This window comes from Methylotenera mobilis JLW8, assembly GCF_000023705.1.
Lineage (GTDB): Bacteria > Pseudomonadota > Gammaproteobacteria > Burkholderiales > Methylophilaceae > Methylotenera > Methylotenera mobilis.
This window is the reverse complement of sequence record NC_012968.1, coordinates 2,018,501-2,133,843: the sequence shown is the minus strand read 5'-3', so window position 1 is coordinate 2,133,843 and position 115,343 is coordinate 2,018,501. Positions and strand designations below refer to the sequence as shown.

At 45.3% G+C, this 115,343-nt stretch carries 108 protein-coding genes, 3 tRNA genes and 1 riboswitch (1 of these 112 cut by a window edge); of the genes, 36 read left to right on the top strand and 75 right to left on the bottom strand.

Annotation, left to right across the window (positions count from 1 at the left end; genetic code table 11):
• Positions 1-130: 130 nt before the first annotated feature.
• Positions 131-724 (bottom strand): electron transport complex subunit RsxA, encoded by a 594-nt coding sequence (gene rsxA, locus MMOL_RS09910; RefSeq protein ID WP_015832892.1) that lies wholly within the window; start codon positions 722-724, stop codon positions 131-133.
• A gap of 339 nt (positions 725-1,063) precedes the next feature.
• On the opposite strand from rsxA, the gene dapA reads away from it, so the two are divergent.
• The 3 genes from dapA (at position 1,064) to MMOL_RS09895 (ending at position 4,231) form a co-directional block, all read left to right on the top strand.
• Entirely contained in the window at positions 1,064-1,939 is an 876-nt protein-coding gene (gene dapA / locus MMOL_RS09905; protein WP_015832891.1) for a 4-hydroxy-tetrahydrodipicolinate synthase, read from the top strand.
• A gap of 30 nt (positions 1,940-1,969) precedes the next feature.
• Entirely contained in the window at positions 1,970-3,265 is a 1,296-nt protein-coding gene (gene bamC / locus MMOL_RS09900) for an outer membrane protein assembly factor BamC (RefSeq protein WP_015832890.1), read from the top strand.
• Between the two features lie 192 nt (positions 3,266-3,457).
• Positions 3,458-4,231 (top strand): MBL fold metallo-hydrolase, encoded by a 774-nt coding sequence (locus MMOL_RS09895; RefSeq protein ID WP_015832889.1) that lies wholly within the window; start codon positions 3,458-3,460, stop codon positions 4,229-4,231.
• A gap of 151 nt (positions 4,232-4,382) precedes the next feature.
• On the opposite strand, the gene MMOL_RS09890 is transcribed toward MMOL_RS09895, so the two are convergent.
• The 4 genes from MMOL_RS09890 to MMOL_RS09875 form a co-directional block, all read right to left on the bottom strand.
• Entirely contained in the window at positions 4,383-4,610 is a 228-nt protein-coding gene (locus MMOL_RS09890; RefSeq protein WP_015832888.1) for a hypothetical protein, read from the bottom strand.
• Positions 4,611-4,794: 184 nt separating this feature from the next.
• On the bottom strand, positions 4,795-5,643 hold the full coding sequence (locus tag MMOL_RS09885) for a secretin N-terminal domain-containing protein (protein ID WP_015832887.1): 849 nt from the start codon (positions 5,641-5,643) through the stop codon (positions 4,795-4,797).
• A 9-nt stretch (positions 5,644-5,652) separates the two neighbouring features.
• The gene (locus tag MMOL_RS09880) at positions 5,653-6,144 is read right to left on the bottom strand and encodes a DUF7931 domain-containing protein (RefSeq protein WP_148207865.1); all 492 of its coding nucleotides are present in this window, start codon (positions 6,142-6,144) and stop codon (positions 5,653-5,655) included.
• 23 nt (positions 6,145-6,167) lie between these two features.
• Positions 6,168-7,355: a cupin domain-containing protein gene (locus MMOL_RS09875; protein WP_015832885.1), complete on the bottom strand. Its 1,188-nt coding sequence runs from the start codon at positions 7,353-7,355 to the stop codon at positions 6,168-6,170.
• A gap of 146 nt (positions 7,356-7,501) precedes the next feature.
• On the opposite strand from MMOL_RS09875, the gene MMOL_RS09870 reads away from it, so the two are divergent.
• From MMOL_RS09870 to MMOL_RS09855, 3 genes are all read left to right on the top strand, one after another.
• Positions 7,502-9,634, top strand: a complete 2,133-nt coding sequence (locus MMOL_RS09870) for a molybdopterin-containing oxidoreductase family protein (RefSeq protein ID WP_015832884.1) — start codon at positions 7,502-7,504, stop codon at positions 9,632-9,634.
• 746 nt (positions 9,635-10,380) lie between these two features.
• Positions 10,381-11,397 (top strand): quinone-dependent dihydroorotate dehydrogenase, encoded by a 1,017-nt coding sequence (locus tag MMOL_RS09860; protein ID WP_015832882.1) that lies wholly within the window; start codon positions 10,381-10,383, stop codon positions 11,395-11,397.
• Positions 11,398-11,411: 14 nt separating this feature from the next.
• Complete coding sequence (locus MMOL_RS09855; RefSeq protein ID WP_015832881.1) at positions 11,412-12,026, top strand: glutathione S-transferase; 615 nt, start codon at positions 11,412-11,414, stop codon at positions 12,024-12,026.
• 25 nt (positions 12,027-12,051) lie between these two features.
• Here MMOL_RS09855 and MMOL_RS09850 read toward each other — a convergent pair whose 3' ends face one another.
• The 8 genes from MMOL_RS09850 to tgt all read right to left on the bottom strand — a co-directional run bounded on the left by MMOL_RS09850 (position 12,052) and on the right by tgt (position 21,536).
• Entirely contained in the window at positions 12,052-12,708 is a 657-nt protein-coding gene (locus tag MMOL_RS09850; protein WP_015832880.1) for a trimeric intracellular cation channel family protein, read from the bottom strand.
• 112 nt (positions 12,709-12,820) lie between these two features.
• Positions 12,821-15,094: an ATP-dependent Clp protease ATP-binding subunit ClpA gene (gene clpA, locus MMOL_RS09845; protein WP_015832879.1), complete on the bottom strand. Its 2,274-nt coding sequence runs from the start codon at positions 15,092-15,094 to the stop codon at positions 12,821-12,823.
• A gap of 37 nt (positions 15,095-15,131) precedes the next feature.
• Complete coding sequence (gene clpS / locus MMOL_RS09840; protein ID WP_015832878.1) at positions 15,132-15,443, bottom strand: ATP-dependent Clp protease adapter ClpS; 312 nt, start codon at positions 15,441-15,443, stop codon at positions 15,132-15,134.
• A gap of 111 nt (positions 15,444-15,554) precedes the next feature.
• Complete coding sequence (locus tag MMOL_RS09835; protein ID WP_015832877.1) at positions 15,555-16,826, bottom strand: HlyC/CorC family transporter; 1,272 nt, start codon at positions 16,824-16,826, stop codon at positions 15,555-15,557.
• A 208-nt stretch (positions 16,827-17,034) separates the two neighbouring features.
• Positions 17,035-18,000, bottom strand: coding sequence for a protein translocase subunit SecF (gene secF / locus MMOL_RS09830; RefSeq protein ID WP_015832876.1), 966 nt, complete (start codon positions 17,998-18,000; stop codon positions 17,035-17,037).
• Positions 18,001-18,049: 49 nt separating this feature from the next.
• Positions 18,050-19,879, bottom strand: a complete 1,830-nt coding sequence (gene secD / locus MMOL_RS09825) for a protein translocase subunit SecD (protein WP_015832875.1) — start codon at positions 19,877-19,879, stop codon at positions 18,050-18,052.
• 127 nt (positions 19,880-20,006) lie between these two features.
• Positions 20,007-20,321, bottom strand: a complete 315-nt coding sequence (gene yajC, locus MMOL_RS09820; protein ID WP_015832874.1) for a preprotein translocase subunit YajC — start codon at positions 20,319-20,321, stop codon at positions 20,007-20,009.
• A gap of 111 nt (positions 20,322-20,432) precedes the next feature.
• A complete protein-coding gene (gene tgt / locus MMOL_RS09815; protein WP_041928845.1) occupies positions 20,433-21,536 on the bottom strand; it encodes a tRNA guanosine(34) transglycosylase Tgt in 1,104 nt (367 codons plus the stop codon).
• A gap of 168 nt (positions 21,537-21,704) precedes the next feature.
• Between tgt and MMOL_RS09810 the strand changes: the two genes are divergently transcribed.
• The 6 genes from MMOL_RS09810 (at position 21,705) to MMOL_RS09785 (ending at position 27,603) form a co-directional block, all read left to right on the top strand.
• Positions 21,705-22,358 (top strand): YiaD family glycine zipper/OmpA-like lipoprotein, encoded by a 654-nt coding sequence (locus MMOL_RS09810; RefSeq protein ID WP_015832872.1) that lies wholly within the window; start codon positions 21,705-21,707, stop codon positions 22,356-22,358.
• Between the two features lie 233 nt (positions 22,359-22,591).
• The gene (gene pssA / locus MMOL_RS09805) at positions 22,592-23,374 is read left to right on the top strand and encodes a CDP-diacylglycerol--serine O-phosphatidyltransferase (protein WP_041928843.1); all 783 of its coding nucleotides are present in this window, start codon (positions 22,592-22,594) and stop codon (positions 23,372-23,374) included.
• A gap of 366 nt (positions 23,375-23,740) precedes the next feature.
• Positions 23,741-25,279 carry a 2-isopropylmalate synthase gene (locus MMOL_RS09800; RefSeq protein WP_015832870.1) on the top strand — a complete coding sequence of 513 codons (1,539 nt, stop codon included), beginning with the start codon at positions 23,741-23,743 and terminating at the stop codon, positions 25,277-25,279.
• A 79-nt stretch (positions 25,280-25,358) separates the two neighbouring features.
• On the top strand, positions 25,359-26,015 hold the full coding sequence (locus MMOL_RS09795; RefSeq protein WP_015832869.1) for a hypothetical protein: 657 nt from the start codon (positions 25,359-25,361) through the stop codon (positions 26,013-26,015).
• A gap of 12 nt (positions 26,016-26,027) precedes the next feature.
• Positions 26,028-26,912, top strand: a complete 885-nt coding sequence (yedA, locus tag MMOL_RS09790) for a drug/metabolite exporter YedA (protein WP_015832868.1) — start codon at positions 26,028-26,030, stop codon at positions 26,910-26,912.
• Position 26,913: 1 nt separating this feature from the next.
• Positions 26,914-27,603 carry a histidinol-phosphatase gene (locus MMOL_RS09785; RefSeq protein WP_015832867.1) on the top strand — a complete coding sequence of 230 codons (690 nt, stop codon included), beginning with the start codon at positions 26,914-26,916 and terminating at the stop codon, positions 27,601-27,603.
• A gap of 110 nt (positions 27,604-27,713) precedes the next feature.
• Here the strand turns inward: MMOL_RS09785 and MMOL_RS09780 are convergent, their stop codons facing one another.
• Positions 27,714-28,532, bottom strand: a complete 819-nt coding sequence (locus MMOL_RS09780) for a cytochrome C assembly family protein (protein ID WP_015832866.1) — start codon at positions 28,530-28,532, stop codon at positions 27,714-27,716.
• A gap of 201 nt (positions 28,533-28,733) precedes the next feature.
• Between MMOL_RS09780 and ffh the strand changes: the two genes are divergently transcribed.
• The 5 genes from ffh (at position 28,734) to MMOL_RS09755 (ending at position 35,313) form a co-directional block, all read left to right on the top strand.
• Positions 28,734-30,098, top strand: a complete 1,365-nt coding sequence (ffh, locus tag MMOL_RS09775; protein ID WP_015832865.1) for a signal recognition particle protein — start codon at positions 28,734-28,736, stop codon at positions 30,096-30,098.
• A gap of 179 nt (positions 30,099-30,277) precedes the next feature.
• Positions 30,278-30,353 (top strand) — tRNA-Lys (locus MMOL_RS09770).
• A gap of 119 nt (positions 30,354-30,472) precedes the next feature.
• Complete coding sequence (gene rlmF, locus MMOL_RS09765) at positions 30,473-31,420, top strand: 23S rRNA (adenine(1618)-N(6))-methyltransferase RlmF (protein WP_015832864.1); 948 nt, start codon at positions 30,473-30,475, stop codon at positions 31,418-31,420.
• A gap of 216 nt (positions 31,421-31,636) precedes the next feature.
• A complete protein-coding gene (locus MMOL_RS11960) occupies positions 31,637-33,283 on the top strand; it encodes a sensor domain-containing diguanylate cyclase (protein WP_015832863.1) in 1,647 nt (548 codons plus the stop codon).
• A 149-nt stretch (positions 33,284-33,432) separates the two neighbouring features.
• Positions 33,433-35,313, top strand: coding sequence for a putative bifunctional diguanylate cyclase/phosphodiesterase (locus MMOL_RS09755; RefSeq protein ID WP_015832862.1), 1,881 nt, complete (start codon positions 33,433-33,435; stop codon positions 35,311-35,313).
• Between the two features lie 35 nt (positions 35,314-35,348).
• Here the strand turns inward: MMOL_RS09755 and MMOL_RS09750 are convergent, their stop codons facing one another.
• Positions 35,349-37,121 (bottom strand): sensor domain-containing diguanylate cyclase, encoded by a 1,773-nt coding sequence (locus MMOL_RS09750; RefSeq protein WP_041928582.1) that lies wholly within the window; start codon positions 37,119-37,121, stop codon positions 35,349-35,351.
• Between the two features lie 163 nt (positions 37,122-37,284).
• Here MMOL_RS09750 and MMOL_RS09745 point away from each other — a divergent pair, with 163 nt between their 5' ends.
• Entirely contained in the window at positions 37,285-38,064 is a 780-nt protein-coding gene (locus tag MMOL_RS09745) for an ankyrin repeat domain-containing protein (protein WP_015832860.1), read from the top strand.
• Positions 38,065-38,181: 117 nt separating this feature from the next.
• Here MMOL_RS09745 and MMOL_RS09740 read toward each other — a convergent pair whose 3' ends face one another.
• From MMOL_RS09740 to MMOL_RS09715, 6 genes are all read right to left on the bottom strand, one after another.
• Positions 38,182-39,315: a ribonucleotide-diphosphate reductase subunit beta gene (locus MMOL_RS09740; protein ID WP_015832859.1), complete on the bottom strand. Its 1,134-nt coding sequence runs from the start codon at positions 39,313-39,315 to the stop codon at positions 38,182-38,184.
• A gap of 161 nt (positions 39,316-39,476) precedes the next feature.
• The gene (locus MMOL_RS09735; RefSeq protein WP_015832858.1) at positions 39,477-42,293 is read right to left on the bottom strand and encodes a ribonucleoside-diphosphate reductase subunit alpha; all 2,817 of its coding nucleotides are present in this window, start codon (positions 42,291-42,293) and stop codon (positions 39,477-39,479) included.
• A gap of 163 nt (positions 42,294-42,456) precedes the next feature.
• Positions 42,457-42,689, bottom strand: a riboswitch (cobalamin riboswitch).
• A 236-nt stretch (positions 42,690-42,925) separates the two neighbouring features.
• Positions 42,926-43,957, bottom strand: coding sequence for a sulfite exporter TauE/SafE family protein (locus MMOL_RS09730; RefSeq protein ID WP_015832857.1), 1,032 nt, complete (start codon positions 43,955-43,957; stop codon positions 42,926-42,928).
• Between the two features lie 96 nt (positions 43,958-44,053).
• Entirely contained in the window at positions 44,054-44,812 is a 759-nt protein-coding gene (locus MMOL_RS09725; protein WP_015832856.1) for a COG4705 family protein, read from the bottom strand.
• Between the two features lie 4 nt (positions 44,813-44,816).
• Complete coding sequence (locus MMOL_RS09720) at positions 44,817-45,239, bottom strand: EamA family transporter (protein WP_015832855.1); 423 nt, start codon at positions 45,237-45,239, stop codon at positions 44,817-44,819.
• A 5-nt stretch (positions 45,240-45,244) separates the two neighbouring features.
• Positions 45,245-46,927, bottom strand: a complete 1,683-nt coding sequence (locus MMOL_RS09715; protein ID WP_015832854.1) for a phosphoethanolamine transferase — start codon at positions 46,925-46,927, stop codon at positions 45,245-45,247.
• Positions 46,928-47,284: 357 nt separating this feature from the next.
• Between MMOL_RS09715 and sugE the strand changes: the two genes are divergently transcribed.
• The 4 genes from sugE (at position 47,285) to MMOL_RS09695 (ending at position 51,563) form a co-directional block, all read left to right on the top strand.
• Positions 47,285-47,605: a quaternary ammonium compound efflux SMR transporter SugE gene (gene sugE / locus MMOL_RS09710; RefSeq protein WP_015832853.1), complete on the top strand. Its 321-nt coding sequence runs from the start codon at positions 47,285-47,287 to the stop codon at positions 47,603-47,605.
• A 255-nt stretch (positions 47,606-47,860) separates the two neighbouring features.
• Complete coding sequence (locus MMOL_RS09705) at positions 47,861-50,068, top strand: TonB-dependent receptor (RefSeq protein ID WP_015832852.1); 2,208 nt, start codon at positions 47,861-47,863, stop codon at positions 50,066-50,068.
• Positions 50,069-50,083: 15 nt separating this feature from the next.
• Positions 50,084-50,740 (top strand): hypothetical protein, encoded by a 657-nt coding sequence (locus MMOL_RS11955; protein ID WP_015832851.1) that lies wholly within the window; start codon positions 50,084-50,086, stop codon positions 50,738-50,740.
• 148 nt (positions 50,741-50,888) lie between these two features.
• Positions 50,889-51,563, top strand: a complete 675-nt coding sequence (locus MMOL_RS09695) for a PepSY-associated TM helix domain-containing protein (RefSeq protein WP_015832850.1) — start codon at positions 50,889-50,891, stop codon at positions 51,561-51,563.
• A gap of 205 nt (positions 51,564-51,768) precedes the next feature.
• Here MMOL_RS09695 and MMOL_RS09690 read toward each other — a convergent pair whose 3' ends face one another.
• On the bottom strand, positions 51,769-52,284 hold the full coding sequence (locus MMOL_RS09690) for a hypothetical protein (RefSeq protein ID WP_015832849.1): 516 nt from the start codon (positions 52,282-52,284) through the stop codon (positions 51,769-51,771).
• 680 nt (positions 52,285-52,964) lie between these two features.
• On the opposite strand from MMOL_RS09690, the gene MMOL_RS09685 reads away from it, so the two are divergent.
• The 3 genes from MMOL_RS09685 to MMOL_RS09675 all read left to right on the top strand — a co-directional run bounded on the left by MMOL_RS09685 (position 52,965) and on the right by MMOL_RS09675 (position 56,552).
• Positions 52,965-53,477 (top strand): hypothetical protein, encoded by a 513-nt coding sequence (locus MMOL_RS09685; RefSeq protein WP_015832848.1) that lies wholly within the window; start codon positions 52,965-52,967, stop codon positions 53,475-53,477.
• A gap of 309 nt (positions 53,478-53,786) precedes the next feature.
• Positions 53,787-54,062, top strand: a complete 276-nt coding sequence (locus tag MMOL_RS09680) for a metal/formaldehyde-sensitive transcriptional repressor (protein WP_015832847.1) — start codon at positions 53,787-53,789, stop codon at positions 54,060-54,062.
• Between the two features lie 366 nt (positions 54,063-54,428).
• A complete protein-coding gene (locus MMOL_RS09675) occupies positions 54,429-56,552 on the top strand; it encodes a TonB-dependent receptor (protein ID WP_015832846.1) in 2,124 nt (707 codons plus the stop codon).
• A gap of 343 nt (positions 56,553-56,895) precedes the next feature.
• On the opposite strand, the gene MMOL_RS09670 is transcribed toward MMOL_RS09675, so the two are convergent.
• From MMOL_RS09670 to recA, 7 genes are all read right to left on the bottom strand, one after another.
• Positions 56,896-58,626 (bottom strand): GIY-YIG nuclease family protein, encoded by a 1,731-nt coding sequence (locus tag MMOL_RS09670; protein WP_015832845.1) that lies wholly within the window; start codon positions 58,624-58,626, stop codon positions 56,896-56,898.
• Between the two features lie 374 nt (positions 58,627-59,000).
• Positions 59,001-59,077 (bottom strand) — tRNA-Arg (locus MMOL_RS09665).
• A 72-nt stretch (positions 59,078-59,149) separates the two neighbouring features.
• A tRNA-Ser gene (locus MMOL_RS09660) sits at positions 59,150-59,243 on the bottom strand.
• A 77-nt stretch (positions 59,244-59,320) separates the two neighbouring features.
• Positions 59,321-60,547 (bottom strand): aspartate kinase, encoded by a 1,227-nt coding sequence (locus tag MMOL_RS09655; protein ID WP_015832844.1) that lies wholly within the window; start codon positions 60,545-60,547, stop codon positions 59,321-59,323.
• Between the two features lie 150 nt (positions 60,548-60,697).
• The gene (gene alaS / locus MMOL_RS09650) at positions 60,698-63,334 is read right to left on the bottom strand and encodes an alanine--tRNA ligase (RefSeq protein ID WP_015832843.1); all 2,637 of its coding nucleotides are present in this window, start codon (positions 63,332-63,334) and stop codon (positions 60,698-60,700) included.
• Between the two features lie 23 nt (positions 63,335-63,357).
• A complete protein-coding gene (recX, locus tag MMOL_RS09645) occupies positions 63,358-63,813 on the bottom strand; it encodes a recombination regulator RecX (protein WP_015832842.1) in 456 nt (151 codons plus the stop codon).
• On the bottom strand, positions 63,806-64,834 hold the full coding sequence (gene recA / locus MMOL_RS09640; protein WP_015832841.1) for a recombinase RecA: 1,029 nt from the start codon (positions 64,832-64,834) through the stop codon (positions 63,806-63,808). The genes recX and recA overlap by 8 nt, the downstream gene beginning before the upstream one ends.
• A gap of 203 nt (positions 64,835-65,037) precedes the next feature.
• On the opposite strand from recA, the gene MMOL_RS09635 reads away from it, so the two are divergent.
• Complete coding sequence (locus MMOL_RS09635) at positions 65,038-65,358, top strand: hypothetical protein (protein ID WP_015832840.1); 321 nt, start codon at positions 65,038-65,040, stop codon at positions 65,356-65,358.
• Positions 65,359-65,438: 80 nt separating this feature from the next.
• Here the strand turns inward: MMOL_RS09635 and MMOL_RS09630 are convergent, their stop codons facing one another.
• From MMOL_RS09630 to mog, 4 genes are read right to left on the bottom strand one after another with little or no spacing between them, the layout of a single operon-like run.
• Positions 65,439-65,921: a CinA family protein gene (locus tag MMOL_RS09630; protein ID WP_015832839.1), complete on the bottom strand. Its 483-nt coding sequence runs from the start codon at positions 65,919-65,921 to the stop codon at positions 65,439-65,441.
• Positions 65,900-66,391 (bottom strand): phosphatidylglycerophosphatase A family protein, encoded by a 492-nt coding sequence (locus MMOL_RS09625; protein WP_015832838.1) that lies wholly within the window; start codon positions 66,389-66,391, stop codon positions 65,900-65,902. Before MMOL_RS09625 ends, MMOL_RS09630 begins: the two co-directional genes overlap by 22 nt.
• Complete coding sequence (gene thiL, locus MMOL_RS09620; protein WP_015832837.1) at positions 66,384-67,334, bottom strand: thiamine-phosphate kinase; 951 nt, start codon at positions 67,332-67,334, stop codon at positions 66,384-66,386. Before thiL ends, MMOL_RS09625 begins: the two co-directional genes overlap by 8 nt.
• An 11-nt stretch (positions 67,335-67,345) precedes the next feature.
• Entirely contained in the window at positions 67,346-67,945 is a 600-nt protein-coding gene (gene mog, locus MMOL_RS09615; RefSeq protein ID WP_015832836.1) for a molybdopterin adenylyltransferase, read from the bottom strand.
• A 63-nt stretch (positions 67,946-68,008) separates the two neighbouring features.
• Between mog and MMOL_RS09610 the strand changes: the two genes are divergently transcribed.
• Positions 68,009-68,791: a PDZ domain-containing protein gene (locus tag MMOL_RS09610; RefSeq protein WP_015832835.1), complete on the top strand. Its 783-nt coding sequence runs from the start codon at positions 68,009-68,011 to the stop codon at positions 68,789-68,791.
• A 126-nt stretch (positions 68,792-68,917) separates the two neighbouring features.
• Here the strand turns inward: MMOL_RS09610 and MMOL_RS09605 are convergent, their stop codons facing one another.
• The gene (locus tag MMOL_RS09605; RefSeq protein ID WP_015832834.1) at positions 68,918-69,148 is read right to left on the bottom strand and encodes a sulfurtransferase TusA family protein; all 231 of its coding nucleotides are present in this window, start codon (positions 69,146-69,148) and stop codon (positions 68,918-68,920) included.
• Between the two features lie 119 nt (positions 69,149-69,267).
• Positions 69,268-69,849, bottom strand: a complete 582-nt coding sequence (gene yjgA / locus MMOL_RS09600; protein WP_015832833.1) for a ribosome biogenesis factor YjgA — start codon at positions 69,847-69,849, stop codon at positions 69,268-69,270.
• A gap of 66 nt (positions 69,850-69,915) precedes the next feature.
• On the opposite strand from yjgA, the gene pmbA reads away from it, so the two are divergent.
• The gene (gene pmbA / locus MMOL_RS09595) at positions 69,916-71,256 is read left to right on the top strand and encodes a metalloprotease PmbA (protein WP_015832832.1); all 1,341 of its coding nucleotides are present in this window, start codon (positions 69,916-69,918) and stop codon (positions 71,254-71,256) included.
• Positions 71,257-71,516: 260 nt separating this feature from the next.
• Here the strand turns inward: pmbA and MMOL_RS09590 are convergent, their stop codons facing one another.
• From MMOL_RS09590 to MMOL_RS09535, 12 genes are all read right to left on the bottom strand, one after another.
• A complete protein-coding gene (locus MMOL_RS09590) occupies positions 71,517-72,269 on the bottom strand; it encodes an MlaA family lipoprotein (RefSeq protein WP_015832831.1) in 753 nt (250 codons plus the stop codon).
• A 216-nt stretch (positions 72,270-72,485) separates the two neighbouring features.
• Positions 72,486-73,907 carry a cryptochrome/photolyase family protein gene (locus tag MMOL_RS09585; RefSeq protein ID WP_015832830.1) on the bottom strand — a complete coding sequence of 474 codons (1,422 nt, stop codon included), beginning with the start codon at positions 73,905-73,907 and terminating at the stop codon, positions 72,486-72,488.
• 148 nt (positions 73,908-74,055) lie between these two features.
• The gene (locus MMOL_RS09580) at positions 74,056-74,313 is read right to left on the bottom strand and encodes a hypothetical protein (protein WP_015832829.1); all 258 of its coding nucleotides are present in this window, start codon (positions 74,311-74,313) and stop codon (positions 74,056-74,058) included.
• A gap of 138 nt (positions 74,314-74,451) precedes the next feature.
• Complete coding sequence (rlmH, locus tag MMOL_RS09575) at positions 74,452-74,919, bottom strand: 23S rRNA (pseudouridine(1915)-N(3))-methyltransferase RlmH (RefSeq protein WP_015832828.1); 468 nt, start codon at positions 74,917-74,919, stop codon at positions 74,452-74,454.
• An 81-nt stretch (positions 74,920-75,000) separates the two neighbouring features.
• Positions 75,001-75,390 (bottom strand): ribosome silencing factor, encoded by a 390-nt coding sequence (gene rsfS / locus MMOL_RS09570; protein WP_015832827.1) that lies wholly within the window; start codon positions 75,388-75,390, stop codon positions 75,001-75,003.
• Positions 75,391-75,771, bottom strand: coding sequence for an aspartate 1-decarboxylase (panD, locus tag MMOL_RS09565; protein ID WP_015832826.1), 381 nt, complete (start codon positions 75,769-75,771; stop codon positions 75,391-75,393).
• A gap of 45 nt (positions 75,772-75,816) precedes the next feature.
• Positions 75,817-76,668 carry a pantoate--beta-alanine ligase gene (gene panC / locus MMOL_RS09560; RefSeq protein WP_015832825.1) on the bottom strand — a complete coding sequence of 284 codons (852 nt, stop codon included), beginning with the start codon at positions 76,666-76,668 and terminating at the stop codon, positions 75,817-75,819.
• Between the two features lie 34 nt (positions 76,669-76,702).
• The gene (gene panB / locus MMOL_RS09555) at positions 76,703-77,515 is read right to left on the bottom strand and encodes a 3-methyl-2-oxobutanoate hydroxymethyltransferase (RefSeq protein ID WP_015832824.1); all 813 of its coding nucleotides are present in this window, start codon (positions 77,513-77,515) and stop codon (positions 76,703-76,705) included.
• A 17-nt stretch (positions 77,516-77,532) separates the two neighbouring features.
• Positions 77,533-78,180: a deoxynucleoside kinase gene (locus MMOL_RS09550; RefSeq protein WP_015832823.1), complete on the bottom strand. Its 648-nt coding sequence runs from the start codon at positions 78,178-78,180 to the stop codon at positions 77,533-77,535.
• 8 nt (positions 78,181-78,188) lie between these two features.
• Positions 78,189-78,695: a 2-amino-4-hydroxy-6-hydroxymethyldihydropteridine diphosphokinase gene (gene folK / locus MMOL_RS09545; protein WP_015832822.1), complete on the bottom strand. Its 507-nt coding sequence runs from the start codon at positions 78,693-78,695 to the stop codon at positions 78,189-78,191.
• Positions 78,692-80,134 carry a polynucleotide adenylyltransferase PcnB gene (gene pcnB, locus MMOL_RS09540; RefSeq protein ID WP_015832821.1) on the bottom strand — a complete coding sequence of 481 codons (1,443 nt, stop codon included), beginning with the start codon at positions 80,132-80,134 and terminating at the stop codon, positions 78,692-78,694. Before pcnB ends, folK begins: the two co-directional genes overlap by 4 nt.
• Positions 80,135-80,260: 126 nt before the next feature.
• Entirely contained in the window at positions 80,261-80,809 is a 549-nt protein-coding gene (locus MMOL_RS09535; RefSeq protein ID WP_015832820.1) for a cob(I)yrinic acid a,c-diamide adenosyltransferase, read from the bottom strand.
• A 160-nt stretch (positions 80,810-80,969) separates the two neighbouring features.
• Between MMOL_RS09535 and murI the strand changes: the two genes are divergently transcribed.
• Positions 80,970-81,782, top strand: coding sequence for a glutamate racemase (gene murI, locus MMOL_RS09530; RefSeq protein ID WP_015832819.1), 813 nt, complete (start codon positions 80,970-80,972; stop codon positions 81,780-81,782).
• 187 nt (positions 81,783-81,969) lie between these two features.
• On the opposite strand, the gene MMOL_RS09525 is transcribed toward murI, so the two are convergent.
• On the bottom strand, positions 81,970-82,161 hold the full coding sequence (locus MMOL_RS09525; RefSeq protein ID WP_015832818.1) for a zinc-finger domain-containing protein: 192 nt from the start codon (positions 82,159-82,161) through the stop codon (positions 81,970-81,972).
• 82 nt (positions 82,162-82,243) lie between these two features.
• Positions 82,244-83,188: a branched-chain amino acid transaminase gene (locus MMOL_RS09520; RefSeq protein WP_015832817.1), complete on the bottom strand. Its 945-nt coding sequence runs from the start codon at positions 83,186-83,188 to the stop codon at positions 82,244-82,246.
• A gap of 149 nt (positions 83,189-83,337) precedes the next feature.
• Here MMOL_RS09520 and MMOL_RS09515 point away from each other — a divergent pair, with 149 nt between their 5' ends.
• Positions 83,338-83,946 carry an SCO family protein gene (locus tag MMOL_RS09515; protein ID WP_015832816.1) on the top strand — a complete coding sequence of 203 codons (609 nt, stop codon included), beginning with the start codon at positions 83,338-83,340 and terminating at the stop codon, positions 83,944-83,946.
• Between the two features lie 45 nt (positions 83,947-83,991).
• Here the strand turns inward: MMOL_RS09515 and MMOL_RS09510 are convergent, their stop codons facing one another.
• From MMOL_RS09510 to lnt, 6 genes are all read right to left on the bottom strand, one after another.
• Positions 83,992-84,699 (bottom strand): M48 family metallopeptidase, encoded by a 708-nt coding sequence (locus MMOL_RS09510; RefSeq protein ID WP_015832815.1) that lies wholly within the window; start codon positions 84,697-84,699, stop codon positions 83,992-83,994.
• On the bottom strand, positions 84,699-85,403 hold the full coding sequence (locus MMOL_RS09505; RefSeq protein WP_015832814.1) for a lysophospholipid acyltransferase family protein: 705 nt from the start codon (positions 85,401-85,403) through the stop codon (positions 84,699-84,701). Before MMOL_RS09505 ends, MMOL_RS09510 begins: the two co-directional genes overlap by 1 nt.
• A 75-nt stretch (positions 85,404-85,478) precedes the next feature.
• Positions 85,479-86,021 carry a D-glycero-beta-D-manno-heptose 1,7-bisphosphate 7-phosphatase gene (gene gmhB / locus MMOL_RS09500; RefSeq protein WP_015832813.1) on the bottom strand — a complete coding sequence of 181 codons (543 nt, stop codon included), beginning with the start codon at positions 86,019-86,021 and terminating at the stop codon, positions 85,479-85,481.
• Between the two features lie 170 nt (positions 86,022-86,191).
• Positions 86,192-88,303 (bottom strand): glycine--tRNA ligase subunit beta, encoded by a 2,112-nt coding sequence (gene glyS / locus MMOL_RS09495; RefSeq protein ID WP_015832812.1) that lies wholly within the window; start codon positions 88,301-88,303, stop codon positions 86,192-86,194.
• Positions 88,304-88,306: 3 nt separating this feature from the next.
• Positions 88,307-89,263, bottom strand: a complete 957-nt coding sequence (gene glyQ, locus MMOL_RS09490) for a glycine--tRNA ligase subunit alpha (protein WP_015832811.1) — start codon at positions 89,261-89,263, stop codon at positions 88,307-88,309.
• Between the two features lie 64 nt (positions 89,264-89,327).
• Positions 89,328-90,833 carry an apolipoprotein N-acyltransferase gene (gene lnt, locus MMOL_RS09485; RefSeq protein ID WP_015832810.1) on the bottom strand — a complete coding sequence of 502 codons (1,506 nt, stop codon included), beginning with the start codon at positions 90,831-90,833 and terminating at the stop codon, positions 89,328-89,330.
• A 193-nt stretch (positions 90,834-91,026) separates the two neighbouring features.
• Between lnt and mscL the strand changes: the two genes are divergently transcribed.
• Positions 91,027-91,449, top strand: coding sequence for a large conductance mechanosensitive channel protein MscL (mscL, locus tag MMOL_RS09480; protein WP_015832809.1), 423 nt, complete (start codon positions 91,027-91,029; stop codon positions 91,447-91,449).
• 65 nt (positions 91,450-91,514) lie between these two features.
• On the opposite strand, the gene MMOL_RS09475 is transcribed toward mscL, so the two are convergent.
• The 6 genes from MMOL_RS09475 to miaB form a co-directional block, all read right to left on the bottom strand.
• Positions 91,515-91,901: a hypothetical protein gene (locus MMOL_RS09475; RefSeq protein ID WP_015832808.1), complete on the bottom strand. Its 387-nt coding sequence runs from the start codon at positions 91,899-91,901 to the stop codon at positions 91,515-91,517.
• Between the two features lie 161 nt (positions 91,902-92,062).
• On the bottom strand, positions 92,063-92,953 hold the full coding sequence (locus tag MMOL_RS09470; protein ID WP_015832807.1) for an HlyC/CorC family transporter: 891 nt from the start codon (positions 92,951-92,953) through the stop codon (positions 92,063-92,065).
• A gap of 11 nt (positions 92,954-92,964) precedes the next feature.
• Complete coding sequence (gene ybeY / locus MMOL_RS09465; RefSeq protein WP_015832806.1) at positions 92,965-93,402, bottom strand: rRNA maturation RNase YbeY; 438 nt, start codon at positions 93,400-93,402, stop codon at positions 92,965-92,967.
• An 8-nt stretch (positions 93,403-93,410) separates the two neighbouring features.
• Positions 93,411-93,830, bottom strand: coding sequence for a phosphate-starvation-inducible protein PsiE (locus MMOL_RS09460; RefSeq protein ID WP_015832805.1), 420 nt, complete (start codon positions 93,828-93,830; stop codon positions 93,411-93,413).
• 115 nt (positions 93,831-93,945) lie between these two features.
• The gene (locus tag MMOL_RS09455) at positions 93,946-94,893 is read right to left on the bottom strand and encodes a PhoH family protein (protein ID WP_015832804.1); all 948 of its coding nucleotides are present in this window, start codon (positions 94,891-94,893) and stop codon (positions 93,946-93,948) included.
• A 2-nt stretch (positions 94,894-94,895) separates the two neighbouring features.
• A complete protein-coding gene (gene miaB, locus MMOL_RS09450) occupies positions 94,896-96,224 on the bottom strand; it encodes a tRNA (N6-isopentenyl adenosine(37)-C2)-methylthiotransferase MiaB (RefSeq protein WP_015832803.1) in 1,329 nt (442 codons plus the stop codon).
• Positions 96,225-96,340: 116 nt separating this feature from the next.
• Here miaB and cysG point away from each other — a divergent pair, with 116 nt between their 5' ends.
• Entirely contained in the window at positions 96,341-97,729 is a 1,389-nt protein-coding gene (gene cysG, locus MMOL_RS09445) for a siroheme synthase CysG (protein WP_015832802.1), read from the top strand.
• 63 nt (positions 97,730-97,792) lie between these two features.
• Here the strand turns inward: cysG and MMOL_RS09440 are convergent, their stop codons facing one another.
• Entirely contained in the window at positions 97,793-99,100 is a 1,308-nt protein-coding gene (locus MMOL_RS09440; RefSeq protein ID WP_015832801.1) for an ATP-binding protein, read from the bottom strand.
• 119 nt (positions 99,101-99,219) lie between these two features.
• Positions 99,220-99,948 (bottom strand): osmolarity response regulator transcription factor OmpR, encoded by a 729-nt coding sequence (gene ompR, locus MMOL_RS09435; RefSeq protein ID WP_015832800.1) that lies wholly within the window; start codon positions 99,946-99,948, stop codon positions 99,220-99,222.
• A gap of 342 nt (positions 99,949-100,290) precedes the next feature.
• Between ompR and MMOL_RS09430 the strand changes: the two genes are divergently transcribed.
• From MMOL_RS09430 to nhaA, 3 genes are all read left to right on the top strand, one after another.
• Complete coding sequence (locus MMOL_RS09430; RefSeq protein WP_015832799.1) at positions 100,291-100,839, top strand: EF-hand domain-containing protein; 549 nt, start codon at positions 100,291-100,293, stop codon at positions 100,837-100,839.
• Between the two features lie 192 nt (positions 100,840-101,031).
• Positions 101,032-102,159, top strand: coding sequence for a GNAT family N-acetyltransferase (locus MMOL_RS09425; protein ID WP_015832798.1), 1,128 nt, complete (start codon positions 101,032-101,034; stop codon positions 102,157-102,159).
• 61 nt (positions 102,160-102,220) lie between these two features.
• Positions 102,221-103,387: a Na+/H+ antiporter NhaA gene (gene nhaA, locus MMOL_RS09420; RefSeq protein WP_015832797.1), complete on the top strand. Its 1,167-nt coding sequence runs from the start codon at positions 102,221-102,223 to the stop codon at positions 103,385-103,387.
• A 161-nt stretch (positions 103,388-103,548) separates the two neighbouring features.
• Here the strand turns inward: nhaA and MMOL_RS09415 are convergent, their stop codons facing one another.
• The 9 genes from MMOL_RS09415 to MMOL_RS11950 form a co-directional block, all read right to left on the bottom strand.
• Positions 103,549-103,836: an EF-hand domain-containing protein gene (locus MMOL_RS09415; protein ID WP_238524374.1), complete on the bottom strand. Its 288-nt coding sequence runs from the start codon at positions 103,834-103,836 to the stop codon at positions 103,549-103,551.
• Positions 103,837-104,037: 201 nt separating this feature from the next.
• A complete protein-coding gene (locus MMOL_RS09410) occupies positions 104,038-104,871 on the bottom strand; it encodes a MinD/ParA family ATP-binding protein (RefSeq protein WP_015832795.1) in 834 nt (277 codons plus the stop codon).
• On the bottom strand, positions 104,864-106,243 hold the full coding sequence (gene flhF / locus MMOL_RS09405; protein WP_015832794.1) for a flagellar biosynthesis GTPase FlhF: 1,380 nt from the start codon (positions 106,241-106,243) through the stop codon (positions 104,864-104,866). Before flhF ends, MMOL_RS09410 begins: the two co-directional genes overlap by 8 nt.
• A gap of 13 nt (positions 106,244-106,256) precedes the next feature.
• Positions 106,257-106,574 carry a flagellar transcriptional regulator FlhD gene (gene flhD / locus MMOL_RS09400; protein WP_015832793.1) on the bottom strand — a complete coding sequence of 106 codons (318 nt, stop codon included), beginning with the start codon at positions 106,572-106,574 and terminating at the stop codon, positions 106,257-106,259.
• 714 nt (positions 106,575-107,288) lie between these two features.
• Positions 107,289-107,693: a hypothetical protein gene (locus tag MMOL_RS09395; RefSeq protein WP_015832792.1), complete on the bottom strand. Its 405-nt coding sequence runs from the start codon at positions 107,691-107,693 to the stop codon at positions 107,289-107,291.
• On the bottom strand, positions 107,694-108,023 hold the full coding sequence (locus MMOL_RS09390; RefSeq protein WP_015832791.1) for a heavy-metal-associated domain-containing protein: 330 nt from the start codon (positions 108,021-108,023) through the stop codon (positions 107,694-107,696).
• 20 nt (positions 108,024-108,043) lie between these two features.
• Entirely contained in the window at positions 108,044-108,715 is a 672-nt protein-coding gene (locus MMOL_RS09385; protein WP_015832790.1) for a hypothetical protein, read from the bottom strand.
• 61 nt (positions 108,716-108,776) lie between these two features.
• Positions 108,777-109,133 carry a hypothetical protein gene (locus tag MMOL_RS09380; RefSeq protein WP_187287223.1) on the bottom strand — a complete coding sequence of 119 codons (357 nt, stop codon included), beginning with the start codon at positions 109,131-109,133 and terminating at the stop codon, positions 108,777-108,779.
• Positions 109,134-109,403: 270 nt separating this feature from the next.
• On the bottom strand, positions 109,404-110,312 hold the full coding sequence (locus MMOL_RS11950) for a DUF2971 domain-containing protein (protein ID WP_015832788.1): 909 nt from the start codon (positions 110,310-110,312) through the stop codon (positions 109,404-109,406).
• A gap of 494 nt (positions 110,313-110,806) precedes the next feature.
• Here MMOL_RS11950 and MMOL_RS09370 point away from each other — a divergent pair, with 494 nt between their 5' ends.
• Positions 110,807-111,523 (top strand): HNH endonuclease, encoded by a 717-nt coding sequence (locus MMOL_RS09370; protein WP_015832787.1) that lies wholly within the window; start codon positions 110,807-110,809, stop codon positions 111,521-111,523.
• A 167-nt stretch (positions 111,524-111,690) separates the two neighbouring features.
• Here MMOL_RS09370 and MMOL_RS09365 read toward each other — a convergent pair whose 3' ends face one another.
• The 3 genes from MMOL_RS09365 to MMOL_RS09355 form a co-directional block, all read right to left on the bottom strand.
• Complete coding sequence (locus MMOL_RS09365) at positions 111,691-112,767, bottom strand: DNA cytosine methyltransferase (RefSeq protein WP_015832786.1); 1,077 nt, start codon at positions 112,765-112,767, stop codon at positions 111,691-111,693.
• A gap of 95 nt (positions 112,768-112,862) precedes the next feature.
• Positions 112,863-114,899 (bottom strand): AIPR family protein, encoded by a 2,037-nt coding sequence (locus tag MMOL_RS09360; protein WP_015832785.1) that lies wholly within the window; start codon positions 114,897-114,899, stop codon positions 112,863-112,865.
• A 9-nt stretch (positions 114,900-114,908) separates the two neighbouring features.
• On the bottom strand, positions 114,909-115,343 hold the 3' end of the coding sequence (locus MMOL_RS09355; RefSeq protein WP_187287222.1) for a PD-(D/E)XK motif protein. The gene runs 477 nt beyond the window's last position; 435 of the gene's 912 nt are visible here — the last part of the coding sequence; its start codon lies beyond the right edge, outside the window — the gene reads right to left on this strand; the stop codon is at positions 114,909-114,911.

Below are 115,343 nucleotides of genomic sequence, written 5' to 3'. Positions count from 1 at the left end.
ATCGCTTTTTGATTGTTTTTAAATAAAAAATGGCTAATTGTTTTTAATTCTTGATGCGGCTGTTTAACGTGCCTCTACCACCGCTAATTCAAACAGTTTTTATTACTGCTCAGCGGTTCAGTAATCAACTTTAATATTTGTCTAGACCCATAAAGCCCATAAAGGCCAAGCTCATCAATGCGGCGGTAATCATCGCAATCGCCGAGCCTTTAAATGCCGCAGGTACGTCTGCGCCTTCTAAGCGCTCACGCATGGATGCAAACAGTATCAATACTAGTGAAAAGCCTAGCGCGCCACCTAGCCCGAAAAATAGTGACTCCAAAAAGCTATGGCTAGCTTGTGCATTAAGCAGTGGGATGCCAAGCACCGCGCAGTTGGTAGTGATTAGCGGTAAGAAAATGCCAAGACCTTGGTGCAGGGTAGGGAAGTTCTTTTCCATGACCATTTCGGTCAACTGCACCACACCGGCAATAATCACTATGAAAGAAAGTGTCCGTAGATAAAACAGCCCATTCGGCTCTAGCAGGTAATGGTTAATACCCCAACTGGTCATCGAGCCTACGCTTAATACTAGCGCGGTGGCACCGGCCATACCGATAGAGGCTTCTAGTTTTTTAGAAACGCCCATGAATGGGCATAAGCCCAGAATCTTCACTAGCACAATGTTATTTACAAACACGGTGCCAATTAAAATCATAATGTAATGATGAAAGTCGAAAGTCATATTTCAAATATGGGATTTCAGCAATAAGTGCCTAGATTATACAGCGTTAATCCGTCAAGACCGTACTTAGTAAGTGTTTGATATATCAATGCTGCCATAAGTTTTAGCTACAGTTTAGCAGGCAGGCATCTGCGTTGTCTGTGGCGTTGGCAATTTACCTCGTGCCGTGTGATTTAAGTGCTACGGCAGTCACAAGCTTGCTGATTGCCGGTACTTACAGAAAGATATGGGCGAATGTTCTTATAAAATAATCGCCAAATGGAAATTGTGCGTAATAAATGCAGAAAATTATGAAACATTCAGGTTAAAATATAACATTATGAATCAGGTAGATTTCCTATGTTGCAAGGCAGTTTAGTTGCTATTGTTTCGCCCATGTTTGAAGATGGGCGTTTAGATATCCCATCTTTAAAATCATTGATTGATTTTCATATTGATCAGGGTTCGGATGGTATTGTGATTGTTGGCACTACAGGGGAGTCTCCTACTGTAGATTTTGATGAGCATTGCTTGCTGATTCAAACTGCCGTCGAGCAAGTGGCTGGTCGTGTACCGGTGATTGCCGGCACTGGCGCTAACTCAACCAAAGAAGCCATTGTGCTGACGAAAAAAGCCAAAGCGCTAGGCGCTGACGCCTGTCTGTTGGTTGCGCCTTATTACAACAAGCCTACGCAAGAAGGCTTGTATCAGCATTTTAAAGCCGTGGCCGATGCCGTAGCTATTCCGCAAATTCTCTACAACGTACCAGGCCGTACTGGCTGTGATATCAGTAACGACACCGTACTGCGTTTAGCTACCCATGCCAATATCGTGGGCATTAAAGATGCAACCGGCGGCATTGAGCGTGGAACTGATTTGCTGTTACGCGCTCCAAAAGAGTTCGCAATTTACAGTGGCGACGATGCAACTGCATTATCTTTAATGTTGTTGGGTGGGCATGGCGTTATTTCAGTAACAGCCAACGTAGCGCCTAAGTTGATGCACGACATGTGCGTGGCAGCGCTGGCGGGTGATGTCAAAGTTGCGCGTGAAATCAACGCCAAACTGTTTGGCTTGCATCAGAAGCTGTTTGTTGAGGCAAATCCAATCCCTGTCAAATGGGTGTTGGAGCAGATGGGCATGATTAAAACCGGCATTCGCTTGCCTATGGTTAGTTTATCTGCGCAGTATCATGAAGTTTTACGCAAGGCATGTGAGCCTGCACAAATTTTATAACGAACAATAGAGTTCTAACACGAGGTTTGAATGAAACAAGTTAATTTCAACGCAAGCGCTTATGGTTCAGGAGCGTTGCGTAAAGCAAAGACTGTAATGCTGCCTTTGTTTTTGATGGCAAGTTTAAGCGCTTGTGACTCTATACCTTTTATTGATAATAAGTCGGATTACAAAGGCGCAGGCCGCTCCCGTCCGCTGGAAGTGCCGCCAGACCTGACGGCGAGCCCAGTGAGTGAAGCGTACGCAGTGCCGGGTAGCGCGAGTTACTCTAGTTATAGCCAAGCGCAAGAGGGGCAAGAGGTAGGTGTTGAGAAAGTGCTACAAAACCCAGAAGGTGTGCGTATGGAGAAGTCCGGCACGCAGCGTTGGCTGGTAGTGAATGCGCCTGCCGATAAAATTTGGCCACTGATTCGTGATTTCTGGACCGATATGGGCTTTGCGGTGCGTGTAGAGAATCCACAAATTGGCGTGATGGAAACCGAGTGGATTGATGCTGAGGCGATTAAAAAGGATGAGTCTGGTAATGCGCTAGATAAGTTTGATAAATGGCTGGATAAATTATCAGGATTTGCGGATAAGCGAAAATTCCGTACGCGTTTGGAGCATGGTAACGACACGGGCACCACCGAGATTTACATGTCGCATCGCTCAGTGGTGGGTGCGCCGGATGATGGTAAAAACCGTGTTAGAACACAATTGGGTGACATTGAAACCGGCTACAGAGCTGACGCGGCAACTACGCCTAAGAACGATGCTTTTGATGCGGAGTTGGACGTTGAGCTATTACGCCGTTTGATGGTGAAACTGGGCGTAGAAGAGAAGAAATCGCAAGCGATACTGGCTGATGCAGCCGTGTCTAAAAATGCTGAGGTGGTGAAAGAGTCTGACGGTAGCGCTAGGTTGCTGCTGACCGATCAGTTCGACCGTGCATGGCGCCGTGTGGGCTTGGCTTTAGACCGTGTGGGCTTTGTGATTGACGATAGAGATCGCTCTAATGGTCTTTACTTTGTGCGCTATGCTGACGTGGATATCGACGATGCGCCTAAGAAAAAGAAAGGTTTGATCGAGAGCATTAAATTCTGGGGTGATGATGAGGCGAAGAAGCCTGAAACAGCCGCCAAAAAAGAAGATAAAAGTATCGTGGATAGCTTGAAATTCTGGGGTAGTGACGACAAGCAAAAAGCTAACAAAGAGCGTCAATACCGTATCAAAGTGAGTGATGCTGACAATGGTGCCGTGGTCACTGTGGTTGATAGCGAGGGCGCACGGGTTCGTACCACAACGGCAAACAGAATTATTGCCTTGATGTATGAGCAGTTGCGCTAACTAAGCGTTAGAAAAGGCGGCTCTGGCCGCCTTTTTTATTAGGTGTCGTTACAGGCTTCAAGCTAGGCTGCGCGGACGGTTTTCGGCCAATATATGCTAGGTTTGCTATCGATTAGGCATCTATATGTTTTTAGCTTGCTACTTGCTCAGCACTAGCTTGTCTTTAATATTGTTTATAGAAGAGAGATCAGAATGCGCTTTGCTTCGCTTGGCAGTGGCAGCGCTGGCAATGCGCTAGTGGTGGAGGTCAACAACACAAGGTTAATGCTGGACTGTGGGTTTAGCATTAAGGAAACCACTAGTCGCTTGGCGCGTTTAAACCTAAGCCCTGAAGATTTAGCGGGTGTCGTCATCACACACGAACATGATGATCACGCAGGTGGTGCTTTTAAGTTTGCCGCTGCGCATCACATACCGGTTTGGCTCACCTATGGCACCCTCAAAATGGCTGAGCGATATTTCCCGCGTCAGCATGATTTACAACTGAATGTCATTGATAGCCACACACCGTTTAGTGTGGCTGATGTTGAGGTGTACCCTTACCCAGTTCCACATGATGCGCGTGAGCCTGTGCAATTTGTATTTGGCGATGGTCAGCGTCGCCTAGGGGTGCTGACTGATGTAGGACGCAGCACTGTGCATATCGAGCAGCAATTAAGCGGCTGTGATGCGTTGGTGCTGGAGTGTAATCATGATAGCGCCATGCTGCGTAATGGACCTTATGCGGCCTCTTTAAAGAAACGTGTGGGTGGTGAGTGGGGGCATTTGGAGAATGCAGCTGCGGCTGATTTACTTGCCAGGTTAGATCGTTCTAAATTGCAGCATTTAATCGCTGCGCATCTGAGTGCAAAGAACAATACGCCATTGCTCGCGAAAACTGCGTTGGCACAAACTGCGGGTTGCACCCTAGATTGGATTGGTATTGCGGATCAGGCCTTGGGTTTTGACTGGCGGCAAATTAGTTAACCAAAGTAATTTGCCAAGAATCAGTTCACCAAAATTAGTTCAATTGGTTACGGGAGCATCTGAGTTAGTGCTAATCGCTGAGCTGAGTGTTTAACAATAAAAAAAGCCGACTTACGTCGGCTTTTTTAATAATTATTGATTAAACAATAAATTATTTTGCAGCTTCAGCAGGAGCAGCTTCAGCAGCAGGAGCAGCTTCAGCAGCTGGTGCTTCAGCAGCAGGAGCAGCTTCAGCAGCTGGTGCTTCAGCAGCAGGAGCAGCTTCAGCAGCAGGAGCTTCAACAGCAGGAGCTTCAACAGCAGGAGCTTCAGCAGCTTTTTCACCACAAGCAGTAACAGCAAGAGCTAACAATGCAGCTAACAAAACAGAACGTGTCATTTTATATTTCCTTATGAGTTTAACTGGTTAAAAAACTGTTTTCGATACTACTTAAAAAGTGACTAATAACTATATCGAGTGGCGCAAATTCTAGCAGGAATTAAAAAAAAAACACTACATTTCAAATATTAAGCTGAAATATAGTAAAAAAGTTCCCGCTTTCATACAGCTTGCCAAAAAATGATTATTCAACACGAATAAAAAGCTGGCTGTTCTGAGAAGATTGCCCGCTGCCGCTGGCTAATATCGCGCGACTAACCTCATCTTTGTCTTGCATGATACCACCAATATTGACCCACTCACCGCGCTGCACTCGCACTGTAGATGATAGCTGCTCAAACTCTATGCGACCATCTTGCTGCAGCCTGGAAAAAGTCGGGGTGATTTCAAGTTCAATTTGACTGCCTATGCTGCGGGCGCGCACGGTAAAGCCTGTGCCGATATCTACAAATTGCGTGCTGACCTGCCTAACTGCATAACGGCGCGTGAGTACCACCCATTCATTAGTGTAGGGAATAGACTCACCTACACTGATGTAAGCCGGTGCGCCGTCCGTGACCCGAATAAATTGTTGGCTACTTTGTTGAGCGTTGGTCTGGTTGTCTTCTATGCCTATTTGGATGCCATCCCTACCACCTCTTGCATCATTGCCGGTTTGTATGGTGGCATTACCGATGCGGGTGCGGCCTCTGATTGTGCTGTTACGGTTACTGCCAGAGGAGATGTTCTGGCGCTTGACGCTGATGGTGAAGTTTTCACGTGCGGTATCCAGTGTGGAGATGGTTTGTTCAACCTCTGCCATCGTTCTGCTATCGGTGCGTACAATGAGTTGGTTTTGTATGGCAGAGGCAGTGCCATGATCGCCAATTACGGCTTGAATGGTTGGCAAGACCTCTTCGGCAAAGCGATGCTGCAAGGTAAAAATCTTGAAATCATTGGCCGCGTAACTTGATAGCGTGAAGCTTAACGCCATCAATAGCCACAGCACACGGTTTTTTATCAATAGTCGTATTTTTATCAATAGTCGTATCATGTCGATGCCTTACAAGCCTAATGGTGTTGTGCTCACTGTGTCTTGAATCGCCTCTGTGAGCTCATCAAATCTGCTGTTGAGTGCTTTAACCGTTGCTATATCGTCATAGGCATATTTAAAGCGCGCTTGGTCGATATGGATGCGCTTAATATAGTGTTTACCATCGGCGAGAATAAAGCAGTCTTTCGCATGCTTTGCTGATTGGTTGGTTACGTATACCCGCATTTTGTGCCCAAAGATTTCAAGCAGATTAAGCAGTCTGGGACATTTTTCTTGAAAATAGGCACTATCTTGCAAAATAATGGATACTTGACTAGTTATCTTCTGACTTAAGAATTGCTGCAGTAATTCATAGATGGCCAAGCTGGAGAACCCGCCGAGCTTTAAATCTTGGTCAAAGATTAAAAGCTCACGCTCAGCGCTTTGTATAATGCGCTGGATTGCCTCATTATACAAATGCTCACCAATGATGATTTTATCCGGCATCAAAGTGTTATCCATGATACTTATCATACGCGTTAAGTTTAATTAAAGTAAAGATAGCCAGCGAGGTACCAGCCATGCAGTTGCTCGATAAATGCGCTATCTACTTCACCAGCTTGTGCAATATCATCGCTAGTTAGCATGCGGTAATCTGCTAGCGCGGTAAGCAAGCTTGCAGCTTGGCCAGCTGCGCTGATGGCTTCGCCATTTAAATAAAAATATTGCTGGGTAAACAGCATTTGGCTTTTTAAATCCAGGCTGATGCCATGCTGTAGCAGATTCTCATTAAATTTTCGTAAAGACATTTTTTTATTGGGCTCGAAAAAAATGTCAGGTTTAGGCTCTGATAAGTAGGACCCTAAAAAATCCGCCACATGTTGCTCTGACCATTGTATGGTTTTTAAAATCTCAGCCACTTTGCTAACCATGCTGCTGCCAATTTGGGCTGGGTGTTCTTGTGGCGTTAAGTCCGCATCTTGATAGATACCAGGTAAGGCGTTGGCATCTTGATTGAGTTTGTCTTGCATAAAGCCAAGAAACTCTGTGACAAGTTCATGCACTTTGGGCGCTCTAAAGCCGATCGAGTAGGTCATGCAATCTGTGTCGCCATCGGTAACGGCAATACCCCAGTGCGCTAAATGTGGTGGGAGGTATAGTAAATCGCCAGCCTCTACTAACCACTCTTGTGCCGTATCAAAGTTTTTCAAAATTCTTAGTGGGGCACCTTCAACCAAACTCAAGTCTGTTTGCTCGCTAATGCGCCATAAGCGTTTGCCTTGACCTTGCAGCAAGAATACATCGTAGCTATCAAAATGCGGCCCCACGCCGCCGCCATCTGGCGCATAACTCACCATCAGGTCGTCTAGTCTGGCATGTGGAATAAAATTAAACTGGCTCAGCAGTTCAGCCGCCTCAGGTAAGTGATGGTTCACACTCTGTACTAGCAAAGTCCAGCGGTGCTTGGGGTCTGGCTTCTCTGGTAAGTTTGCAAAGTCACTCTCTTCAAATGGACCGTGGCTTGCGTACCATTTGCCTTTGATCTCCTCTACGATGCGTGACTGCACTTCTTCTTCGCAAGCCAAGCCCGCCAGTTCATCCGGGCTTAATAAACCGGTAAATCCAGGGATGGCATTTTTAATCAGTAAAGGTTTTTTATGCCAGTAGTGTTGCAGGAATTCGCTAGCGCTGATGCCGCCGAGTAGCTGTAGTGGTTGGTTAGGATTGTTCATGTGCGTGTTGATTAATAACTCAGTGAATTATTATGCCATTGCCAATGCTTACAGGTGAGCATATATTTATGTTAGCTAGTAAAAATAAAGCAATGTTCTGCAATCCGCTATTTTGAACCATCGTTATATTATTTAAGGATGTTGATATGAATGCTCCAGCTGATACCTCTACCCAAACCTTTCATGGAGGCTGTCCACATGATTGCCCTGACACATGCTCAATGGTGTATACGGTTAAAGATAACAAATTAATTTCCGTCACTGGCAATAAAGAGCATCCCATGACGCGTGGTGGCCTTTGTGTGAAGTTGAAAGATTACGAGAAGCGCCACTATCATCCTGACCGTTTGTTATACCCGCTCAAGCGCACAGGCCCCAAAGGTAGTAAGCAATTCAAGCGCATTTCTTGGCAAGAAGCCCTAGATGAAATTACCGATAAATGGAAAGCAATTATTGCTGCTGATGGCCCACACGCCATCATGCCGAATAGTTATTTGGGCAACCAAGGCTTGGTGCATGGGTTAAATGGCGGCGATGCTTTTTTTAACCGCATGGGGGCAACTGTGTGTGAGCGCACGTTTTGCGGTGAGGGTTCTTGTACCGCATGGCTACTAACGGTGGGGCCTACTGCAGGGGTGGATCCTGAAAGTTTTTCGCATGCCAAGTATATAGTGATATGGGCGTGCAACTCAGTAAGCACTAACTTACATCACTGGCATATTATCCACGAAGCACAGAAAAAAGGCGCCAAGGTGGTTGTCGTGGACTCTTATGCCTCTAAAACCGCTAAAGAGGCGGATTGGCATATTGCACCTAAACCGGGTACTGATGGTGCGTTAGCAATGGCAATGATGCATGTCATCATCAATGAAGGTTTGGCTGATCAGGATTATATCGACAACTACACCGTTGGCTATCAAGAGCTGGCTGAGCGCGCTAAAACCAGAACGCCAGAATGGGCGGCAGAAATTACCGGTATCTCCGCCGATGATATTCGAAAATTTGCACGTGAATACGCCACTACGCCACCAGCAGTGATACGTTTGGGTGTGGCGTTAGAGCGAAGTTACGGCGGTAGTCAGGCCATCCGTGCGGTGACAAGTTTGCCTGCATTGATTGGCGCATGGCGTCATGTAGGCGGAGGTGCTTTACAGTTCCCAGTATGGGAGCACCCTTATAAATTTGATGTGATTTCACGTCCGGATTTGATACCGGAGGGAACGCCTGTTGTGAATAATCTGCAGCTTGGTCGCGCACTGACAGGGGAGTTACCACTAAAAACCCCAATTAAGTCTATGATGGTTTGGAACACCAACCCGCTGACGCAGGCGCCAGAAACCGACAAAATAGTTAAAGGCTTAGAGCGTGAAGATTTGTTCTTAGTGGTAGCTGAGCATTTTATGTCGGATACCGCTGCCTATGCTGATATTATCCTGCCGGCAGCCATGGGCGCGGAGATGGAAGATATGGTGCTGTCGTGGGGGCATTTGTATCTGACCTACAATGCAAAATGCATAGACCCACCAGGTGAAGCTATCCCCAATAATGAGATATTCCGGCAATTAGCTAAACGCATGGGCTATACCGATGCTAATTTTCAGTGGAATGATAGCGAGTGCCTAGAAAATTACGTGGACTGGAACTCACCGACCTGTGATGGCATTGATTTGAACTATTTACGTCAGCACGGCTTTGCACGCTTAAAAGCGTTTGGTGATAAAGATACGCGTGCACGTCATGCGAAAGGCGAATTTCCAACCCCGACTGGCAAGTGTCACTTTTTAGTAGAAGGTGCCAAGAACTTTGTAGCTGGCCCATTCCGGCAAATGTATGACGGCTTCCAGCCGGGAGAAGATTTGGATAGCTTGCCCGATTATGTGCCGTCCCGTGAAACGCCTGCAACTAATCCAGAGCTCGCAGCCAAGTACCCACTGAATATCATTTCGCCTAAGAGTCATGGCTTTTTGAATTCATGCTATGCCAATGTGGCAGAGAAAATTAAGGGGCAGGGCGAACAGTTTGTGCTAATTAATCAGCTCGATGCTCGCGCACGTAACATTCAAGAAGGCAATGTGGTGAGGGTATTTAATGACCGTGGCGCGTTTGAGGGTGTAGCGAAAGTTTCAGAAGATGTGAATGCAGGGATTGTGGTGGCAACGCTTGGTTATTGGCGGCAGTTGAATAATGGCACGGTGAATTGTATTAGCTCGGCTGAGTTTGGGGATATGGGGCACTCGACTACCTTTAGTGATAACTTGGTGGAGGTGGCGCTAGGGTAGCTTTTTAAAGAGGCAACTTATGTTGCCTCTTTAGAATTAATTAGAAGAATATCTTCTGAATTAAGTAAATCAACCCTAATATACAAGCTGATGCATTCATTAACCAGCTATGTTCTGTCCATGCGTCTTTTAAATGAGCCATAAAGTTTATCTCATCTTCAAAAGCGGACTTATATCCGGAGTATTCGAGCTTATTATAATAATAAATTCGTGCTGATTGCTTTATAGGGAATTTAAGTCTTAGTAAAATTAGTTTAATCAATACTTTATATTTCTTCATTTTGATTTCTCCTCTAACAAAATTTTGCTATGCAAATGCCTAGCTGAGAAACATTGTATAAATTCCCACCTGTCTCACAGGCATGCCTTTCAATATAGTTTTATGTAGATGCTCAATTTTAACTGTTCGGTAATTGTAGATAGTCGCTCTCGCGCGACAGGCGAGTTACTTTCTTTTGCTTATCCAAAAGAAAGTAACCAAAGTAAACGACACCCCCTACCGCTTGCTTCCTGCGCTACATAGTTTTATGGGCGTCAATCGGAAACTCACTTCGTTCAAACATCCGCTTGCCGAAGTCTCCCATAAATCTGTGCATCACAGGCGCGGTAGCAGGGGATTTAAGGACAAAGCCAGTGAAGTTAAGCCTTATTCATTAATACTTCAGTTCCGTCATTCCCGCGTAGACGGGAATTCAGTGGCTTTGATGAATTTGGGAGATGGAGGCTAATACAGTAAAATTACGCCTATGAATACATACTCTCTCGCACGTCCTATTTTGTTTCAGTTTGATGCTGAATCTGTTCACGACTTTACTTTAAAGACCTTAAAAACTGCTGAGCGGTTGGGAGCTTTGAAGTTGTATCCATCGGCACCTATCTGTCAGCCTCGGCAGGTCATGGGCATTACTTTTCCTAATGCGGTTGGTTTGGCTGCTGGCTTGGATAAAAATGCGGCGGTGATTGATGGCATGGCCGCCTTAGGCTTTGGCTTTATTGAAGTGGGTACGGTTACCCCTAGACCGCAGCCTGGTAACCCTAAGCCACGTTTATTCCGCGTAGCTGAAGCGCAAGGCATCGTGAATCGCTTTGGTTTTAATAACCTAGGTGTAGATAACCTGATAGAAAACGTGAAGGCGGCTAAGTACCAAGGCGTGCTTGGTATCAATATTGGCAAGAACTTTGATACGCCCAATGAAAATGCGGTAAGTGACTATTTGATCTGCATGCGTAAAGTATATGCGTATGCTAGTTATATCACGGTGAACATTTCTTCACCCAACACTAAGAATCTGCGTGCATTGCAAGAAAAAGAAGCACTGTCTGACTTGCTCGCAACATTAAAAGCCGAACAGTTAATCTTGGCTGAGCAGCATGGCCGTTATGTACCAATCGCTCTAAAAATTGCACCGGATTTAGAGTTAGAGCAAGTGAATGAAATTGCCGATTTACTGATGCTGCATAAAATTGACGGTGTGATTGCAACCAATACCACGCTCTCGCGTGACGCAGTGCAGGGCATGCAAAATGCCGCAGAAACTGGTGGACTGTCTGGCGCACCGGTACGAGATAAATCTACAGTGGTGATTCAGCAATTATCGCAACGCTTGCAAGGCGCATTACCGATTATCGGTGTGGGTGGTATTTTGAGCGGGGCCGATGCGGTAGAGAAAATTGCGGCGGGTGCAAGTTTGGTGCAGTTGTACAGTGGTTTAATCTATAAAGGCCCACAGTTGATTCGTGACGTAGCGCAGGCTTTGGGCTAATCCATTTTCTGTTAATGACCTTGCCGATTTTATATTCCTATCGCCGTTGTCCTTACGCCATGCGCGCACGTATGGCCTTGAAGTATGCGGGTATTACGGTAGAAATACGTGAAATCGCATTGCGTGATAAGCCCGCACATTTGCTCCAAATCTCGCCGAAAGGCACGGTGCCGGTATTGGTAACTTTGCAAGGCGCAGTGCTCGAGCAGAGCCTGGATATTATGCATTGGGCGTTGCAGCATAGTGATCCTGATGGTTGGCTAGTTGCTGATGCAGAACAAACACAGGCGCTTATTACGGAAAATGACGCCAGTTTCAAACAAGCGTTAGACCGCTATAAATACGCAATACGCTTTCCTGAACAGCCGATGGAGGATTATCGCTCCCAGGGTGAGGTGTTTTTAGCCAAGCTGGAACAGCGGTTGGCCCAAACGGAATTTTTGATGGGTACTAAGCCGACGCTGGCCGATATCGCGATCTTTCCGTTTATTCGCCAGTTTTCTGCGGTAGATGCCGTGTGGTTTGAGACCGCAGCTTATCCCAAGTTAAAAGTTTGGCTAAATTTGATGCTGTCGTCTGTATTATTTAATAGCATTATGGATAAACACCCGGTTTACTCATCGCAGTAAATTGGTTTGCTTTATCAGTTGGGGTTTAGTTAGACTCAATTTTCCAGTGTGGCAGGCGCCATTCAAAATGTATGGCCAAAATGCGCAATATCGTCATCAGCGTCGCGGGGATAAAGATGCAAAGCCAGGATGCGAGTCCAAGCTGATTCAGTAGCCACACCATTAAGCCACCTAGAAATGCGATCACGGCATAGGGCTGGTAATCACTAAAAGCTTTAGGGATTTCATTGCAAAAGATGTCCCTTAGCACGCCGCCGAAGACCGCAGTCATTACCCCCATGAGCGCACATACAATCACCGGCAGTTGCTGCTGTAATGCGATTTGTGTGCCCAAGGCTGCGTATAGACCCAAGCCTAGCGCATCCGGGATAAGGATGGCGCGCTCGGTGAGCTGGATATGTTTATTGCGCATAAATAACATGGCCAGCATGCATACGCCTAGCATTAGCCATATCCAGTTAGCGTGATCCACCCAAAAGAACGGGCGTCGATCCAGTAGTACGTCACGTAAAGTGCCGCCGCCGAATGCAGCCACGCCTGTGACTACAAATACGCCAAATGCATCCAATTGTTTTCTGAAGCCAGCGATTAACCCGGAAAGTGCAAAGGCCGAGGTGGCAAAAATCTCAATTGCAACCTGTAGTGTAGATACTTGTAACGTAGATGCAGTGACATCGACCATGGCAGCGTACCCTTAATAACAAGCGACAACTGTCTGTTTACTCAGCACCACTAGCAAATTGAGTGTTGTGGTGCTGTTAACACGCAGTCTGTTAGATTACAGTCAATGAGATTTAAGTGGTTGCTAAGTCTTTAGCCTCGTCTTGATTGCTTTCTGCAAAGATAAGTTTTACTTCGTCTTTGTCATCAATATCTACATGCACACTGCCACCGTTAGCTAGTTTGCCAAACAGCAACTCATCAGCCAATGCTTTGCGGATGGTGTCTTGAATCAACCTTGCCATTGGGCGTGCGCCCATTTGTGGGTCAAAGCCTTTTTTGCCGAGGTAAGTTTTGAGTGCATCACTGAATGTTGCCTCAACTTTTTTCTCATGCAACTGGTCTTCAAGTTGAATCAAGAATTTATCTACCACGCGGATAATGATGTCATGTGACAGTGCAGTAAATGACACGGTCGCATCCAGCCTATTGCGGAACTCAGGAGAGAATAAGCGTTTGATATCAGCTTGCTCATCGCCAGCTTGTTTCGCAGTGGTGAAGCCCATGTTGGATTTAGACAAACTCTCTGCACCAGCGTTGGTGGTCATGATAATGGTGACGTTTCTGAAGTCTGCCTTGCGGCCATTATTATCGGTGAGCGTACCGTGATCCATCACTTGCAACAAAATGTTGAAAATATCAGGGTGTGCTTTTTCAATTTCATCCAACAGCAATACGCAGTACGGATGTTTGGTGATTGCTTCTGTCATCAGGCCACCCTGTTCAAAACCCACATAGCCCGGAGGCGCGCCAATCAAGCGTGAAACCGCATGGCGTTCCATATATTCACTCATATCAAAGCGAATCAGTTCTATGCCCATAATGTAGGCTAGCTGTTTAGCCACTTCGGTTTTACCCACACCAGTCGGGCCGCTGAATAAGAAGCTACCGATTGGTTTGTTATTTTGGCCCAAGCCGCTGCGCGCCATTTTAACGGCAGAAGACAAGGCTTCAATCGCTTTATCTTGACCAAATACCACAGCTTTCAAATCGCGTTCTAGCGTTTTCAGCGCATTGCGGTCGTCAGAAGAAATATTTTTGGGCGGGATACGCGCCACTTTGGCAATAATGTCTTCAATCTCTTTATTGCCTATCACTTTTTTCTGTTTAGATTTTGGCAAGATGCGTTGTGCGGCACCAGCCTCATCAATCACGTCAATCGCCTTGTCCGGCAGGTGACGGTCATTGATGTATTTGGCAGACAGTTCGGCTGCTGTGGTGAGTGCCGCGGCCGTATATTTCACGCTATGGTGTGTTTCAAAGCGTGATTTAAGGCCTTTGAGAATCTCAATGGTTTCGGCAACGCTAGGTTCTACCACATCCACCTTCTGGAAGCGGCGAGAAAGAGCGTGGTCTTTTTCAAAGATGCCACGATACTCTTGATAAGTGGTGGCGCCTATGCATTTGAGCGAGCCATTAGATAACGCTGGTTTTAATAGGTTGCTGGCATCCAAAGTGCCACCGCTGGCAGAACCTGCACCAATCAGCGTATGAATTTCATCAATAAACAAAATGGCGTCAGGCTTTTCTTCCAATTGTTTCATCACTGCTTTTAAGCGCTGTTCAAAGTCGCCACGGTATTTGGTGCCTGCGAGCAATGCTCCCATGTCGAGTGAGTACACCACTGCGTTAGCCAATACATCTGGGATGTCTTTTTCTACGATACGGCGCGCCAAGCCTTCAGCGATGGCGGTTTTACCAACGCCAGCTTCACCTACCAGTAATGGGTTGTTTTTGCGGCGACGGCACAAGGTTTGCACCACACGCTCTAGTTCGGAGGCGCGACCAATCAACGGGTCTATTTTGCCGGCTAGCACTTGCGAGTTCAGGTTGAGGGTGTAGTTTTCTAGCGCACCATTGGGCGCTGCTTCGGCCTCAGCTTCTTGCTCGCCACCCTCAGGCTTGGCAGTCTCGCCAATTTTTGAAACGCCATGCGAAATAAAGTTGACGATATCCAAGCGTGTAATGCCTTGTTGATGCAAGAAGAATACAGCGTGCGAATCTTTTTCACCAAAAATAGCTACCAGCACATTGGCACCAGTAACTTCTTTTTTGCCGGAAGATTGCACATGCAACATCGCTCGCTGAATAACACGTTGAAAACCCAAGGTTGGCTGAGTGTCCACATCGTCTTGCCCAATCACGGTTGGGGTATGTTCTTCGATGTATTGGTTTAACTCGGTACGCAGGGTTTCTAGTTTTGCGCCGCAGGCACGCAAAACCTCTGCCGCGGTTGGGTTATCTATCATTGCGAGTAGCAAATGCTCAACCGTGATGAGCTCATGGCGTTTTTGTCTTGCGTCCATAAACGCCATGTGCAAACTAACTTCTAATTCCTGCGCTATCATCTCGGTACCTAACTTTCTTTATGTATCTCGCCTACATTTATGCCATTTCAACGATGCATTGCAATGGATGCTGTGATTGCCTTGCGTAACTCACTACCTGATTCATCTTTGTTTCTGCAATGTCTTGTGGGTAAATACCACATATTCCAGCGCCCTCAGTATGTACTTTGAGCATAATTTGTGTTGCTTGTTCACGGCTTTTATTAAAAAAACGCTCAATGACTTCAATAACGAACTCCATCGGGGTGTAGTCGTCATTTAACAGTAGCACTTTAAACATGGGGGGTAATTTTGGTTTTGCAACCTCAGGCTTAAGTGCAATGTCATTTTCGTGCGGTTTATTTGCCATGGTATGAGTCTATTTTGAGCCAAACTGAAAAAAATTCAAGTGTAATTTGGGGTATCTTGCGCAGATATTATTGTGAGCAGGCAATCTCAATTGCTTAGCGCTAGGGCAATGCTAAGGGAAGATCTTGACGCTTTTCACAATTCTATCTTGGGTCTGCAATATTTCCAGGCGATGCGGGCCAATTTTGAAACTGGTGTTGGGCTCAGGGATGTCTTCAAAGTGTTCAAGAATCAATCCGTTGAGCGTGCGTGGGCCGTCCAGCGGTAGGTCCAGATTCAGTTTTTTATTGAGATCACGTAATGTGCTAGTGCCATCTGCTAACCAGCTGCCATCTTCATCTTGCAGGTAGTTGCCCAGTCTGGATGGTAGCTGCGTATTAAAGTCACCGATTACTTCTTCTAAAATGTCTTCTAACGTGACCAAACCTTTTAACTCGCCATATTCATCCACCACTAGTGCAATCTGCTCATGGTTTTCTTGGAACTGCTGGATTTGTGTAAATAGTGGCGTGCCAGATGGGATGAAGTAAGAGTCATCAATCACTTCAAGTAAGTCTTCTTTAGTAAAGTCATCACGTTGGTAGTGTTCACGTAATTGGTTAATTACTTTGCGCACATGCAAAATGCCAATGATTTCTTCAGCCTCACCCTGACGCACCGGTAGGCGCGTGTGATGGGTGTTGGTAATATGGTTAAGGATATCTTCTAGAGGCGCATCAAAGTTGATGCTTTCAATCATGGTATGCGCCGTCATCACATCATCTACGGTGATTTTCTCTAGCTCAAACAGGTTTAACAATATGGTGCGGTGCTTCTTGGGCATAAAGTGGCCAGCGTCGGTCACAATGCTACGCAGTTCGTCCATGGTGAGTGATTGTGCTTGTGCATCAAAATTCACTTTAACTCTAAGTATACGCAACAAGCCCACGACGAACAGGTTAACAAACCATACGATTGGATAGAGTGCTTTTAGCAGCGGATACAGAATGTAGCTGGCAAAGAATGCGAGCTTTTCTGGGTATGCCGCCGCGATGACTTTAGGTGAGATTTCACTGAATACTAAAATCGCAAAGGTCACGGTCATGGTGCCAAACATCAGTGTCCATTCACCTTCACCAAACAGCTCAACGACGATAATGGTAACCAGCGTGGCAGAGGCTGCGTTGGCAAAGTTATTGCAAAGTAAAATGACGCCCAGCAGTTTGTCTGTTTTTAGCAGTAGAAATGTGGCGAGTCGTGCGCCGCGATGCCCCTGGTTGGCTAAGTGTTTTAAGCGATAGCGGTTAACCGACATCAAGCTGGTTTCAGCCAGGGAGAAAAAGCCTGAAATTAAAAGCAGAATGGCTAGCGCGCCAAGCTGCCACGAAATGGGTATGTTGTCCAAAGTATGATTTGATGGTTACTACGAAGGGATAGTGTATACGCGATGGGGGCGTGTAGCAAGTTCTGTGATATTGGGTGAGGCGTAGCGTGTTGCAGGGAATTGCAGAGGGGCTTGCTAACAGGAGGATGCGTGTAACGCAATGCGCTACAGTAACTTTTAAGCTGGGTTATCAGTTGCTGTAGCGCGGAGTGGGTTTTAAGTAAGCGCTTTAGGCAAACTCGGATGGGTCTGGCTCTGGATGTGTTTCTTTCTTGTCGCCGTCTTTCTTTTCTACATCACTCATTAGGTTGGCACGGTTAACACCTAACCACATGGCGATTGGACAAGCCACCAGTACTGATGAGTAAATACCAAATAAAATACCAATAGTCAGTGCTAGTGCGAAGTTATGTAACACTTCGCCGCCAAATAACAGCATAGATAACACCATCAACTGTGTAGAGAAGTGAGTGATAATGGTACGTGACATGGTGCGTGTAATTGCATTATCAATCACTTGAGTCACGCTGGCTTTACGCATTTTACGGAAGTTTTCACGTACTCGGTCGAACACCACGACAGATTCGTTCACTGAGTAACCTAATACTGCGAGCACGGCGGCGAGTACGGTCAGGTTGAACTCCCATTGGAAGAAGGCGAAAAAGCCTAAGATAATAATCACGTCATGCATATTCGCAATGACAGCTGCCACCGCAAAGCGCCACTCAAAGCGCATTGCTAGATAAATCACGATACCCGCGATTACTAATAGCAGTGCCAGTGAGCCTTTTTCATACAGTTCGGTGCCGACTTGCGGGCCGACGAATTCAATACGGCTCATACGCACTGAGCTATCTACTGCATGCAGTGAGCCTAATACTTTGTCTGAGAGTTGGGCGCCGGTCAGGCCTGTTCTAACTGGTAAGCGAATCAACACGTCACGGCTAGTACCAAAGTTTTGTACGGTTGCGTCTTTTAAACCGATACTGTCAATGGTGGTACGGATCTTGGTCAGATCCGCAGCGTGCGGATAATTGACTTCAATCATGGTGCCGCCTGTGAAGTCGACGCCGAAGTTCAAACCGCGTGTCGCAAGAAACACGATCGCAAGTACAAAAGTAATCATGGAAATGGCGGTGGTTAAACGGCCATAGCTCATGAAAGGGATGTCATGTTTTACTCTAAAAAATTCCATAGTTTTTACTCTATATTTTTATCTGTGGGCGCTAAATTAACTGGAGCGCTTAACCAATTGAAAGGTGTGTTGTTTTGCGACGGCTACCGTAAACCCAGTTAACAATCGCACGTGAAACCACCACCGCACTGAACATAGAGGTGAGGATGCCAAGTACGTGCACCACCGCAAAGCCTTTAACCGGGCCGGAGCCGAAGAGGAATAAGGCAATACCTGCAATCATGGTGGTCACGTTGGAGTCTAGAATCGTATCCCAAGCGCGGTCATAACCGATATGGATAGAAGCTTGTGGCGTGTTGCCGCTACGTAGTTCTTCGCGGATACGCTCATTGACCAACACGTTAGCGTCAATCGCCATCCCCAGTGTCAGCGCTACCGCTGCTAAACCAGGTAAGGTTAAGGTTGCCTGTAGCATAGACAATACAGCGACCAGCAGCAGCAGGTTAATACCTAGTGCTAGCACAGAAATGCCACCAAATACCATGTAGTAAACAATCATGAACACCGCAATTGCCGCAAAACCCCATAAGGTGGAGTGCATACCGCGTTTGATGTTTTCTTCACCCATGCTTGGGCCTACTGTACGTTCTTCGACAATATCCATAGGGGCAGCTAATGCGCCTGCACGTAACAGTAAGGAAATATCAGTTGCTTCTTGTGTATTGGCCATGCCTGAAATCTGTACGCGGCCGCCACCGATTTCTTCGTTAATAACTGGTGCAGTGACCACTTCAGTGTTGCCTTTTTCAATCAGCAAAATGGCCATGCGTTTGCCCACGTTTTCACGTGTGACTTGTTGGAATACGCGTGCGCCGCGAGCATCCAGTGTGACGTTAACCACTGATTGCCCAGTTTGACCGTTCACGCCAGGGCCAGCATCCGTGATGTAATCACCAGTCAGTACCACGTTCTTTTTCACGAGAATCGGGCGGCCTTCACGGTCTTTAAATGCATCGGTGCCAATTGGAGCTTGGCCTTGCGCTGCTTTTTCCAAGGTCATTGCGTCAGACTTTTCTTCATCGACCAAGCGGATTTCAAGCGTAGCGGTGCGGCCTAAAATTTCCTTAGCTTTGGCGGTATCCTGCACGCCAGGTAGTTGTACCACCACGCGGTCCATGCCTTGTTGCTGAATAATCGGTTCAGCAACGCCTAGCTCGTTGATTCGGTTGTGTAGCGTTTGAATATTTTGTTTTAGTGCGAATTCCTGAATACGCTTTTGTTCGACCGCATTTAATGAAGCGCTCAGTACGATATCTTCGCCATTTGCGCTGTCTTTAAGCGTTAAATCTGGGTATTGATTGCTGATAATTTTTCTTGCTTTAGCTAGTTCTGCTGCACTAGTGAAGCGGATTTGTACGGTTTGTCCTTCACGTGTTACACCAGCGTATGAAACGCGCTCTTTACGTAAGGCTGTTCTAAAGTCGCCTACAAAGCGCTCTGCAGCTTTGTCTAAAGCAGCTTTCATGTCTACTTGCAGCAAGAAGTGCACGCCGCCGCGTAAGTCTAGGCCTAGGTACATAGGTTTGGCACCTATGCTGCGTAGCCAGTCTGGTGAGCGTGAGAGCAAGTTCAAGGCAACGGTATAGTCGCTGCTTAAGTTGGCTTGCAACAAATCTTTGGCTTTGATTTGGGTGTCGGTATTGGCGAAGCGTGCTTTTACACCACGCGCGTCCAAGTAAATGCCGTCGTATGCAATTTTTTCTTTTTGCAGAATCTGTTCTACCTGAGCCAGTAAAGCAGGGTCAATCTTGCTGGTGCTTTTGGTAGGGGTGACTTGAATTGCAGGTGATTCACCAAACAGATTGGGGATGGCATAAATCAGCCCCATCAGAATCATGAAGACAACAAAAATGTTTTTCCACAGCGGGTAGCGGTTCATAGTCAGACTCTAGTCAACAGTTTGCAGTTATTTAAACAGCGTGGTGCAAAATGTTTAGTTAAATTTTTAAGATAGTACGTTAAAAGGGTACTTTAAATACGGTACTTAGGGGTTAAGCCCCTAAGGATTAGATGCTTTTAATCGTACCTTTTGGCAATGCGCTTTGAATTGCATGTTTCTGAACGTTAATTTCAGTATTGGTTGCAATTTCAAGAGTAACAAATGCATCGGTAACTTTAGTTACTTTGCCCACAATGCCGCCAGTAGTGACTACTTCATCACCTTTTTGCAGGGCGGCAATCATGTTACGTTGCTCTTTAGCTTGTTTCATCTGTGGACGAATAATCATAAAGAAGAACAGTAAAAAGATAACGATTAGCGGTAAGAAGCTAGTGAAATCTGTTGCTGGCGCTGTTGCAGCATAAGCATTTGAAATAAACACGATATATAACTCTCTATTAATAAAAACTTACAAAATGATCTAAAAATTAGCCTTTAATTCTAGCACATACTATCTCTGATTGTAGATGCTACAAATTGCCGGTCAGTTGATTCAAGACAAGCTTTTGCGCTTTGCTGCAAACTCTTGTTTAAAGGTCTCGAACGTGCCCGCCTCAATCGCGTTGCGCATACCACTCATCAATTGCTGGTAGTAGTGCAGGTTATGGATGGTATTTAGGCGTGAGCCTAAAATTTCACCGATTCTATGTAAGTGGTGCAAATAGGCGCGCGTGAAGTTGCGGCAGGTATAGCAGCTGCAGTCAGTATCCAGTGGGTTGGTATCGTTTTTGTAGCTGGCGTTTTTGATTTTTACATCGCCGTATTGCGTAAATAGCCAGCCATTACGTGCGTTGCGTGTGGGCATCACACAGTCAAACATATCTACGCCTTGTGATACCGCAGCAACTAAGTCCTCAGGTGTGCCAACGCCCATTAAATAGCGTGGTTTGTCTTGCGGCATCTTAGGTGCTGTATGCGCCAATATACGTAACATATCCTCTTTGGGTTCGCCTACTGAAAGGCCGCCAATAGCGTAGCCATCAAAGCCAATTTGCTCCAGACCTTCACGCGAGACGTCACGCAGCTCCTCATGCATGCCGCCTTGGATGATGCCAAATAGTGCATTGGGGTTGCCTTCGTGCGCTTGTTTACTGCGTTTTGCCCATCTGAGCGAAAGCTGCATGGAGTCGCTGGCTTCTTTAAGTGTCGCAGGGTAGGGCGTGCACTCATCAAAAATCATGACGATATCTGAGTTCAATACACGTTGAATGCGCATGGACTCTTCTGGCGTAAGGAAGCAGGAGTCACCGTTAATCGGTGAGCGGAACTTAACGCCTTCTTCGGTAATTTTGCGTAAATCGCCTAGGCTCCAAACCTGAAAGCCGCCTGAGTCGGTGAGAATAGGTTTGTTCCAGCCCATGAATTTATGCAGGCCACCATGTGCAGCAATGACCTCCAGCCCTGGGCGTAACCATAGATGAAAGGTGTTGCCGAGCACGATATGCGCATCAATTTCGGTGAGCTCTAATGGTGACATGGCTTTCACTGTGCCATAAGTGCCAACAGGCATAAACGCCGGCGTTTCCACTTTGCCGTGCGCTAACTCTAAAGTGCCGCGACGCGCGAGGCCATCTTGTGTTTGTAAGGTAAATTGCATGCTAAAACAATAATATTTTGAATGTCGCGATACTAACATAATATGTTTATATTTGTCGGCTAAGCTAGCGCTGGCATGCTGTTGCATGTGGATGTTGGGTCTTAAATTAAACTATTTGGGACGACTGTACTCCAATGGTAAGCATTATTATGAACTCAGGAGGATATGATGAAAAATACAATGGTTGTAAGCTCGGTGGTGCTGGCGTTGGTGCTTGGAGGTTGCGCCAATATGACGGAAACGCAGAAAGGCACGGCTAAAGGTGCTGCGATTGGCGCTGGTGCCGGTGCAGTGGTTGGTGCGATTGCAGGTAAAGGCAAGGGTGCTGCGATTGGTGCTGCGGTAGGTGCAGCAGCCGGTGCTGTTGCCGGTAACGTCTGGACTAAACGTCAGGAAGAGCAAAAACGGCAGATGGAAGAAGCGACCGCTGGTACGGGTGTGGGCGTGACGCAGACTGCAGATAATCGCCTGAAACTGGATATTCCTAGTGATATTTCTTTTGACGTGGGTCGTGCTGACATTAAGGCAAATTTCAGGGCTGTGCTCGATACCTTTGCGACTAGTTTAGTCAATAATCCGGCAAGTAATGTTACTGTCATCGGGCACACGGATAATACCGGTAGCGATGCTGTTAACAACCCGCTATCTGTCAATCGTGCTGCGAGTGTGCGTGATTATGTAGTTGCACGCGGCGTGCAACATAGCCGCATCACGATTGAAGGTAGGGGCGCTCGTGAGCCTTTGGTGGCAAATGATACCGCTGCAAATCGCGCAAAAAATCGCCGTGTGGAAATTTTTGTCGCAGAGCCAGCTGGGCAGTAGCTTAGTATTATGGTTGGCTTGCTAGTGAAGTGAGCACGAGAAAGTAACAGCAGAGCCGGCTACTTGCCGGCTTTGTTTTGTCGGATAGTTTGGTGTTAGCGTAAAGATTAAACGGCTGTGCTTTAAGTAATTTAAAGCTATCTGTGTTGAAATTTGATTGCGAGTATCGCAACAGGCTTTGTTATACTAAGCAAAATTTAAAAATGATCATATATAAAGGTATGATGCAAAACATGATTGAATCTAAACAAAAAACATTTCGCCGTAATTCTGACGCGCCGTCGTTACGTGAGCGTGGCATTTATCTACTTCCTAATTTATTTACTTCAGCAGCTTTGTTTGCCGGTTTTTACGCAATCGTGCAGGCGATGAACAGCAACTTTGAGCAGTCTGCCGTTGCGATTTTTATTGCAATGGTGATGGATGGTTTGGATGGCCGTGTTGCACGCATGACCAATACGCAAAGTGCGTTTGGTGCGGAGTACGATAGCTTATCCGATATGGTGTCGTTCGGTGTTGCACCTGCGCTTATTTTATATGTTTGGGCGCTTAAACCTTTAGGTAAGCTGGGTTGGATTGCCGCGTTTATTTACTGCGCTTGTGCGGCATTGCGTTTGGCGCGCTTTAACACCAAGTTGGATGACGTAAACCAAGATAAGCGTTATTTCCAGGGGTTGCCTAGCCCGGCGGCTGCAGCTTTACTGGCTGGTTTTGTGTGGGTGTCTTATGAATACGGAGTGAATGGCCGCGACGTATTTTTTGGCGTGCTGCAAATGAAATGGATGGCATGGTGCATTACGGTGTTTGCTGGTGCCTCTATGGTAAGCGACTTACGTTATTACAGCGGCAAGGATATCAATCTAAAAGCGAGCGTGCCGTTTTTTGTTATTCTGGGCATCGTGTTGGGCTTTGTACTGATCTCTTATAGTCCGCCAGAAGTATTGTTTTTGATTATGACGATTTATGCGCTGTCAGGATATGTGATGTGGCTGCGTGGGAAGTTTATTACCAGATAAGTCGTAGCCAACTTCAAGTGCTTAAGTAATGGGTGGTCTTGGTTAAGATTTACTCATCATCATGATAAATAAATTCAAATACTTAAGCACTTGCGAAACCAATTAAAAAACATTATATTGCTAGTACTATGTTTAATTTAAATATTACATTTACTCAATATGCACTGCATCAACATGCCAGTGCCGATTTGCTACGCAAATTATCTGCTCTACGCCTTCTTAGCTTTCTGCGCTAGTGCGCAGACTAAACATACCCCCAATTCAAGTATTACATACGCGCATCCATTGTTTGCATGAGATGCCAGCAAGCAGTCTGTTGCGTTATCGTGACGGGCTCAAACAAAATAAAAACTTAAGGTAATTATCATGAAACAAGACCAAATTATTATTTTTGATACGACATTGCGTGATGGCGAGCAAAGCCCAGGCGCAGCGATGACAAAAGAAGAAAAAATTCGCATTGCACGCCAGCTTGAGAAATTGGGCGTGAACGTGATTGAAGCGGGTTTTGCGGCAGCGAGTCCTGGTGATTTTGATGCGATTCATGAAATTGCAAAAATTATTAAAAACTCTACCGTTTGCTCGTTAGCGCGTGCCAGCGAGAACGACGTGCGTCGTGCGGGTGAGGCAATTAAGCCGGCAGCTAAAGGGCGTATTCACACATTTATCGCCACTAGCAAAATTCATATGGAGAACAAACTCCGTATGACAGAAGATCAGGTGGTGGAGCGCGCAGTGCAGGCGGTGAAATGGGCATTGGAATATACCGATGACGTTGAGTTCTCTGCCGAAGATGCGGTGCGCTCAGATATGGACTTTTTGATTCGAGTCTTTGATGCGGTGATTCAGGCAGGTGCTAAAACTATTAATGTGCCGGATACCGTAGGCTACTCTATCCCAGCGGCATGGGGTGAGCGTATGCGTGAGTTGATTGCACGTGTGCCTAATAGTAATAAGGTGGTGTGGTCAACACATTGCCATAATGACCTTGGCATGGCGGTGGCAAACTCATTAGCTGCAGTGATGGGTGGCGCGCGTCAGGTTGAGTGTACGATTAATGGTTTGGGCGAACGTGCAGGTAATGCCAGCTTGGAAGAGGTGGTGATGGCGGTGAAAACCCGTGGTGATATTTTTAACTTAACCACCACGATTGATGCGACGCAAATCGTGCCAACCAGTAAATTGGTATCTTCAATTACCGGTTACCCAGTGCAGCCTAACAAGGCGATTGTCGGCGCCAATGCGTTCGCGCATGAGTCAGGCATACACCAAGATGGTGTGTTGAAGCATCGCGAAACTTATGAAATTATGCGTGCTGAAGATGTGGGTTGGAACGCCAATAAATTAACTTTGGGCAAATTGTCCGGCCGCAATGCATTTAGAACCCGCTTGAAGGAGTTGGGTATCGAGCTTGAAACTGAGGATTTATTAAACGCCGCTTTTGCGCGCTTTAAAGACTTGGCTGATAAGAAATCTGAAATCTTTGATGAAGACTTGCATGCTTTGGTGAGCGATGAGTTTGTGTCTGAGGCCAGCGAAAATTATAAGTTGGTGTATTTGCAAGTAGCATCACAAACCGGTGAAGTGCCGCATGCCTTGATTACAGTGAGTGATAACGGCAGCGAGAAAAAAGCGGAAGCCGATGGCGGTGGTCCGGTAGATGCTTCATTCAAAGCGATTGAGCGCATTGTTAATAGTGGTGCTGAATTGTTACTTTACTCAGTCAATAACATTACCAGTGGTACTGATGCGCAAGGCGAAGTGACAGTGCGTCTTTCTAAAGGTGGCCGTATTGTGAATGGACAAGGCGCGGACACGGATATCGTAGTGGCCTCTGCTAAAGCTTATTTAAATGGTTTGAATAAACTGCACAGCAAATTAGAGCGTGCACACCCTCAAGTGTAGTGTTTGTGGGGATGTGTTGTTGAAACTAATCTGGTGAGTACATAAGCCAGATGAATACAAAGGTAGGTCGGGCGAATCAATGAGTTTGTTAGGACAGATGAAGCTTCAGGCGCAGCAAGCGCAGGAAGAGAAAAGTAATCAAAGCAAACTAAGTGCTGATTCGCTCGCTTTACGCAATGCAAAACTGAAAGAAGTATTCAATTATTGGCGTGAGTTCTCTGAGTTAATCAGGGTGATTGAGCCTGAGTTTGCTCATGTGATTTCATTACCTAGTATCGGAGATTTATCTGGATTGAGAGTGACCGAGCCTTTTGCTGAATATCGCTATAGACTCTTGAGTAATGAGACATTCTCGGATGAGATTAGCCATGTTTCATTGTTCTATTTTTACAAAGCGCCGCAGGTTTTTAAGTTTGAACGCGAGCTTGGTATTGCACAGCGCATTAAGGACGTGTTGTGGCGTTATGGCATCGTGCATACCGCAGAAGATGTGAAGAATGAACATGCACGGGTGGCGGCGGTCTCGTTCAATATTCCTTGGCAAGTCAAAGGTTCAATCTTGGTCACGGTATTGTCTGATGCTGAGGCGTTGCACTTTTCATTAAAAAATATTGCCAAACTGGGAGAGATGGAACTGGAAATGCCATTCGAGCAGGTAGATGCAACATTTCTGGACGAGCTATCTAAATTACTGCTGGGGCAGGACAACTTTTTTTGGAAGCTGGCTAAGTTCTAGCAGAATCACAATATGCGTCTACATATGAGTCGGCAATCGTTATGGATTGTATTGGCATTGTTCTGCACCTATTTTATTTGGGGCTCAACCTATTTAGCCATTCGCTTCGGCATAGAAAGTTTTCCGCCATTTTTAATGGGTGGTATACGCTTTACTGTGGCTGGTGCGATTTTGTTTGTGGTGATGCGCTATTTGGGCGCAGCCATGCCTGCTGGCCGAGAGTGGCTAGGGGCAGGCACCGTGGGTTTGCTATTGCCAGCATTGGGTAATGGCACGGTGTGTTATGTGCAACAAACGATTTCCTCTAGTGTAGCTGCGCTATCGATTGCTACCGCGCCGATTTGGATGGCGGTTTTTTCCTCTATATGGGGGCATAAGATTACGCTAAGAGAGTGGCTGGGTATTGCGATCGGCTTAGTGGGGATCGTGTTGCTAAACTTAGGCGGCAGTTTTGAGGGGGACTTTACTAGCGCATTGTTGCTGATATTTGCTGCCGCGAGTTGGTCGTTCGGCTCCGTATGGGGTAAGCATTTAGCCATGCCGGAAGGCTTAATGGGCGCGGCCTGTCAGATGTTGGTAGGTGGCTTGGCGCTGCTGCTGGCAAGTGCTTACGCTGGTGAGTCGTGGCCGCAGGAGGTTTCACATAAGTCATGGGGTGCGCTGTTATTCCTGATTGTATTGGGCTCGCTCATTGCATACAGCGCTTACCAATACTTATTGAAGACGGTGCGGCCTTTAGTGGCGAGTAGTAATACTTTTGTAAACCCGATTGTGGCGTTTGCGGTAGGCATATGGTGGGCCGGTGAGCATGTGACCATGGTGGAAATGGCTGCGCTAGGCGTGATTTTGGTAGGTGTGTTTTTAGTACTTTCTGTAACGAACAATAAAGATATTTAATATGAAACAAGACGTAACTCCAACGCAGAATTTAGCGTTGTTTGACCTAGATAATACCTTGCTGGCTGGTGATAGCGATTACAACTGGGGCATGTTTTTGATTGGCGAAGGCTTGCTTGATGGCAAGACGCATCAAGAGCGTAATGACCAGTTTTATCAAGATTATAAAAACGGCAATCTAGATATTTATAAATTTCTGGAGTTTCAGTTAAAGCCTTTAAGTGAACACTCTAAAGAGTTTTTAGATGCACTGCATTTGAAATATATGGAGCAAGTGATTCGCCCGATGATGACCGTGAAGGCGCAAGCGTTGGTGAATCAACACAAAGCGGCAGGGGATTTGTGCGTGGTGATTACCGCGACCAATAGCTTTGTAACTAAGCCGATTGCTACTGCCTACGGCATAGAGCATTTGATTGGCACTGACCCGGAAATGGTTGATGGCAGATACACGGGTGGCGTGCAAGGTGTGCCTAGCTTTCAAGAGGGTAAGGTAACGCGAATTAACGCGTGGTTAGATGCCCGTGGCCAGCGATTAGGTGATTTTGCGAAAAGCTATTTTTACAGTGATTCACACAATGATTTGCCATTAATGAAGTTAGTGACAAATCCTATCGCCGTAGATGCGGACCCTACGCTGACGACATACGCAGAGCAACACCAGTGGCCGCGTATTAGTTTGCGCTCATAGTAGTTGCGTATGGTTGGTGACTTTCAAAGTTCACCAATGATGGAACACATTACGTTTAAATTAAAAGCAGCCTCGTGCTGCTTTTAACGCTTTTTGTTGCCTGATTGATACTAGTGGCCTAGTAAAATCTGTGACACAAACTTGCTGCCAATATAAGCCAGCACTAGTAAGGCAAAGCCGGTCAGCGTCCAGCGTATAGCTTTTAATCCGCGCCAGCCATATTGGTATCTGCCAAATAATAGCGCTGCATAAATAAACCAGCTAGCGATAGAGAAAATAGTTTTATGGTTGAATTGCACTGGCTTATGGAACAGTGCCTCAGAGAACCACATACCACTCACTAACGTCGCGGTGAGCAAAATAAATCCGAACCCTATCATTTTAAATAGCAGACTTTCCATCACCATGAGTGGCGGGAAGCTAGGCAGTTTAATCAGTGTGGTTTTATGATGCAGATTGCGTTCGGCAATCGTCATCAGCAATGCATGTAATGCGGCAAAGGTAAACAGACTGTAAGCAATCATGGCGACCCAGATATGCGCAATGAACAGCGGATTGCCAGACTCAGGCAAGAAGTGCGTTTCGGTAAAAAAGGCTGGTAGCAACGAGAATACCGCAGCAGGCGGCAGTACAAAAGCTTGCAGGCTATATAGCTGGTGATTGCGGTCTGTTACCCAATACACCAAAACGGTTAGCCACAATATCGCCGAAATAGACTGATAAAAACCCAAATTAAAACCAACAGAGAAAATGCTTTGGTGTAATAACCAGCCGTGAATGAGCAAGCCTAAGGCGATCATTGCTGAGTGCAGTTTTAATGCATCCGGTTTTATATTGGCATGGCTTGGTGCCTTGGCATCTCGCCAGAAATCTATAGCCACTGCCATGTAAATGAACGCAACAATAAAGTAGGGGATTAATTTTTGCATAGTGCAATTATGGCGCAATTAGCGTGTAAATATAATAGCTGCGCTTAATAATTATAAGATTTATCACGCGGTGCAGTCTTGGCCGTCAGCACTCAGAAATAAACTTGCTTAATATATTGGATTGATTAACAAATCTATTGATAGGACAGCTCTGGCGCTTGATGTAAAATTAAACTTAATATTATTAGTACGAGTATAAAAATGCTAGAAAATTTGACTGGGCGTTTACAGGGCGTCATTAAAAATTTACGTGGGCAAGCGCGCTTAACAGAAGAAAATATTGCCGATGCCATGCGTGAGGTACGTATGGCCTTGCTGGAGGCTGACGTTGCCTTGCCGGTGGTGAAGGATTTTATTGCCGCGGTAAAGGCGCGCGCGCAGGGTAAAGACGTATTGCAGAGCTTGACCCCAGGCCAGGCTGTGATTGAAGTGGTGAATGATGAGTTGATTGCTCTTATGGGCAAAGCCAACGAGGGATTGAATTTAGCAGCAGTGCCACCGGCTATTATTTTAATGGCAGGTTTACAGGGGTCTGGTAAAACCACTACCTCAGCAAAACTGGCGAAGTTATTAAAAGAGCAAAAAAAGAAGGTGCTGTTGGCGAGTGCTGATGTTTACCGCCCAGCTGCGATCGAACAGCTGAAAACACTGGCCCAGCAGTTGGAAATTGAATGTTTTGATAGTAACGCCAGCCAAGCACCGTTGGATATTGCCACTGCGACGTTAGACTATGCCAAGCGCGGTTACTATGATGTAGTGATTTTCGATACGGCAGGTCGCTTAGGTATTGATGAAGCGATGATGGCTGAAATCAAAGCATTGCACGCCTACCTAAACCCAATCGAAACCTTGTTTGTGGTGGATGCCATGCAGGGGCAGGATGCGATTAATACCGCAAAGGCTTTCGGCGATACCTTACCGTTAACGGGTGTTATCCTCACTAAGCTGGATGGTGACTCGCGCGGTGGTGCTGCCTTGTCCGTGCGCCATGTCACAGGCAAGCCAATCAAATACATTGGTGTGAGCGAAAAAGTAGATGGCCTAGAGCCATTCTATCCAGACCGTATGGCATCACGTATTCTGGGTATGGGTGATGTACTGGGCTTGATTGAGCAGGCGCACAAAAATGTGGATATGGCGGAAGCGCAAAAGCTGGCCGATAAAGTTAAATCAGGTAAGAACTTTGATTTAGATGACTTTAAAGCCCAAATGTCGCAAATGCGCAAAATGGGTGGCATGGGTGCGCTGATGGATAAAATGCCGTCACAACTTGCGGGCATGGCAGCCAAAGTGAACCCTGAAGATGCAGACAAGAGCATTCGCCGAATTGAAGGCATTATCAATAGCATGACGCCACTGGAGCGTCGTAAACCTGAGCTTATTAAAGCAACGCGTAAAAAACGTATTGCAGATGGTTCTGGGGTACAAGTGCAAGAAGTGAATCGTTTGTTGAAGCAATTTGAAGAAACGCAGAAGATGATGAAGATGTTTAGCAAAGGCGGCATGGCAAAAATGATGCGCAGTATGGGTGGCTTGATGGGCGGTAAACTACCTGGAATGCGTTAATGTGCCAGTTTGAGTGCATTAGGTAATTTTAGTAAGTCTTGTTAAAACAATCTCTTACGGAAAATCGTAAAATTTTTTACAAAATAATTAAGTTATTTGTGATTTTTTCATTGACCAGCCTAATAGTTTCTATATAATGGCGACCTTTCGTAAGCAACACAATTAATTGCGAAACGAATGGGGTGTTAGCTCAGCTGGTAGAGCAGCGGACTTTTAATCCGTTTGTCGTGGGTTCGATCCCCGCACACCCTACCAAGATATATAAGGCTTAATCAGAAATGATTAAGCCTTTTTTCTTTTGTGCTATCACTCTAGTTAGCGCTATTATTTAATCCATGTGGATAACGTCTTTTTAATCTGCCGCGCAAAAAACTTTGAAACCTGAAAACACTAAATCTGCGTTGCACCCGCGTAATCGACATCGCGAGCGCTACGACTTTGAGGCGTTGATTCAAACCAGTGCTGCATTAGCACCATATGTAAAGCTGAACGCTTACGGTGATGCTTCTGTCGATTTTGCAGATGCGCAAAGCGTCAAGGCGCTTAATCAGGCTTTGCTTAAGCAGTTTTATGCGGTGGATGCGTGGGATATTCCTAAGCACTACCTATGCCCGCCAATCCCGGGGCGCGCGGACTACTTGCATTACCTTGCTGATCTATTGAGCGAGGCGCATGGCAAGGTGCCTCGCGGATCATCTGTGCGCGTGCTGGACATAGGGGTAGGTGCAAACATGATCTATCCGCTGATTGGCACACGTGAGTATGGTTGGCGTTTTGTCGGGGCTGATATCGATGCTAAAGCGCTAGGTAATGCACAACAGATCATTGATGCAAATGCACTAGGTGATGTGATAGAGCTGCGATTGCAGGCGAGGCCTGCATCCATTTTCAAGGGCATGATTCAGCCGGATGAGTTATTTGCGTTAACGATGTGCAATCCGCCGTTTCATGGCTCTTTAGCCGAGGCGCAAGCCGGTACCCAGCGCAAATGGCGTGGGCTGGGTAAACACGTGGCTAAGCCTAGTGGTAACAAGCATGCCGCGTTGAATTTTGGCGGGCAAGGGGCAGAGTTGTACTGCGCCGGTGGTGAGGAAGGTTTTCTGACCGCTATGGTGAAAGAGAGTCAGCAGTATGCTGCCCAGTGCGTATGGTTTACCTCGCTAGTCTCAAAAGCAACTAACCTGCCTAGTTTGTACCGTGCGCTCAACAGCGTGCAGGCGCGAGAGGTGAAAACTATCGCCATGACGCAAGGACAAAAGCAAAGCCGCATCGTGGCTTGGACATTTTTGGATGTTAATCAGCGACGTGCCGTGTTGGCTTGAGGCCAATCTGATACTTTAATATGCAATATAAAATGGCCCAATCGATACCCGATTGGGCTATTTTATTTTAGCCGATTGATATTGAAAATATGTGTCTTGGAGGCCGTCACTAGCATGCATATGTATATTTCTTGACAAGCCCCAGCCTAGGTAGCACAGTGGGTCTTGGTAGGTGTTAATGATGACAGCGTGTTTAATCGACTGAAAGTCAACATAATGGCTAACAAACAACAAGAAAACACATCCTCTATAAAGTTTAAGTTTGCATTGACGCCAGATGCGCTGCTTTGCGAGCAAGTGGAGGGGGATGCCAAGCGCCTGACCGGATGGAGCCCTGCGCAGTTGTCATCAGCCAATCCTGCCCTCAAAACGATATTTCATCCAGATGATCTGGATATTTACGATGTGATTTTTTCACACGCATCTCAAACCGAGCCAGTTACTCTGACTTTCAGGATAGTTGATAAGAAGGGAGTGGCCAAGATTCTGCGGGCCACTTATCAGAAGTATCTGGATGTGGATCATCTAAAAACGGATATCACGCTCACGCTGACTCAACCTGAGGTTAACCATGAGGTTGCTCACGGGATGATGTATGACAGCTTTCTGGCCATGCTGGAAAATACGGATGACTATATTTACTTTAAGAATAGAAATCACCAGTTTACTAGTGCCAGCCAAACCATCGTGGATATCACACATGGCATTAGCCATTGGTCTGAGCTGGTAGGGAAAACAGATTATGACGTTTTGCCTAGAGAATATGCCGATATTTATTACACGCTAGAAAAAAAGATTTTTAATGGCTGCTTGCCTATGGCACAAGAGGTGCAGCCGTTATTGAATTACTATGGCAAGCCTGGCTGGGTTGATAACCGAAAATATGCGATGAAAGATAAAGATGGCCATATTATTGGTTTGTTTGGCATTGCCAGAGATATTACTGAATTAAAAAATGCGGAGGCTCAGCTGCGTAAGAGCGAAGATAGAATGCGTCTAGCGTTGGTGGCTGCGAATCAGGCATGGTTTGATTTGGATATCGCAACAGGGGAGATGACAGCCAGCGATGAGTATCCCCAGATTTTGGGTTATGCCGCAGGTGAGCTCGATCATAGCCTGCAGGAATGGCAGGCGGCGCTACACCCTGAAGATAGCGCCAGAGTGATGTCTCTTTTGAATGAGTGTTTGGCGGGCGGCGATTCAGCCTCGATTGATTATAGGCGGCGTGCAAAAAGTGGGGATTGGGTATGGATGAACAGCGTGTTCAAGATTGCCGAATTTAACGCGCTGCATCAGCCCATCCGCATGATAGGGGTACATGCCAACATTCATAGCCGTAAGTTGCTTGAGCTGGAGCTTAACCAAAAAGCACATATAGACTACCTGACCGAGTTGAATAATCGTGGTCACTTTATGGAGCAGGCCGAGAAAGAGTTAAGCAGAAGCCAGCGTTACCAGAAAGATATGGCCATGTTTATGATGGATATCGATTTTTTCAAGAAAATTAATGATAGTCATGGTCACAAAATTGGCGATATCGTACTAAAAAAATTAGCGGATGTCTGTCGTCAAACCTTGCGTGAAGTTGATATTATTGGGCGTATCGGTGGCGAGGAGTTTGCTATTTTGTTGCCAGAAACCAATCGCGCAGAGGCGCTGGAGGTGGCGGAGCGTTTAAGATTAGCTGTTGCAGATTCTAAAGTGCCAATGAAGGATGGCTTGCCCGTGCAATACACGGTTTCAATTGGTGTGTCCTCAGTGGCGTCGGCTGATGACAATATCGATATGCTACTGAGCAGAGCAGATCAAGCACTTTATCAGGCAAAGCAGTCAGGGCGCAACCGGGTCTGTGCGGCAATTTAGTATTTGTTGTCTGGATGTATTGTTTATTTGTGTGCTGGGTGCGGTGAGCAGCTAAGAAAGACTTAATTTTTATTCTTTCTATTTATTAATTAGCGATCATATAAGTTAATATTCGGCTTGGTTTTTCAGGACTAATTTAAGGGAGCGTCATGTTTTTTATTGAGCTGATTCACAATACTGCTTTGTTAGTTGCGCTCACAACAATCTACCAAGTCGCCTCCTCACGCAATAAAAAGAATCCATTATCGCAAGCATTGTTTTTTGGGTTTCTATTTGGTATTGCCGGTGTTGTTGGAATGATGACGCCAGTGCAGTACGGTAATGGCGTCATCTTTGATGGGCGCTCCATAATTTTGTTTGTAGCAGGCATGTTTGGTGGCCCTTTTGTAGCTGCGTTGAGCGCCTCGATTATTAGTGCATACCGCATATGGATTGGCGGATCCGGAGTTTATATTGGGGTTATTGTCACAGTGGTGGCCGCTTTAATCGGAGTTGCGTTTTATTATTATCGTAAGAATGTGGGCGGCTCTTTGAACGCACTACAACTACTAGGCGCTGGATTGTTAGTGCATGTCGTGATGCTGTTTCTCTTTCTATATTTACCTGGTGGCATAGGTATTTGGATTGATAAGCAGCTTGGTCCCACGATTATTTTGTTTTATCCAGTGGCAACGATGCTAATTTGCTTACTTTTTCAAGATTATGAAGAAAAAGAGCACGGCCGCATTGAATTGCATCGTTTGGCGTATTACGACTCATTGACAGGTTTGCCAAATCGATCACTGCAGATTGATCGTCTTAATCGTGCTTTGTTGGAGTGCAAAAGCTCCGGCGCTAAAGGCGCGCTCATATTATTAAATCTCGATCGTTTTAAAACACTTAATGAAGCTCGCGGGCATGCTGTGGGGGATCAACTATTATGCTTTATCGCAGATAGGCTTAAGTTACTAGTAGAAACAGACGGTATGTTGGCCAGAATGTCTGCAGATGAGTTTGCGTTGCTGATACAGAGAGATATAAGCAGTGCAACAGAGATTGGCTCTCTTGTTAACCATTTGCTGGATAAGATTAGAGTGCAACTTAAGCTTCCAATTAGGCTGGGAGACGATGAGGTCATCGCTTCAGGCAGTATTGGCATTGCTACCTTTCCAGTTAATATCGAAGATGATGCGGGTGATGTGTTTCGACGAGCGGATACCGCCATGCATCGCGCTAAGCAGAATGGTGGTAACCAAAGTATCTTGTTCGAGCAGTCGATGGCAAGCGTGGCTGAGCAGCGTTTCAAAATTGAACGAGAGCTACGCTTAGCAATTCCTGCCGGGGAGTTGATGCTCTATCTGCAGTCGCAAGTCAATGCGGCCGGTGTGGTGGTCGGCGCAGAGTCATTAGTGCGCTGGCAACATCCCGAGCGCGGTTTGGTTCCACCTTCTTTATTTATTCCAGTGGCTGAAGAAACAGATTTGATTGTGGATGTGGATGTTTGGGTGCTCACTGAAACTTGTCGGGTTCTTGCAAGACAGGATGTTTACAGTTTACCGATTCGTGTATCAGTTAATATCAGTCCAAGGCACTTCCGTCAGCGTGGTTTTGTATCTAGCATTAAGACAATTTTGGCAGATACTGGCGCCGATCCGACGCATTTGACGCTGGAGGTGACAGAGGGGTTGGTGATTGATAACATTAGTGAGGTGATTGCCAAAATGACCGAACTTACTTTGCTAGGAATACATTTTTCTCTGGATGATTTTGGTACAGGTTACTCCTCATTGAGTCATCTCAAGCGGCTGCCGATTCATGAGTTGAAGATAGATAAAACCTTTGTACAGGATGCACCGCATGACCCAGATGATGCGGCTTTGGTTGAATCAGTATTGGCAATTGCCAAACATATGCAATTAAACGTGGTGGCCGAAGGTGTGGAAACACAGGAACAGGCAGACTTTTTAAATGCCCGGGCAGAGGTAATTCACCAAGGATATTTGTATAGTAAGCCTGTGCCTGCGAGTAGCTGGATTGAGCACTTGGTTTAATGGAGGCTTGCTTACTATCCACAACACTAATTCAGTCATTGCATTGCTATATAGACTCGATTGCGCCCGTATTTTTTAGCTTGATATAGTGCTTCGTCAGCTAGATTCAGTAGCATGTCAATGTTGTCTTGACTGGATACTCTTGAAGCTACACCGATTGAGACTGTGAACTGAATGGGGGCGCCAGCTTCCGTTGGTACTTTTTCATCGGCAAGAACAGAGCGTAGCCGTTCGGCAACTTCTGCTGCTTGAGCCTTATCTGTTTCTGGTAGCAATATGGCAAACTCTTCACCTCCCACACGACCAATAATATCTATTTCGCGCAGGGTTTCACGGCATACGGAGGCCATCCTTTTTAACACGATATCACCCGATTTGTGACCGTATGTGTCATTGACTTGTTTAAATAGGTCAATGTCTAACATAAAGAATGAAAGAGGGGTGTCATACCGACTGGTTCGCTGTATCTCTTGCTCGGCCTGCTCCATAAAGTAGCGGCGATTGCTGACTCCAGTAAGAAAATCAATGCGAGCTTGGCGCTTGAGCTCCTCTTCAAGCTGTTTTCGTTCCGTAATATCGGTAGAGGTGCCAATCATGCGTAACGGTTTCCCGTCACTGCTACGGCTAATTACCATACCTCTGTTCAGCAGCCACTTATAAGTCCCATCGCCACATAGCTTTTGCTGTTCTATCTGATACCGATCACTGTTGTTATCTTTCATAGCTTGTATTGCCATCATGGTGTTGGTAATGCTGTCCGGGTGTGTGTGTGCTGCCCAGTGATGAAATCTTTCAATATCTTCTGGTAAATTTGCATTTAATCCCAAAATTTCCATTAACCGAGGGGATGCTTCTGTTTTTCCTGTCTTAAAATCATATTCCCAAACTCCATCTCCTGCACCTTCTAAGGCAAATCTCCAGCGCTCTTCATTCTTTTTTAAGGCAACCTCGCTGTGGTTTTTTTCAATAGCAATACTTGCCAAATAAGCGGCTTGTTCAATCAGCATAATATTGGCTTCAGTTGGCTGATATGTGTACTGATGATAAATGGCAACGGTTCCTAGTATCTTGCCTTGCGTTGAGCGTATTGGTTCTGACCAGCAAGAGCCTAGCCTAGCCTGGCCCGCAAGCTCCTTAAAATGGTGCCAATAAGGGTGGCTTTGGATGTCTTCAACAATGACCCTTTTTCCTGTAAATGCGGCCGTTCCGCATGATCCGATGCCCTCACCAACATCTAGGTTGTTGATAGCAGCCACATAAAATCCTGGCAGATTGGGCGTTGCAGTTGCGAGTAGACGCTTGCCGTCGGTGTTCAGTAGCATGATGCTACCGCGTGTCGCTGGATTTTCTTGCTCCACCCACAAGATAATCGCTCTTAGTGTATTGGTTAGTGGTGCGCTTTTGGTAATCAGCTCTAGCACATGGCTACGGAACTTCTCCCGTACCTCGGCGTGTTTGAGCTCGTCGCTGTAATGACTGAGCCTGGTAATAATTAACCCAATCAGGCAGGATGTTAAGGCGAAAAATATCAAAGGAAGATAGTTTTTTTGCGCGCTAAATAATACTTCAAATGGTTTCACGAAGTAGTATTCACCGGCTATTCCAGAAAGTATGGTGACCAATATGCCAGGGCCTGTGCCCAGTAGGTAGAAGCTGATGAGCGTTGGTAAATAAAAGGAGATGTATGCCAGATTTTCTTGTGCAGGCGCCATCATGAAGCGCAGAAAAAAGGCGATGAGGAACAGCGCTATCGCAATTAGGTAACGATAGGAAGGTGGTAATCTTGTATGCATTTCTTCGAAATTCAACAAAATAATCCTTTCGTTTACTTACACGTTCATCTGTGAGTAAACTATGCGTCACTATTAGCTTAGCATATTAAAAATTTATTATAATGAATTTTAGTGAGTTGTTGTTGGTCATTACTAGCTCACACTGTTTATATCACTAGATTAGGTCATCGTATTTGTTATGTCTGTTAAACATCCTTTTTTTGAATACCTTGGCGAAAACTACCCATATGCGTTAGAGAGTAAGTTTGATCGCATACTGACTCGTATTGAGAAGCTTTGGTCTACACCGCAAATACATGATTATTTCAGTGATTTGATTATCGACTCTCGCGGTGGACGCCAAGGATTCCCTCAAGATGTGATGGAGGATATTCTCAGGCTGCGGCAAGTACGGCAGTCTCAGCATATCCGCGAGGCAGAAGGTGTAGATAATGCGCTTAAAGAGTTCGAGCAGCGCGGAATTGCGCGCAATGATGAGCAATTTCTACAGGCAATTCAAACGGGAAATCAGGCGGTTGTTGACCTCTTTGTGCGTAGTAATTTTAATATCCACATTTCAGACTCAGAGGGTACACCGGCGCTGCTAGTGGCTTTGAAAAAAGGTTACACGGTGATTGCGAGCATACTGATTAAAAAGGGCGCGGATGTGAACGCTTATGACCGCAAGACCATGACGCCGCTGTTGTTGGTATGTGGTCAGCAGTTGCCGGGCTATAAAATGGTTGCAGAGATGCTGATTAAACGAGGGGCTTATATCAATGATAGAGATAGCCAGGGTTTCACCCCTTTACTACTGAGCCTCACCTCTGGTCAGTTTGAGGTGGCCGAACTGCTGATTGAGCGAGGTGCGGATGTAATGGCGCGCGGTAAAAATGGCAAATCTACGCTAGCCTTAGCTGAAGCCTCTGGCAACGCTAAAATCATAGCGCTATTACAAGACAAGGGCGCAACCTATTAATTACAGACATTAATAGCTGGAAAAAATAGCCGTAAAGATTACGCTATTCTTGCCAGTTTCTTCCTGTCTGTTTTTTTTGCTCTGCTACTGAATCTGCTTTCGGATTATATTCAGTGCTTAATCCCAGCTTAATGCACCACCAGTTTGATATTCCGTTACACGCGTTTCAAAGAAGTTTTTCTCTTTCTTCAAGTCAATCATTTCACTCATCCATGGGAATGGATTGGTCGCACCTTGATATAACACATCCAAACCGATTTGCTGGCAGCGACGGTTGGCAATAAAACGTAAATATTCCTTAAACATCGTAGCATTCAAGCCCAACACGCCACGTGGCATGGTGGCTTCGGCATAGCGGTACTCAAGCTCAACACCGTGCTGGATTAAACCTTTGATCTCATCGCGGAATTCTGCAGTCCACAAGTGCGGATTTTCCAATTTAATCGTATTGATCACATCGATACCAAAATTGCAGTGCATAGACTCGTCACGCAAGATGTATTGGTATTGCTCGGCAGCGCCCTGCATCTTGTTCTGGCGACCCAGTGCAAGAATCTGTACGAACCCGACATAGAAAAACAGGCCTTCCATGATGCAGGCAAACACGATGAGTGAACGCAGCAGTTGCTGGTCCGCTTCTGCTGTACCAGTTTTGAATTCCGGATTCGTCAGCGTGTTGATGAACGGAATCAAGAAGTCATCTTTATCTTTAATGCTCGCCACTTCTTGGTAAGCATTAAACACTTCCGATTCGTCTAAGCCCAGACTCTCGACGATGTATTGATACGCATGGGTATGGATTGCCTCTTCAAAACCCTGGCGCAGCAAGTATTGGCGTGCTTCTGGCGCCGTAATGTGGCGATAGGTACCGAGCACGATGTTGTTCGCAGCCAGCGAGTCGGCCGTAGTGAAAAAGCCCAAATTACGCTTCACAATCAGACGCTCATCGTCTGTAAGTGCTGTGCTGTCTTTCCATTGTGCAATATCTCGGCTCATGGAAACCTCTTGCGGCATCCAGTGATTGGCGCAGCCTGCAAGGTATTTGTCCCAAGCCCAGTGATATTTAAACGGCACCAGTTGGTTTACATCAGTCTGGCCGTTAATCATGCGTTTGTCAGAGGCGTTCACACGGCCTGAGATAGATGGCTGGTTTGCTGCTACTGGCGTTGCGGTTTGCACAGCTGGGGCCGGCACTGCCGCTAACTTAGGTGCTGATGGCTCTGTAATTACTTCATCTTCAAATGAAAGCATGTTTTTTCCTTTGTTCTTTATTCTTTACTTTGCGTTAGCAAGTTGGCGAGAGTCATTCAGTGCGAGGCGCAACAAGCACAAAAGACAAGACGGTACCAGTAGTACGGCGCAGTCTTTGAGCATTGTTGCAACAATGCAATGAGCGGCTCACAGGGGCTTGCTTATTGGCAAGATTCGCAGTCTGGGTTGTCGATACTGCACATTTTCGGCGCAGGTTCTGGTGCCGTTGTATGTGCAGACACCGCGTTCAACTCACCACCGCTGCCAGTAGATTTCTCCGCCGCAGTTGCACCCAAAGAGCGTAGGTAATAGGTCGTTTTCAAACCACGTTGCCATGCTAGTAGATACGTATCGTTCAGCTTCTTGCCTGATGGCACCGCAAAGTACAGGTTGAGTGATTGCGCCTGGTCTATCCATTTCTGGCGACGTGCTGCCGCTTCAATCAACCAGCTTGGGTCTACGTCAAAGGCAGTTGCATAGAGCTGCTTCAAGTCAGCAGGCACACGCTCAATTGGCGCCAATGAGCCATCAAAATATTTCAAGTCAGATACCATTACGGTATCCCACAAGCCGCGTGCTTTCAGGTCATTAACCAACTGCTCGTTTACGATGGTGAACTCGCCTGATAAATTAGATTTCACATATAGGTTTTGGTATTCAGGCTCAATACTGGCTGATACTCCTACGATATTAGAAATCGTTGCAGTAGGCGCAATGGCCACGCAGTTGGAGTTACGCATACCAACTTTTTGGATACGGTTGCGCAAGGCATCCCAATCCAACGTTTTGCTTCTATCTACTTCTACATTGCCGCCACGTTCTGCTTCCAGCAGATTCAATGTATCCAACGGCAAAATGCCTTGATCCCATAAGCTGCCTTTAAAGCTAGAGTATGGGCCGCGTTCTTCTGCCAGCACGGTTGAAGCCCAATACGCGTTGTAACACACCATTTCCATTGCACGGTCGGCAAACTCCACTGCATCCATACTTGCGTAAGGAATACGCATTGCGTGTAAGCAATTTTGGAAACCCATGATACCCATGCCCACCGGGCGATGACGGGTATTGGAATTACGCGCCTTGCCTACAGGATAGAAATTGATATCCACCACGTTATCTAACATGCGCATACCGACTTTGATCGTCGCCTGCAATTTGTCGTTATCTAACTCTAAATTTCCGTTAACTTCTTTTAAATGTTGCAATAAGTTCACAGAGCCCAGGTTGCACACAGCAATTTCAGTATCAGAAGTATTCAATGTGATTTCTGTACACAGGTTTGAGCTATGCACCACACCTACGTGCTGCTGTGGTGAGCGAATGTTGCATGGGTCTTTAAAGGTGATCCAAGGATGGCCTGTTTCAAACAACATGGACAACATCTTGCGCCACATTTGAATTGCAGGAACACGTTTGAATAGCTTGATTTCACCGGTGTCAGCACGGCGCTCATACTCTACATAAGCTTTTTCAAAAGCTTTACCGTATTTGTCATGCAAATCAGGTACGTCGGATGGAGAGAACAATGTCCACTCGCCCTGCTCCGTCACACGGCGCATGAACAGGTCTGGAATCCAGTGCGCGGTATTCATGTCATGCGTACGGCGACGGTCATCACCGGTGTTTTTACGCAAGTCTAAAAACTCTTCGATGTCCAAGTGCCAGGTTTCCAGGTAACCACACACCGCACCTTTACGCTTACCACCTTGGTTCACAGCCACTGCGGTGTCATTCACCACTTTTAAGAATGGAATCACGCCTTGGCTCTTGCCATTAGTACCTTTGATACGTGCGCCTAATGAGCGCACCGGTGTCCAGTCGTTACCTAAACCGCCTGCATATTTTTGCAGTAGCGCGTTTTCTTTAATGCCTTGGTAGATGCCATCCAAGTCATCGCTCACGGTAGTGAGGTAGCATGAAGAAAGCTGTGAATGCAATGTGCCGGCGTTGAATAAGGTAGGTGTTGAGCTCATAAAGTCGAACGTACTCAATACGTTATAGAACTCAATTGCTCGCGCTTCGCGGTCAATTTCATTAATCGCCAAGCCCATCGCCACGCGCATAAAGAAGATTTGCGGTAGTTCAATACGACGCTCTTCGATATGCAAGAAATAACGGTCATACAGGGTTTGAATACCTAAGTAACCAAATTGGAAGTCGCGCTCTTTTACCAAAGCATTTGCGAGTTTATCTAAATCGAACTGCGCCAAACGTGGATCCAGCAAATCTGCATCGATACCGATTTTGATATAGCGTGGGAAATATTCTGCATAGTGTGCGTCCATCTCAGCATGGCTTACACGTTCGCCCAGCACCTCTGCACGTACTAAATCCAGTTGCAGACGCGCTGTTACATAGTTGTAAGCTGGTTCGGTTTCAATCAAGCTACGCGCAGAAAGAATCAGCGCTTTGTACACTTCAGTGAATGGAATTCCATCGTATAAATCGCGTACAGCTTGCTCAACCACTAGGTTCACATCAACTTCATTACCTAAATTTAAGCAGGCTTCAGCCACCATCTCATTCAATTGTTTGATATTAAGCGGCACTAGTTTGCCGTCGATATTTACGTTCAAAGCATGGCTTGGTTCGCTGGTGGTCGCTTTTTCGGCAGCACGCTCCGCGTTGCGTTTTTCACGGTAAAGCACGTATGCACGTGCTACGTCGTGGTTACCATTGCGCATGAGCGCTAATTCAACCTGGTCTTGGATATCCTCAATATGAATGGAGCCGCCGGTTGGCAAACGGCGAATTAGGGCATGATTAACGATTTGACTGAGCGAAGTGACCTGGTCGCGTACGCGCTGTGAAGCGGCACTGTGATTGCCTTCAACTGCCAAGAACGCCTTGGTAATAGCGATAGAAATTTTGTCTAAATTAAATGTTACAGCGGCACCATTACGGCGAATCACTTGCAACATAGGTAACATTGTAGCTTGTACTGAATCAGTACTTGAAGATGGTTTTATATCATCCATTTGTTTTCCCTTTTTAATAAAGGGCAGGTACGCTTTGGACAGCGAGCATCTTCTGCAATAGAAAAATGCGCCAAACAAAGACCAGCATGGCGGATAGATTAAATCTATCCATCTGCCGAGGACACCCCGCCTCAAACGTTATAAAAGTATTCACCCCAGTGCGGTGTGAAAAATGTCTACGGCAGGTCTCCTGGCTTTCAGGTCATCATTATTTTGCTAGCCTTCCCAAATTTTAATTCACTAAAATTCAGTGGCGAGAAATACAAAATAACTCTCTGATTACAGTTGCGGGGGCAGCCCCGGTATTGATGTTTGCGTTACGCCAAACTTCGCACCGGATTCCCTATTATCTTAAATTTCGACTGAAAAATAAGAACCGTATGCGAGAAATATAACGCAATATAACGGGTGGTTGCAATATAAAAAACACAATATATTGATATTGGTCTGATTTAAAATTCCATATATATGTTTTATAAGGATTTTTTAATTAATTTATTTTTGTGTGTTAAAAGCAGAAATCAGGCATGGTGCGCTTGCCTCTAGTCCTTCAGAATAAGCTTTGGTTTTACGATATTACTTGGCTAACCAGCCTTGATCACGCGTTGTTGAGGCTAGTGCTGATACATGCATCAATTAAATTTAATTTTGTTCAGCAGTTGGTCGTTGGCATCGTAGTAATAAGCCTCATAAGAAATTTTTTTGATCGAATATACCTTTTCAATCACGATTTTAGACGCATCGCCTTTGTGAGCCTGTACCAAGGTTTGCTTGGCGAGTGTTAATGAGCTCACTGGGATAATACGTTCAAGTTCAAAGCCTTCGCTATACTTAAACTCAACGCTGTACAGTAAATCATTCCAACTGAATGATGCGTCATAACCTTTTGCCATACGCATGACGTGTATGCTTGGGTTATGCATTTCTTGCACGCGTAAAATTGCACTGTTAAACAGTAGCGCACCTGATACCACCATTGCGCCGTAGCCAAACTTACTGAACCTAGCAGTGGATATTCTGGGCAGAATAAATTTCATTAGATAAGTTGCAAGCACGGCAGCTGCCGCGACGATCAGGCCAATTTCTAACACTTTAAGCGTAAATAAGCATAGGTAAGCATATAAAAAGAGCTTGATGATATGTAGCAAAATTTCATTAGCGGCGCGGGTGGCAACGATTTCAGTTTTAACTAAGCCATAGCGTAAATATACGCCATTAAATAACACGCCCACTGCGCCAGTTAGCCCAGAAATAAACCCAGCCAACAAGCCAATGGCACGTAAAAACTGATTGGAATAATTGGGTTTTGCATTAGCCACAGTTTCTTTTCTAAACAAATAAGGCAAGTTGGAAACTAAAAATATTGCCATGCATAGCTCAACGTAAGTTGGGTCTAAATAGCTTAACAGCCAAGCGCCTAACGCCACACCTGGCAGTGCCGCCGGTAAAAAAAGTCTAACGATATGCCAGTTTATTTTTGAGTAGAACAAGGAAAGTTTGGTCACCGAGTTTACCGAGGTGCCGATAGATAATGCGGCCGGTATTTGCGATGCCGGCAAAGCGTAACCTAAGATGGGGATAAGCAATAAGCCTGCACCACCGCCACAAATCACACTAATAGAAAATGCCAATAGAGCGGCAATAAAAATGGAGAAAAAAATCATGAGCGTTATTTTTTTGAGTAGGTAAAAAGGCGATGAGTACGGATAGCTGCTAATGCTTTAGCGCGATACATCTTAAAAATATGAGGCGGGTTTACATTAATGCGTGCGTTTGGCTGCGGATTGTTTGAATATAGTGATACAGCCGATAATCAGCACCATTAAGACCATAGAGGCGGAATAGCGGCTAAGTGCTAAGCCACCTGCGGCTAAAGGTTTATCAAGAAAGTCGCCAACAACCGCACCCAGTGGGCGCGTTAGAATAAATGCCGCCCAGAACAAAATAGTGTTGGAGATATTAGACTTATAATAAGCCACAACAATCAAAGCAAGCATGGCGCCAAAGATGATTGCTGCACCGATATATCCAAGTCCTGCACTATCTGCAGCCCAATCACCTAGTGCTGTACCCAGTGTTTGAGAAAACATGATGGTTAACCAGTAAAACATTTCCGCTTTTTTAGAGGTAATCACCGTAATAGACACCGAGCCCAGTGTACGATACCAAATAAAGAGGGATGACATAAGCAGCGTAAATAGAAGTAACGTACCGCCCGCATAGCCAATACCCAGCGAGCGGTCTGCGTAATCAGCTAAAGTAGTGCCTACGGTAGTGGTGGCGATAATGGTGGTCCAATAAAGCCAAGGGTTAAAATGCTTCACGGTAATCTGTGTAAAGACAGCTAATAGGAATGCCGCGGTAAAAGCGATAGTCGCAACGAGGTACCCAAGATTCATGGACATTGAAACGGCATCGCCCCCAGTTTCACCTAGTGTGGTTGCCGCAATTTTAATTATCCAAAATATCAGTGTGACTTCCGGTACTTTTATCAGTGTGTTTTTTATGGTGGCATTCATGCTGCTATTTTCTTGAGAGTACGATAACGCCAGCTACTATCAAAATAGCACCTATCATCATGCGCAAGGTGATGGCTTCTTTAAATAACAACCATGCCAATAGCACGGTGACTACAACGCTGCCCTTATCAATCAATGCTACGGTTGCTACATCTCCCATTTTTAGCGCTTTGTAATAAAAAATCCAAGAACCGGCGGTAGTGAGCGCAGAGAGTGCTAGCCAAATATAGTGATGTTTTTGCAGGTTTTTAATTTCGGCGGGGGCTATGCTGAGCAAGCCAAAGAAAATAATAAATGCACAAACAAACAGCGTTCTTACCGTTAAGCCTAATTCAGCAGAAATGTCAGTTAACCCTTGTTTGGCAATGACGGCAGTAAAGCCTGCAAATAGCATGGAGATAATCGCGTATGCAACCCAGCGTTCCATGTGCGTTAATCCACCTTCAGGTCCTGATTCTGATTAGCTAGGGCGGCTGATTTGAGCACGGTATTTTTAGAGAAAATACCTTTCTTGGCTGCACATATATGTGAATCTAATTCATACGAGGCTAATATCGTACAAAATAAATCGTCGTGGCTCAGTGCATGGTTTTGATACGATTTAATATCATCTAAACGATAATCAAAGTTTTGGCCCGCCCATACGATTACTGGCACATGCGTTTGCTCTTTAGGCGCCATCATGTATGGTGCAGCATGTAAGTAAATGCCATGCTCACCTAAGGACTCGCCATGATCTGAAACGTAGAGCATGGCCGTTTCGTGCGTACTGTCATATTTTTTGAGGAAATTAATTACCTCGGACAAGAAGTAATCTGTATATAAAATTGCATTGTCGTAGGCATTATCAATTTCCTGTTTAGAGCAATCTCTGAGCTCACCGGTTTGGCAAGCAGGTTTAAAGCGCTCAAATGCTTTGGGGTATCTGCGGTAGTATTCAGGGCCGTGGTTGCCCATTTGGTGCAATACAATCATCATGTCCTGAGATTTGTGCGCCTCTATATATTTATCCAGCCCGCTTAACATGCCGATATCTCTGCACTCACCCTCGCAAACCGGGTTAAGGGTAGGCGATTTGAAGTCCTCATATCTCACCCTGGTAGCCACGCCTTTAGAGTCTGAGTTGTTGTCGCGCCATAACACTTCGATACCATTTTTCTTTAGTACGTCTAACAAGTTCTCTTGTTCCAGTGCTTTTTCTTTATCGTATTTGCTGCGCCCTAATGACGAAAACATGCAGGGAACCGATACCGAAGTTGAGGTGCCGCATGAACTGACGTTGCTAAAGCTGACAACATTCTGTTTGGCGAGTAATGGATTGGTCTCGCGCTGATAGCCGTTTAATGAGAATCTATCGGCACGCGCTGTTTCACCCACCACTAATATAATAAGTTCCTTCTTGCTGGTGCTTGAGTCAATTAATACTGCATCTTCCGCTGTTTTATTGAGAGTTGGGTTACTTGGCGCTTTGGCTTGGTCTGTTAAGTATTTAATGGCCGAGTACACTGCATAGGTTGGGTTTGCGTAGAACCTGACGATTTTATGTTCACGTATAAACGAGCTGTAATCGGCGGTGAACGGCAGCACGAGCAGAATAATGCCTGCCAAGCAGAAGAAGATGGTTTTTAATCTGGATTTTAATTCTGATTTGAAGTTGCTAGGGGAGGGGAAGTACTTAACGATTAACCATGCCGGTAGCACACCCAATGCCAAAGTTCTGACGATTAAACTCATGGTGATTAAGCCAGCAAACTCATTTACACTGGTTTGCATGATGTTATCAATCATGACTGTATCAATAATGATACCTAAGTGATCCATATAGTAAGCGGCTTGCGATGCAATGACGACAAACAATGCCAAGATCCAGCGTGTAAATCTCCCGTGGCATATAGCTAGGAAAAAAATCGCGGTAAGTGCGCTAAAGAATAAAGCTAATGAAGTTAAAAATGGCACGTTGGCAACCGTCAGTGGGTATATGTGCACAATGCCGTGAAACAGAGCGAAGTTGCCTGTCAGCATGATGAACGCAGCAACTAACAATATTGCTTGTGTTTGATTCAGAAATTTTGGCAATACTGCCTGATTAGTAATTTCTGGATGCGTTGACTGCATAGTATGGTATACCTTGGCTTATAATATTTTTTAAGGTAAATGCAGTTAATGTGCCAAATATCTACTCTATTGATTTATATGGGAAATAGTTGGTTGCGGCTAGCGCTTGATGCAATAATTGCGTGAATTACTAAAATACATCAATCTGGCACTGCATAAATTGTAGGCTATTTATTGATGCTTGTTAGCGTTAGCGTGTGTGTAGATAAGGTTGAGTGATAGCGTTAATGGGCACCTAGAAGGCGCGCAGTTACTCAATTCTAGTGCTAAACTTGATTCTGTACGCGGTAAGTAAGGACGACCTTACTCATTTGATTGATTTCGGGACGACCCAATATTTTTTGTGAGGTATTAGTGATGAGTTGGGCGATTCTTGTTGCGGCAGGGTTGTTAGAAGTAGTATGGGCAATAGGCCTAAAGTATACCGAAGGTTTTACGCGATTATGGCCAACGGTGGTCACAGTGTTGGCCATGATACTGAGCGTTTGGCTACTGGGAATGGCAATGAAATCATTACCCGTAGGGACTGCGTATGCAGTTTGGGTGGGAATTGGCGCTATTGGCACGGCAATTTTCGGTATTTTGCTATTTGGTGAGTCCGCAAACTTAGGTAGGTTACTTAGTCTGTCACTTATCTTTGCTGGCATTGTAGGGCTGAAGTTAAGCACTACCATATAATCTTAATGGTCTAACTCCGTGTATGGTGCGATATAAATTGCGCCATACAAGTGAGTGGGATTTTATTTCTGAGCAGTTCAATAAAAAGCTAAACCTCCTTGAGGTTTAGCTTTTTTGTTTTGCGGCATACCTTAATCTAATCAAATAAGTAGCGATTTAATATTTATTTATGTAGAATGCCATTTTTAATTAATGATAATCGTTCTCATTATCATTTCTGTTAATAAGTTTTAATGGGATTCTAAAGGATATGTTATGCAGCGCTCTATCTTCCGCTTTACGCCACTGCACTGCGCAGTACTCACCGCATTAAGTGTCATGCCAGTATCGGTTTTTGCCGAAACAGCCACTGACACGCCAGCCACTCCAGTGTTGAATTTAAATCAAGATGGCACCAGCGCCAAGCAGGCTGAAACACTGCCAGAAGTTAGTGTGACTGAAACTAAATCTATTACGCGTGATTACCAGTCTGTGCGTACAACCACTGGCAGTAAAACAGAAACACCAGCCATTGATATTCCAGCCAGTATTATCAGCATACCGAAAGCAGTGTTAGAAGACCAAGGCTCCAAGGGTATGAATGATGCGCTAATGAATGTAAGTGGTGTACAGCAAAACTATGCGGGTGGCTATGGATTTGCCGATAACTTCAATATTCGCGGTTTGAATATGCGTTGGCTGCGAGATGGTGTTGTGGATGGCAGTACCCAAAATGGTTATTACCGCACCATGACGGATATTGAGTCTATTGAGGTGCTTAAAGGCCCAGGCTCAGCATTGTATGGCTCAAGCCAACCTGGTGGTAGCGTAAATGTAATTACCAAACAGCCGACAGATAAAACCATCGCTAAGATTGAAATGGGTGCCGGTAGTTTTGATACGCAACGCGTGTCTGGCGATTTTGGTGGTGCAGTGAATGGCGTAGCAACGCGCTTAAACGTAGGATATGAGCGTAGTGACGGCTTCCGTGGTTTAGGGCGTGAGATTACTGAAATCTTGCCTTCAGTGCGCTTTAATCTGAGCGATACGCAAACGCTTACGCTGGATTATGATTACCGAGACATTAAATTAACGCCAGATAATTACGGCGTAAGCTTTAATAGCAAAGGTGATTTAGTAACCGCACCTGGCCGCAAAGAGCGCCTTTATAGCCCGATGAATTATGTAAAGCAAGAGATTAACCGCTTTGCCACCACACATGACTGGAAACCTAGTGATGACTTTAAGTTAAAAACTTCACTGGTTTACGATAATCGAGATATTAGTTTCTTACGTAACGGAGGTGCAAACGTTGTAAACAACACCAACGTGATTACCGGTAGAAGCATTCGTAGCCAGGTTGATGATGCTGAATACCTAGACTTTACCAGTGAGGCTACGATGAAGTTTAATACCGGTAGCTTGGGGCATACTTTTCTTGCTGGGGTTGAGTGGCAAAATACGCAAATCGACAGTGTGCGTGTAGGTTACAACCTGCCTAATATCGCCAATGCCAATAACCCTGTTGTGCCAGAAAAAACGCTTAATGGTATTGCATCGGTAGCCTCACAAGGGTTTAACCGCCAATTAGATTCGACCACAAAGAGCATTTACGTGCAGGACCAAGTAAAAGTGACAGAGCAGGTGAAACTGCGTGCAGGTCTTCGTCATGACAATGTGGACTTTAGCGATAAAGGCGCCCAAGGCACAACCGCCTATCGTCGTATTGCCGATGAACAAAACCTGACCAGCCATCAGTTAGGTGCGGTTTACCAACCTATCCCAGAGCTGTCTTTCTATGCAGGGGTGTCACGCGGTGCGTTTATTAATATCGCTACGGAATCTGCAGCGTTAAGTACGAATCCTGAAAAATCGCAAAGCAAAGAAATTGGTGTGAAAAGTGTGCTATTTGATGGTCGTTTAGATTTAAATCTTGCGTTATTCAGAGCTGAGCGTAGTAATTACTATGTGACGCTACCAGGCACCTCTATCGCCACGCCAGATGGCAAAGACGAGACCTCAGGTATCGAAATCGATGCAATTGGCGCTATTAACTCTGAACTGAAACTGGTGGCCAACTATACGCATCTCAACCCTAAGAATATGTCTGACAACTTGGCAACCTTGGCTTTAGTGCAACCAGTGGCAACGCCAGTAAAAGGCAATTTGCCTACAGGTACATCGAAAGATTCAGGCCGGGTATGGCTAACTTGGCAGCCAACTTCTGCAACATGGCATGGTTTAGGTGCCGGTATCGGCGCTACGTATAAAGGTGAGTCATACGCAGATTCACTAAACCTATTAAAAGTGCCTTCTTATGTTGTTTATGATGCGTCTATCTTTTTACGCCAGAAAAAATGGGACTTAACGGTTAACTTCAAAAACTTAACTGATAAAACCTATTACTCAGTGCCTACATTTATTGGTGCCTTGCCTGGTGATGCACGTAGCGTGATGGCAACCGTACGATTTGATTTGAACTAAGATTAGGAGTCAACCATGAAATTATTGAAACAACTAATGATTGCAGGTCTATTACTGACCACGCTACCAGCATATGCACACTATATTTGGCTGGAGCCTAGTGGTAAACAAATGCACATGTATTTTGGCGAGTATGGTGAAGATTTACGTGAAGTGACAGGTGGCAAGTTGGATAATATCGCGATGCCAGAAGCCAGTGTAGTGAAAGGCAATAAGCTGGTACCTATTACGTACACACGTGAGGCAAATCATTTGGCATTGGCCGATTCCGGCAAGCAGCCAGTGGTAATCCAAGAAGTGAAAATGCAGGTGAAGGATTTGCGTAAAAACAATATTGGTGTGGTTAAGCCGATGTATTATGCGCGCTTTGCAGCGGCCGATAATGAGGCGGCTTCTGGTTTAGATTTTGATATTCAGCCATTAGGTGCAGGTAAGGTAAGGGTGAGCCTGCATGGCAAGCCTTTAGCAAAAGCCAAACTGGAAATCATTGCGCCCAATCAATGGATGCAAGAACTGCAGAGCAATGATGTAGGTGAAGTCACAGTAAAAACTCCGTGGACTGGTTTGTACGTTGTTCATGTGGTTTATGTGGAGCCAGTGCAAGGAGAGTATGGTGGCACGGCGTATGAAGGTATCCGCCATGTGGGTACCCTGAGTTTTATCAAGCAGTAAGCGCTTATTAACCTAGGCGGATTGTTAGGTGCTGATCTGATTATTTAGTAAACACCTAACTTTTTGGCGATTAAAATAAGCCTTATAAAGATAAGTTATCAAAACCTGCAACCGTTGGTTGCAGGTGTTTTTATTTTACGGACAGACTATGCAAGCTAAACCAATTTCAGACCATACCAAACGCGCTAACTTTATTCGTTTATTGCGCAAAATTCATGGCTGGCTGGGGCTTTGGGGCGCTATTCTCGGCTTGCTGTTTGGGATTAGTGGGTTCATTCTCAATCATCGTGCGGTGCTTAAGATTCCAGCTGTTAAGTTGGAAGCTTCTGAAATCCAGCTGAAGGTGTTGCAACCTCAGCCTAGCAGCACTGAGGAGTTGGCTTTATTTATTCAAAAGTCATTGAATATTCAGCATGAGCCGGTTCCAGAAAAACCAGCCAACGGCAAAGGCTCTGAGAAGGGTAGCGGCAAAGTGGCGCGTGTAAAGTTTTTGGATGCAGAGCTACCGCAGCCGCAAGCCTGGCAAGTCGTGTTTCAATTACCACAGGCCAAAATTCAAGCTGAATACATTGCAGGTAACCAGTATGCTACCGTCAAACGCGAAGATGCTAACGTATGGGGCTTTATTACGCGCATGCATAAAGGCGTGGGCGCTAGCCCTGCATGGGTGCTACTGGCAGATTCCATTGCCGGAGCGATTATTATATTATCAATCACTGGTGTACTGTTGTGGACAAAGATGCGTGGCTCACGGTTGGTGATGACAGGCCTGATGACTGGCTCTTTAGTGCTTACGGTATGGTTTACGCTAGCGATGATGTAGTGTTTGTACTTTAATCTGGTGCCTAGGGGAGGCAGAGTTCCGCGCCTCCCCTAGGCAGCTGAAATCATGAACCACAGGTGCGCTCCGCACATTAGTCTCTAGCCATTCCATCACTAGTTTTGCTTACTAGAAACTTATAACAAGCAGCGTTCAAAAAGACCGACTCCTTTACCCACGCAGCTTGATAAGGAATGCTGCTGTGTGATTAAGGGAACAATACGTGGTCAGTTGGCCAAGTCCCTTCATAGACGGCTTCGGGATGTCTTTTAATCAAGATATCGCGAATCTCCATGAGCCTGTGTAGGGGTACAGAAACAATCATCAACACTTTGCCAGCGTAAATTTGCTGTTTGTACGCCTCTAGCCTATGGTTAGGCACGCCTGTCGCCAAGGTGCCCGCCCAAATGGAGCTTGCCACGCCACCTATAAACATGGTGTAGGGAATGATTGCCGTTGACACCGGGCCGAACCACCATGGCACCATGATTGCCAATACCCCGGCCAGTGCCCCCAATACCGCACCTAGCAGCATGCCCACACTTGCGCAGAAAACGACTTCTGACCGTTCCAGTACGTTTGCCTCAGGCAAGTCTCCTAACGGCTTGTCTGGTCTAGCCAGAAAATGAATATGATTAGCGCCAATGCGCGCCAGCAATAATTCATTCATCATCACTTGCGCACTTTTAATGTCTGGTAACACGAAATAAAGTCTACGTCTCATCGCGTTCTCCTATGTGCCTCGCAGTTGGCGTTTAGCGTCGCTTAACCAAACTCAATATTAACAAGCTTAGTCATCTACACATAATCATCTACCGCTTTCAAACAACTGCTTGCACTGATTGCAATACTTTATTAACTTACCTTTTGATAAATCTGCTTTTTGGCTAAGTGCCTTGTCTATCAAGACTATCTCTAACGAAAACCCTTTAGCCAGATAACTGCTTGATTACCACGCTTGTACGCTAAAAAGTTGGTAGCTACGCCAATTGAAATCAGACCCTATTTACTTATCAAAGTTCTGGTCACAGTTGTTGTGCGGCGCGTTAATCGTCCTTTTGGGATACCCCAGAAAACGATAGGAATTTACAGTCTTTTTTATCTTTATCTGGTGCCGAAACACCTTTTCAACAGAGGTAAAACTGCCACGTAACAGTATCGGCAGAGCTTAGTGTTAAATGACCATGTAACGAAGGCATTCAAACCCTCTCACACAGGACTCGACATTGTGTGGGCTAATAAATTGCATTATTTGGCCTGATGCTGCCTGAGTAAGTGCTCGCACGGATTTACAAAGATTGTAGACCTTCATAGACTATCGCTGTTGTGGGCAACATCTGATTTAAAACTCTTTTGCGCGGATTGCCTCGTGTTATTCGTGTCTACCATGTAAGGAGAATCATAATGAAAAAGTTGGTCGTTGCGGCCATTTTTTCTGCCGCATTAATTCCAAATATTGTTCTTGCCGGCGGTAATCCCCATTTTATTGGGCCAGTTACTGCTAAATTTGCAGCACCCCCAGCTAACCAAGGCAGCGTTGACGTGTGCTGGAAAGAAGCTGGGGTCGGTAATAATCAATCAATCAGCTATCTGGCAAGCGCGCAAAGTGCAACCGCCACCTACGTCTGTGTCAACAACGGCGGTAACTGCCCTGCAGCGGCTAATAAAGTTAATTTCACAGGCCCTGTATCCAAATCAGGTTCGTTTTCTTCCGCTAAAAACGGTGCAATTAATGCCTGCCTAAGGATAGAGCCGCCATCAGGTGACGCACTGGATTGCCCTGGTCAAACCGTTACGCTATCTGAAGTGCGTTACTCAGATATTGGTGTGAAAGATACAACCAATAATATAGAAAAAATGACTGTATATATTAATGGCAATGATCTCTCAAAAACATTTGTGAGTTGTGGCGATTAAGCATTTTAACAGCCTGTTATTGAAAAAATCTACAAATCGCGTTGGGCCCAAGGTAGGGATTGGAGTGTGGTGGGAGCACATTACTTTGGGCTTGCTCTCTTGAGCCGCATTAACAAAAAATACCCAACTCAAATCAACCCCAAGTATCAATCACCAGCAACCATCCTGACGGTTACTAGATGGCATACTTAGGATAATTAATACCTTTCAGCATTAATTTTTTTAGGCATTGGTTTTATAATAGAGGCTTAATTCGTACCGGATTAAGCCTCTATCTCAATTAAAGCCTACTCATTTAAAAGGTATGTTATGTCTCACGTGAATCAAAACTCCCCGAAACTATTCGCTCGTTTAAATCGCATTAAAGGGCAAGTCGAGGCGCTTGATCACGCACTTAAAAATGGTGTGGCTTGTTCTGCATTCTTGCATCAAGTTGCTTCGGTGAGGGGGGCTATCGATGGCTTAATGTCAGAGGCGCTTGAAGGGCATATTCGTGAGCATTTAGGTGAGAATAGTCATACTTCTGAAGAGCGCCAACAAGATTTAGATGAAGTGATTAATGTGTTAAAAACGTATCTTAAATAAGCTTTACTTAGATTCTGCCTTACTTATATCCAGTCTCTCTTGGTTGATCTTTACCTAGATTAAATTCTACTTAGAATTAAGTTTTATTTTAGGTATAACTTAACGGCAATAAGACTTTTTTTACTTATCAATCGTTTACAAGTTTGTAAAACACTTATAAATTCCCGCCATCAGGTTTGCTGTATTGGCAGCAACCTATCATAAAAATATTGCTCGCTAAACTGTAGGCTAAATTCATCAATTCTAACCACTTGAAATATATGTGATTTCTTTACAGCACGAAAAATACTGTAAACTCTCATATAGGTATACCCCCTATGTCTTTATTGGGGCTGTATGAGCGTAACGAATATCAAGAGTGAAAGTATGGCATTTCAGAAAAAGTTAAGTATCACAAAGTCGTCTAAGCAAAATCATCGCCTTATCAATTTACTCAATGTCATGGTATTAAGCACGTTACCGGTGCCTATGGCGCAAGCAGCAGGTCTGCCCGCTACTGATGAGATAATCTTAGAAGAGATTGTGGTAAAGCAACAAAGCCAAGCGTTAATCGGTATCGCAGATAGTGCTAGTGAAGGCACGGTGACTGCTCAGCAACTTAAAGCACGGCCTTTGCTGCGTCCAGCAGAAGTGATGGAGACTGTGCCTGGCATGATCGTGACACAGCATTCAGGTGGCGGAAAAGCGAATCAGTATTTTCTACGAGGATTTAATCTTGACCATGGCAGCGACTTCGCAACCCATGTCAATGGCATGCCAGTTAATAATGTGACGCATGCGCATGGGCAGGGCTATATGGATTTGAATTTTTTAATCCCTGAATTGATTGGTACTTTACGTTACAGAAAAGGCGTTTATGCCGCGGAAGATGGTGACTTTGCCGTGGCGGGCTCTGCACGTATAGACTATGTGAAAACCTTGGATACGCCATTTGTCGATTTTAGTTTGGGGCAATATGGATACAAACGTTTCTTAGGCGCAGGCAGTCATAAATTTGACAATGTTAACTTGTTGGCGGCATTGGAATTGGTAGGCAATGATGGACCATGGGATCAATCAGAAAATCTAGTCAAACGTAATGGGGTGTTAAGGCTGTCATCTGGCAATGCCTATGAAGGTTACTCGTTAACTGCTATGGCTTATGAGAACAGTTGGACGGCTACCGAGCAAGTACCAGTAAGAGCGATTGAGAGTGGAGAAATCGGTAAGTACGGTACCTTGGCACCAACCGATGGCGGTAAAACGCATCGTTACAGCCTAAACGGTGAGATGGTTAAGTCCGATGAAAAGGGGCGCTGGAAGGCCAATGCCTATTTGATTGATTACCAGCTAAATCTTTTTTCTACGCCATCTGGCTTGCTAGATGGGCAGCATGAGCAGGCGGATAAACGTTTAACCTGGGGCGGTCAGGTAGCGCGTGAGCAAGATATTCGCTTGGCGGGTAAAAATTCTATTTTGGACTTAGGCTTACAGCTTAGGCATGATCGTATGTCTGAATTAGGCTTATATCAAACTAGCAATCGTGTGCGCAATAGCACAACACGTAGTGATGCAGTTAATCAAACCGGTTTAGGCTTATTTACTAATCTCAATACGCAATGGACTGACTGGTTGCGCACCAATGTCGGCTTGCGTTGGGATGGCATAAAATCTGAAATTAACAATAAGGGCGGTGAGTTTAATATCAATAATGGTGGCACGGGGCGTGACCATCAGGTGAGCCCTAAACTTGGCGTCGTATTGGGTCCATTTGATAAAACAGAGTTCTATGCCAATTGGGGGCACGGTTTCCATAGTAACGATGGCCGGGGCAGCACGGCAACGACCAATGCGGTTGATGGCTCATCATTACAACGCATCCCATTGATAGCAAAAGTTGTTGGTAGTGAGGTTGGTGTTCGCACTCAATTTCTGCCTAACTGGCATAGCAGTTTAACCTTGTGGCAGGTGGCATTAGACTCAGAGCTGGTGTATATCGGTGATGAAGGTGTTACCGAGCCGAAAGGAGGCTCTAAGCGACGTGGGGTTGAGTGGTCTAACTACTACAGTCATGATGGTTTGATTTTAGATGCCGATGTCGCAGTTTCGCATGCTCGTTTTGATACCAGTAGCAATGGCGGCAATAGAGTCCCCAATGCCATTCCTGTTACAGCATCGTTAGCTGTTACTCACGATACTGGTGGCAAGTGGTTTGGTGGTGTGCGTGCCCGTTATTTGGGTGCCTATCCATTAGAAGAAACCGGCACACTTAAATCCAAGGCCTTTTGGTCAACTAATATGAAGTTAGGTTATCGATACGATAAACATATTCAGTTCAGCATAGATGTGTTGAATATATTTAATAGCACCGCGAACGATATTGAGTACTTCGGTGCAAGCTGTAGCCGTGTAGAGGGTGCCGGTTGCGGCGGTGGAGCAGGTATAGATGGGCGTCTAATACATCCTTTAGAGCCACGTAGTGTAAGGCTGGGGCTACGTCTTAGTCTTTAATTAATATCACGCCCATCAGTGATGGGGTAAAGCAACAAATTCTATTTCGCGGCTGCTGATTAAATCACAGCCGCGATTTTTTTACAGCGAGAGCTATAATTAAAATGTACCAATAGATCAGCTTTAGATAAGCACTAGTTTTCTTATTTGGCGCGCCCGAGATGATGAAACTGGGCATTGGGAAGCAGAGTTGTTATTTTCTTGATTGACTCACTGGTTCGGATGAATTTGGTAACTGGATTTAGCTTGTTATGATGTTCTGAAAGATATTTATCTTACTCGTTGCAGACATTTTAAACTGCCTATCAGGAATTCTAAGTTGGCTTTATAGTAAATGACAACGTTATGTTTTTGTTTCATCTGCCGTTCGTGTAATCACTGACTCAATTATTTTTTCTATTACATCATACGTTACCATAAAAAACTCGCGACTGTCGCTTAAACGATATGGAGTAAGCATCATATGAACATCCGTTTCCAATTTCTTTGCATTTGCATGTCGCCATTTTTTTATGACGACAAACGCCAATGGTACGCCTGTCGCTGAAGAGAGCTGTTGAGCTCGCTCGTTAGAGTCACCAGTTGTAAAACCAACCTTAAATATTTGTTCCTTCATGGCAGGGCAACGCATCACATATAACTCGCCCATATCTGATTGAGGTTCAGCGCGTTCAGCTCTAGCCTTTTCTTCGACCCTATCTGATGCTTCTAAATACTGGGCAATTTTAAGTTTGGCTGCACCCAACGAGTCTTTTAAAAATATCGTTGTTGCGGTAGGTCCGATGGGCTTCCATTTACTAGAGGAGGCAACCCATGTTCTTCCAAGTACACTGTTGCCATGCCTATCAACACCAAGCTGATTGTCTGTCAGCTTTCGCCAATGTCCTTCCGTTTCTATTTCGTACTGAGGCAAATTTACCATCGTAATGGTTGAGGTTGGCGCGCTACTATTGGTTTCTAAAGCTGGTATCACAGTATAGTAACCACTTAAGCCTTTTCCTCCTTTTTTCTTTGTAACCCGTCTATTAGACTTGTTTGTAGCTTCTTTGTTTATCGCTAATCTTGTATTGAAGTACCTTGGCAGTTGTAACAGACCTTCAGCCAACGAAAATAAAACTGCTGAACGATTAAACCGCTCGGCCATAATTGAGAGAATATTCTCTCTAGTATTAGCGTTACTAATGGTTTCAAAAACCTCTGGGTCATCGCAAATCACATCAAATGAGTTCTGATATTCAGCGAGATAACACCGAGATAGATGCTTGTTTTCCCTTATGTCAAATTCGCCAGCAATAATTGTTCTTAAATGCGTCTCAGTTCCCTCCAAAGGTATTGGTTTTCCTAGGTGAGATTCATTTTTTGATAAAATTTCAGCTATAAACGCTCGCTTTGCCAAAGGTATTTCATTCAGCTTAATTTCAGACTCGTCTGAACATTTAACTTCCCATTCATAGTCGCTAAATGCTTCGCCTCCTATAAGGTACCAATGAAGCGAATTTCTTCGCCTAATAATAGAAAAACCAGCAATTACGAACTCTCTTCCTTCTCCGTTCAAGAACGAAATGTCCGTGACCATTCCGCTAGTGGCGAAGTGGAATATCTGATCTTGTGGTAGGTCTAAAAGCGAAGAAACATCAAAACCATCGCTATCGTCTGAAGTGATGTACTCAAAATAATCTTCAGCCTGAAAAAGATGATTGAATTCTTGTTCTATTTCCACATATGGAGCTACTTGTTCAAATAGCTTGATATGAAGAAAAGGTTCAAAGTAATTAAAACTGATTGGTTGTGTGTATATGCCAGATGATGCGTACCTATTGGTATATTCAATCGCCATTTGGTGAAGAATCTTATCTGTTGGGAATTTTGCTCCAGACTGAGATAGTTGCCTTAATACTCGATAATATTCCTGTGCTAATCGCTTGCTATTCGCAGCTAACTTTCTTCTTTCTTTACGAGGTAGGCTTGCAATTAACGAGTGGTTTCCCTTTTCACTCATGAAGCGCCGATGATCCATCCCTGCTATTGGATGTATTTTTTCGAGCTCACTTAAGCGAGTTTTTTTATTCGACATTATGACCCAAAATTAAAAGCTTGGAAGGTAATAAAACCCCATAAAATTGGCTAAGAAATTAGCTACTTATTTAGCAACAGATTCTTCCCCGTCTATGTAACACGGGGGGTGCTATAAATACATGACCTAAATACTAGCTGATAAATCATAAATAGAATAGCCAGCAAATAAAGTAGAAACGTTTGCAGAGACCCAAAGCTAAGTTACTTGCTGAAGGTTCTGCTATAGCAAAAAGCTACTTAAATTGATTAGTGGATGAATTGTAGAGAAAGGTAAGACTGCTGCTTAAACAGGAAGTCATGGTGCGTTAGCATATGGCTAACAATAGGCAATGAAAAAAAGGGTTAGCCGTTAAGCTAACCCTTTTTCTTTTATGGTGCGCCCGAAGAGATTCGAACTCCTGACCGCTCGGTTCGTAGCCGAGTACTCTATCCAGCTGAGCTACGGGCGCGAAAGCGTGCATTATACTAGAAGTTTTAATTTTTACCAGTAAAAAAATAAAATATTTTAAACTGATAAAACTTGGCGGAGAGCGAGGGATTCGAACCCTCGATACAGATTTAAGCCCGTATGCTTCCTTAGCAGGGAAGTGCCTTCGACCACTCGGCCAGCTCTCCGTTTACTTCTTAACTACGCTTGTTACGAGGGCGTGATACTACGCTAAACGCTTCTAAAAATCAACGTTAACTTGTAATTATGCTGCTTCTAATTCAAAAGCTTTGTGTAGAACGCGTACAGCCAGCTCTAAATACTTCTCATCGACTACTACCGCAATCTTAATTTCAGAAGTAGAGATCATTTGAATGTTGATGCCTTCTTCTGCCAAGGTGCGGAACATCAGGCTTGCGATGCCTACGTGTGAGCGCATGCCAACGCCTACGATAGATACTTTAGCAATTTTGTCATCGCCATTAATTTCACGTGCACCGATGTGACCTTGCACTTTGTCGCGCAAGATACTGAGGGCTTTGTTCATTTCATTTTTATGCACAGTGAATGTGAAGTCGGTAGTGCCATCTGCGCCTGTGTTTTGGATGATCATGTCCACATCAACATTTGCTTCAGCCACTGGGCCTAGAATCTGGTAAGCAATACCAGGTTTGTCAGGCACCCCTAATACAGTGATTTTGGCTTCGTCGCGGTTAAAGGCAATGCCAGAAATAACGGGTTGTTCCATTGTATTTTCTTCCTCAAATGTGATTAGTGTGCCTTCGCCTTCTTCTTCAAAGCTGGATAGCACGCGTAATTTAACTTTATATTTGCCTGCAAATTCAACTGAGCGGATTTGCAGTACTTTGCTGCCTTGTGAGGCTAGCTCTAGCATTTCTTCAAACGTGATTTTTTCCAGGCGGCGCGCTTCAGGCACTACGCGTGGGTCAGTGGTGTAAACACCATCTACGTCGGTGTAGATTTGGCACTCATCCGCCTTTAATGCAGCAGCCAGCGCTACGCCTGTGGTATCAGAGCCGCCACGGCCGAGCGTGGTGATATTGCCATCAGCGTCTACGCCTTGGAAGCCCGCAACCACCACTACATAGCCGTCATCTAGGTCTTGTTTAATGTTGTGCTCATCAATGCTCAAGATACGTGCTTTGGTGTGAGCGTTGTCGGTCAGGATTTTGACTTGTGAGCCTGTGTAGCTTTTCGCCTTGATGCCAAGTTCCATCAATGCGAGTGCAGTCATGCCTATCGTTACTTGCTCGCCTGTGGCGACCATCACATCCAGTTCGCGTGGGTCCGGATCCGGCATGATTTCTTTAGCTAATGAAATCAGACGGTTGGTTTCACCTGACATGGCGGAAACAACGACGACAATTTGGTGGCCTAGCGCCTTGTAGCGGGCAACGCGCGCAGCAAGGCTTTTAATACGCTCAGGGTTAGCAACAGAGGTGCCGCCGTATTTTTGTACAATAAGTGCCATAAAAGTTCTTTTAACCTTATTAACTGTTTTAACTGTGTTTAATTTATTTAACTGTTCAAGTTTACCAACAGCAAGTGCTGTTAAGTGAAGCCTGTCGTACATTTTCTAGTATTGGGCTAGCTTGATGCTGCTAACTCAGATACTAGATATTTAATTTAGTTTGCTAGCCACCCAGTCATTTACGCTAGCTAGTGCTTGCGGTAGTTGGCTGGCGTCGCTGCCACCTGCCATTGCCATATCTGGCTTGCCGCCGCCTTTGCCGCCAACTTGGCCAGCAACAAAGTTAACTAGCTCACCAGCTTTAACCTTGCTGGTTAAGTCCGCAGTAACACCAGCAGCCAGGCTTACCTTGCCATCGCTTACGCTAGCTAGCACAATCGCTGCAGATTTTAACTTGTCTTTTAGCTTGTCCATCGTCTCACGCAGGGCGTTGGCATCTGCGCCGTCTAATGTGGCGGCCAATACCTTAACGCCTGCAATTTCAACGGCTTGTGTTGCTAAGTCATCGCCCTGTGAAGAGGCTAGTTTTGATTTTAAGCGCGCTAGCTCTTTTTCCAGTGATTTGGCATGGTCGCTAAGTTGCGCTACTTTAGAAGCTAACTCATTAACCGGTGCTTTTAAATCATTAGCTAACGCCGAAATCAATGTTTGTTGTGCGTTAATCAGCTTTAATGCGCCTTCGCCTGTGGTTGCCTCAACACGGCGCACACCAGCGGCAACGCCACTTTCAGACGTGATTTTGAATAGGCCAATGTCACCGGTACGGTTGACATGAGTGCCGCCACATAGTTCGCGGCTGCTACCGATATCCAGCACACGTACTTCATCGCCGTACTTTTCGCCAAACAACATCATGGCGCCAGTGTTCTGTGCTGACTCAATATCCATCACGCGCGCTTGGCATGCAGCATTGGCTAAAATTTCTGCATTGACGATTTGCTCAACTTTTGCAATCTCGTCATCGGTCATCGGTGCCGTATGTACAAAGTCAAAACGGGTTTTGTCTGTATCGACTAATGAGCCTTTTTGTTGCACATGCTCACCTAGCACTTCGCGCAATGCTTTGTGCATCAAGTGCGTGGCGGAGTGGTTGCGCATAGTGTTGGTACGCGCTTGCGTGTTTACGCGTGCGCTCACTTGCTCACCTACGCTCAATGTGCCGGTTTTTAGTACGCCGTGATGGCCAAATACGGTGGCCTGTATTTTTTGCGTATCTTCTGCTTCAAAAATACCGTTGGTGCCGCGCAGTTCACCGCAGTCGCCAATTTGACCGCCAGATTCTGCATAGAACGGGGTGTTGTCGAGTACCACTACACCGACTTCACCTTCAGTCAGTTTAGTTACGGCTACGCCATCTTTATATAAGGCGGTCACAGTGGCGCTGGTTTCCAGCTTGTCATAACCGTGGAAGTTGGTGGCGACACCGTCGTATTCCAAATTGGCAGTCATCTTGAACTTGCCTGCAGCACGTGCTTGCTCTTTTTGGCGAGCCATTGCTGCATTGAATGCATCGGTATCAACTGCTACATTGCGCTCACGGCAAATATCCGCGGTTAAATCCAGCGGGAAGCCGTAAGTATCGTGCAGTTTGAATGCAGTCTCACCATTGAACACATCTTTGGTGCTGGCAAGCTCAGATTCTAAAATCGCCATGCCGTTTTCAATGGTTTCAAAGAAGCGGTCTTCTTCTTGTTTTAGAATTTCAGTGATGCGTGCTTGGTTGCTTACCAACTCAGGGTAAGCGTCGCCCATTTCCGCCACTAAATCCGGTACGATTTTGTGGAAGAATGCACTGCGTACACCTAGTTTGTAGCCGTGGCGAATCGCGCGGCGGATAATACGGCGTAGCACATAACCGCGGCCTTCGTTACCTGCAATCACGCCGTCTGCGATTAAAAAACTGCAAGCACGGATATGGTCAGCCAGCACTTTAAGTGACGGGATACTCAAATCTGCCGTTTTGGTTTCGCGTGCTGCTGCTGCGATTAAAGTTTGGAATAAATCGATTTCGTAGTTAGCGTGCACGTGTTGCAGTACGGCTGATATACGCTCCAAGCCCATGCCGGTATCTACGGATGGTTTCGGTAGCGGGTGCATCACGCCGGCTTCATCGCGGTTAAATTGCATGAACACGTTGTTCCAGATTTCGATGTAACGGTCACCGTCTTCATCTGGGCTGCCTGGAGGGCCGCCAAAATGGTGTGCACCGTGGTCATAGAAAATTTCGGTACATGGACCACAAGGGCCAGTGTCGCCCATCATCCAGAAGTTATCTGATGCGTAACGTGCGCCTTTGTTGTCGCCGATGCGAATAATGCGTTCGGCGGGTACGCCAATGATGTTATTCCATATGGCATAGGCTTCGTCATCTTCAGCGTATACCGTGACGGTTAACTTGTCTTTAGGCAGTTTAAATACTTCTGTGAGCAATTCCCATGCGTATTTAATGGCATCTTCTTTAAAGTAGTCGCCAAAGCTAAAGTTGCCTAACATTTCAAAGAATGTATGGTGACGTGCGGTATAGCCTACGTTCTCAAGATCATTATGTTTGCCGCCAGCACGTACACATTTTTGGCTGGAAGTGGCGCGTGTATATGGGCGTTTATCAAAGCCTAAAAATACGTCCTTGAATTGGTTCATCCCTGCATTGGTGAACAGTAGGGTAGGGTCGCCGTGCGGTACTAGTGAGCTTGAGCTGACAATTTCGTGGCCTTTAGATGCAAAGAAATCAAGAAAGGCCTGACGGATTTCGTTGCTGCTAGGGGTGCTGCTAAGTTGTATGGTCATAAAGTTTAGTTTTAATTGCTGGTTTAATCGTTATCATTAACGGTTAGTATTTTTTTTATCAATTCAAAGCCAAAGCCACGGCTTTGTAAAAACCTCGCCTGCTTTGCCCACTCTTCGCGATTTTGTGGATAGGCCTTGAATTTCTTACGCCACACTTCTGTGGCGTTATCTAACTCTGTTGCTTTTAATGTTGCTACCGCATCCGTAATTAATTGGTCTGAAATACCTTTTTCACGTAACTCATGCGCTATCTTGGCTGTGCCAAACTTGGCTTTTCTCGCGTGAACAATTTGCTCAGTAAACCGCTGGTCAGAAAGCCAACCTCTTGCTTTAAAGTCATCCAGCAGTGCCGCAATGTCATCATTCTCATCTGCGTAAGCTTTTAATTTTTTGCCAAGCTCGGTATATGAGTACTCGCGCTTGGCTAAATAGTCTAAAGCGCGCTGCCGCAGTGACTTAGCGGCAAGCTCTTTAGTCATCCTCACCGCGCGGTGCAGCCATTCCTTCGTTTAGAGACTTGGCATTGGCACGGATTTTAGCTTCAAGCTCGGCTGCAATTTCCGGATGCTCGCGCAAGAACTCTTTTGCATTTTCTTTACCTTGGCCAATTTTCTCGCCGTTATAGCTATACCAAGCACCTGCTTTTTCAATCAGTTTGATATTGGCGCCGAGTTCGATGATTTCGCCAAATCGTGAGATGCCTTCGCCGTACATGATGTCGAACTCAGCTTGTTTGAACGGAGGCGCTACTTTGTTTTTAATCACTTTTACGCGTGTTTCTGAGCCAGTGATTTCATCACCTTTTTTGATTGCGCCAGTACGGCGAATATCTAAACGTACAGAAGCGTAGAATTTAAGCGCGTTACCACCGGTGGTGGTTTCTGGGTTACCGAACATCACGCCGATTTTCATACGGATCTGGTTGATGAAAATCACCAAAGTATTGGTACGTTTGATGTTGCCGGTTAGCTTACGTAACGCTTGGCTCATGAGGCGAGCTTGCAAGCCCATGTGTGAGTCGCCCATTTCGCCTTCAATCTCTGCACGTGGGGTTAGTGCTGCCACCGAGTCAACCACTACGATATCTACAGAACCTGAGCGTACCAACATGTCGGCAATTTCAAGTGCTTGTTCGCCGGTGTCTGGCTGTGAAATTAATAAATCAGGCACGTTTACGCCTAATTTAGCTGCGTATTGTGGGTCTAGTGCATGTTCTGCATCAATAAACGCCGCTACGCCACCTAGTTTTTGCATTTCTGCAATGACAGACAGTGTCAGTGTGGTTTTACCTGAAGATTCTGGACCGTAGATTTCGATGATACGGCCACGCGGTAAACCGCCGATGCCTAAAGCAATATCAAGACCTAGTGAACCAGTGGAAACGGCTTGAATATCTTCGCCGATATCACTGTCACCCATGCGCATGATAGACCCTTTGCCAAATTGTTTTTCAATTTGTGAAAGTGCGGCAGAGAGGGCTTTGGCTTTATTGTCATCCATTGGGTTTTTACCTTTATTTTGAAGTGCTTAAATTAGCTTTCAATTATTCCATATTTTACAGTTTAGCGTAAGTCTCATAGGCGTTTAAGCACGGGTATTTATGGCAACCATGCTGAAAATAATAATCTTGTGTTTGAAGTCAACGGGATTGGTTGCGATTCGTTAAGTACAAGCGTAGTTGTGTAATGTTAAGGAGAGCAACAATGAAAGTACTTCGTTCACTATTGGTGGTATTGGCGCTAGGCGCTGCCACTTTATCTAGTGCACAAGCGCGGGATTCTGTAAGTTTCGCACTTAATATTGGTGGCCCTGGCTATTATGCTTATCCAGCCGCGGTGCAGTATGTAGCTCCGCCAGTGGCTTATTATCCTGGCTATAGCGTTTATTACGATACAGCACCATATGCCTACCAATATTATTACCCTGCAACTGTGTATCGTGGCGGTTACGGTTTCTATGGAAACTATTACTCTGGGCGTCACCACCATCATGGAGATGGTCGCCACGGTGGTTATCGCAGATAGTCCTCTGTTAGGCGAGCCGAAATCAGCCCAGCCTAAAGTTAGCCTCGCTTAAAGTTGGGTAAGCTAAATTAGCCGCTCAATCAGGCTAGCTGTTCAGCAAGTGCCTTTAACAGAAAAGACGTAGCCTGTTGTCTGATTGCCGTACGATCGCCGGTGAATACTTGGGTGCATGTGGACATGGGTAGGTTTGTGCTTAGCCATGCGAAGCATACTGTGCCTACGGGTTTCTCTGCGCTACCGCCACTAGGGCCGGCAATGCCAGTGATGCTACCGGCTATCTGTGCGTGGCTATTTTTCAACGCGCCAATTGCCATTTCGGCTGCAGTCTGTTCGCTTACTGCGCCATAGGTTTCTAAGGTGGCGGCAGAGACGTTAAGCATTTCAATTTTAGCGGCATTGCTGTAAGTCACAAATCCACGATCAAACCAATCTGAGCTACCGGCTACGCTGGTAATGGCTTGTGCCGCCATGCCGCCGGTGCATGACTCTGCCAATGTGAGCATATAACCGCGTTGCTTGAGTGCTAGGCCGAGCGTGCTTGCTAAACTTGCGTGATGATCCATGCTAAAGCCTTTAGACTAAATATGGCGTAAATCGCTGCTAGCAGATCATCTAACATTACGCCTAAGCCGCCTTTCACTTTGGCATCGCATTGGCGGATGGGGAATGGTTTCCAGATATCAAATAGCCGGAATAGTAAGAATGCGGCTAACCACCATTGCCATTGGTAGCTGGTGAAAGTGAGCACTAACATTATGGCGACGATTTCATCCCAGACAATACTGCCATGGTCGGATACCCCTAGCGCTTTGCCAGTCTTATCGCAGAAGTAAATACCAGCCAAAAACAGCAGGCCAATGATGGCTAGTTGTGTGGTGAGTGTGTGGGCGTGGATGAGCCAGAATAGTGGTAGTCCCACGGCTGTACCAAAGGTGCCAGGGGCTTTTTTAGCCAATCCACTACCCGCGCCCAGCGCTAAAAAATGCGCTGGGTGTGAGAATAATAATTTACAGGTGGGATGCGTGTTAGCCAAAATGATCAAACCCTTTGCTGGAGAGGTCTACCGTTTGTTGATGGTGCTTAACCACCAAAGTGGATTGTGCGGTAGTTTCACCAATTAAGCTGAGAGATAACTGTAACTGCTGACTTAGTTGCTGAATGTGCTGACGCTGCGATTTAGGCGCAGTGAACAGCAGTTCATAATCGTCGCCCCCGGCCAGTATGCATTGCTGAATAGCGCGGTCATTTAAGTGGCTACGTAAATAATCGTCACAGTGGATATTTTCTAGTGCAAGCTCTGCACCTAGATTTGAGGCTTTTAGGATGTGACTGAGGTCTGCCGTTAAGCCATCGGAAATATCAATGCAGCTATTGGCGATACCGCGCAGTGCCAAGCCTAGTGCCACACGAGGTGTCGGCATCGTTAACGCGGTCAGGCAGTGTGTTGTGGTTGGTTCGGCAAGGGCAACTTTACCTTGCAGGTGGGCCAGACCAAGTGCGGCGCTGCCTATCGTCCCTGACACCCAAATATCATCGCCGGCTTTTGCGCCACTACGCTGAATGGCTAGACCCAATGGTACTTCACCCATGATTTGCACGCTAAGGGTGAGTGGGCCTCTGGTGGTGTCGCCGCCAATCAATTCTACGTTGAATGCATCTGCGCATGCAAAGAAGCCTTTGGAGAACTCAGCCAGCCAAGGCTCGTTTACTTCAGGTAAAGCAATTGCGAGGGTTGCCCATCTGGGGTTCGCACCCATCGCTGCCATGTCTGATACGTTCACGGCTAGGGATTTCCAGCCTATGCTATAGGGTGCAGCATCATGAAAGAAGTGAGTGCCTGCTACCAGCATGTCGGTCGAAATTGCTAATTGTTGCCCTGACCTCACACGCAGCAAGGCTGCATCATCGCCCACCCCTAAGTCAGCATGTTGGCTAGGGCGGGTAAAATATTTGGCAATTAAATTAAACTCAGACATGTGCTAATCAATTAGGCTGCAGGTGCAGATTTTGGTCTGAATGCTTTAACAATCGCTTCATTGGTTTCGATTCTCGGCATGGGGCTTTCTGGCGTGGCAAGCAGGTCTATACAGTATGGCACCGCAGCAAAAATGCCATGCACCAGCGTGTTTCCCGCTTCATCTTTTAGGCCTTCCAGAGTCTGCGCTATTGCTTTGGGTTGACCTGGTAAATTGATAATGAGGCATTGCTTACGTGTGACTGCAACTTGTCTGGATAGAATAGCAGTAGGAACAAAATTGAGGCTAATCTGGCGCATTTGCTCACCAAAGCCTGGCATTTCCCTATCGGCAACTGCTAGGGTCGCCTCTGGTGTTACATCCCGTAAAGATGGGCCAGTGCCGCCAGTGGTCAAGATCAGATGGCAGCCTTGAAAATCAACGAGATCAATCAGGGTAGATTCAATTTCGTCTTGTTCATCCGGAATCAAGCGCGCTTCCAGACTAAAGGGTGAGGTCAGGGTTTGCGTTAGCCATGCACGCAGGCTAGGAATGCCTTTGTCTTCATACTCACCGCTGCTTGCACGGTCGCTAATTGAAACTAATCCGATTTTAATGAATTCTTTGGTCATTTCTGAGTCACTAGTACTTAAGCAAGACTAAATCATACCATTACCGCGCGCAAAGGATATTTTATGCCAGCTATTCGCAGCAATAATTCATCTATCAGTTTAATAAAATACATGCTGTTTTCACTGGCAAGTATAGGGTTGGTGCTGTTCGCCCACCAGCTTTATGCGGCCGACCTCAACCCCTATGCACAGAATTATAAAAAACAGAGTGCCGGTGACTTGCACTCACTGCAAACAGTACCAGATACCAAGATGTTTGTTGGCAATCATAAAAATGAGGACAACATTACCATGCTGGAGGATGGTTATGATTTGATGGGTACCTCTGGTTTCTCTGGGCGAGAGGTTTCTTCCGGGTTAGCGTTGCAGCATGCAAAGTCGCTTAAGGCCGATATCGTGATGGTGTATCAGAAATATGAGTCAGCTCAAACGGCTAGCTCAAAGTTACAGTTAATCAAAGAAGCTGCAAAAAAAGGCGCAGAGATTGACCCGAATGATTTGGAAGAAGGGCCTACGCAATACCAGTATCATGCGAGCTATTGGGCAAAGTTGCCTATGCCTTTGTTTGGTGTGCACGTGATTAAGCTAAAACAAGAAAGTGCCAGTGAGGCTGCTCCAAAGGAGCTGCCTGGCTTGAAAGTGATTGCCGTGATTAAAGCATCGCCAGCGAATAATACCGGCTTACTGCGAGCAGACACGCTCTTGAAGTTAGGTGACGTGACATTGAATACAGCGGATGATTTATTTGCAGCGGTAAAGCGTTACGCCGGGCAAAAGGTCGCGGTAGAATTGCAGCGCGAAGATGCCGTTATGACGCAGATGGTACAGTTAAACGCGCGCAAATAGGCTGGTTTAGTTGGTTTGCTGCGTTGCCGCACGCTACCTTACTGCCAAGTGAATATGTGGGGGCGAAATTTTCGGAGATTTTAGCTGGCGCGGCGACTGGCTGATTAACAGCCAGTTTTCTTGCAGTTATTTTTGAATAAAAAAGATAAACTCTTCGGCAGTCTTTTGCTCTTGCACTAAGGTAAATGGATTGTTGGTAACCAAGGTGCGTATATTTTTAACCGTACTTTCTTGGCTGGTAATGACTTTCAAAACACTGCCTGGCGCTAGGGTGTCCAGTGCTTCTTTGGTACGAATGGTTGGAATTGGGCTATCTTCATGGCGTACATCAAGTACAGAATCGAAATTTATCGTCATTATTTTTGCGGCCTTAATTTGGGGCAAGCCGAGGCCGGTGTGTCAGCCTCGGATGCGATTGGTTTTAGTGCTGAAGACTGCCGGATATGGCGTTAATACAGGCACTGAGTGCAGAAGGTTTACTCTTCTTCTGGAAGGTCTGACTCTTCTGTAGCAGCAGAGGTTCCGCTGCTGGTGATTTCACGCAGTAGTTTAAAAATCTCTCTACTGCTTTTTGGCGGTTTGTTGGCTAAATGTTCTTTTTGCGCATTACGTATCAAAGTGCGCAGTTGCTGGCTATCCGTAGACGGATGTAGCGCTATGAACTCAGATAATGCATTGGGGTCGTTAATCATCCTGTCACGCCAGCGTTCAAGCCCGTGGAAATAGGCGTTTTCGGCAGTGTTCTTACCTTCCCAGCGCGATAATTGTTCAATAATTGGCGCGGTGTCAATTTCACGCATGAGACGACCCAAATATTGCCGATGGCGTCGAATGGCGCCATTGGCGGTAATTTTCTTGGTCTCAAGTACGGCTGTGAGTAAGTCTTCTGGCAGGTTAAGTTTGTTGAGCTTGTCTTTTGACAGCGCAGACAGTTTTACGCCAAGCGCTTGCTGAGCATCCGCTTCCGCTTTTAATTTGGTTTTACTCGTAGGTAAGTCTGCATCTAGATTTGCATCGTTACTTAATTCTGTATCTTTAGTTGTCTTTTTAGGTTTCATGCTGAGGTATTATATCAGTTATGCAGTTGCGTGATAAAAGTACATTTTTTTATAGTAGAAAGCGTTATGTCAGATTCTGGGTTTAGTTATACATTAGATGAAATTAAGCAGATGTCGGAAGACGTGCTGAAAGTGGCTAAAAGCCTGGGCGCTAGTCAGGCTGAGGCGGAGTTGAGCTTAAGTATCGGGCAAAATGTTTCCGTGCGCATGCAGGAAGTGGAGCACATTGAGTATAACCGTGATAAAGGTATGTCGGTCACGGTTTATTTTGGTAAGCAAAAAGGCCACGCTAGTACTTCCGATTTATCAGCACAGGCGCTGAAAGATACGGTGGCCGCTGCTTGTAATATCGCCAAATATACCGCTAAAGATGATTTTTGCGGGCTGGCAGACGCTGAATTGATGGCGAAGGCAATCCCAGATTTAGACCTGCATCATCCTTGGCAACTCACGGTTGATGAGGCTGCGTTGCTGGCTCAGCAATGTGAGGAAGCAGCACTGGCGGTAGATGCACGCATCATTAACTCAGAAGGCGCCAGCGTTTCAACTGGCACCGGATTTTTTGCGTATAGCAATAGCCATGGGTTTACCGGCGGCTACCCAAGTTCGCGTCATGGAATTAGCTGCTCAGTGATTGCAGAGTCAGATGATAGCATGCAGCGCGACTATTGGTATGCCACAGCACGCACAGCAGCAGATTTGCAATCCCCAGCGGAGATTGGCCGCATCGCAGGTGAGCGCACTGTGAAGCGCTTAAATTCCAGAAAAATCAAAACATGCCAAGTACCGGTACTGTTTGAAGCGTCGTTAGCCAGTGGCCTCATTTCTACGTTAATCAGCGCTATTTCTGGCGGTAATTTATACCGTAAGTCATCATTCTTGCTGGATAGTTTAGGTCAGCAAATTGCCTCGCCGCTGTTAAATATCTATGAAGACCCTTTTGTGAAAAAAGGACTAGCCAGCAGCCCATTTGATAATGAAGGTGTTGCCACCAACGCGCGCCAACTTGTTAAAGATGGCGTGTTGCAAGGCTATGTGCTTTCCAGCTACTCAGCTAGGAAGCTGGGGTTGAAAACCACAGGTAATGCTGGCGGTAACCATAATTTAATCGTGCAGTCTGGCGCATTGGATTTTGCTGGTTTGCTCAAAGAAATGGGCACCGGATTAGTGGTGACCGAGCTGCTCGGGCATGGTATGAATATGGTGACCGGTGATTATTCACGCGGTGCTGCAGGTTATTGGGTAGAAAATGGTGTGATTGTGCATCCGGTAGAGGAAATCACCATTGCGAGCAATATGGCTGATATGTTGAAAATGATAGTAGCCGTTGGCAATGATGTGCTAGTGCAAGGCTCTAAGCAAGTCGGCTCTATCCTGATTGAGCACATGACAGTGGCGTGCGAATAATCAGCTTTCGCGCTTCCACTTAGGGCTTTAGCCCCTTAGCGGAGCGGTGATGCCAAATACTGGTACAGCAGATATATTCCACGGACAAGAACTTTACGGTTTTAGGTTTGCGAGTAGTCTGCTTTGATATGTGTGCCTATATTTAGCCACGCTAATTCACTAAGCCCATCTAAGGCGAATAAAAGATTTAAGTTATTGCCATAAAAAAAAGCCCACTTGCGAGTGGGCTTTTTTATTTACTAGAGCTTGCTTGATAAAACTTACTTGGCGTCTTTGTTCTCTTTTTCATCTTCAAAGAACTCGTCTTTGATGAGTTCACTTGGAACCAAACCGTCTTGTACTAAGCTTGCACGGCGTTGCAGGTAAGCATCGCGCATGAAGGCGTAAGGGTCTAGTGATGCATCATCTACTAAATCTTTTGCATCCAGTAGCTCGGTGCGTTTGTCTATAAACTGCGCGGCACGTAGCTGATTATGCAAGCGAACTTGACCGATATTATGCGTGTAGGTGATCGGGTCGGTGGTCGATAGGTCCACAAACCAGCCTGTGGCATCGCGCACGCTAGATGGGCCGGCAATTGGCAGCACCAAGTATGCGCCCGGGCCTACGCCCCAGTAACCTAGTGTTTGACCGAAATCTTCTTTATGCACTGGAACTTTATCCATACCAGCAACGTCAATGAAGCCAGCGATGCCGAATGTACTGTTAATCACAAAGCGACCAGCTTCGCTGAATGCATTAGCAAATTTAAATTGCAACAAGTTGTTTAATACGTTGGTGAGCGTGCCTAGATTGCTGAAAAAGTTGTTTACACCAAGGCGAACTGGTGTTGGCGCAACATTTTTGTAGGCGGTAGCTACAGGTTTTAATACCGCTTTGTCGGCGACATCGTTAAATTTGTAAATGCCGCGATTGACGCTTTCCAGTGGGTCTTTATTAGCTTGAGACGCGCAGCCAGTCACCATCATAGCCAAGAGGCAAGAGGTGAATAAATAGGATATTTTTTTATACATTTTTATGTTTCTTATTTAAAGACTTGTCGAAAAGTAATGGGTCATTATACCAACTTATTAATAACTAACTATTGATAGCGATGCATGACTGCAATTAACGTTTGTAAAATAAACCATTTGTTACATTTATGCAACAAAAAATCGGGTGCTGTTTCTGCGTAAGTGTTCGTATGGTGGGTAGAGTATAGGCAGCATTGCTTAACTCAAACGCTGCACTCAAACCGTGTTCTTGTACAGACTAAGTACACGCTCACGTTGTGTGGCGTGGTCTACAATCGGTTTCGGGTAGTTCTGCCCAATCACAGTGTTGATGCTAGACTGACGCTGTGCCGACATCAGCCATGGTGCGTGGATTTCTTTGTCGTTGCACTGTGCCAGTTCGGCGACATATTTACGGATAAACTTGCCATGCCCATCAAAGCGCTCGCTTTGAGTGATGGGATTGAAAATTCTAAACCAAGGCTGTGCGTCGCAACCGGTAGAGGCCGCCCATTGCCAGCCGCCATTGTTGGCACTAAAGTCAAAATCAATTAGATTTTCTGCAAAGTAGCGCTCACCCCAGCGCCAGTCGATTAATAAATCTTTCACCAAGAAGCTTGCTGCGACCATGCGTAAGCGGTTGTGCATAAAGCCGGTAGTGTTGAGTTGGCGCATGGCGGCATCGACCAGCGGATAACCGGTTTTGCCCTCGCACCATGCGGTAAACAGTGTGGCTGAGTTAGGGAAGGCAATCGCTTCGAACTCGGTCTTGAATGCTTTGCCGGCTTCTAGCTGTGGATTGTGGTGCAATATCTGGAAGTAGAAATCACGCCAGATCAGTTCTGATAACCATGTCTCTGCACCAAAGCCACCTATCTGCATGGCAGTTCTTGCCAGTTGGCGGATGGAAATTGTGCCAAAGCGCAAATGTACGGATAGGTAAGACACGCCTTTGACCGCAGGAAAGTCGCGTGCTTCTTTGTAATGCTTGATGCGCTCGATAAAGTCGTCAAATAATGTGGCCGAGCCACTCATCCCTGTCGGTAGGCGTAAGCTGGATAAGTTGGTACGTTGAAACCCAAATGATTCCAAGCTGGCCAGGGGCTGCGGCTGGATTTTGGCAAGCTTGTTTAAATAGTGCTCAACGGGATAAGCCTTGAGGTAAAAGTCATTAACGGTTTTAAGCCATGCGTTTTTGTAAGGTGTGAACACGCTATATGGCTTGTGTGCCATGGTTAATACTTCATCTTTTTCAAAGATAGCTTGGTCTTTGTAATGATGGAAATCAATGTCATGCGCTTGCAACTGCTGAGCCACTTGAGCATCACGTGCAATGGCGCTAGGTTCGTAGTCGTGATTGGCAAACACTGCTTGTGCCTGCAATGTTTGCGCTAACTGCGGTACTTCATGCTGGGCGCTGCCATGCAGAACGATTAAGTCGCTGCCGCGTTGCTGTAGTGCGGTTTTGAGCTCCTGCACACTTTCCCAAATAAACTCTACGCGACGGTCAGCCTTGTCTGACAGCTGATTGAGGATGTCAGTATCAAATACAAACACACAATACACCTGCTGTGATGCCTTGAGCGCGTAATAGAGTGCTGCATGGTCGTAGTCGCGCAGATCACGACGAAACCAGACTAGTGAGGTGGAGTATTGCATGCGCTATCTGTTGTTAATGAGAGTGTGGTGATTTTACTCCAGTTAGTTGATTCGTTCTCATGAAAGCGAGTGCGTGTGGTTAACCCCCAGATTTACCTAGTTTTAGCCTTGCTTGGCGCCTATGGCCTGTTTTGTTCCTGGGCCAGATTCAACTTCTGGCTCCCATCATGTATTTTTGCGGTGGAACGGAGCTTGTTTCGTTGCTGGAGGGAGTTAGTAAGCCTAGGAGTAGTTGTAAGTCCAGCGATAATAGAATCAGTTCTTCATCGCCTAGTGCATCTACGCGCTCAAAGACTTCAGTGGCATATTGGCGGTCTTTAATCAGTTTGGCTGGGTTAACTGCACCTACTACTTTTCTAGCTGCTACAGAGAATTTTGACAATACAACTAAGCATTGATTATCCATAATGACTCCCAGAGAATTTTTCTAAAAAAGTGCTAATTAGCTAGAAATGCAATTTAATGGTGCATAGGTTAGTTAATTTTGGCACTTATCTTGTTGATGTCTCTAAGCTAAGCATTAAGCATGCCAGAAGAATAAGTACTACTCGCGGTGGTAAGGGTGGTTTTGAATCACGGTATGGGCGCGGTAGAGCTGCTCACACAGCAGTACGCGCACAAAAGCATGCGGCAGGGTAAGTTTAGATAAGCCCCACAGCCAATTGGCTTGCTGTTTAAGGCTGGTATGGATGCCATCGGCGCCACCGACTACAATACTGATATCTTTGCCCAGTGATTGCCAGAATTGCATTTTTTCGGCCAGTTGTAGGGTGGTGACTTCTTGTCCTCGCTCATCACAAACCACTAAAAAATCTCGGCCTGCTGCTTCCAGAATGCGCTTGGCTTCAGCTTCTTGTACGACGGTGCTATTTTTGCCGTCTGCACGTTTATCTGGTTTGATTTCAATGATTTCAACACTGAGCTCACGCGGCATGCGCTTGATATATTCAGCGCAGGCGGTTTCTACCCAGCCTGGCATTTTGTGACCGACAGAGATAATCCGGAGTTTCAAGTGGTTTTAGGGTGAGGTAATGAGGATAGTGTGATGCGGAAATTAACCCTGCTGCCTAGCGGCGCAGGGGAATCGTCGTCACTAAACTGGCGTAATGTGGCCGCGGCGTGCTTCTGCTTCGCCCCACAGTTGCTCAAGGTTGTAGTAGGCGCGTGTGGCCGGTACCATGATATGCACCACGATATCGTCTAGGTCTACTAACACCCATTCGCCTTCTTTTTCGCCTTCAGTACCGCGAATTGCAAAGCCTTTTTCTTTGATTTTTTCTCTTACGTTATCTGCGACGGCTTTCGCTTGGCGGCTAGAGTTGGCGGATGCTACGATCATGTAATTGGTCATGCTGGTGAGCTTACGCACATCCATCACGCTGATATCAAAACCTTTAATATCTTCAATTGCATCTACTACTGCGTTTTTCATGGCTTCTAAATCTAAATTGTTAGAAGCTACTTTCTGTGTGTCTTGTGTCATTTAAGCGGCCTGTGCTGGTATTGCATTACGTTGGGATTTTATGCGGTTTTCGTTATCCACATAAATAAGTTGCGGTGCGAAGTTCTCTAATTCGGCTTCATGATAGGTCGCGTAACTGGCGATAATAATGATGTCTTTCGGGTCTGCCTTGTGTGCGGCAGCACCGTTGACCGAAATAATGCCGGAATGGCGTTCAGCGCGAATCGCATAAGTAGAGAAACGCTCACCATTGGTGACGTTATAAATACTGATTTGCTCGTATTCGTGAATATTCGCTGCTTCGAGTAACTCTTCGTCTATTGCACAGCTACCTTCGTAGTGTAATTCCGAGTGCGTGACGTGTACGCGGTGCAACTTAGATTTAAGCATGGTTCTTTGCATGTGCTTAACCGTTTTTCAAAAGGGATTGCATTATAGTCTTTTCAATCACTTAGCGCAAAAATCAATATTATCAATCAATCTGGTATTGCCCAGCTTTGCAGCTATTAAGACAACCAGTTGCTTATCTTGGTTCGTTGCAGGCAGTAAGGTGTCGGCAGCGCGCACGGAGATATAGTCCACTAGCCAGCCTTTTTGCGTGAGTGTTTGCGCTGCAGACTGGGTTAAACCGGCAAAGTTGATATTACCTTGCTGAATCTGATTCACGATGCTGACTAAACACTGGTGCAGTTGCGCCGCCTCTGCTTTTTGGGCTGGAGTCAGGTAGCCGTTGCGTGAGCTCATGGCAAGGCCGCTGGTCTCACGCACGGTATCGCCGGCAATGATCTGTATCGGTAAGTTAAATTGCCGCACCAGCTCTTTAATCACAAATACTTGCTGAAAGTCTTTTTTGCCAAAGACGGCTACTTGCGGCATGACTAAATTAAATAGCTTCATCACCACGGTGGCTACGCCGGAGAAATGACCGGGGCGCGAGGCACCACATAGCTCTGTGGCAATGGGCGGCGCGGAGATGGTCATGCTTTGGTTTAGCTGCTGGCCATCAAAATCCGGGTACATTTCTGTGACGCTGGGGATAAACACGATATCGGCGCCAGCCTCTTCCAAACGTTTGCAATCAGCCTCTAACGTGCGTGGGTAGCTGGCAAAGTCTTCATTGGGGCCGAACTGTAAGGGATTGACAAAAATGCTGGCGACTACGCATTTTGCGTGTTGTTTAGCTAGGCTCACCAGTGCGATATGGCCGTCATGCAGGTTACCCATAGTGGGTACAAAAGCAATGCTATGTTGTGCTTTGAGGGTGTTTCTGAGTTGGTCAGCGGTGTAGATGCGTTGCATAGATGGGCGACTATCTGATTTAGTAACTATGGTGTTAGTAGCTATGTTCAGGGGCGGGAAAGCTTTTATCTTTCACGGCTTGAACATAGTTGCCCACCGCTTGTTGCACGCTGTTGGTATCAGCTAAGAAATTTTTCACAAATCTAGGCGCTTTAAACTCGCTGGCCGGCTTGCTGGCTGGTCCGTTGTATATGCCTAGCACATCGTGGATTACCAACACTTGCCCATCGCAATCTACACCGGCACCGATGCCGATAGTGAGGGCTTTAATGTTATCTGTAATCTGTTTGGCTAATGCTGCCGGCACCATTTCCAGTACCATCATGCTCACACCAGCGTTGCTCATGTCGATGGCATCTTGCATGATTTGGTGGGCGCTTTCTTCGGTTTTGCCTTGAATCTTATAGCCGCCAAGTTGGTTGACGGATTGCGGCGTAAATCCAAGGTGCGCACACACTGGAATGCCGCGCTCAATGAGGTAGCGTGCGGTTTCTACTCGTTCGCCGCCGCCTTCAAACTTCACCATGTGTGCCCCGGAGCGGATTAACCACTCTGCATTCTTGTAAGCAGCTTCGTTATCGTGTTCGTAACTGCCTACCGGCATATCCGCAATAATCAGTGTATCAGGTGCGCCGGCGGCTACGCTTTTGGTGTGGTAAGTCATGTGATGCATGCTTACATTGAGTGTATTTTCTGCACCTTGTAGCACCATACCCAGTGAGTCGCCCACAAGTAAGATATCTACGCCGGCATCTGCCATTAGCTTAGCGAAAGTGGCGTCATAGCATGTAAGCATGGCGATTTTTTCACCACTGGCTGCCATTTCATGTAGCTTAGGTAATGTCATGTACGTATACCCAAAGGTTATTCAAAGTTTGGATTAAAGAATTCGCGCTGGCCTTTAATCTGCATGATACGGTTGAGCAGCAAGTTAAGTGAGCTGTCGTTTTTAACAATGTTAAGCTTCTCGTTGTTGACGATCAACACTGGAGACGTATCGTAATTGTGGAAGAAGTCACTGTAGGCGTTGGACAAGCGCTCGATATATTCTCTAGGAATATCTTGTTCGTAGCTCACGCTGCGTTCTTCAATGCGCTCCATTAAAGAGTCGATGGGTGTTTGCAGGTAAATCACCAAGTCCGGCTTGGGCGCTTTTAGCTGTAGATGCTGGTAGATCTGATGATATAGCGCATATTCTTCATCATCTAAATTGAGTCTGGCAAAAATAGGGTCTTTTTCTAAAAAGAAATCGGCAACAATTGGCTTGGCAAACATGTCGCGCTGGCTTAACTCTTTGATTTGATTAGCACGCTGAAATAAAAAGAATAGCTGTGTCGGTAAACCGTAGCGTTGTGCATCTTGATAAAAGCGCGGCAAGAAAGGGTTGGCTTCTGCTTTTTCTGAGAGATAATCTACCGGAAATTTCTCCGCTAGCATTTTAGAGAGCGTGGTTTTGCCACAGCCAATCGGGCCTTCAACAACAATGTACGGAAATTTATTAAAAATGCTCATGTTTTAACTTACTGAGGGTAACTTTCTGCAGAGGGTAATTTTTTGATACCTAATAATAAATCTGGCGTCATATATGCAGCTATTTTGCCATGATTTGGGATAGAAATATCCGGTGCGATTTCAAATAATGGTAATAATACAAAGCCACGCAAATGCATGCGTGGGTGCGGTAAGGTCAGTTTGGACGTGTTCAGTGTGATATCTTCATATAACAGCAAATCACAGTCCAATACACGCGGCGCATTGATATAAGGGCGCTCGCGTCCTGCAATATTTTCAATGTTGAGAATCGCGTCTAGCAAGGCTTCAGGCGGGAGTGCGGTTTCCACCTCGGCCACCGCGTTAATAAAGTCTGGTGCTGTATCTATGCAGTCAATCGGTGCTGTTTGGTAAAGCGATGATTGCTTGAGCAAGCGCGTTTCTGGCAACTGTTTTAATGCTGCAAGTGCGCGCTCTACCTGCGCTTTGGGGTTCTCTAGGTTGCTCCCCAATGCAACAAATGCGCGCTTCATCATGATTCAGACGATGCGGTGCTGCTTGGTTTTTTGCGATTTCTTTTTCTACGTTTTTTCGGAGCGGTGTCTGCTTCCAGCATTGCTTGGCGTGTTTCGTTATCGGCTTCGGCAAATGTCGTCCACCATGTGCCTAGTTCGGCTGGTAACTCGCCTGACTCACAGCGCAACAGCAGGAAGTCGTAACCGGCACGGTAGCGCGGGTGAATCAGCAAACCAAATGGACGTTTACCTGAACGTTGTTCGAAACGCGGCTGTAGGCCCCAAATTTCTTTCATGGTGGCGGTATAGCGGTTATGAATCGCCAGCTTCTCGGCCTGTGAGGCAAGCACCTCAGTCATGGCCATATGTAGTGCGGGGATAGGCGGGTTGCCATCTTTTTTATAGACTTCCCACGCGGCTAATACTTCATGCCACAGTAAGGTGGCGAATAAGAAGCTAGGGTTGGCAGACTTGCCTGACAAAATGCGCTCATCCGTATTTTTGAGCGCAAGCATGACAAAACGCTCACCCATAGGCTGCTCTAACACTACATCCAACATAGGTAGCAAGCCGTGATGCAGGTGCTGCTCACGCAGTGCGCTTACGCTTTCAATGGCGTGGCCGGATAAAAATAGCTTGAGCATTTCATCAAATAGGCGGCTGGGCGGTACGTCTTGCAATAAATCCGCCATCTTTGCGATAGGCGCCATGGTGGCTGGGTCGATTTTCAACCCCAGTTTTGCGGATAACCGCACCACGCGTAGCATGCGCACAGGGTCTTCGGCATAGCGCGTTTCCGGTTTGCCTATCATGCGCAGTATGCCGGCCTGAATGTCTGCAAAGCCTTGATGAAAGTCTAGTACGATCTCGCTGGTTGGATCGTAATACAGGGCGTTGGCAGTAAAGTCACGGCGTGTGGCGTCTTCTTCCAAGCTGCCAAATACGTTGTCGCGAATAATACGGCCGCTTTCATTGGTGTGGGCGTCACCTTTTGCTTCATGGTGGCCGCGAAATGTGGAAACCTCGATAGTTTCATCACCAAATAACACATGTACTAACCTAAAGCGTCTGCCGATAATGCGCGAACGTCTAAATACGCGGTTAACTTCTTCCGGGGTGGCATCTGTGGCTACGTCAAAATCTTTGGGTTCTCGTTGCAACAGCAAGTCGCGCACTGCACCGCCTACGATGTAAGCTTCAAACCCGGCTTTTTGCAGGCCTTCAATGGTTTTAATGGCAGCGTTGCTTAACAGTCTGCGGTCAATTTGGTGCTTTTTTAGCGGGATGCTGGTAGCGCCATCCGAGTTGCTGTCCTTTCTTTTGGCAGACTTCTTTGTCCCTAGGACAGGGCGCGTGGCTTGGTGCGGTTTGGCATGTTCTGGCTTGGTTCGTGCGGATGCTTCGTGCTCGTTTTTAGCTAGTCTAGGCTTAAAGATTTTATTGAACAGTTTTCTTATCATGTCGAAATTATAGCTTAACCTAATATTCTTAACCTATATTGATTCTAAAATCAGAATGATGCCTGAGGCTGGCTTTGTTTAAAGCCCCGTAAGTATTTGACAGTATGTGGTCGTGTTTGTCAGTGTTCATGTTTGTTCGTTTTTCCACAATACGTCGCTCACGCCCGCCTCTTTATTCATAATGCGGCACATCACAAATAATAAATCAGAAAGACGGTTTAAATATTGCAGGGAGATTTCAGTTACTTTTTCATGATGGTGTAATTCAATTAATTTGCGCTCTGCGCGGCGGCATACGGTGCGGGCTAAATGGCAAAAAGCTGCGCTTTTGCTGCCGCCGGGCAAGATAAACTCTTTTAGTGGGCTTAGCTCACTATTCAAGGCATCTATGTGATGTTCTAGCTCATCCACGCACGCTGCCGTTAGCATCACATAACCTGGAATGCAAATTTCGCCGCCCAGATTAAATAAATCGTGCTGAATCTTGGTGAGTGTTACTTGCAAGCGTGGGGAGGCACCCTCTGCCAAGATTAAACCTATTACGGAATTGAGTTCATCCACATCGCCCATGGCCTCTACACGGACGCTGTCCTTACCGATGCGGCTGCCATCGCCCAAGCCAGTGGTGCCATTGTCGCCAGTACGTGTGTAAATTTTACTTAAGCGGTTACCCATAATTTATTCCTTTAACACATGCAATTGTGCGTTGATACCAGCCTGTGTTGCACGATGACGTTGAGCATGTAATCATCTCAACAGTTTATAATGCGTGCATTGTAACTGAATCAATTAACCATAGCTGCTTAGCCAACACTGTAACTTACACTGATCAAACATGACCGCACAATCCACCACGCATGATCTCCAGCAAAGGCCAATCGCTGTTTTTGATTCTGGCGTAGGCGGAATCTCAGTGTTGCAGCATATTCATACTTTACTGCCTAATGAGCAGTTGCTGTACGTGGCTGACAGCAAATATGCGCCTTACGGCAATAAAAGCCCAGCGGAAATTCAGGCGCGTTGCACAGAGATTACAGACTTTCTAATCGCTAATCATGCCAAAGCGATTGTAGTGGCGTGCAATACAGCGACAGCTGCCGCCATTGATATGATGCGTGAGAAATATACGCTGCCTATTATTGGTATGGAGCCGGCAGTAAAGCCGGCGGCAACTGCCTCTAGAAATGGCATTATTGGCGTGCTGGCAACCACTGGCACCTTAAAGAGTGCCCAATTTGCAGGCTTGCTCGAAAGTTATGGTCGTAATGTCAAAGTCGTCACTCAAGCGTGTGTCGGTTTGGTGGAGTGCGTGGAGCGCGGAGAGTTGCAAGCGGATGCTACTTTGCAGTTGGTTCAAAAATATTGCCAGCCATTACTGGATGAAGGTGCGGATACCATCGTGCTAGGCTGTACGCATTACCCCTTTGTGCGACCACTGATAGAACAGGTGGTGGGGGCGCAAGTAAGCCTGATTGATACTGGCGCTGCGGTAGCTAAACAGTTGCAAAAACGGCTGTCTGCGCTTGATTTACTCACCAACAATCAGCAACGGGGGCGCGTACAGTTTTGGACAAATAGTGCCGCAGAGAATGCAAAGCAGGTGGTGGAGAATTTGTGGAAGAAGCCAGCGCAGGTTGGTCTGCTATAGCTTAATGTTGTAGTTGGCTATTTGGTTTCCATGGCAGCTTGGGGTATGTGTTTCTTGCTGCAACGTTGTTTTCGATAACTATCCAGTAGAGCGCGAATCAGCCATCAGTGCGTGGATGCTTCAGCGATGGTGCAGATGGCGATTACGTCAACACTTAACGACCGCCACACGCTGTTATCTTAAGCAACTAGTGATGGTGGCCAACAACTTCGCCAGCTTTTAATTTGTATTTTGTGCCGCAGTAAGGACAGGCAACATGGCCTGTTTTTGCTACATCTAAAAAGACGCGTGGGTGAGATGACCATAATGCCACTTCAGGGGTAGGGCAATGTAACGGTAGGTCTTTGGCTGAAACTTCGATTTCTTTTATATCAGACATTAAAATTTCCTTATTTCACCATTCCCACTCGTGCGGGAATGGTGATGCTTATGTTTATACGCTAGTATTTACACCAAAGTATTTATACCAATGTTAACCAGTCTGCGTGTTTTGCAGATTTGCCAGTTACTACATCAAAGTATAATTTTTGCAATTGCTTAGTGATTGGGCCGGCGGTACCTGTACCGATCGCACGGTTATCCAACTCACGGATTGGGGTTACTTCAGCAGCTGTGCCAGTGAAGAACGCTTCGTCAGCGCCATACACTTCGTCGCGGGTGATGCGTTTTTCAATCACTGGAATACCTAATTCAGTGGCTAATTGCACGATAGTGTCGCGTGTGATGCCTTCCAAAGCGCTGGTCAGGTCTGGGGTGTATAACTTACCGTTACGCACGATAAAAATGTTTTCGCCTGAACCTTCAGCAACAAAACCGTCTACGTCTAGCAACAATGCTTCTTGATAGCCATCTTGTGCTGCTTCTTGGTGTGCCAAAATGCTGTTCATGTAGTTGCCGTTTGCTTTGGCTTTACACATGGTGATATTCACGTGATGACGTGAGAACGATGATGTTTTTACGCGAATACCATTATCTAACGCATCTTGACCCATGTAAGCACCCCATTTCCATGCGGCAACAATCACGTGTGTTGATAGTGTTTTAGCGGAGATACCCATGGCTTCTGCACCATAAAACGCCATTGGGCGCATGTAAGCAGATTCCAAGTTGTTATCGCGCACTGCTGCTTTTTGCGCTTCGATCAGCTCTTCTTTGCTGTAAGGCATTTTCATACCTAAGATATGCGCAGAGCGGAATAATCTGTCGGTATGCTCTTTCAAGCGGAAAATTGCAGTACCTTTGTCTGTTTTGTAGGCGCGTACACCTTCAAACACGCCCATGCCGTAGTGCAATGTGTGTGTTAAAACGTGAGTGGTGGCATCACGCCAGTTCACCATTTTACCGTCATACCAAATTACGCCGTCGCGGTCTGCCATACCGCCAGAAGTTGCTGCAGGGTTAGCCATGCTGAGTCCTTAAAATGCTTGAAGTTTTGCAAAAGTAATATTGTAAACGAGTGCGCACTTGGTTTGCAGTAATTTCTCTGATTTGTAGATAAATTTATCATGCAACATGTTGAATTTATTGTGCATGGTAGAATCTTTATCTATTAACGATGCTACTAAGGTGTGATTCGGTGAATAAATTCATGAGATTGGTATTGCTAGGGCTGTTGCTGCCATTGCTGGTGGCTTGTGGCCAGGCAAATAATGCACAAAAATTTAATAGCACAGATATTACCGGGGTGGATTTTGGTAATACGCTTAGCCTGACCGATCACACAGGTAAGCCACGCTCGTTAAGCGATTTTAAGGGTAAAGTCGTCGCCTTGTTTTTTGGCTATACGCATTGCCCTGATGTGTGCCCGACCACGCTGAATGATATGAAGCAAAGCATGAAGCTGCTAGGTGCACATGCAAATGAGATGCAAGTTCTGTTTGTCACTTTAGACCCTGAGCGTGATACGCAACCCTTACTGGCGCAGTTTGTGCCTGCTTTTGACCCTAGTTTTATCGGCCTGTATGGGACTAAGGAGCAAACGGCTACTGTGCTTAAAGATTTTAAGATTTTTGCGGCAAAAGTTGAAAATAAAGGGCGCAGCGGTTACACCATAGACCATAGCGCGGGCGTGTACGTGTTTGATAAAACTGGCAAGATTCGCCTATACGTGGATTATGGCACTAAGCCGGATATGATTGCAGCTGACATTCAAAAGCTGCTGTAACTCAAAAGCTACCTTACATTAAGTAGAGTTAACCAGCCAATTTGGCTAAATGACGTGTAGCTTGGGCGACCACGCCTTAAGTTCTTTTTCCGCCGCCTTGTAATCCGGAAAGATAGTGGCAACTGTCGCCCAGAATTTTGCCGAATGATTCATTTCTTTTAGATGCGCCAATTCATGGCATACCACGTAGTTGATAATGTGCGGCGGTGCTTGTAATAGGCGCCAATTAAGCCGGATTTCTTTTCTTGAGTTACAGCTGCCCCAGCGTGAACGGGCGTTAGATAAAAATAACTCGGGGGTAGGTACGCCCAATTTGGTAGCAAATAGAGCTAGGCGTCTGGAGAAGTCGGTCAACGCCTGTTTTTTATACCATTGCAGCACTTTCCTGGCTACTGCACTTGACTCATGATGGTTAGGCATGGCCAACTGCAGATAACCTGGCGTGTACTCCACTGCTCTGGAGCGTATATCCTGCTTGGTCACTAACGTGATGGGGTTGCCCAGTAATAACAACTGGTCGCCGTCTTGCCATTGCATAGGCGGTAGTTGGTTGGCGCTGCGAGTTTCTAACTTTTTCAGTATCCAATCCGCTTTTAGTACTATCAGGCTTTCCAGATAGGCTTGCCCGATGCGTAGAGGGGCATGTATGACTAAGCCTTCTTGCGTAATTTTCAGGCCAACGGTACGGCGCTGCCTACGCTCCAAAGTGTACTGAATTTGCTCACCAGAAGGGAGTTGGATGCTATGACTCATTAGTTTAGCGTTGCCATTTCAGATTCTATCCAATCCTCAACTTGGCTGTTTAATGCATCAGTCTTTACGTTCACGGTTGGTATTGGTTTGCCAATATGAATCTGAATTACACCAGGTTTTTTGATGAATGAGTTTTTAGCCCAAAACTTGCCTGCGTTATGAGCCACAGGCACGACTTGTGTTTCGGTATGGGTTGCCAGCCATGCGCCGCCAATGTGATATTTGCCACGTTCACCCGGTGCTTTGCGTGTACCTTCAGGGAAAATCACTACCCATAAGCCTTTAGCTAAGCGTGCTTTACCTTTTGCTACCAGCTTTTTCAGCGCCTCACGCCCTGCACTGCGGTCAATCGCAATTGGGGATGACATAGCCAAACCCCAGCCAAATATTGGAATCCACAATAACTCACGTTTAAGCACATAAACTTGCGTAGGGAAAATGGCCTGAAACGCTAAGGTTTCCCATGCGGATTGATGCTTTGCCAGAATGATGCTGGGTGTGGCTGGAATGTTCTCTAAGCCTTGAATCTCGTGGCGGATGTTGCAGGTAATGCGCAGCCACCAAATCATGCTGCGCGCCCAGCCGGAAATTAATACATTACGGGTCACTGGAGGCAGTGGCAGCGAGAGCAAGGCAACCAATGTGAAAATCGGCGCGGTAATCACCTGCCCGAGTAAAAATAAGGTAGAGCGTAACAGTAGCATGGCCAAATTGTTTTCTGAGATATGAGTTGTTTTCTGAAATCTGGATTGTTTCTGAAGTTCGAGTCGTATTCTGAGTTAGTTGTTTTCGGCAATGATGTATTGCGCGGCTTCACTTAAATCAGCAAACACGATGGTATTTTCCGGTAACTCGCCAGCGCCTAGCGTGGTTTCACCTTTGCCGGTGCGTACTAAAATAGGTTGGCAACCTGCGTTAGCAAACGCTTGTAAATCGCGCAGGGCATCACCCACACCGCATACCTGATTTAAATCTACAGAGAAACGCTTGCCAATCTCTTTAATCATGCCGGTTTTTGGTTTACGACAGTTGCAATTGTCGTCTGCTGAATGTGGGCAGTAAAACACGGCATCAATACGCCCGCCAACTAGTGCCAGCTCGCGGTGCATTTTGTCATGAATGCTGTTGAGGGTAGCCATATCAAACAAGCCACGGCTTACGCCCGATTGATTAGTGGCAACCACTACACGGAATCCTGATTGATTCAAGAGGGCGATGGCCTCAAGGCTGCCGGGAATGGCAATCCATTCATTAGGGTTTTTAATGAAGTTAGCGGAGTCTTGATTAATAACACCGTCGCGATCAAGGATGACAAGTTTCATATTTACACTCCGTCATTCCCGCGTAGGCGGGAATCTAGGTAATTCAAACATCTAGTATTGTTACAGTAAAATATCATGCCTGTACTTCACCTTTACTGGGTTCCCGGACTGTATTCCCACCTGAGTGGGAATGACGGTCGGAAGAGCAGATAATCGGAAAGGTATAGTAGTTAACCAGCCAGTTTTGATAAATCAGCGACACGGTTCATGGTTTGGTGCAGTGTTGCCAGCAAGCCCAGACGGTTTGCCTTCAGTGCTGCATCCTCTGCATTGACCATCACATTGTCGAAGAAGTCGTCCACCGGCGCCTTTAATGCAGCTAGCGCCTTCAGCGAGCTGGTGTAGTCCCCGTTTTCAAACTGTTTATCTGCTTCTGGTTTTACTGCGATTAGTGCATTATTCAGCGCAACTTCAGCAGCCTCTTGCAGTAAGCTTACATTCACTTGTGCTTGAATTTCGTCTTCTACTTTTTTCAGGATATTGCTGACGCGTTTGTTAGCCGCGGCTAAAGCAGGGGCCTCAGCAAGCTCAGCGAACGTGCGTACAGCAGCCAGACGCTGCGGGACTTCACTCAGTAGCGCTGGGTCAAGTGACAGCACTGCATCTACTTCTTGTGCAGTCGCGCCATTTTCACGCAAGTTAACGCTCAAGCGATCAAAGCAGAACTCTTTGATCGCCTGCACGGTAGCCGCAGTATTAGCTGCATCGTGCTCGAATGCTGCCAGTACATCATGTATCAGCTGTTCAAACGCCAATGGCAGTTTGCTTTCAATCAGCATGCGGATAATGCCCAGTGCTTGTCTGCGTAAGGCAAACGGGTCTTTATCACCGGTAGGTTTCTCGCCTATGCTGAATAAGCCCACTAGCGTTTCCAGCTTATCTGCCAATGCTACGGTAATGCCCACTTGGTTGCGCGGCAAGTCGTCGCCCGCAAAGCGTGGCTTGTAGTGATCTTCAATCGCAAATGCAACGTCGTTATCCAAGCCTTCGTGCTGTGCATAGTAACGGCCCATGATGCCTTGCAGCTCTGGGAACTCGCCTACCATATCGGTAATCAGGTCAGTTTTTGATAGTTGCGCAGCGAGGGCCGCTTTTGCTGCTAATTCAGCACCGCCCAATTGTTTACCAATGGCGTTGGCAATAGCCACTACACGTTGGCTACGCTGGCCTTGTGAGCCTAGCTTGTTGTGGTAAACCACTTTTTCTAGGCTGCTAGTGCGTGATTCCAGCGTTTTCTTGCGGTCTTGGTCGAAGAAAAATTTAGCATCGGCTAAGCGTGGGCGTACCACACGTTCGTTACCACCAATGACCGCCGATGGGTCGGCTGGGCAAATGTTAGACACGATTAAAAACTTATTGGTCAGTTTGTTGTTGCTGTCTAGCAATGGGAAGTACTTTTGATTCGCCTTCATGGTCAGAATCAAGCACTCTTGCGGCACTTCCAAAAACTCAGCTTCAAATTGACCTAATACTACATTTGGACGCTCCACCAAGGCGGTTACTTCGTCCAGTAAGGCGTCGTCGTCAATCGGTTTTAAGCCTTCTTTTGCGGCTGCGGCAGTAAGCTGGCGCACGATCTCAGCACGGCGTTCTGCAAAGCTGGCAATTACCGCGCCTTCTGTTTCTAGTTGCTCCGCATAGCTGTCAGCGTTTTTAATCACCACAGTCGCACTTTTCGCCTCAAAGCGGTGGCCTTGTGTTTGATTGCCTGCGCTTAAGCCTAGCGCGCTGGTCGCAACAATATCGCTACCATGCAGGGCGATCAAGCCATGCGCTGGGCGCACAAAGTTAACACTGCTCCAGCCATCAGCTAGCTGGTAAGTCATCACTTTAGGAATAGGCAGTTTTTGAATGGCTTCTTCAATGGCTTTTTGTAAACCATCCTTTAACACGGCACCTTTTTGCGTTACTTCTAAAAACAATGCTTCGTTTTTGCCATCCATTTGTTTGGTTAGCTGTGAAACTGCGCTTTCATCCAAGCCCATGCCATTTAAGCGCTTAATCAGGGCAGGGGTGGCGTTGCCGTTGGCATCCAAGCCTACGCTCACTGGCATCAGCTTTTGCGAGATTTGTTTATCTTTCGCTTGCGCTGCAATGGCGGTAATGTGTGCCGCTAAGCGGCGTGGTGTGGCAAAAGAAGTCACCACTGAATTGTCAGCAGATAAGCCTTGCAGCTTTAAGGTTTCAAATAATGTGCTGCTGAATGCATCGCCTAGTTTTTTCAGTGCTTTTGGCGGCAATTCTTCTACAAATAATTCTACAAGTAAGTTTTGTTGTGACATGATTTAAGCAACCTTCTTATCTTTTTCTTGTTTTTCTTTATCAAGCTTGGTTAGCACTTCATCGGCCCAGTCTTTTGGCGCCATCGGGAAGCCAAGTCTAGCGCGGCTATCCAAGTAGCTGGCGGCAACAGAGCGAGCTAAGTTGCGAATGCGGCCAATGTAGCCCGCGCGCTCGGTAACAGAAATTGCACCACGAGCATCAAGTAAGTTAAAGGTATGCGCGGCTTTCAGCACTTGCTCGTAAGCTGGTAGCGCCAATTGGTTATCCATCAAATGCTTGGCTTGTTTTTCATGCGCATTGAAAGCGGTAAACAAGAAGTCAGCGTCAGAGTGCTCAAAGTTGTAGGCACTTTGCTCTTGTTCGTTTTGCAGGTACACGTCGCCATAGCTTAAGGCTTTGCCATTGGCATCGACTGTCCAAGTCAGGTCGTACACATTCTCTACGCCTTGCAGGTACATGGCCAAGCGCTCTAGGCCGTAGGTGATTTCACCGGTAATCGGTTTGCAGTCTATGCCGCCTACCTGTTGGAAGTAAGTAAACTGTGTAACTTCCATACCGTTGAGCCAGACTTCCCAGCCTAAGCCCCATGCGCCTAGTGTTGGGTTTTCCCAGTCATCCTCTACAAAGCGGATGTCGTTTTGTTTGAGGTCAAAACCTAGCGCTTCCAGTGAGCCTAGGTACAGCTCCAAAATATCGGCGGGTGCGGGTTTTAATACTACCTGGAATTGGTAATAGTGCTGTAAACGGTTTGGGTTTTCGCCATAACGACCATCTTTTGGGCGGCGGCTTGGCTGCACGTAAGCAGCTTTCCATGGCTCTGGGCCTAATGAGCGTAAAAAGGTCGCAGTGTGCGAGGTGCCAGCGCCGACTTCCATGTCATAAGATTGCAGAAGCGCACAGCCTTTGTCGCTCCAGTATTTTTGTAGGGTGAGAATAATCTCTTGAAATGTTAAAGCCATGATGTGTTTGTTAAAATTGGCGAAAAGTGCAATTTTACTTGGTTTTGTAATCTTGCAATAGGTTTTATCTTGATGACATTCTGTTACGTCGCCATAAGTAGAGTAATAAGCCTAAGCATAGGCTCAGAAATAGCCAGTTTCCCCAATATACATAAGGGGTTGTGCCGGTGTAGCCCTGGGCATAGCCATCCAGTGATGTTTGTACAAAATGCGGTGCGTGTGCCGCTAGATAGCCTTTATGGTCAATAATCGCGGTGGCGCCAGTATTGGTGGCGCGTAGCATCATGCGTCCGGTTTCCAGTGCGCGTGCTTGAGAAAACTGTAAATGCTGGTCTGCCGCATATGATTCACCGTACCATGCATCGTTACTTACATTGACCAGTAACGAAGCCATTGGTAACTGGCGTATGATTTCTTCGCCGAATACATCTTCATAGCAAATGTTCACAGCCACTTTTGCGCCAGCCACGGTCATCGGCTGCTGATATTGGGCGCCGCGCGATAAGTCGCTCAACGGCATATTGAGCCAGTCGCGGTATATCCAGCCAAATGCCACTTTTAATGGAATAAACTCACCAAATGGTACTAGGTGAGATTTACGATAGGTCAGCGTTTGCGCGCTACCATAACTGAGTACGCTATTAAAATATTCGCCATTTTCTCGCTCAATCATGCCCACCAGGATGTCGCCTTGGTTTTTATGGGCGTGTGCAAGTATTCTTGTTTTTAATTCATCAGGAACCTCGCTAGCAATGACTGGCAACGCAGTTTCTGGCAGTACAATTAATTTAGCGCTGCTTTGTTCAGTCATGGCCAGATATTGCAGCATAGTGCGTTCAGCAAGCTCGGGTGCCCATTTCAGGTTTTGTTCAATATTGCCTTGCAAAAGGCTCACGCTAATCGGTTTGCCTATGGGCGTGGTCCACGCTATCTGTTTTAACCCATAGCCGGTTGCGGCGATTACTAGCATGGCGCTGAGCGCGCCACGCCGCCAAGCTGGTGTGGGTTTATGCGCTAACCACACGCCAATCACGCTGGCGATTAATACGGTAATCAAAGTAACACCATATACGCCGATAATTGGCATGTAGCCGGCCAATGGGCTGATAGGCACTTGGCTGTAGCCAATCGTCAGCCAAGGAAATCCGGTGAATATCCAGCTTCTTACCCAGTCTGCGAGTGCCCACAATACTGGAATCGCTATGATGGTAGCGCTGGGCTGTTGCCCCAGTTTTTTGCTTAAAGCACCGACCGCAGCCGGAAATAATGCCAAAAATGCGGCTAGCACCAAGGTGGAGAAAGCCGCCATAATGCCAGGCATGCCGCCATAGGTATGTAGGCTAATATAAATCCAATAAATACCTACACTAAATAAGCCTAGACCATAAGTGAAGCCACTAATGGCGGCAGATTTTGCTGAGTCACTTAGGGTAATGAAATAGATAACGCCAATCAGCGAGAGTATGCTGGCCGGATAAAAGTAGTAAGGCGCAAAGCCAAGCACACCAAAAGCACCTAGTGCGAAGAGTATGATGGTTTTGATTGCAGGGTTGGATTTAGAAAATAGCATGCTACGAATTGTAGCTTGTTAGTGCCTTAGATAACAAAAATTAACGTCTAAATTATGCTGCGAGGACTGGTTATGTTGACATGGTGGCTATATAAGTCATATATTTAATTACCAAGTAAGAAAATATTCGAAGTTAACTATACCCGCTACAGACGTTGTGCCTGTCTGTACAACTTTATGACTGGAGAAATGCATGAGTATCGCGTCCGAATTTAAACAATTTGCTTTAAAAGGCAATGTCATGGATTTAGCAGTAGGTGTCATCATTGGCGCTGCATTTGGGAAAATTGTCGATTCTTTAGTGGGCGATATTATTATGCCGCTGATTGGTAAAATTGTGGGTAATGTAGACTTTAGCAATATGTTTATTGCCTTAGCGGCCATTCCGGAAGGTAATGCAGGTACTTATGCTGCACTGAAGCAAGCGGGTGTACCCATGCTGGCCTATGGTAATTTTTTAACCATTGTGATTAATTTTGTTATCTTGGCGTTTGTGATTTTCATGCTGGTGAAGCAAATGAACCGCCTGAAAAAGGCTGAGCCAGCACCAGCGCCTGCACCAACAGCGGAAGATATCCTACTGTTACGTGAGATCCGTGACGCGTTGAAAAAATAGAGTTATTTAATATTGTAGTTCAAGATAAAAAAGCGCCTTAACGGCGCTTTTTTTATTTGGGAATGTTACCTAATAGGCACTTCATATTGCTGGCTGGCCTCGGGGCCCTCACTGCCATCATTTTTTAAGAAAGCAACCATCACCACTTTATCATCAATAAAATCCAGTTCGGTGGTTTCGTAGTAAGACCCATCAGCGGCGGTGTTAATAAAATGGTACAGCCAAATGGAAGCCACTACTTTACCGCTGCCTTTTACCTTCACATCGTCAGATTTTGCTGGTTCGCCAAATTGCGCAAGAATTTGGGCTTTACTAAACTGATTGATGGCTTTTACAAAGTCCTGTTCTACGGTTGGGATGGCAGCCGCAGTACTAGGGGCTTCATCTGCCGCTGCAGTTTGTACTAATAACGCCTGCGTAATAAATAGCCAAACAAATAATATGCGCTTCATAAAGAACTCCCGTTAAATTGGATTCCTGTTAGGAATAAAGTATCGAAATTCACCACAGCATAGAGCTATGAAGTGAATCTCGAGATTTAGTTCCCTACTTGATTCTCTAGCTTGGTTCTTTATCTATCTAATCTAAAGCGGAGTTTTAAGGCTGGGTAGTGTTACTCGCCGTCGTCGTCTACATCAGGCTCAGGTGTCACTGAGACTAAAATGCTGTGCAGGCGGCGACTGTCTGCACGTAGCACTTTGACGTGGATGCCGCTGAAACTGACTTCTTCATTGCGTTTGGGTAAATGGCCAAACTTGTTCACAATTAAGCCACCTATGGTGGAGAACTCTTCGTCACTAAGGCTAGTGCCGATGATGTCATTAAAGTCTGCAATCTCTGTGAGTGCTTTTACCCGGAATTGACCTTCTGCGTTCTGAATGATGTTGTCTTCATCTTCGTCGTAGTCGTACTCATCTTCGATATCGCCTACAATTTGCTCCAATACGTCTTCAATCGTGACTAGGCCGGCCACGCCACCATATTCATCCACCACAATGGCAATATGGTTGCGGTTGCTGCGGAACTCTTGTAACAATACGTTGAGGCGTTTGGCTTCCGGAATGAACACGGCAGGGCGCAGCATGTCGCGCACTTCAAAGTCTTCACCTGCGTAGTAGCGCAATAAGTCTTTGGCCAGCAAAATGCCGATCACATCGTTTTTGTTGCCTTCAATCACAGGAAAGCGCGAGTGCGCGGTTTCAATCACATTAGGAATAAATACTTCAGGTGGGTCAGTGATGTCGATGACATCTATTTGTGAGCGCGGAATCATGATGTCGCGCACTTGCATTTCACTGACTTGCAGCACGCCTTCGATCATGGCGAGTGAGTCTGCATCCATTAAGCTGTTTTCATATGCAGCGTGCAGCAGTTCGACCAGCTGTTCGCGGTCTTCTGGCTCCCGCAATAAGAAATTACTTAAACGTTCTAACAAGCTAGGCTTGTTACTTAATTTATGGATGCTTGATTTATAGTTACTTGGTTTTTCCGACTCGGTTGCCATTAGTTGGCGTCCTATGTAATGAGATAAGGCGAAGCATACCCTAATTTTGTGACAATTGCAGTTTCTAAGCCTTCCATCAGCTCTGCCTGTGCCTCGATTTCATGGTCGTAACCGTGCAAATGCAAGATGCCATGCACGGTTAAATGCGCATAATGCGCTTCCAGGCTTTTGTGCTGCGCTTCCGCTTCGGCAGCCACTACCGGTGCGCAAATGATGATATCGCCCATCAGGTAGGGCTCTTCTGTAAGAGGGAAGGTCAGCACATTAGTTGCATAATCTTTGCCGCGATAGGTGTTATTGAGTGACTGACCTTCTGCGGCATCCACTATGCGGATGGTGACTTCAGTATCTACCCGCAGCGCAGCCTTGGCCCATTTGCGAAACAGGCTGGCACTGGGGATATTGTCAGCATCGCTGGCGTATTGAATGGTGGCGGCTAATTTAGGCATAGGTCGTCTTAATCGGTTTTAGATTGCAAGTCTGTACCATCGGTGTACGGAAACTTCACGTGACCATAGCGCACCACCAAAATAGCTAGTGCAATCAATAGGATGGAGCCGGAAAGTGCAAACATGGTCATGGCATCCAGCTCTTTGATATCTAGCACCAGGAATCGCGCCAGGGCGATAATGCCGATATATAGCGGATACCTGACAGGTAGCTTACCCGCGGTGAGATAGTGGCTCAGCATTGACATCACTTCTAGGTATAAGAACAGTAGCAAGAGGTCGCCAACGTGTACGGTGCGTTCATCCCAAATGTTTAAAATTGCTTGCAGTACGCCAAAAATGGTGGCGATACCAATCACGATCAGCACTACCTGTTCAACAATACTTAAACCTTTTTGCAGAATCTTGCTGTATTTATTCGGTGTCATTTTTTATCTCAAAATATGCTTGGAGTATGCCAAATTGTTTTGATTATACTTGGTTGTTTTGATTATACCTCGCGCTAAGCTGGTGCGGTATATCAAGGCACCAGCCTGGTGGCGGTTAATTTTTTTGCTGTAATTCGTACTCTTCATAAGCATTGACGATTTTTTGTACTAGCGGGTGGCGTACCACATCACCAGATAAAAAGTGAGTCATGGCGATGCCTTTAATATCTTTTAATACTTTTTGCGCTTCGACCAAACCACTTTTTTGATGGCGCTGTAAATCGATTTGCGTTACGTCACCAGTAATCACCGCTTTGGTGCCAAAGCCAATACGGGTTAAGAACATTTTCATCTGTTCCGGTGTGGTATTTTGCGCCTCATCCAAGATGATAAAGCTTTGGTTCAGGGTGCGTCCGCGCATGTAGGCCAGCGGTGCCACCTCAATCGCACCGCGCTCGAACATTTTGTTCACAGTGTCGTAACCTGCCAAGTCATACAGTGCGTCGTACAAGGGGCGTAGGTAAGGGTCCACTTTCTGGTTTAAGTCGCCAGGTAAAAAACCTAGACGCTCACCGGCCTCGACCGCCGGGCGCACCAGCACGATGCGCTTAACGCGGTCACGTGTCATGGCATCTACGGCACAGGCTACGGCTAGGTAAGTTTTACCGGTGCCAGCTGGGCCGATGCCAAAGGTAATGTCATGATCCTGTATCTGCTGCAAATAGGCTACTTGGCGCGGGGTGCGGCCATGTAAATCACCGCGGCGCGTCATCAGCACCGGCATGGCGGTAGAAACCACATCTTCCGGTTTGAGCTTGTCTATTTCGACCAAGCCTAATTGCACGTCTTCCAGCTCGATAGGTTTTTTCGCGCGGCTGTAAAAGTTCTCTATCAGTTGTGCAGCTAGGCGTGTGTTGTCTAGCTTGCCGCTGATGTTAAACGTACTACCACGGCGGTTAATGTTTACCTCAAGTGCGGTTTCAATTTGCTTGATGTTCTCGTCTAGCGGCCCGCATAGGTGGGCGAGGCGAACATTGTCTTCTGGGGCTAAGGTAATTTCCATGGTTATACGATCTCGCCAATTAAGCGTCTTGGGTTAGAAACGTCGGTAATTTTCACATTCACAAACTGATGCACCAAGCTTGCGTCACCTGCGATATCAACTACGCGGTTATTGTCAGTTTTACCTGCCAGCAAACTAGCGTCCTTCCATGATGCGCCTTCAATCAATACGCGCTGCGTGGTACCAAGCATGGCTTCAGATATCGCTTTGGCTTGTGCTTCGTTAATCGTTTGTAGCTTATCCAAACGCGCCAGTTTAACTTCTTGTGAGGTGTCGTCTTTTAAAAATGCAGCCGGTGTGCCGGGGCGTGGGCTATACAAAAAGCTGAAGCTGGCATCAAAGCCTACGTCTTGCATCAGTTTTACCGTGGCTTCAAAATCCGCATCGCTTTCACCCGGAAAGCCAACAATAAAGTCTGAAGTAAATGTTAAGTTAGGGTTTGCTGCTTTGAGTTTACGAATAATCGATTTGAATTGCAATGCGGTGTAATTGCGTTTCATTGCCATCAAAATGCGGTCACTACCGGCCTGCACCGGTAAGTGCAATTGTGCAGCCAGCTTGGGCACAGTGGCAAAGCAGCTAATTAGGCGTTCGTTCATTTCATTGGGGTGGCTAGTCGTAAAGCGGATGCGCTCAATTTGTGGAATCTCCGCAATCGTTTCAATCAGCATGGCTAAATCAGACTCCACGCCATCATACTCGGTACGGTAGGCATTTACGTTTTGGCCTAGCAGTGTAATTTCTTTCACGCCTTGCTCAGCCAGTTGCACCGCTTCGGTAAGGATGTCGGCAAACGGGCGAGAGACCTCTTCGCCGCGTGTGTAGGGTACTACACAAAAGCTGCAATACTTACTGCAACCTTCCATGATGCTTAGAAACGCACTCACGCCTTCGACGCGAGGTGGCGGTAAATGGTCAAATTTTTCAATTTCTGGAAAGCTCACATCCACTTGTGAGGTTCCGCTGTCTTGTTTACTTTTAATCATTTCCGGCAGGCGGTGCAAGGTTTGCGGCCCAAACACGACATCCACATAAGGTGCGCGCTTGATGATGTTGTCGCCTTCTTGTGATGCCACACAGCCACCTACGCCTATCACTAGGTTAGGATTTTTCTCTTTGAGCGGGATAAAGCGTCCTAAATGGCTAAATACTTTATCCTCTGCCTTTTCGCGCACAGAGCAGGTGTTGAGCAGAATCACATCCGCATCATCCGGGCTCTGTGTTTCTACCATGCCGTCAGATGCAGACAGCATATCAGCCATCCGTGATGAATCGTATTCGTTCATCTGGCAGCCAAAGGTCTTAATAAAAACTTTTTTAGGTGTATTCAAGGTGTTATAGCCAAAACGCAAAATAGGATTTTAACGTATTTGCTCACTTGCCTCACGCAAAGTTGTTCACTACAAGGTAAAATGATTAACTTAATGTATAGATAGTCATTCAAAACATGCAAGCACTCCCTATTTTTTTCAATATCACCAATCGATTATGTGTGGTGATTGGCGGTGGCGATGTAGCCACACGTAAAGTTGCCATGCTGTTAAAGGCCAATGCAGCGGTGACTTTGATTGCGCCAGAAATTTGTCATGAGCTGCAAGCGTTGGCTGACGCCAATAAAATTAAATGCATTCAGGCCGCCTACGGCAAGCAGCAGCTTGAAGGCGCCTGTTTGGTGATTGCTGCAACCGATGACGAATCTGTAAATAAAGCGGTTTCCATCGATGCTAAAGCCTTGAGTATCCCAGTTAACGTGGTGGATGCACCAGATTTATGTACTTTTACTATGGGCTCTATTATTGAGCGTAGTCCAGTAGTGATTGCGATTTCCAGCGAAGGTAATGCGCCAGTGTTGGCACGTTATATCCGCACCAAAATTGAAACTATGCTACCTGCTGGTTATGGCAGAATTGCTGGGTTGGCCGGTGAGTTCCGCGATAAAGTGAAGGCGAAATTCAGCACCACACAAGCGCGTCGCCGCTTCTGGGAAGACGTATTACAGGGGCCGTTAGTGGAGCGCGTGTTGTCAGGGCAGGAGCAGTCAGCCCGTGCTTTGCTGCAAGAGTTAATTGACCAAGATGATGGCGCTGTTAATAAAGGTGAAGTGTTTTTAGTCGGTGGCGGACCCGGCGACCCAGACCTGCTCACGTTTCGCGCATTGCGTTTGATGCAGCAGTGCGACGTCTGTGTTTACGATAAATTGGTCAGCCCCGAGGTGATGGAATTGGTGCGCCGCGATGCTGAGCTGATTTATGTAGGTAAGTCACGTGATCAGCACACACTGCCACAAGAAGAAATTAATGTGTTGCTTGCCAAGCTTGCACTACAAGGCAAGCGCGTATTACGCCTAAAGGGCGGTGACCCATTTATTTTTGGCCGTGGTGGTGAGGAAATCGAAACCTTGATGGAATATGGTATTCCATTCCAGGTGGTGCCAGGGATTACCGCTGCCAACGGCGTATCTAGTTACGCTGGCATCCCGCTCACGCATCGTGATTACTCTCAGGCTTGCTTGTTCATTACCGGACATTTAAAAGATGGCAGTTTGGATTTAGATTGGGAAGCCATGGCGCGTCCAAGACAAACGGTCGTGATTTACATGGGCTTGGTTGGTTTACCACAAATTTGTGAGCAGTTGATTAAGCACGGTGTTTCACCGGATATGCCAGTGGCGGTAGTGCAGCAAGGAACTACCCAGCGTCAAAAAGTCGTAACCGCAACCTTGGCAGACTTGTCGGAGAAGGTGACTGAAGCTGGCCTGAGAGCGCCTTGCCTTACTATCATCGGTGAAGTGGTAAATCTGCGCGAGAAGTTAGCTTGGTTTGAGCCGGGCGCTTAATGCTTTAGCGCGACCTATCCCGCTCGGAATGGGCCGGTTCTGAATAATTCGTCTCGGAACTGGTTAGTTCTTGATTGGGATAGTCAGCCTAGCCTCTAGGCCACCTTCGGGGCGGTTGATTAGCTCAAGTTTGCCGTGATGTAGCTTGGCAATGCGGTCAGCAATCGCTAGGCCTAAGCCGCTGCCGCCTGCGTTACTGCGTGCGGTATCCAGCCGTTCAAACGGGCGTAATAATTTCTGTAGATGCGTCTCGGGGATGCCCGGGCCGTTGTCAAAAATGCTAATCACGATGCTATCAGCCTGTATCTGGCTGCTCACACGTACTTGTCCGCCGCCATAGTTGTAGGCATTACCCACGAGGTTGTCTAGCAAGCGCTGCATGGCCAATGGTTTAATCGGCACTTTGTAAGTGGGTGCTAGCTGTATCACTAGTTCACGCCCGGCGCGCTGTTGTCTGTCATACAGTGCTTGCAGCAAGGTGTTAATGTCCACCATCAGCGTAGGTTCACCTTCTGTGCCGCGTACAAAATCTAAGAACTGATGGATGATGTTATCCATGTCAGCAATGTCTTGCACCATGCCAGACTTTAGATAGCCACACTCTTGCTCGGGTAGCATCTCTACTGCAAGGCGCAGGCGTGCTAGAGGCGTACGAATATCGTGAGAAACACCTGCCAGAATTAAGGTTCTTTCTGCATCGAGTTCTGCCAATGATTCTGCCATTTTGTTAAACGTGGTGCTCACTTCACGCAGTTCGGTCACGCTGTCTTCGGGCAGGCGTTCCGGCTGTTCACCTTTACGTAGTTTGTCGGCAGCACTCACTAGTAGATTCAGCGGCTTGTTAATGCGCGCGGCAAGCAAATAGCCACCGGCCAGCGACAAGCTCAAGACCAGGGCAACCCAGCCCAGCCATTGCCAGGGAAACGGGCGCTCCACGTGTACATTCGGAATCACCACCCAAAAGTCATCCTGATCAATGCCAAAGCTTACCCATAAACCGCTGATGCCATAGTGTTTGGTGGTAATAATGGTTTGCTCACCCAGGCGTTCACGAATCTTGTCTGCTACTAAGTGGATGAATGGGTCGTCTGGGAGAGGGGCAATCTCTTCCATAAAGTCAGCATAATAAATCCGCACGCCTTCTTTACCGGTTAATTCCGAGAGTAAGGCTAGGCGCAGGTTTTCTTGCGAGGCAATCAGCGATGCGCGCGTGTAGTTCACCACCGTAACTGCTTGCAGCGCAGTCGCCTGCGCGCGCGGTTCACGCTCAAAATATTCAAATATTTTTAAAGACGCAAACTGACCAATCGCCAATAAAACAGCGATAAGTAACATGATTCTTGATAGTAACTTTTTGGGTAACAGGCGCAATGTGGTGGCTTATGTAATCAAGTGTTGGTGTAATTTGAGGGTTTAGTTTAGGCAGTTGCTGCGGTGCAACCGCCTGTTTTACTCTGGATTGTTTATTTTTTTGCTTGGTTATCCGGGGTTTAGTTATCGGCTTCGCCATCCGGGATAAATACGTAACCAAAGCCCCACATGGTTTGTAAATAGCGCGGGTGGGCTGGGTCTGGCTCAATCAGTTTGCGTAGACGTGAAACCTGCACATCAATACTGCGATCGTAAACATCCAGTTCACGCCCACGCGCCAATTGCATCAGTCTGTCGCGTGACAGCGGCTGGCGCGGGTGATCCACAAACACTTTGAGTAATGCAAACTCTCCGCTGGTGATGGCAATCGCTGTACCTTGGCGGCTAAGTGAACGCGTGGATGCGTTGAATACAAAGTCACCAATCGTGATGTTTTCTGCCGCATTGGCAGGTGCGCTCGGCACTAAGCGCTCATGCCTGCGTAACACTGCATTAATGCGCGCTAATAACTCTCTAGGGTTAAATGGTTTGGGTAAGTAGTCATCAGCGCCCATTTCCAAGCCAATAATGCGGTCAACCTCATCACCGCGTGCAGTGAGCATGACAATTGGCATCATGGTCGCGTTGCCGCGCATTCTTCGGCAAATAGACAAGCCATCTTCACCGGGTAACATTAAATCCAGCACTAATAAATCAATCGTATCGCTGCCGAGTATGCTATCCATTTCTTTGGCATCATTGGCGGTTTTGACGGTGAATCCTTGTTCGGTGAGGTAGCGTTGCAATAGCTCACGTAAACGTACATCATCATCTACGACTAAGATTTTTTTATTTTGATCGGCCATCATTATGTTTAAACCTTAATTGTTAATAGAATGGAACAGAGTATTAGTAAAAATAATATTATTTTCAATCACTACATTTCAATAACTGCAAAGTGTATGCTAAATTTATATTTATATTAAATTTTATGCGCTTAAACTTGTAATTTTATCTATAGTCTCATGATTTATGTCGAAAAAATTTACAATTCCTTACAATTTCACCGTTTAGTGAAACATTCAATTAACAAACGTGCTTCATGATAATGCAACTTCAATCGTAATGCTCAACATTGGAATATTGATCTTTTGGATTTGATTTTGCTAAACAATATGTCATTGACCAAGTACGCGTGCCTAGTTTTATGCATGAGCTTAAGTCTTACTTTAAGTGCTAACCCTGGGAGTAGAACTAATCTTTCTGCCGCAGCTGAAAAGCCTAGACGTGCGACAGACAACGAGCGTGCCGCTGACGATGATGGTTACCAAAAGACCTTAAATCTGAATTTTAGCCCTGAGCGTAGGGAAATGTTGCGTAAAGCGCTTGAAGACTACGCCCGCTCTATTGATCCTAGTCATGACCAAATTGAAGAACGCAGACGCGCCATGCAAGAAAGCATAGAGGCTCGTTTTTTTGAAGCGGATTCAAATAATGACAGCACGATCGACAGGCAAGAAGCAACAGAAAAACTCCCGCAAATTGCTAGGCACTTCAATAGCGTAGACACCAACCAAGATGGCGTGATTTCTTTAAATGAGCTAGTAGAGGCGCAAGCCAGAATCTTAGAGCGTCGCAGGGCTGCAGAAGCGGCGATACAATTAGAGAAACAAAGAAAAGCCATTGAGGCCGAAGCGTTAGAAGAAGCGAAAGCCAAAAACAAGCAAGCAACCAATTCCTCCAAAAAAAAAGCACTATAGAACTGTACTAGCTGCCGAAGCTGGTGGCTCAGCTATTCTTCTCGTATCGTAGACATTCCCTGTTGGCTTCATCGACATGAAGCCAAACGCTGCATGTTGCCTTGTCTTAACAATAATCTTTAACGTTAACGGTATTATCTTTGCCTATGCAATGATGCATAATAAGTGATCAATTATGAATGGTGCCGGTGTATGGCGTTAAGGTTGGAAGTTGGCGAAAGCGTTGCCCAAGTGCCTGCCGAAGTTTGGGATGCCTTGACGGATGGTATGCCGTTACTCGGACATGCCTTTTTGAGCGCGCTGGAAACTTCGAAATCTGTAGGCGGCGATAGCGGCTGGCAGCCTGTTCCACTATTGCTGTATGACAATGCGCAACTAATTGGTGCCGTGCCGCTCTACGTGAAGTATCACTCATACGGTGAATACGTGTTCGATTGGGCATGGGCTGAGGCCTATGAGCGTAATGGCTTAAATTACTACCCTAAGCTTGTTGCTGCGATTCCATTTACGCCTATTACCGGTGTGCGCCTGCTGACGAGTGACCCCGAAGCTAAGCTGTTGCTTATCAATGGAATACAGCAGGTTCTACAGAAAAATAATATGTCCTCGGCGCATGTGCTGTTTCCCGATGACAGCTCTACGATGGCATTTAAACAAGCTGGCTGGATGCAAAGGCACGGCGTGCAGTTCCGCTGGCACAATCTAGGGTATGCTGATTTTGATGATTTCTTAGGTCAACTAAGCCATGATAAACGCAAGAAAATTCGGCAGGAGCGCAAGAAAATCGCGGCCTCTGGTGTGGAATGCAAGCCCATTAAAGGGGCTGAAATTACTGCAGAGCAGTGGGATTTTTTCTACCAATGTTACGAAAATACTTACCTTGAACATAGATCTACGCCATATTTAACGCGTGACTTTTTCAAGATTATTGGTAGCAGTATGTCGCAGCATATCTTGTTAATCATTGCTTACCTGGATAATCAGCCAATTGCTGCCGCATTAAATATTTACGATATAAACACGCTGTACGGTCGCTATTGGGGCGCACTATGCTATGTTCCCAATTTGCACTTTGAGCTTTGTTATTACCAAGCGCAAGAGTTTTGCATTGCAGAAGGTATTGTATATTTTGAAGGTGGTGCGCAAGGTGAGCATAAGCTTGCACGCGGCTTCACGGCGAGGCCGACTTGCTCATTCCACTCAATTGCTCACTCTGGTTTTGCCGCAGCCATACAAGATTTTGTCACGCAAGAGTCGGCGGGTCTTGCGGTTTATACCAATGAGCTAGATGAGCGTGCACCATTTAAATCTAATAGTTGATCACGGAGCTGAATAAGCAAATACATGTATTATTCACTTCACAAAAAATAACGAGTAGAAAATGATTTCAGCATCAATAAAACTATCAAATACCTTTAACAATTTCTTCGCGTCAGAGAAATCAAGCGGAGTTTTACTCATCTTCTGTACGCTAGTCGCAATTCTGATGACTAACTCATCAATTGGTCATGCGTATTTAAATCTCTGGCAAGTAGAGTTCAGTGGATTAAGTTTGGAGCTGTGGATCAACGATGGTTTGATGGCCATTTTTTTTCTGCTGATTGGGTTGGAGCTCAAGCGTGAGCTCTATATTGGTGAGCTTTCTAACTTTAAAAGTGCGCTACTTCCTATTCTGGCAGCTATTGGCGGAATGCTCGTCCCAGCACTAATTTACTTTACTCTGAATCATGGCACGCCAACACAGGATGGCGTCGGTATTCCAATGGCGACTGATATTGCCTTTGCATTAGGAGTATTGTCGATTCTTGGTAACCGTATACCTGCTTCACTAAAAGTATTTGTTGTTGCCTTTGCTGTAATAGATGATTTGGGGGCAATTGTAGTTATTGCTTTATTTTATACAGCAAAACTCTCGGTAGAATATCTTGCAGGCGCCTTTGTTGTTTGCGCAGTGCTCTTGATGCTTAATCGAGCATTAAAAGTAATGCTGCTTTTACCATATATTATTGGTGGCATACTCATGTGGTTTCTCATGATGAAGTCCGGTATTCATGCAACGATAGCAGGAGTAATGTTGGCTTTTGTGATTCCATTTACTGTAAAAGATAATGACAAACAATCTCCTTCGCATCGCTTAGAAAGTTTTTTACATAAGCCAGTGGCATTTCTTATTTTGCCAGTTTTTGCATTGGCAAACACCGGTATTATTTTTGACTCAACTTGGTTGAGTGGTCTGACCAGTTTGAATGGGCTGGGTATTGTCATGGGCTTGGTTTTTGGTAAGCCAATAGGTATCGTTTTATTTTGTTATTTTGCTGTTTTGACTGGCATATGCCGGTTACCTTCGGATCTCAAGTGGGCGCACATCACAGGTGCGGGTATTCTTGGCGGTATAGGCTTTACTATGTCTATCTTTATTACTAATCTGGCCTTTTTTGGTAGTCATGAAGTGATAAACACCTCTAAGATGTCGATCCTGTTTGCGTCTTTGACTGCTGGTGTAATAGGTTTTCTTTGGCTGAGAGTGTTAGGCAAAACCAGAATGTAAAGATGAGCCATTATTTGACTTGACTTTATGGGTTATGCATAAGCTACTATTAAGCTAACTTAAAGTAAGGCATATAAGTTTTCATGTATGTGTGACTATTGCCTTGAATAGAGAGATAGAGCCTTTCCCTAAAGATAAGGGTAGGCTCTTTTTGTTTAATTCTATTTCTTCTCTGTGGTCGTTGAGTGGTGTTCCATCGCTGCATGCGCGGCTTTGCGCTCATTGGCATCGATTTTCCCATCTTTATTAGTATCCATTCTGCTGAACATTTTTTCCGCACGCTTTTGATGTTTCATCATAAAATCTTCGCGCGAAATTGTCCCGTCTTTATTGGTGTCCGCATGCTCGCAGTGCTCACCTTCCTCGCCAGCGTGATGGTTTGCGTAAGCGGCATTAGTCAAACCTAGCAATATAGCGCTGGTTAATAACATATGTGTAATCTTCATCATCTATCCTTTTTATTCATTAAAAAAATCATACAGACCACTTAACTAACGTTGCAGCGAGCGTGAGGTTGACGTGTGGCATTTGCCAGCGATGCCTCTAAGAGCCGTTCGCAAAGTAGCGATAAGTGAGGCGTAATAAAAAAGCTCCCGTTAGTAGGAGCCTTATATTAGGAAATAGTTTAATACAGTATGGTTTAAGCTGTGCTAGGCCAGTGCGCTGCTACCTTGTAGCATGCTGATGTCTGGTATACGCACGTTTTTGCTGTTTAAGCGCTGAGCGATTTGCTTAAACGCATTAGATGCGGGCGTTAGCGGAAAAGCATCTACGATCGGGCGACCTAGTTTTGCTGCGCGGCCTAAATGTACATCGGCTGGAATTGCACCAAAGAACTCAAGCTCGATTTGCATAAAACGTTTAGCAACTTGCGCAATATTGTTAAAAACCACTTCAGCCTGCGCGTCATTGGCATCATCCACAATAATGCCAAAGGAGCGTCTGCCAAGCTGGCTGCAAATACGCTTAATCAGCGTGTATGCATCTTTAATTGATTCTGGCTCACGTGTTAGTTGAATCAGAATCTCGCTGTCATTCAGTGTTTGCAATGGCAATAAGTCGTCGTTGTTTAGTGTTGCGTCCACCAATACAATTTCGTATTGCACGACTAACTCATTAAACAGTTGGTTTAATATCGCGCCGGCCTTGCTGTTGAGTGGTGTGCTTATCTGGTTTTTAGGCAGTAACTTAGTCGCAGCAAACTCTTGTTTGGTGTTTTTAATTGCAGCAGTAGGTGATGCTGATGCCTTTGCAATATCCAACAATGTAGGGGTTTTATCCACTTCATAACTAGCTTCACGCGTGCTGCTGGATGCGTGCATAATCAATACATCGCTGCCTTGCGCACGTATAGATGCAGCTAAATTAATCATCATGCGCGATTGGTCTGCAGATGAGGCTGAAATCACGGATACTACGCGTGGTTTCGGCGCTGCCATGATGCGGCGTAAACCTGCCGCTTGATCATTTTTAAAACTAACCACGGCTGATCTCTGTAGATAACGTGTTCACCGTTGGCCTGGTGTTAGCCATAATAAATGGCAGCTCTTCATTTTTAAATTGTAATGAGCGGCCATCAGCACCAATCTTTAGTGCTTTTTGAATCAAATAGCTCTTGTTTGATAAATGAATGTCTTCAGGCACACGTTGACCATTGGCCAAGTAATATAGTTTTAACTTGCCTCTGATAATCACATCCAGCACGCCGCCAATAGTCACAGCTTCATCCAGCTTGGTGATGATGGTGCCGTCTAAGCCCTTGCCTTTATAGGCTCTAATTACGTCAGTTAATGTTTCGCCAGTGCTGGTTGCATTGAGGCATAGCAGCTTTTTAATGCCGGCATTGGTGTTGGAGAGCATCGCAATCTGCTCGGTCACCATGGTGTCGCGCTGGCTTACACCAACGGTATCAATCAAAATAGTGCGTTTATTTTTTAGTTCGTTTAGTGCAATTTTAAGATCAGCTTCATCTTTAACCGCATGCACCATTACGCCAAGAATCTTGCCATAAATTCTTAGTTGTTCATGACCCCCGATACGATAAGCATCGGTAGTGATTAGGCCTAAGCTCTCCGTGCCATGTTTCATGACGTAGCGCGCAGCGAGTTTGGCTGTGGTAGTAGTTTTACCAACACCTGTCGGGCCGATCAGGGCAAAAATACCACCTTGATCCAGCATGCCCATTTCGCTCGGCAGATTGTCCAGATTTTTGCTTAAAATTGCTTTAACCCAAGCCAAAGCTTTGGCCTCATTGAGGTTGGCTGGCATTTTCTCAGACAACATTCTGGCAAGCGCAGCACTAAAACCGGAAGATAACAGGATGTTTAGTATTCTGGTTTTTGTGGGATATTGCTGTTGTGTGTTGCTCCAGGCGATCGTGGTTAATTGAGATTCAAACACATCGCGCATGCTACGCATTTCGTTCAGAATCTCAGTCATTTTTTGGCTAGCATCCAACATAGATGCTTGCATCATGGTATCTGGTGCTGCTTGTGCTACAGGCTGCGCAAAAAATGGTTCGGCATCTATTTTTGGAGTAGGCGCTTCTGGCTCGATCATACTCGGTGCAAAAGGCTGTGCTTGATTGCTATGAAAGCCCTCAATTTTTTTATTAATCACTGAGATTAACGCTGATGGGTTATCTTCACCAAAACCTTCTGTGTGGTTGCGGTAAGACGCTTCCATAGTGGCTACGTTATCAACAATCGCGTCTAAGTCTTCTTCTTTCAGCGCAGTGATACGATTGCCGCCGTCAACGACGCGGTTAGATAAAATAATGGCATCCTCGCCAAGCTCCATGCGTACCTGCTTGAGCGCTTCGCGAGAGTTAATACCAAAAAATTGCTTAATATTCATACTTGGTTCTTACTTAGGTAATTTGCTCAGCCGATTGACTGGCTAGCAGAACAGATGTGTGTAAATGCGCCTGATCGCGGTCTTTTGAGTAATCAGTCAGCATGCCGAGTACTGCACTGTCGTCAAATCGGAAGCGGGTCAGCATCATATTTGTACTGCTCAGCTTTACAACCTGCATATTGCTTAGGCTTTCTAGCAAATCAGCAATCTCTTTGCTGATGCCTAAAAGAAACATTGCGGTCGCTTTATCTGAACTGATGAGCTGTTTAGCCATCATCAAATAGTTGAGATTTGCGTCCTTAATTTCGGACATCATATCTTTTACATTCATTTTGCTTCCTAATTCGTTGTTTCTATTGTAAAAACCGTGGTGCAATTGGCTTGGTGAAATGTAACTCTTTAGGCTGTTTCAACCAATGGCTATTTGGCTATTTATTTTGTAGGTGTTTGTCTTACAAACTTTTGACGAGGAGTGTGAGTCATTGTTCTATATGGCAATATGCCTGCAAAGCCTCGCTGGTGGCTGAGTTTGTACATATAGAATGTTGCGGGAAGGGAGCTGAAATTGCTGTTACAAGTAGTTGTTACGGCATTAAATCGCAAAAGTTTAATGCTTTCAGCTTAAATAATGCGTAACTTGCCGAGCTGGATTTTAAGTATTAAGACTGAAAATATTAAGGATGCTAACCAAATGGGCAAAAAAATAGCGCTTCTGCAAAAAAGCGCTACAAACTTTGAGAGAGTATATATTGCAAATCAATTCAACATATGTGCCCATCATACTGGGCAGTAATTAATGAAGTATTGCAGATAGTTAACTAATTGTTTCAATTGTGAAAAAAATTATAAATCTCAAGATTGTCAGTAGGGCTAAAGTCTAACATAAAGAAAGACGCCTCATGTCTGAAATGTGGCGTCTTTGTTAGTAGAGTAGGTTATTAGCTTAAATTTATTGATGTAAATATTGCAGATAATCAGTGATACATTATTTACATTCGCACATTTACATTCAAATCAGTAATACTTATGCGTAACATATTAAGTATTAAAGAATTAATGGCGCAATAAAGGCAAAGAACCCTCCAATTAGAAATATGATGACTGATGCGATATATACCCGCAGTGAGGTTTTGCGCGTACGTATGCATACGTTGGCTAGCTCTTGGTCTGCTGGGCATGGCAGGCCGCGCGCTTGCCACTGTAAATAGCCTGATAGCAGTAGCATCGCGCCAGCAAATATAAACACACCAAACTTATGCTCAGAAAACCAAACTAATTGCGGCACATTGCTGACTAGTGACGACATCACCGCGCCTGCGCCTAACCCCACCAGTGCGGCTGGCAGTGCACAACAAATCAGTGTGCCACCGCTGGTAAATAATGAGATGAATGACAAAGACTTGGTTTTCCTCAAGTTTGACATTTCATTGTTAGTAGAAGTGTGAGACATTTACTTTGGCTCCATTTCTGCCTTGATGTGCTCAATCGGATGGCTGCTGATTTCAATGCTCGTCACCTCGTAACCCGCATCTTTAATCAAATCTTTTACCGTATCGTTAGATAATGATTGCCCGTCTTTAAGCTCTACTGCAACGATACGTTGCTTTAAGTTGACGTAAACATCTTTTGTTTGAGAAAGCGCACGCATTTTCTTCTCAATGCCTTGTGCACAAAATGCACATACCATGCCGTTTACGTTGGCTTTGATGGTTTGCGTAGCTAACGCCGCTTGGCTAAAAAATGTGGCAATAACGGCTAATGCTAATAATAGTTTTTTCATCATAAATTCCTTAATAATCATTAAAATATATACATAAAGTTAAAGCGAGGTTGGCCAGAGTTATTGATGCCGCCCTCTACAAAATAGCTTTTATTAATCAGCCGCAACATGGGCGTGACTTCAATCTTGTCAGATAAGCCATTCATGTTGCGCGCCTCTAAAATGGCCCACGGTTGGGTTTTGTCGTAATCGGTTTCATAAAACGAGAAACCGGCGCGCGCACTGGTGAAGTCATGATTGATATGCTCAGCGCGGTACAATCGATGCGCTGCTGCAAAGTAAACACGCGTCGTTTCATAATCATACTGAACGCCAGGGGTTACCATCACTTTGTCAAAACGATGGTCTTTCCCCGTCAGGTCATTTTCACCTTGTATCGCGCCAATGCCGCCTGTAAACCATAAATTGGCTTGCGAGTTAGGCAAGTTCCAGCGTTTGATTAGGCTTGTATAAGTGAACTCTTCTAGTGTGCGTGTTTTGGACTTGTCATCAGAACGCATGTACGTCGCGCCAACTCCAAACGCATCGCGTGGGGTGATGGCGTAATTGATAAATGCCTCACGCCAGTTACTGTTAAAGTCACCCATCACCATAAATGAGTCCTTAAAGCCCATGGGGCCTGCAAACGCATTAACGCTGGATATAAAAAGCCCAAACTTAAGTAAAAGTTTGAAGCAACTGGAAAGTTGCATGATTGCCCTCCTAATTAATTCCTAAATTGATCTACGCCGGCGCTGCCAGCATTAAGGGAAATTAACTAAAGTTACGCGGAGGGCGTTCTAAGAAGTCAGGCGCCTGAGAGTGGAAATTAGGGGTAACAAAAGAAGTGAAATCAGTCACTGTTGGGCTGATAGTAATAGTCGTTAATGATGTAGATAAAACCAAGCCGGCACAAATCACAGAGCAATTACTGCCTGAGCAATAATAAGCGGTTTTTTGCTGGGTTTGTTTGCCATGATGCATTTGCATTTTGCAATGCTCAGCCATAGCATCATTCTGCTGCGCTTGTTCGCTAAGCATTGCAGTATGATGACCACCACTGTTAGATTGGTTCATCACCATTTGCATAGAAATCGCCTGCATTGGCATGAGCAATACTAAAAGAGTCACAAGTAGATGTAAAAATTGTTTTTTCACAGACGCTATGATGCAGTTAAATGGGAAAAGTTGCAAACTGACAATCGTTTAACAAAGCTGTCTGGAGAGTATCGAGGAAAGGTGAGTAATGCATACAAATGTTAGCATCGTAAGGAGTGCATTTCTCCTTATCATTTAGATTCGATATAAAGGATATACAATCCATTGTTTTATTTTTTTAACTACATGATTTTAAATTAAATTTATTATTATTTAATTTTTTTGGCACGTTTTATTGGTTTTTTAGCTTAATTTCTTGATAACTAGTTCATATTTGCTTGAGTGTTTATGTGCTTTGTAAGTTTCAACATCAGGCATTCCTAACTTTTTTCGCTCATTAAGAATGTCGTTTACGATATTGCTAACTCTATCATCTGCTCTACATCCAAAAATTATTCTAGTAAGAGCTTCAGGCTTGAACGAGGTCGATGTTTTTGCCCCTCCTTGCCAAATAATCCTAGACTCTTTTTCATAATCCCAATGCTTGAATTTCGCCAAGATAATGTCTCTGAGTTGCCCTTCGGTGTCGTTTGCCCAATTTAGAACCGGATAATCCTCAACGTAATCCACTGGGATAGCTTCAAGCATAATTCTTGGGTGTCTTGCCACTTCAAATTGAAGGCACACTCCCTGATGATTGTCGGCGTAATGACTCCACATTAAAATCGAACGGGGGTCGCCCGCAAATGAGAAGACGCCAGTTTTTTGTAAGTTTGAGTTGAAAGCGGCTTCGCTAATTTTTTGCCATTCATGCCGCGGTCTAGCCATGAATTTATCAAGTAATTTTTTGCGCTCTTTCCATTTAAGGTCGCCTTGCGTTGCTATGAGCTTTTCGAATTTCTCTCGTAACATGTTTGTAGTGCCATCAAAAACCACCTTGGCGGTCATATCGAAAGGGTCGTTAAAGTCGGTAGGAGGGCTTAACCATAGTTTGCTACCAACGACAATATCCCTTAAAAATCTCTCTCTCCTATCCGAGTCTCCGGCAGGGAGCGCCATATATTTGTATTGAAAACGTGGGTATTTTGGAGAGATTTTCTTTGTCAGAAATTGTCGGCACTGACGATAATCTAGCAAGGAAATTTCATCTACAAGTCTATCAAAATTTGGGTATCTTTGCCGAGGTGGTGTTTGATTTTTATTGTTTTTCATTAGGCTACATTTAGGTGTTAGTAGTTCGTAGATTGTAGCGCTTTTATTCCAATGATTGAGAGGCTTGTATTGAGGGGGTAATGTATTTTGGTTGGTGTGCCAGAATTGTGCCAAATGCTAAAAAAGAAAACGCCCCAATCTCTCGAAAGGGGCGTCTTTATTGGTGGGAAAGAGGGACTTGATGTTTGTTGTTATATATATGATTTTTAATATTAATTTATTTTTAATGTTGTTATATACCGTCAAATATACCGGCAAAAGTAATTGCTAGAGGTGTTTTTTTAATTCTTTAATGCCAAGGAATGAAGCAACCTGGCATGTATTCAATAACTATCATTTCAAATATCTTGCGTTCCAAAATTTTTAATTTAATTTATACAGAGAATAACTATAAAATATTGAAACGATAAAGGTATCAAGCAATGCGCCATAAAAATGTAATTATTAATATAAAAACCTGTGGGACTCTTTAATAACTGTCGGACAACCTAGTAATGGCTCGCACACACGGACACGGAAACCCCAAATGGACACGCGACGAAACAATTCTCGCACTTGACCTTTACTTTGACCTGAATGGGAAAATTCCGTCTGGCTCTGATGACCGAGTGAAAGCATTATCCGAAGTGCTTCGCCGCTTTCCTCATCACGCAGAGGCCTCAAGGAAGGAATCATTCCGAAATCCTGTTGGTGTTGCGTTTAAGCTTCAGAATTTACGACAGGTCGCTACTGGCAAAGGGTTAGGGAATGTTTCAGAAACGGATCGTGCTGTCTGGCTTGAATTCGGAGTATCCGCTGCAGCGACGAAATCGCTTGCGAACCTCATTCGCGCTGGTGTTACTGCATTTGAGGCCAGCGAGCCAGTTCAAGAAGATGTCGTGTTTGCTGAGGGGCGAGTTATTACTGAGTTACATACTCGCCGAGAACGTGAACCAAAACTGCGAGGGCAGCTACTTTCCTCTCGGCGTGTTAGCGGAAATCTGTTCTGCGAAATGTGTGGTGCTCCTCCGCACACTAGTAATGCTATGCTTCAGGAAGCTCACTTTGAAGCCCATCACATTATCCCACTATCAAATACAGGTGTCCGTAAAACGCGCCTGTCTGATTTGGCGTTGCTCTGCGCAAACTGCCATCGCTTGCTTCATCGGGCCATTGCCATTAAAAAGCGCTGGCTAACCGTTGCTGAGGGGAAAGTAATATGCGGTGTCTAACCATATAGTTATTCAATCCGTGATTAAGAGTGAAAAGCCTTGTGAGGTCACTCAATTTAGACGCCAACTATCTGTTCTATGAAAACAAAGTGGTCTTTTTCAGATCGATTTTGTGTTTTTTACGACAGTAATTCAGCGACTGTTTTAGTTAAATATAGGCAAGTTTGTTATATGGTTATGTTCTGTGAAACAGAGTCATATTTAACTCCATCAATAGCTTTAATAATAGCTTTAAACAGAAACTTTGCAGCCTCTGGAGGAACTGCCATACCAATTTGACGGCGAACATCTTCTTTGTTTCCGCAAAATTCATAATGATCAGGAAAAGTCTGTAGCCTAGCTTTTTCCCTATTAGTTAAGGCTCTATTTTCAGACCAATGATATACATGAGTTCCACCGCCACCGGAACCGGTAATAGTATAAGCTGGTTTGTTGGGATCTAGTCGCTTATAAATTTGACTTAATTTTGCTCCCTTAACATTAAGTTTAAGATGGTCAGGTATGTTAGCATTCCAAGCATTTTCACCTGGTTTAATATGTTTTAAGCGCTCAATAATATGAGGGTGTTGTATGGTTAAAGCATTATTGTATGCATTAAGTGGAATTGGAGGGTTTAAGATTGCCGCTGAACAAATGTTAGGTTTGTCTTTGTGCGTCGGTGCTGGCGGTGAGAATTTTATATTTAAATCACTTCTAAAACCTACCAATATGATTCTATGCCTAGATTGAGGAATGCCATATTCTTCAAATTTATATAAATGAGGAGTAATTATGTAACCATTCCCGGCCTTAGATAACTCACTAATTATTTTCTTTAGTGCTAGTCCTTCATGCGCCCCTCTCAAACCACCAACATTCTCTGCAATAAAAAAAGAAGGATTAAATGAATCCAGTACTCTAACCCCATATTTATAAAGAGGACCAAATTCTCCATTTAGCCCTTTTTGTTCACCTACTCGACTAAAGTCATTGCATGGGAAACCATAAGCGAAGCCATCAATTTCTGAAATCTTACTTAACTCTGGAATATTTAAATCTCGAACGTCAGAACATAATGTTGTATGCTCATTTGCTCCCTTAATATTTTTTAAATAAGTTTTAACCGTAGATTGGTGATAATCGACTGCCCATGCGTGCTTTAGTGTTGTTGCTGTCTGCCCAATTAGCTCAAGGTTAGCTAACTCAGCACCATATGCAATTCCACCTGGACCACAAAAAAGCTCCCCGATTTTAAGTTCTTTCATGTTTATTGATTACCAATTTTAAGAGACGTGCAGCATACCTTAAAAAGGCACTTATAGATACATCCATCTACTAATCTATAAATTATAAATGGAAATTAGGAATTATAGATAAACCCCTCTGATAAAGCTTTATTATATAAGTCATAGATAATTTTGGCTTGCTTCTCAGAAGGGAATGACAGGCTTCCTGTGGCATACTTATTAAGAATATCCATCTGCATTTGAGAAATGTTATTATCAATTCTGAAATATTTAATTAGCTCTTTCCACAAATTGGTATCCTGAGTTACTACAAAAGACTGAATTTCAATACCATTGTCCAGAAGCTTTGTTTTCTTTTCATCTTTAGCCATAAACAATTTGGTATCGTCATCAATTAAAAGCTCAGTACTAATTTCAAAGTCGATAGGAAGCAACTTAATTTCTTCCCAGCACTTTTCACGCTTACACCATTGAGACGGATTACCATATCCGTCTTTTGGTGTTGTAATATAAGAGTAAATTTCCTCTGCGATTAAGTTAAGTATCTTCTCTAGAACTTTGGATGGGGATTGTTTCTCCCATATTGAATTAAAATTAAAAGCCTTTCCAGTTTGTTTTACTCGGTATGACAATAAGGCTACTGTATATGCAACAGCCTGCGACCTATATGCCTGGTTATACCAAGTAGCCTGTGAAATTAGCTTTTCAATAAATCTAAAAAGAATTATTTTGGAAACAGCATTTTTAAAATATGCTTCAGTAATAGCTAAACTATTCTTTTCAAGAATATCATCAATTTCTTTTTTGAACACTTTTGCACTATCTTGCGCGCCTTTGCTAACGACATCTGGCTTTTGCATCCATGCTACTTCTACTTTTGCTAAAAAAGTTTTATCAAAAAGTTGATTCTTTGGAAACTGCAAAAGAAACTGGCGTCTTTTAGCAATAGTTAAATATGCTTGTTCATTAAGATATTCACCCCGAACTCTTTCATAAAACCAATGTGTTTGAAGTTGGGATCCACCAATTTGAGGGGCAAGAACTCTTTTTGAATAAGCTTTAAACTCCTTATGAAGGGGGCTGTTAGAGTAGAAGTCTGATGAACTTACTTTATTTTGTGTATTAGCATACTCTGAGACTTTACTTACAAAGTCATTAATATCATCGGGATTACGAACTAATGACAGTTTCATTTGCACCGAAACATTGTTAACGTCTAATTTACTGTTTTTACAAGCAGCATAAATTGCTGAAGTAGTTTGACCGCCATTAACAATTTGAAGATTTTTAATCTTCTTTATATGTCCGTCTTGACCAATCTCGACTTCAGTAGCTGTTGCTGTAATGCCATTGTTGTAAGCAAAAAACATCTCAGGATTATACTGAATCGTATTTCTTAATCCCTTATTTACCGCACCCTTAAATTGTAAAAAAGTTCTTACATTTTGTTCGAATAGTTTCTGACCAAATCTATTATAAATATTTACCAAATCCGTACCTTTAATCACTGCAAGATAGGATTGGTATTTATCGTTATTAATAATTTCTAAACATGGCAAATCAATGTCTGTTTCAAAGTCCCCACCAGAATTTTGAGATTTAAATAATTGATATAAGTAATTAATATCAACTACTCTAAACTCCACTTCAATATCAAATAATTGTTCTGACTCTAAGTGGGTGAGGCTTTTAGTTGTTCTTGCATCTGTTAACAATACTAATCTGATTTTTTTTATAGTATTAGTAGCAAGATAATTAGTGATTTGAAACGACATGGAATAAGCTGGGGTTGTCTCTTCCAATTGCTTATAAAAATTGGAATTATTGCAATTTGACAGATATAGGCGAAGATTTCTAAAGCTTGTTGAAACTTCACTTAATAAAATCGTCTGTAATTCATCATCTTGATAAAACTTGTGGCCTAACAAAGTAAGAACTTCACGTTCCTCGTCGTAGTCGAAACCACAAACTTGGATGTTGTTTTTAATATATTCTGCAACAGTATAGTTATTGGTTAAATCACCTGATTCAATTAGCTCCTCACAAACATTTTCATAAAATGCTTGTGACCTTAACAAACCTCTACTATCTGCATCCGAATAAATTCGTTGCATGAAGTCTTGGTGAAACTCCTCAAGTGAAATATCCACAGATAGGCCTTAAGTAAAAATATTATCGAATGTAACTTCAAAGGCATTACACAAAGATAAATCTATCGTGTAGCCTAATTTAACAATTTCCAACGGTATATCAAATGGGATCCTAGGAAAGCCCTCTCCAATTGAAAAGAATCTAGTTTTATCAATTATAAAACCAACGTAAGGCTCATTTTTCAATTCTGGTATGTATCCATAATTAATAAGTTTTGTGTTAAAAACATCTAAAGTTAATTTAGATACTGGTGCAAGAAGCTCAAGAATCTCAGAGACAATATCCTCAACAGTTTGTCCTGCTTCAGACCGAGTTAATCCAAATGTAACTAAAAATAATGGTTGTTTTTCAGAATAAAGTTGCTGTTTTGAAGATATATCAACAAGCTGTCCTTTGGATGTTCTGTAGGATTTAACTTCAACAATTGCTGAATCAAATAAAAA

Coding starts and splice junctions, on each gene's coding strand:
- MMOL_RS09675 (WP_015832846.1), top strand. CDS start 54,429: ATGGCATTTCAGAAAAAGTTAAGTATCACAAAGTCGTCTAAGCAAAAT.
- MMOL_RS09685 (WP_015832848.1), top strand. CDS start 52,965: ATGAAAAAGTTGGTCGTTGCGGCCATTTTTTCTGCCGCATTAATTCCA.
- cysG (WP_015832802.1), top strand. CDS start 96,341: ATGCAAGCACTCCCTATTTTTTTCAATATCACCAATCGATTATGTGTG.
- glyQ (WP_015832811.1), bottom strand. CDS start 89,263: ATGGCTTTAACATTTCAAGAGATTATTCTCACCCTACAAAAATACTGG.
- MMOL_RS09725 (WP_015832856.1), bottom strand. CDS start 44,812: ATGAATGCCACCATAAAAAACACACTGATAAAAGTACCGGAAGTCACA.
- pcnB (WP_015832821.1), bottom strand. CDS start 80,134: ATGATAAGAAAACTGTTCAATAAAATCTTTAAGCCTAGACTAGCTAAA.
- rsfS (WP_015832827.1), bottom strand. CDS start 75,390: ATGACACAAGACACACAGAAAGTAGCTTCTAACAATTTAGATTTAGAA.
- MMOL_RS09535 (WP_015832820.1), bottom strand. CDS start 80,809: ATGGGTAACCGCTTAAGTAAAATTTACACACGTACTGGCGACAATGGC.
- MMOL_RS11950 (WP_015832788.1), bottom strand. CDS start 110,312: ATGAAAAACAATAAAAATCAAACACCACCTCGGCAAAGATACCCAAAT.
- MMOL_RS09580 (WP_015832829.1), bottom strand. CDS start 74,313: ATGGATAATCAATGCTTAGTTGTATTGTCAAAATTCTCTGTAGCAGCT.
- folK (WP_015832822.1), bottom strand. CDS start 78,695: ATGATGAAGCGCGCATTTGTTGCATTGGGGAGCAACCTAGAGAACCCC.
- thiL (WP_015832837.1), bottom strand. CDS start 67,334: ATGTCTGAGTTTAATTTAATTGCCAAATATTTTACCCGCCCTAGCCAA.
- MMOL_RS09635 (WP_015832840.1), top strand. CDS start 65,038: ATGAAAGTACTTCGTTCACTATTGGTGGTATTGGCGCTAGGCGCTGCC.
- MMOL_RS09720 (WP_015832855.1), bottom strand. CDS start 45,239: ATGGAACGCTGGGTTGCATACGCGATTATCTCCATGCTATTTGCAGGC.
- MMOL_RS09655 (WP_015832844.1), bottom strand. CDS start 60,547: ATGGCACTTATTGTACAAAAATACGGCGGCACCTCTGTTGCTAACCCT.
- MMOL_RS09740 (WP_015832859.1), bottom strand. CDS start 39,315: ATGCTTTCATTTGAAGATGAAGTAATTACAGAGCCATCAGCACCTAAG.
- MMOL_RS09515 (WP_015832816.1), top strand. CDS start 83,338: ATGCTACTAAGGTGTGATTCGGTGAATAAATTCATGAGATTGGTATTG.
- MMOL_RS09755 (WP_015832862.1), top strand. CDS start 33,433: ATGTTTTTTATTGAGCTGATTCACAATACTGCTTTGTTAGTTGCGCTC.
- MMOL_RS09850 (WP_015832880.1), bottom strand. CDS start 12,708: ATGGTCGATGTCACTGCATCTACGTTACAAGTATCTACACTACAGGTT.
- flhF (WP_015832794.1), bottom strand. CDS start 106,243: ATGAATATTAAGCAATTTTTTGGTATTAACTCTCGCGAAGCGCTCAAG.
- MMOL_RS09525 (WP_015832818.1), bottom strand. CDS start 82,161: ATGTCTGATATAAAAGAAATCGAAGTTTCAGCCAAAGACCTACCGTTA.
- tgt (WP_041928845.1), bottom strand. CDS start 21,536: ATGCAATTTACCTTACAAACACAAGATGGCCTCGCGCGTCGCGGCACT.
- MMOL_RS09860 (WP_015832882.1), top strand. CDS start 10,381: ATGAATACATACTCTCTCGCACGTCCTATTTTGTTTCAGTTTGATGCT.
- MMOL_RS09670 (WP_015832845.1), bottom strand. CDS start 58,626: ATGTCGAATAAAAAAACTCGCTTAAGTGAGCTCGAAAAAATACATCCA.
- MMOL_RS09460 (WP_015832805.1), bottom strand. CDS start 93,830: ATGACACCGAATAAATACAGCAAGATTCTGCAAAAAGGTTTAAGTATT.
- MMOL_RS09680 (WP_015832847.1), top strand. CDS start 53,787: ATGTCTCACGTGAATCAAAACTCCCCGAAACTATTCGCTCGTTTAAAT.
- recA (WP_015832841.1), bottom strand. CDS start 64,834: ATGGATGACAATAAAGCCAAAGCCCTCTCTGCCGCACTTTCACAAATT.
- MMOL_RS09395 (WP_015832792.1), bottom strand. CDS start 107,693: ATGTCTCACACTTCTACTAACAATGAAATGTCAAACTTGAGGAAAACC.
- MMOL_RS09415 (WP_238524374.1), bottom strand. CDS start 103,836: ATGATGAAGATTACACATATGTTATTAACCAGCGCTATATTGCTAGGT.
- dapA (WP_015832891.1), top strand. CDS start 1,064: ATGTTGCAAGGCAGTTTAGTTGCTATTGTTTCGCCCATGTTTGAAGAT.
- MMOL_RS09510 (WP_015832815.1), bottom strand. CDS start 84,699: ATGAGTCATAGCATCCAACTCCCTTCTGGTGAGCAAATTCAGTACACT.
- clpA (WP_015832879.1), bottom strand. CDS start 15,094: ATGATAGCGCAGGAATTAGAAGTTAGTTTGCACATGGCGTTTATGGAC.
- MMOL_RS09520 (WP_015832817.1), bottom strand. CDS start 83,188: ATGGCTAACCCTGCAGCAACTTCTGGCGGTATGGCAGACCGCGACGGC.
- MMOL_RS09470 (WP_015832807.1), bottom strand. CDS start 92,953: ATGGCAACCGAGTCGGAAAAACCAAGTAACTATAAATCAAGCATCCAT.
- mscL (WP_015832809.1), top strand. CDS start 91,027: ATGAGTATCGCGTCCGAATTTAAACAATTTGCTTTAAAAGGCAATGTC.
- MMOL_RS09390 (WP_015832791.1), bottom strand. CDS start 108,023: ATGAAAAAACTATTATTAGCATTAGCCGTTATTGCCACATTTTTTAGC.
- MMOL_RS09785 (WP_015832867.1), top strand. CDS start 26,914: ATGAAACAAGACGTAACTCCAACGCAGAATTTAGCGTTGTTTGACCTA.
- sugE (WP_015832853.1), top strand. CDS start 47,285: ATGAGTTGGGCGATTCTTGTTGCGGCAGGGTTGTTAGAAGTAGTATGG.
- panC (WP_015832825.1), bottom strand. CDS start 76,668: ATGCAACGCATCTACACCGCTGACCAACTCAGAAACACCCTCAAAGCA.
- nhaA (WP_015832797.1), top strand. CDS start 102,221: ATGATTTCAGCATCAATAAAACTATCAAATACCTTTAACAATTTCTTC.
- flhD (WP_015832793.1), bottom strand. CDS start 106,574: ATGAATGTAAAAGATATGATGTCCGAAATTAAGGACGCAAATCTCAAC.
- MMOL_RS09430 (WP_015832799.1), top strand. CDS start 100,291: ATGAGCTTAAGTCTTACTTTAAGTGCTAACCCTGGGAGTAGAACTAAT.
- MMOL_RS09630 (WP_015832839.1), bottom strand. CDS start 65,921: ATGGATCATCACGCAAGTTTAGCAAGCACGCTCGGCCTAGCACTCAAG.
- bamC (WP_015832890.1), top strand. CDS start 1,970: ATGAAACAAGTTAATTTCAACGCAAGCGCTTATGGTTCAGGAGCGTTG.
- MMOL_RS09605 (WP_015832834.1), bottom strand. CDS start 69,148: ATGACGATAAATTTCGATTCTGTACTTGATGTACGCCATGAAGATAGC.
- MMOL_RS09370 (WP_015832787.1), top strand. CDS start 110,807: ATGGCTCGCACACACGGACACGGAAACCCCAAATGGACACGCGACGAA.
- clpS (WP_015832878.1), bottom strand. CDS start 15,443: ATGGCAAATAAACCGCACGAAAATGACATTGCACTTAAGCCTGAGGTT.
- MMOL_RS09890 (WP_015832888.1), bottom strand. CDS start 4,610: ATGACACGTTCTGTTTTGTTAGCTGCATTGTTAGCTCTTGCTGTTACT.
- MMOL_RS09365 (WP_015832786.1), bottom strand. CDS start 112,767: ATGAAAGAACTTAAAATCGGGGAGCTTTTTTGTGGTCCAGGTGGAATT.
- MMOL_RS09585 (WP_015832830.1), bottom strand. CDS start 73,907: ATGCAATACTCCACCTCACTAGTCTGGTTTCGTCGTGATCTGCGCGAC.
- murI (WP_015832819.1), top strand. CDS start 80,970: ATGACCGCACAATCCACCACGCATGATCTCCAGCAAAGGCCAATCGCT.
- MMOL_RS09590 (WP_015832831.1), bottom strand. CDS start 72,269: ATGTATAAAAAAATATCCTATTTATTCACCTCTTGCCTCTTGGCTATG.
- MMOL_RS09880 (WP_148207865.1), bottom strand. CDS start 6,144: ATGGATAACACTTTGATGCCGGATAAAATCATCATTGGTGAGCATTTG.
- MMOL_RS09715 (WP_015832854.1), bottom strand. CDS start 46,927: ATGCAGTCAACGCATCCAGAAATTACTAATCAGGCAGTATTGCCAAAA.
- MMOL_RS09855 (WP_015832881.1), top strand. CDS start 11,412: ATGACCTTGCCGATTTTATATTCCTATCGCCGTTGTCCTTACGCCATG.
- MMOL_RS09455 (WP_015832804.1), bottom strand. CDS start 94,893: ATGGAAATTACCTTAGCCCCAGAAGACAATGTTCGCCTCGCCCACCTA.
- panB (WP_015832824.1), bottom strand. CDS start 77,515: ATGACATTACCTAAGCTACATGAAATGGCAGCCAGTGGTGAAAAAATC.
- gmhB (WP_015832813.1), bottom strand. CDS start 86,021: ATGAAACTTGTCATCCTTGATCGCGACGGTGTTATTAATCAAGACTCC.
- MMOL_RS09385 (WP_015832790.1), bottom strand. CDS start 108,715: ATGCAACTTTCCAGTTGCTTCAAACTTTTACTTAAGTTTGGGCTTTTT.
- panD (WP_015832826.1), bottom strand. CDS start 75,771: ATGCAAAGAACCATGCTTAAATCTAAGTTGCACCGCGTACACGTCACG.
- ompR (WP_015832800.1), bottom strand. CDS start 99,948: ATGATGGCCGATCAAAATAAAAAAATCTTAGTCGTAGATGATGATGTA.
- MMOL_RS11955 (WP_015832851.1), top strand. CDS start 50,084: ATGAAATTATTGAAACAACTAATGATTGCAGGTCTATTACTGACCACG.
- MMOL_RS09735 (WP_015832858.1), bottom strand. CDS start 42,293: ATGGATGATATAAAACCATCTTCAAGTACTGATTCAGTACAAGCTACA.
- MMOL_RS09745 (WP_015832860.1), top strand. CDS start 37,285: ATGTCTGTTAAACATCCTTTTTTTGAATACCTTGGCGAAAACTACCCA.
- pmbA (WP_015832832.1), top strand. CDS start 69,916: ATGTCAGATTCTGGGTTTAGTTATACATTAGATGAAATTAAGCAGATG.
- MMOL_RS09475 (WP_015832808.1), bottom strand. CDS start 91,901: ATGAAGCGCATATTATTTGTTTGGCTATTTATTACGCAGGCGTTATTA.
- glyS (WP_015832812.1), bottom strand. CDS start 88,303: ATGTCACAACAAAACTTACTTGTAGAATTATTTGTAGAAGAATTGCCG.
- MMOL_RS09690 (WP_015832849.1), bottom strand. CDS start 52,284: ATGAGACGTAGACTTTATTTCGTGTTACCAGACATTAAAAGTGCGCAA.
- yedA (WP_015832868.1), top strand. CDS start 26,028: ATGCGTCTACATATGAGTCGGCAATCGTTATGGATTGTATTGGCATTG.
- secF (WP_015832876.1), bottom strand. CDS start 18,000: ATGGAATTTTTTAGAGTAAAACATGACATCCCTTTCATGAGCTATGGC.
- recX (WP_015832842.1), bottom strand. CDS start 63,813: ATGACTAAAGAGCTTGCCGCTAAGTCACTGCGGCAGCGCGCTTTAGAC.
- MMOL_RS09550 (WP_015832823.1), bottom strand. CDS start 78,180: ATGAGCATTTTTAATAAATTTCCGTACATTGTTGTTGAAGGCCCGATT.
- MMOL_RS09875 (WP_015832885.1), bottom strand. CDS start 7,355: ATGAACAATCCTAACCAACCACTACAGCTACTCGGCGGCATCAGCGCT.
- MMOL_RS09730 (WP_015832857.1), bottom strand. CDS start 43,957: ATGATTTTTTTCTCCATTTTTATTGCCGCTCTATTGGCATTTTCTATT.
- MMOL_RS09705 (WP_015832852.1), top strand. CDS start 47,861: ATGCAGCGCTCTATCTTCCGCTTTACGCCACTGCACTGCGCAGTACTC.
- ffh (WP_015832865.1), top strand. CDS start 28,734: ATGCTAGAAAATTTGACTGGGCGTTTACAGGGCGTCATTAAAAATTTA.
- MMOL_RS09780 (WP_015832866.1), bottom strand. CDS start 28,532: ATGCAAAAATTAATCCCCTACTTTATTGTTGCGTTCATTTACATGGCA.
- pssA (WP_041928843.1), top strand. CDS start 22,592: ATGATTGAATCTAAACAAAAAACATTTCGCCGTAATTCTGACGCGCCG.
- MMOL_RS09800 (WP_015832870.1), top strand. CDS start 23,741: ATGAAACAAGACCAAATTATTATTTTTGATACGACATTGCGTGATGGC.
- yjgA (WP_015832833.1), bottom strand. CDS start 69,849: ATGAAACCTAAAAAGACAACTAAAGATACAGAATTAAGTAACGATGCA.
- rsxA (WP_015832892.1), bottom strand. CDS start 724: ATGACTTTCGACTTTCATCATTACATTATGATTTTAATTGGCACCGTG.
- MMOL_RS09870 (WP_015832884.1), top strand. CDS start 7,502: ATGAATGCTCCAGCTGATACCTCTACCCAAACCTTTCATGGAGGCTGT.
- MMOL_RS09795 (WP_015832869.1), top strand. CDS start 25,359: ATGAGTTTGTTAGGACAGATGAAGCTTCAGGCGCAGCAAGCGCAGGAA.
- MMOL_RS09885 (WP_015832887.1), bottom strand. CDS start 5,643: ATGATACGACTATTGATAAAAATACGACTATTGATAAAAAACCGTGTG.
- mog (WP_015832836.1), bottom strand. CDS start 67,945: ATGACCAAAGAATTCATTAAAATCGGATTAGTTTCAATTAGCGACCGT.
- alaS (WP_015832843.1), bottom strand. CDS start 63,334: ATGACCATACAACTTAGCAGCACCCCTAGCAGCAACGAAATCCGTCAG.
- MMOL_RS09895 (WP_015832889.1), top strand. CDS start 3,458: ATGCGCTTTGCTTCGCTTGGCAGTGGCAGCGCTGGCAATGCGCTAGTG.
- MMOL_RS09810 (WP_015832872.1), top strand. CDS start 21,705: ATGAAAAATACAATGGTTGTAAGCTCGGTGGTGCTGGCGTTGGTGCTT.
- MMOL_RS09695 (WP_015832850.1), top strand. CDS start 50,889: ATGCAAGCTAAACCAATTTCAGACCATACCAAACGCGCTAACTTTATT.
- MMOL_RS11960 (WP_015832863.1), top strand. CDS start 31,637: ATGGCTAACAAACAACAAGAAAACACATCCTCTATAAAGTTTAAGTTT.
- MMOL_RS09425 (WP_015832798.1), top strand. CDS start 101,032: ATGGCGTTAAGGTTGGAAGTTGGCGAAAGCGTTGCCCAAGTGCCTGCC.
- MMOL_RS09505 (WP_015832814.1), bottom strand. CDS start 85,403: ATGCTACTGTTACGCTCTACCTTATTTTTACTCGGGCAGGTGATTACC.
- MMOL_RS09610 (WP_015832835.1), top strand. CDS start 68,009: ATGCCAGCTATTCGCAGCAATAATTCATCTATCAGTTTAATAAAATAC.
- ybeY (WP_015832806.1), bottom strand. CDS start 93,402: ATGCCTAAATTAGCCGCCACCATTCAATACGCCAGCGATGCTGACAAT.
- secD (WP_015832875.1), bottom strand. CDS start 19,879: ATGAACCGCTACCCGCTGTGGAAAAACATTTTTGTTGTCTTCATGATT.
- lnt (WP_015832810.1), bottom strand. CDS start 90,833: ATGCTATTTTCTAAATCCAACCCTGCAATCAAAACCATCATACTCTTC.